General features: G+C 71.5%; 99 protein-coding genes, 2 tRNA genes and 1 pseudogene (2 of these 102 only partly in view). 41 read left to right on the forward strand and 61 right to left on the reverse strand.

The window, feature by feature from the left end:
- Both U5911_RS09375 and U5911_RS09380 read right to left on the reverse strand, forming a co-directional pair.
- A protein-coding gene (locus tag U5911_RS09375; protein ID WP_336036774.1) for a CBS domain-containing protein crosses the window boundary here: on the reverse strand, positions 1 to 51 show its start. The gene continues 489 nt to the left of window position 1, outside the view; only the first 51 of its 540 coding nucleotides appear in the window; the start codon lies at positions 49 to 51; its stop codon lies off the left edge, out of view.
- 69 nt (positions 52 to 120) lie between these two features.
- Positions 121 to 492: a DUF555 domain-containing protein gene (locus U5911_RS09380; protein WP_336036775.1), complete on the reverse strand. Its 372-nt coding sequence runs from the start codon at positions 490 to 492 to the stop codon at positions 121 to 123.
- Between the two features lie 254 nt (positions 493 to 746).
- Here U5911_RS09380 and U5911_RS09385 point away from each other — a divergent pair, with 254 nt between their 5' ends.
- Entirely contained in the window at positions 747 to 914 is a 168-nt protein-coding gene (locus U5911_RS09385) for a hypothetical protein (RefSeq protein WP_336036776.1), read from the forward strand.
- Between the two features lie 96 nt (positions 915 to 1,010).
- Positions 1,011 to 1,739, forward strand: coding sequence for an archaeal proteasome endopeptidase complex subunit beta (gene psmB / locus U5911_RS09390; protein ID WP_336036777.1), 729 nt, complete (start codon positions 1,011 to 1,013; stop codon positions 1,737 to 1,739).
- Positions 1,740 to 1,936: 197 nt separating this feature from the next.
- Here psmB and U5911_RS09395 read toward each other — a convergent pair whose 3' ends face one another.
- A complete protein-coding gene (locus U5911_RS09395) occupies positions 1,937 to 3,472 on the reverse strand; it encodes a glutamate-cysteine ligase family protein (RefSeq protein ID WP_336036778.1) in 1,536 nt (511 codons plus the stop codon).
- A gap of 133 nt (positions 3,473 to 3,605) precedes the next feature.
- Between U5911_RS09395 and ligA the strand changes: the two genes are divergently transcribed.
- From ligA to U5911_RS09415, 4 genes are all read left to right on the forward strand, one after another.
- The gene (gene ligA, locus U5911_RS09400; protein WP_336036779.1) at positions 3,606 to 5,273 is read left to right on the forward strand and encodes an ATP-dependent DNA ligase LigA; all 1,668 of its coding nucleotides are present in this window, start codon (positions 3,606 to 3,608) and stop codon (positions 5,271 to 5,273) included.
- A gap of 90 nt (positions 5,274 to 5,363) precedes the next feature.
- Positions 5,364 to 5,591, forward strand: coding sequence for a DUF1328 family protein (locus U5911_RS09405; protein WP_336036780.1), 228 nt, complete (start codon positions 5,364 to 5,366; stop codon positions 5,589 to 5,591).
- Positions 5,592 to 5,676: 85 nt separating this feature from the next.
- A complete protein-coding gene (locus U5911_RS09410) occupies positions 5,677 to 6,456 on the forward strand; it encodes an HAD-IIA family hydrolase (protein WP_336036781.1) in 780 nt (259 codons plus the stop codon).
- A gap of 40 nt (positions 6,457 to 6,496) precedes the next feature.
- A complete protein-coding gene (locus U5911_RS09415; protein ID WP_336036782.1) occupies positions 6,497 to 7,240 on the forward strand; it encodes an MBL fold metallo-hydrolase in 744 nt (247 codons plus the stop codon).
- A gap of 132 nt (positions 7,241 to 7,372) precedes the next feature.
- On the opposite strand, the gene U5911_RS09420 is transcribed toward U5911_RS09415, so the two are convergent.
- Positions 7,373 to 8,485, reverse strand: coding sequence for a DNA topoisomerase IV subunit A (locus U5911_RS09420; RefSeq protein ID WP_336036783.1), 1,113 nt, complete (start codon positions 8,483 to 8,485; stop codon positions 7,373 to 7,375).
- 3 nt (positions 8,486 to 8,488) lie between these two features.
- The gene (locus U5911_RS09425) at positions 8,489 to 10,891 is read right to left on the reverse strand and encodes a DNA topoisomerase VI subunit B (protein WP_336036784.1); all 2,403 of its coding nucleotides are present in this window, start codon (positions 10,889 to 10,891) and stop codon (positions 8,489 to 8,491) included.
- Positions 10,892 to 11,115: 224 nt separating this feature from the next.
- On the opposite strand from U5911_RS09425, the gene gyrB reads away from it, so the two are divergent.
- Positions 11,116 to 13,053: a DNA topoisomerase (ATP-hydrolyzing) subunit B gene (gene gyrB, locus U5911_RS09430; protein WP_336036785.1), complete on the forward strand. Its 1,938-nt coding sequence runs from the start codon at positions 11,116 to 11,118 to the stop codon at positions 13,051 to 13,053.
- Position 13,054: 1 nt separating this feature from the next.
- Complete coding sequence (gyrA, locus tag U5911_RS09435) at positions 13,055 to 15,541, forward strand: DNA gyrase subunit A (protein WP_336036786.1); 2,487 nt, start codon at positions 13,055 to 13,057, stop codon at positions 15,539 to 15,541.
- A gap of 246 nt (positions 15,542 to 15,787) precedes the next feature.
- Here the strand turns inward: gyrA and rocF are convergent, their stop codons facing one another.
- Positions 15,788 to 16,693, reverse strand: coding sequence for an arginase (rocF, locus tag U5911_RS09440; protein WP_336036787.1), 906 nt, complete (start codon positions 16,691 to 16,693; stop codon positions 15,788 to 15,790).
- A gap of 89 nt (positions 16,694 to 16,782) precedes the next feature.
- On the opposite strand from rocF, the gene U5911_RS09445 reads away from it, so the two are divergent.
- Positions 16,783 to 17,109: a hypothetical protein gene (locus tag U5911_RS09445; protein ID WP_336036788.1), complete on the forward strand. Its 327-nt coding sequence runs from the start codon at positions 16,783 to 16,785 to the stop codon at positions 17,107 to 17,109.
- Between the two features lie 12 nt (positions 17,110 to 17,121).
- On the opposite strand, the gene U5911_RS09450 is transcribed toward U5911_RS09445, so the two are convergent.
- Positions 17,122 to 18,042 carry an NAD-dependent epimerase/dehydratase family protein gene (locus U5911_RS09450; RefSeq protein ID WP_336036789.1) on the reverse strand — a complete coding sequence of 307 codons (921 nt, stop codon included), beginning with the start codon at positions 18,040 to 18,042 and terminating at the stop codon, positions 17,122 to 17,124.
- Positions 18,043 to 18,151: 109 nt separating this feature from the next.
- On the opposite strand from U5911_RS09450, the gene U5911_RS09455 reads away from it, so the two are divergent.
- Positions 18,152 to 18,685: an Rrf2 family transcriptional regulator gene (locus U5911_RS09455; RefSeq protein ID WP_336036790.1), complete on the forward strand. Its 534-nt coding sequence runs from the start codon at positions 18,152 to 18,154 to the stop codon at positions 18,683 to 18,685.
- 113 nt (positions 18,686 to 18,798) lie between these two features.
- Positions 18,799 to 19,968 (forward strand): NAD(P)/FAD-dependent oxidoreductase, encoded by a 1,170-nt coding sequence (locus U5911_RS09460; protein ID WP_336036791.1) that lies wholly within the window; start codon positions 18,799 to 18,801, stop codon positions 19,966 to 19,968.
- Positions 19,969 to 19,975: 7 nt separating this feature from the next.
- On the opposite strand, the gene U5911_RS09465 is transcribed toward U5911_RS09460, so the two are convergent.
- Positions 19,976 to 20,332, reverse strand: coding sequence for a hypothetical protein (locus tag U5911_RS09465; protein WP_336036792.1), 357 nt, complete (start codon positions 20,330 to 20,332; stop codon positions 19,976 to 19,978).
- Between the two features lie 159 nt (positions 20,333 to 20,491).
- Here U5911_RS09465 and U5911_RS09470 point away from each other — a divergent pair, with 159 nt between their 5' ends.
- On the forward strand, positions 20,492 to 20,914 hold the full coding sequence (locus tag U5911_RS09470) for a CBS domain-containing protein (protein WP_336036793.1): 423 nt from the start codon (positions 20,492 to 20,494) through the stop codon (positions 20,912 to 20,914).
- Positions 20,915 to 20,995: 81 nt separating this feature from the next.
- Here U5911_RS09470 and U5911_RS09475 read toward each other — a convergent pair whose 3' ends face one another.
- The 8 genes from U5911_RS09475 to U5911_RS09510 form a co-directional block, all read right to left on the reverse strand.
- Positions 20,996 to 21,817 carry a nucleoside phosphorylase gene (locus U5911_RS09475; protein ID WP_336036794.1) on the reverse strand — a complete coding sequence of 274 codons (822 nt, stop codon included), beginning with the start codon at positions 21,815 to 21,817 and terminating at the stop codon, positions 20,996 to 20,998.
- A gap of 54 nt (positions 21,818 to 21,871) precedes the next feature.
- Entirely contained in the window at positions 21,872 to 22,273 is a 402-nt protein-coding gene (gene cdd / locus U5911_RS09480) for a cytidine deaminase (protein ID WP_336036795.1), read from the reverse strand.
- A gap of 51 nt (positions 22,274 to 22,324) precedes the next feature.
- Positions 22,325 to 23,476 (reverse strand): ABC transporter permease, encoded by a 1,152-nt coding sequence (locus tag U5911_RS09485; protein ID WP_336036796.1) that lies wholly within the window; start codon positions 23,474 to 23,476, stop codon positions 22,325 to 22,327.
- The gene (locus U5911_RS09490) at positions 23,469 to 24,758 is read right to left on the reverse strand and encodes an ABC transporter permease (RefSeq protein WP_418771529.1); all 1,290 of its coding nucleotides are present in this window, start codon (positions 24,756 to 24,758) and stop codon (positions 23,469 to 23,471) included. Before U5911_RS09490 ends, U5911_RS09485 begins: the two co-directional genes overlap by 8 nt.
- Entirely contained in the window at positions 24,755 to 26,326 is a 1,572-nt protein-coding gene (locus tag U5911_RS09495) for an ABC transporter ATP-binding protein (RefSeq protein WP_336036797.1), read from the reverse strand. The genes U5911_RS09490 and U5911_RS09495 overlap by 4 nt, the downstream gene beginning before the upstream one ends.
- Before the next feature lie 38 nt (positions 26,327 to 26,364).
- Positions 26,365 to 27,537 (reverse strand): BMP family lipoprotein, encoded by a 1,173-nt coding sequence (locus U5911_RS09500; RefSeq protein ID WP_336036798.1) that lies wholly within the window; start codon positions 27,535 to 27,537, stop codon positions 26,365 to 26,367.
- Between the two features lie 211 nt (positions 27,538 to 27,748).
- Positions 27,749 to 29,110, reverse strand: coding sequence for a phosphohexomutase domain-containing protein (locus U5911_RS09505; RefSeq protein ID WP_336036799.1), 1,362 nt, complete (start codon positions 29,108 to 29,110; stop codon positions 27,749 to 27,751).
- A gap of 161 nt (positions 29,111 to 29,271) precedes the next feature.
- Positions 29,272 to 29,742 carry a DUF5793 family protein gene (locus U5911_RS09510; protein WP_336036800.1) on the reverse strand — a complete coding sequence of 157 codons (471 nt, stop codon included), beginning with the start codon at positions 29,740 to 29,742 and terminating at the stop codon, positions 29,272 to 29,274.
- Between the two features lie 226 nt (positions 29,743 to 29,968).
- Between U5911_RS09510 and U5911_RS09515 the strand changes: the two genes are divergently transcribed.
- The 3 genes from U5911_RS09515 to U5911_RS09525 are packed head-to-tail and all read left to right on the forward strand — an operon-like array spanning position 29,969 to position 32,347.
- Entirely contained in the window at positions 29,969 to 30,106 is a 138-nt protein-coding gene (locus U5911_RS09515; protein WP_336036801.1) for a hypothetical protein, read from the forward strand.
- Positions 30,099 to 31,769: a sodium/proline symporter gene (locus U5911_RS09520; RefSeq protein ID WP_336036802.1), complete on the forward strand. Its 1,671-nt coding sequence runs from the start codon at positions 30,099 to 30,101 to the stop codon at positions 31,767 to 31,769. The genes U5911_RS09515 and U5911_RS09520 overlap by 8 nt, the downstream gene beginning before the upstream one ends.
- Complete coding sequence (locus tag U5911_RS09525; protein ID WP_336036803.1) at positions 31,766 to 32,347, forward strand: hypothetical protein; 582 nt, start codon at positions 31,766 to 31,768, stop codon at positions 32,345 to 32,347. Before U5911_RS09520 ends, U5911_RS09525 begins: the two co-directional genes overlap by 4 nt.
- A gap of 10 nt (positions 32,348 to 32,357) precedes the next feature.
- Here the strand turns inward: U5911_RS09525 and U5911_RS09530 are convergent, their stop codons facing one another.
- Positions 32,358 to 34,886 (reverse strand): efflux RND transporter permease subunit, encoded by a 2,529-nt coding sequence (locus tag U5911_RS09530; RefSeq protein WP_336036804.1) that lies wholly within the window; start codon positions 34,884 to 34,886, stop codon positions 32,358 to 32,360.
- 162 nt (positions 34,887 to 35,048) lie between these two features.
- Here U5911_RS09530 and U5911_RS09535 point away from each other — a divergent pair, with 162 nt between their 5' ends.
- Complete coding sequence (locus tag U5911_RS09535; protein WP_336036805.1) at positions 35,049 to 35,807, forward strand: TrmB family transcriptional regulator; 759 nt, start codon at positions 35,049 to 35,051, stop codon at positions 35,805 to 35,807.
- Between the two features lie 140 nt (positions 35,808 to 35,947).
- On the opposite strand, the gene U5911_RS09540 is transcribed toward U5911_RS09535, so the two are convergent.
- On the reverse strand, positions 35,948 to 36,166 hold the full coding sequence (locus tag U5911_RS09540) for a DUF8007 family protein (protein ID WP_336036806.1): 219 nt from the start codon (positions 36,164 to 36,166) through the stop codon (positions 35,948 to 35,950).
- A 286-nt stretch (positions 36,167 to 36,452) separates the two neighbouring features.
- On the opposite strand from U5911_RS09540, the gene U5911_RS09545 reads away from it, so the two are divergent.
- Complete coding sequence (locus U5911_RS09545) at positions 36,453 to 37,067, forward strand: DUF8052 family protein (protein ID WP_336036807.1); 615 nt, start codon at positions 36,453 to 36,455, stop codon at positions 37,065 to 37,067.
- Positions 37,068 to 37,221: 154 nt separating this feature from the next.
- Here U5911_RS09545 and U5911_RS09550 read toward each other — a convergent pair whose 3' ends face one another.
- From U5911_RS09550 to U5911_RS09560, 3 genes are all read right to left on the reverse strand, one after another.
- The gene (locus U5911_RS09550; protein ID WP_336036808.1) at positions 37,222 to 39,096 is read right to left on the reverse strand and encodes a carbon starvation CstA family protein; all 1,875 of its coding nucleotides are present in this window, start codon (positions 39,094 to 39,096) and stop codon (positions 37,222 to 37,224) included.
- Between the two features lie 150 nt (positions 39,097 to 39,246).
- Positions 39,247 to 40,221, reverse strand: a complete 975-nt coding sequence (locus U5911_RS09555; protein WP_336036809.1) for an ArsA family ATPase — start codon at positions 40,219 to 40,221, stop codon at positions 39,247 to 39,249.
- Between the two features lie 68 nt (positions 40,222 to 40,289).
- The gene (locus U5911_RS09560) at positions 40,290 to 40,586 is read right to left on the reverse strand and encodes a DUF7990 family protein (RefSeq protein ID WP_336036810.1); all 297 of its coding nucleotides are present in this window, start codon (positions 40,584 to 40,586) and stop codon (positions 40,290 to 40,292) included.
- Positions 40,587 to 40,689: 103 nt separating this feature from the next.
- On the opposite strand from U5911_RS09560, the gene U5911_RS09565 reads away from it, so the two are divergent.
- Entirely contained in the window at positions 40,690 to 42,003 is a 1,314-nt protein-coding gene (locus U5911_RS09565; RefSeq protein WP_336036811.1) for a CobW family GTP-binding protein, read from the forward strand.
- 69 nt (positions 42,004 to 42,072) lie between these two features.
- Here U5911_RS09565 and U5911_RS09570 read toward each other — a convergent pair whose 3' ends face one another.
- Positions 42,073 to 42,309 carry a hypothetical protein gene (locus U5911_RS09570; protein ID WP_336036812.1) on the reverse strand — a complete coding sequence of 79 codons (237 nt, stop codon included), beginning with the start codon at positions 42,307 to 42,309 and terminating at the stop codon, positions 42,073 to 42,075.
- Between the two features lie 122 nt (positions 42,310 to 42,431).
- Between U5911_RS09570 and U5911_RS09575 the strand changes: the two genes are divergently transcribed.
- The 6 genes and pseudogenes from U5911_RS09575 (at position 42,432) to U5911_RS09600 (ending at position 48,272) form a co-directional block, all read left to right on the forward strand.
- Positions 42,432 to 42,647 carry a DUF8107 family protein gene (locus U5911_RS09575; RefSeq protein WP_336036813.1) on the forward strand — a complete coding sequence of 72 codons (216 nt, stop codon included), beginning with the start codon at positions 42,432 to 42,434 and terminating at the stop codon, positions 42,645 to 42,647.
- A gap of 51 nt (positions 42,648 to 42,698) precedes the next feature.
- Entirely contained in the window at positions 42,699 to 42,848 is a 150-nt protein-coding gene (locus U5911_RS09580; RefSeq protein ID WP_336036814.1) for a hypothetical protein, read from the forward strand.
- 18 nt (positions 42,849 to 42,866) lie between these two features.
- Positions 42,867 to 43,625: pseudogene (gene ddh / locus U5911_RS09585) on the forward strand (D-2-hydroxyacid dehydrogenase); the annotation flags it as partial.
- Between the two features lie 168 nt (positions 43,626 to 43,793).
- Positions 43,794 to 45,443 (forward strand): type II/IV secretion system ATPase subunit, encoded by a 1,650-nt coding sequence (locus U5911_RS09590; RefSeq protein ID WP_336036815.1) that lies wholly within the window; start codon positions 43,794 to 43,796, stop codon positions 45,441 to 45,443.
- A 1-nt stretch (position 45,444) separates the two neighbouring features.
- On the forward strand, positions 45,445 to 47,565 hold the full coding sequence (locus tag U5911_RS09595; protein WP_336036816.1) for a type II secretion system F family protein: 2,121 nt from the start codon (positions 45,445 to 45,447) through the stop codon (positions 47,563 to 47,565).
- Between the two features lie 2 nt (positions 47,566 to 47,567).
- Positions 47,568 to 48,272, forward strand: coding sequence for a class I SAM-dependent methyltransferase (locus U5911_RS09600; protein WP_336036817.1), 705 nt, complete (start codon positions 47,568 to 47,570; stop codon positions 48,270 to 48,272).
- Between the two features lie 32 nt (positions 48,273 to 48,304).
- On the opposite strand, the gene U5911_RS09605 is transcribed toward U5911_RS09600, so the two are convergent.
- The 6 genes from U5911_RS09605 to U5911_RS09630 are packed head-to-tail and all read right to left on the reverse strand — an operon-like array spanning position 48,305 to position 54,547.
- A complete protein-coding gene (locus U5911_RS09605) occupies positions 48,305 to 49,087 on the reverse strand; it encodes an AAC(3) family N-acetyltransferase (RefSeq protein ID WP_336036818.1) in 783 nt (260 codons plus the stop codon).
- Entirely contained in the window at positions 49,080 to 50,021 is a 942-nt protein-coding gene (locus U5911_RS09610) for a glycosyltransferase (protein ID WP_336036819.1), read from the reverse strand. Before U5911_RS09610 ends, U5911_RS09605 begins: the two co-directional genes overlap by 8 nt.
- Complete coding sequence (gene wecB / locus U5911_RS09615) at positions 50,018 to 51,097, reverse strand: non-hydrolyzing UDP-N-acetylglucosamine 2-epimerase (RefSeq protein WP_336036820.1); 1,080 nt, start codon at positions 51,095 to 51,097, stop codon at positions 50,018 to 50,020. Before wecB ends, U5911_RS09610 begins: the two co-directional genes overlap by 4 nt.
- Positions 51,094 to 52,131 carry a hypothetical protein gene (locus U5911_RS09620; RefSeq protein ID WP_336036821.1) on the reverse strand — a complete coding sequence of 346 codons (1,038 nt, stop codon included), beginning with the start codon at positions 52,129 to 52,131 and terminating at the stop codon, positions 51,094 to 51,096. The genes wecB and U5911_RS09620 overlap by 4 nt, the downstream gene beginning before the upstream one ends.
- Positions 52,128 to 53,111 (reverse strand): glycosyltransferase family 2 protein, encoded by a 984-nt coding sequence (locus U5911_RS09625; protein ID WP_336036822.1) that lies wholly within the window; start codon positions 53,109 to 53,111, stop codon positions 52,128 to 52,130. Before U5911_RS09625 ends, U5911_RS09620 begins: the two co-directional genes overlap by 4 nt.
- Positions 53,111 to 54,547 carry a nucleotide sugar dehydrogenase gene (locus tag U5911_RS09630; protein ID WP_336036823.1) on the reverse strand — a complete coding sequence of 479 codons (1,437 nt, stop codon included), beginning with the start codon at positions 54,545 to 54,547 and terminating at the stop codon, positions 53,111 to 53,113. The genes U5911_RS09625 and U5911_RS09630 overlap by 1 nt, the downstream gene beginning before the upstream one ends.
- A gap of 181 nt (positions 54,548 to 54,728) precedes the next feature.
- Here U5911_RS09630 and U5911_RS09635 point away from each other — a divergent pair.
- From U5911_RS09635 to U5911_RS09650, 4 genes are all read left to right on the forward strand, one after another.
- Positions 54,729 to 54,800: transfer RNA gene (locus tag U5911_RS09635), tRNA-Gly, on the forward strand.
- A 380-nt stretch (positions 54,801 to 55,180) separates the two neighbouring features.
- Positions 55,181 to 55,594: a DUF7522 family protein gene (locus U5911_RS09640; protein ID WP_336036824.1), complete on the forward strand. Its 414-nt coding sequence runs from the start codon at positions 55,181 to 55,183 to the stop codon at positions 55,592 to 55,594.
- 75 nt (positions 55,595 to 55,669) lie between these two features.
- Positions 55,670 to 58,063 carry a methyl-accepting chemotaxis protein gene (locus U5911_RS09645; RefSeq protein WP_336036825.1) on the forward strand — a complete coding sequence of 798 codons (2,394 nt, stop codon included), beginning with the start codon at positions 55,670 to 55,672 and terminating at the stop codon, positions 58,061 to 58,063.
- 51 nt (positions 58,064 to 58,114) lie between these two features.
- Complete coding sequence (locus U5911_RS09650) at positions 58,115 to 58,522, forward strand: hypothetical protein (RefSeq protein WP_336036826.1); 408 nt, start codon at positions 58,115 to 58,117, stop codon at positions 58,520 to 58,522.
- Here U5911_RS09650 and U5911_RS09655 read toward each other — a convergent pair.
- On the reverse strand, positions 58,519 to 59,334 hold the full coding sequence (locus U5911_RS09655) for an HD domain-containing protein (protein ID WP_336036827.1): 816 nt from the start codon (positions 59,332 to 59,334) through the stop codon (positions 58,519 to 58,521). The genes U5911_RS09650 and U5911_RS09655 overlap by 4 nt on opposite strands.
- Before the next feature lie 201 nt (positions 59,335 to 59,535).
- Between U5911_RS09655 and U5911_RS09660 the strand changes: the two genes are divergently transcribed.
- The 3 genes from U5911_RS09660 to U5911_RS09670 all read left to right on the forward strand — a co-directional run bounded on the left by U5911_RS09660 (position 59,536) and on the right by U5911_RS09670 (position 61,392).
- The gene (locus U5911_RS09660; RefSeq protein WP_336036828.1) at positions 59,536 to 59,820 is read left to right on the forward strand and encodes a twin-arginine translocase TatA/TatE family subunit; all 285 of its coding nucleotides are present in this window, start codon (positions 59,536 to 59,538) and stop codon (positions 59,818 to 59,820) included.
- Positions 59,821 to 59,861: 41 nt separating this feature from the next.
- Positions 59,862 to 59,934: transfer RNA gene (locus U5911_RS09665), tRNA-Arg, on the forward strand.
- A 144-nt stretch (positions 59,935 to 60,078) separates the two neighbouring features.
- On the forward strand, positions 60,079 to 61,392 hold the full coding sequence (locus tag U5911_RS09670) for a DUF7289 family protein (RefSeq protein ID WP_336036829.1): 1,314 nt from the start codon (positions 60,079 to 60,081) through the stop codon (positions 61,390 to 61,392).
- A gap of 22 nt (positions 61,393 to 61,414) precedes the next feature.
- Here U5911_RS09670 and U5911_RS09675 read toward each other — a convergent pair whose 3' ends face one another.
- From U5911_RS09675 to U5911_RS09720, 10 genes are all read right to left on the reverse strand, one after another.
- Positions 61,415 to 62,161: a DUF7289 family protein gene (locus tag U5911_RS09675; RefSeq protein ID WP_336036830.1), complete on the reverse strand. Its 747-nt coding sequence runs from the start codon at positions 62,159 to 62,161 to the stop codon at positions 61,415 to 61,417.
- The gene (locus tag U5911_RS09680) at positions 62,154 to 62,741 is read right to left on the reverse strand and encodes a DUF7266 family protein (protein WP_336036831.1); all 588 of its coding nucleotides are present in this window, start codon (positions 62,739 to 62,741) and stop codon (positions 62,154 to 62,156) included. The genes U5911_RS09675 and U5911_RS09680 overlap by 8 nt, the downstream gene beginning before the upstream one ends.
- Complete coding sequence (locus U5911_RS09685) at positions 62,729 to 63,322, reverse strand: DUF7288 family protein (protein WP_336036832.1); 594 nt, start codon at positions 63,320 to 63,322, stop codon at positions 62,729 to 62,731. Before U5911_RS09685 ends, U5911_RS09680 begins: the two co-directional genes overlap by 13 nt.
- 1 nt (position 63,323) lies before the next feature.
- Positions 63,324 to 63,821, reverse strand: coding sequence for a DUF7287 family protein (locus tag U5911_RS09690; RefSeq protein WP_418771530.1), 498 nt, complete (start codon positions 63,819 to 63,821; stop codon positions 63,324 to 63,326).
- A gap of 2 nt (positions 63,822 to 63,823) precedes the next feature.
- Complete coding sequence (locus U5911_RS09695; protein WP_336036834.1) at positions 63,824 to 65,845, reverse strand: type II secretion system F family protein; 2,022 nt, start codon at positions 65,843 to 65,845, stop codon at positions 63,824 to 63,826.
- Positions 65,842 to 69,183, reverse strand: a complete 3,342-nt coding sequence (locus U5911_RS16800; protein ID WP_418771531.1) for an ATPase, T2SS/T4P/T4SS family — start codon at positions 69,181 to 69,183, stop codon at positions 65,842 to 65,844. The genes U5911_RS09695 and U5911_RS16800 overlap by 4 nt, the downstream gene beginning before the upstream one ends.
- 154 nt (positions 69,184 to 69,337) lie before the next feature.
- Positions 69,338 to 70,555, reverse strand: a complete 1,218-nt coding sequence (locus tag U5911_RS09705) for an ABC transporter permease (RefSeq protein WP_336036835.1) — start codon at positions 70,553 to 70,555, stop codon at positions 69,338 to 69,340.
- Between the two features lie 20 nt (positions 70,556 to 70,575).
- A complete protein-coding gene (locus U5911_RS09710; protein WP_336037160.1) occupies positions 70,576 to 71,304 on the reverse strand; it encodes an ABC transporter ATP-binding protein in 729 nt (242 codons plus the stop codon).
- Between the two features lie 187 nt (positions 71,305 to 71,491).
- Complete coding sequence (locus U5911_RS09715; protein ID WP_336036836.1) at positions 71,492 to 72,547, reverse strand: DUF7350 domain-containing protein; 1,056 nt, start codon at positions 72,545 to 72,547, stop codon at positions 71,492 to 71,494.
- A complete protein-coding gene (locus tag U5911_RS09720) occupies positions 72,540 to 73,811 on the reverse strand; it encodes a twin-arginine translocation signal domain-containing protein (RefSeq protein ID WP_336036837.1) in 1,272 nt (423 codons plus the stop codon). The genes U5911_RS09715 and U5911_RS09720 overlap by 8 nt, the downstream gene beginning before the upstream one ends.
- A gap of 102 nt (positions 73,812 to 73,913) precedes the next feature.
- On the opposite strand from U5911_RS09720, the gene U5911_RS09725 reads away from it, so the two are divergent.
- A complete protein-coding gene (locus tag U5911_RS09725) occupies positions 73,914 to 75,050 on the forward strand; it encodes a hypothetical protein (RefSeq protein ID WP_336036838.1) in 1,137 nt (378 codons plus the stop codon).
- Here the strand turns inward: U5911_RS09725 and U5911_RS09730 are convergent.
- Positions 75,039 to 75,548, reverse strand: coding sequence for a winged helix-turn-helix transcriptional regulator (locus U5911_RS09730; RefSeq protein WP_336036839.1), 510 nt, complete (start codon positions 75,546 to 75,548; stop codon positions 75,039 to 75,041). The two genes, U5911_RS09725 and U5911_RS09730, sit on opposite strands and share 12 nt — an antisense overlap.
- The gene (locus tag U5911_RS09735; RefSeq protein WP_336036840.1) at positions 75,545 to 75,880 is read right to left on the reverse strand and encodes a DUF7471 family protein; all 336 of its coding nucleotides are present in this window, start codon (positions 75,878 to 75,880) and stop codon (positions 75,545 to 75,547) included. Before U5911_RS09735 ends, U5911_RS09730 begins: the two co-directional genes overlap by 4 nt.
- Before the next feature lie 190 nt (positions 75,881 to 76,070).
- Here U5911_RS09735 and U5911_RS09740 point away from each other — a divergent pair, with 190 nt between their 5' ends.
- Positions 76,071 to 76,475: a CBS domain-containing protein gene (locus U5911_RS09740; RefSeq protein WP_336036841.1), complete on the forward strand. Its 405-nt coding sequence runs from the start codon at positions 76,071 to 76,073 to the stop codon at positions 76,473 to 76,475.
- Between the two features lie 222 nt (positions 76,476 to 76,697).
- On the opposite strand, the gene U5911_RS09745 is transcribed toward U5911_RS09740, so the two are convergent.
- Together U5911_RS09745 and U5911_RS09750 are read right to left on the reverse strand one after the other, a co-directional pair.
- Positions 76,698 to 78,614 (reverse strand): DsbA family protein, encoded by a 1,917-nt coding sequence (locus U5911_RS09745; protein ID WP_336036842.1) that lies wholly within the window; start codon positions 78,612 to 78,614, stop codon positions 76,698 to 76,700.
- Positions 78,615 to 79,060: 446 nt separating this feature from the next.
- Positions 79,061 to 80,956, reverse strand: a complete 1,896-nt coding sequence (locus tag U5911_RS09750) for an ArnT family glycosyltransferase (protein ID WP_336036843.1) — start codon at positions 80,954 to 80,956, stop codon at positions 79,061 to 79,063.
- Positions 80,957 to 81,268: 312 nt separating this feature from the next.
- On the opposite strand from U5911_RS09750, the gene U5911_RS09755 reads away from it, so the two are divergent.
- A complete protein-coding gene (locus U5911_RS09755) occupies positions 81,269 to 83,203 on the forward strand; it encodes a thioredoxin domain-containing protein (RefSeq protein WP_336036844.1) in 1,935 nt (644 codons plus the stop codon).
- Positions 83,204 to 83,254: 51 nt separating this feature from the next.
- On the opposite strand, the gene U5911_RS09760 is transcribed toward U5911_RS09755, so the two are convergent.
- The 11 genes from U5911_RS09760 to U5911_RS09810 form a co-directional block, all read right to left on the reverse strand.
- A complete protein-coding gene (locus U5911_RS09760; RefSeq protein ID WP_336036845.1) occupies positions 83,255 to 84,193 on the reverse strand; it encodes a glycosyltransferase in 939 nt (312 codons plus the stop codon).
- Positions 84,180 to 85,205 (reverse strand): DUF354 domain-containing protein, encoded by a 1,026-nt coding sequence (locus tag U5911_RS09765; protein ID WP_336036846.1) that lies wholly within the window; start codon positions 85,203 to 85,205, stop codon positions 84,180 to 84,182. The genes U5911_RS09760 and U5911_RS09765 overlap by 14 nt, the downstream gene beginning before the upstream one ends.
- A 58-nt stretch (positions 85,206 to 85,263) precedes the next feature.
- A complete protein-coding gene (locus U5911_RS09770; RefSeq protein WP_336036847.1) occupies positions 85,264 to 86,568 on the reverse strand; it encodes a nucleotide sugar dehydrogenase in 1,305 nt (434 codons plus the stop codon).
- Positions 86,561 to 87,952 carry a nucleotide sugar dehydrogenase gene (locus tag U5911_RS09775; RefSeq protein ID WP_336036848.1) on the reverse strand — a complete coding sequence of 464 codons (1,392 nt, stop codon included), beginning with the start codon at positions 87,950 to 87,952 and terminating at the stop codon, positions 86,561 to 86,563. The genes U5911_RS09770 and U5911_RS09775 overlap by 8 nt, the downstream gene beginning before the upstream one ends.
- On the reverse strand, positions 87,949 to 88,530 hold the full coding sequence (locus tag U5911_RS09780; RefSeq protein WP_336036849.1) for an acyltransferase: 582 nt from the start codon (positions 88,528 to 88,530) through the stop codon (positions 87,949 to 87,951). The genes U5911_RS09775 and U5911_RS09780 overlap by 4 nt, the downstream gene beginning before the upstream one ends.
- A gap of 183 nt (positions 88,531 to 88,713) precedes the next feature.
- Complete coding sequence (locus tag U5911_RS09785) at positions 88,714 to 89,703, reverse strand: Gfo/Idh/MocA family oxidoreductase (RefSeq protein WP_336036850.1); 990 nt, start codon at positions 89,701 to 89,703, stop codon at positions 88,714 to 88,716.
- Positions 89,696 to 90,817 carry a DegT/DnrJ/EryC1/StrS family aminotransferase gene (locus U5911_RS09790; RefSeq protein ID WP_336036851.1) on the reverse strand — a complete coding sequence of 374 codons (1,122 nt, stop codon included), beginning with the start codon at positions 90,815 to 90,817 and terminating at the stop codon, positions 89,696 to 89,698. Before U5911_RS09790 ends, U5911_RS09785 begins: the two co-directional genes overlap by 8 nt.
- Positions 90,818 to 91,006: 189 nt before the next feature.
- On the reverse strand, positions 91,007 to 91,528 hold the full coding sequence (locus U5911_RS09795) for a DUF7344 domain-containing protein (RefSeq protein ID WP_418771532.1): 522 nt from the start codon (positions 91,526 to 91,528) through the stop codon (positions 91,007 to 91,009).
- Positions 91,529 to 91,577: 49 nt separating this feature from the next.
- Positions 91,578 to 92,486 carry a glycosyltransferase family 2 protein gene (locus tag U5911_RS09800; protein WP_336036853.1) on the reverse strand — a complete coding sequence of 303 codons (909 nt, stop codon included), beginning with the start codon at positions 92,484 to 92,486 and terminating at the stop codon, positions 91,578 to 91,580.
- A gap of 165 nt (positions 92,487 to 92,651) precedes the next feature.
- Positions 92,652 to 94,385: an asparagine synthase-related protein gene (locus U5911_RS09805; protein WP_336036854.1), complete on the reverse strand. Its 1,734-nt coding sequence runs from the start codon at positions 94,383 to 94,385 to the stop codon at positions 92,652 to 92,654.
- Between the two features lie 151 nt (positions 94,386 to 94,536).
- Entirely contained in the window at positions 94,537 to 94,830 is a 294-nt protein-coding gene (locus U5911_RS09810) for a PadR family transcriptional regulator (RefSeq protein WP_336036855.1), read from the reverse strand.
- Between the two features lie 540 nt (positions 94,831 to 95,370).
- On the opposite strand from U5911_RS09810, the gene glmU reads away from it, so the two are divergent.
- Positions 95,371 to 96,552, forward strand: coding sequence for a bifunctional sugar-1-phosphate nucleotidylyltransferase/acetyltransferase (glmU, locus tag U5911_RS09815; protein WP_336036856.1), 1,182 nt, complete (start codon positions 95,371 to 95,373; stop codon positions 96,550 to 96,552).
- A 66-nt stretch (positions 96,553 to 96,618) separates the two neighbouring features.
- Positions 96,619 to 98,811: a lipopolysaccharide biosynthesis protein gene (locus U5911_RS09820; protein ID WP_336036857.1), complete on the forward strand. Its 2,193-nt coding sequence runs from the start codon at positions 96,619 to 96,621 to the stop codon at positions 98,809 to 98,811.
- A gap of 144 nt (positions 98,812 to 98,955) precedes the next feature.
- Here U5911_RS09820 and U5911_RS09825 read toward each other — a convergent pair whose 3' ends face one another.
- From U5911_RS09825 to U5911_RS09840, 4 genes are all read right to left on the reverse strand, one after another.
- Complete coding sequence (locus U5911_RS09825) at positions 98,956 to 100,647, reverse strand: asparagine synthase-related protein (RefSeq protein WP_336036858.1); 1,692 nt, start codon at positions 100,645 to 100,647, stop codon at positions 98,956 to 98,958.
- Between the two features lie 16 nt (positions 100,648 to 100,663).
- Entirely contained in the window at positions 100,664 to 102,481 is a 1,818-nt protein-coding gene (gene glmS / locus U5911_RS09830) for a glutamine--fructose-6-phosphate transaminase (isomerizing) (protein ID WP_336036859.1), read from the reverse strand.
- Between the two features lie 564 nt (positions 102,482 to 103,045).
- Entirely contained in the window at positions 103,046 to 104,683 is a 1,638-nt protein-coding gene (locus tag U5911_RS09835) for a helix-turn-helix transcriptional regulator (RefSeq protein WP_336036860.1), read from the reverse strand.
- 304 nt (positions 104,684 to 104,987) lie between these two features.
- Positions 104,988 to 105,608 (reverse strand): DUF7344 domain-containing protein, encoded by a 621-nt coding sequence (locus tag U5911_RS09840; RefSeq protein ID WP_336036861.1) that lies wholly within the window; start codon positions 105,606 to 105,608, stop codon positions 104,988 to 104,990.
- A 691-nt stretch (positions 105,609 to 106,299) separates the two neighbouring features.
- On the opposite strand from U5911_RS09840, the gene U5911_RS09845 reads away from it, so the two are divergent.
- From U5911_RS09845 to U5911_RS09860, 4 genes are all read left to right on the forward strand, one after another.
- A complete protein-coding gene (locus U5911_RS09845) occupies positions 106,300 to 107,367 on the forward strand; it encodes a DUF1616 domain-containing protein (protein WP_336036862.1) in 1,068 nt (355 codons plus the stop codon).
- A 2-nt stretch (positions 107,368 to 107,369) separates the two neighbouring features.
- On the forward strand, positions 107,370 to 107,969 hold the full coding sequence (locus U5911_RS09850) for a metal-dependent hydrolase (RefSeq protein ID WP_336036863.1): 600 nt from the start codon (positions 107,370 to 107,372) through the stop codon (positions 107,967 to 107,969).
- Between the two features lie 205 nt (positions 107,970 to 108,174).
- Positions 108,175 to 109,002, forward strand: a complete 828-nt coding sequence (locus U5911_RS09855; protein WP_336036864.1) for an LpxD N-terminal domain-containing protein — start codon at positions 108,175 to 108,177, stop codon at positions 109,000 to 109,002.
- The gene (locus tag U5911_RS09860; RefSeq protein WP_336036865.1) at positions 108,999 to 109,757 is read left to right on the forward strand and encodes a polysaccharide deacetylase family protein; all 759 of its coding nucleotides are present in this window, start codon (positions 108,999 to 109,001) and stop codon (positions 109,755 to 109,757) included. Before U5911_RS09855 ends, U5911_RS09860 begins: the two co-directional genes overlap by 4 nt.
- 64 nt (positions 109,758 to 109,821) lie before the next feature.
- Here U5911_RS09860 and U5911_RS09865 read toward each other — a convergent pair whose 3' ends face one another.
- The 3 genes from U5911_RS09865 to U5911_RS09875 form a co-directional block, all read right to left on the reverse strand.
- The gene (locus U5911_RS09865; RefSeq protein WP_336036866.1) at positions 109,822 to 110,817 is read right to left on the reverse strand and encodes a glycosyltransferase family 2 protein; all 996 of its coding nucleotides are present in this window, start codon (positions 110,815 to 110,817) and stop codon (positions 109,822 to 109,824) included.
- 198 nt (positions 110,818 to 111,015) lie between these two features.
- Positions 111,016 to 111,393 carry a PadR family transcriptional regulator gene (locus U5911_RS09870; RefSeq protein WP_418771533.1) on the reverse strand — a complete coding sequence of 126 codons (378 nt, stop codon included), beginning with the start codon at positions 111,391 to 111,393 and terminating at the stop codon, positions 111,016 to 111,018.
- Positions 111,394 to 111,512: 119 nt separating this feature from the next.
- Positions 111,513 to 112,784 carry a polysaccharide deacetylase family protein gene (locus tag U5911_RS09875; RefSeq protein WP_336036867.1) on the reverse strand — a complete coding sequence of 424 codons (1,272 nt, stop codon included), beginning with the start codon at positions 112,782 to 112,784 and terminating at the stop codon, positions 111,513 to 111,515.
- 202 nt (positions 112,785 to 112,986) lie between these two features.
- On the opposite strand from U5911_RS09875, the gene U5911_RS09880 reads away from it, so the two are divergent.
- Positions 112,987 to 113,982 carry the beginning of a right-handed parallel beta-helix repeat-containing protein gene (locus U5911_RS09880; RefSeq protein ID WP_336036868.1) on the forward strand. 1,173 nt of this gene lie beyond the right edge of the window, so 996 of the gene's 2,169 nt are visible here — the first part of the coding sequence; it begins with the start codon at positions 112,987 to 112,989; the stop codon falls past the right edge of the window.

Genomic DNA, 113,982 nt, shown 5'->3' on the forward strand with positions numbered 1-113,982 from the left:
TTCGAGCGAGGTCCGGCGTTCGCGCAGGTCCTTGGGCGTCGGGAGGCTCATACGCCCCGATAACCAGGAGTTATTAATAAAGGTTCGGGAGGGCCGCGCTCGCCGCGAGCGACACCGCGTTCAGGCCGCTTCGGCGCTCTCGCCGTCGCCGTCCTCCTCGACGACCTCGATGACCTCCAGCGGGACGTCGCGGAGCGCGCCGCCGACCTCGCTCTTGGCGATGCGCTCGGCGTGCTCCTCGCTGTCCGCGTTGAACACGGTGAGCTCGAGGACGAGCCCGACCAGGGCGGTGTTCGCCGCGAGGAACGCCGCGTCGAGGGGCTCACCGCAGGCGGGACACGTGGTGACGCCCGCCTCGACCTCGACGTAGTCGAGGTCCTGGTCGTTCAGTCGCTTGCCGGCTTCGCTCACGGCGACGCCGATGGCGTCGTCGGAGTTCTCGACGTCACGGACCAGCCACGCGGCTTCCATCGCAACGACGTAGTTGCTCATACCCGCTCATCGACGCCCGGGAAGTCGTGCTTTGTGGTTTCGCCGCCTCACCGCGCACGCCACCCGGATAGTCGCCGTAACTTACGGCACAGTGCCGCGACAGCAACGGCACTCCTACCGCTGACTGCGGCCGTCCGCGCGATTCGGACGACGCCCGTCCGACAGAACGGAAACCGCAAGACGGCGCCGACGTGAGTCGGGCGACCCGCCCGGAAGGCTTTTATAATGGCGTGTACTGAGCCGGTACCACTCCGATGCTCGACCGCACCACGCGCCTCGCGCTGTTCGCGCTCTACCAGTCCAGCCTCGCACTGGGCATCATGCTGTTGCCCGTCGCCGTGCTCGTCCGGCAGGCCGGGGTCACCCTGCCAGTCCACGCGCTCGTCGAGCGCACCGAGCGCGCCTACCGCGCCGCGAACTGAGAACACCAGCCTGAGCCCTTCTGAAGCCGGATTACGCACCGCCCCGAATGCCCGGAAGAGATGGTTTTATCAGTCCCGGACTGGTAACCTCTGGTAATGTTCGACGGCAACGACGGCCCCGAATTCGCCCGGAATCAGGCCCGCTTCGGCGGCACCCAGAACCCCTACGAACCGGAGATCGGTTCGCTCCCAGACGGACCCCAGGCCGCAAGCGGCGACGAGGTCACGAAGACCGGCACCACCATCGTCGGCATCACCACCGACGACGGCGTCGTGATGGCCTCCGACATGCGAGCGAGCCTCGGCGGCCGCGTCGTCTCCAACAAGAACGTCCAGAAGGTCGAGGAGATCCAGCCGAACGCCGCCCTCTCGCTGTCTGGGACGGTCGGCGGCGCCCAGTCGTTCATCCGCTCGCTGCGCGCTGAGGCGAACCTCTACGAGGCCCGCCGCGGCGAGTACATGTCCATCAACGCCCTCGCCACGATGGGCTCGAACCTCCTGCGCGGCGGCCCGTTCTTCGCCGTCGCGCCCATCCTCGGCGGCGTCGACGAGGAGGGCGGTCACGTGTTCAGCCTCGACCCCTCCGGGAGCGCGCTCTCCGACGAGTACTCCGCGCAGGGCTCCGGGATGCCGTACGCGCTCGGCACCCTCGAGCAGGAGTACCGCGAGGACCTCACCATGGACGAGGCCGTCACGGCCGCCGCCCGCGCCATCGACTCCGCCAGCGAGCGCGACACCGCGTCCGGTAACGGCATCCACGTCACGAAGGTCACCCGCGAGAACGTCGAGATCGTCGGCCACAAGGACATCGACGAAGTCCTGTAAGCAGGCACCGACGCTGCAGACGCAGCCACGATCGGCGACGCCCGGCCGTCGCGCCGCCGCACTGATTCTCCCTCTCGGAACGCGCGACCGACCAGCGGCGGCCCCGGCGTTCGGCGATGGTCTCCTCGGTCGCCGCCCACTCCAGTGTCCGTCGACGGCCTCATCGGTCGCCGACGGCTCTGTGCCCGTCTACGGCCTCAGTCGTCGTCCAGTTCGGCGCCGCGGCCGAGCCAGTCCGCGAAGCTCCCGGACAGCAGCGTCTCGCGCTGGTTCTCGATGTACTCGCACTGCATCGCGTAGACGGCGTTCTCGAAGCCGTTGCCGTCCTCGAGGGCTTCGCGGATGCGCTCGCGCTTCCAGGACGCCGGCGTGATCTCGTGGCGGGCGCGCTGGCGGAGCGGCCAGAGGTACTTCGCGGCCTCCTCGTTCGAGAGGCCGCGGCGCCGCAGGCCGGCCTCCGCCTGCTCGAGGACGTCGGCGTAGACGCTCCGGACGTCGCCGACGCGGTCGCCGTCGGCGTCCACCCACTCGAGGTCCGCGTCGAGGCCGCGCTTCGCGGCGGCGTAGAAGTTCTCGCGGGCGGTCTCCCAGTCGAGGTCGTAGACGGGGTGTTCCGTCCGCGGCAGGTTCTCCAGGAGGCCGGCGAACGCCGCCTGCACCGCGATGGTGTCCCGGACCGTCGGCTGGCCGGCGATGGGGCGGAACTCGATGCGCGCGTTCGCGTCCTCCCGGGACGCGCCGCCGAACACCGGCCGCACCCACCGCCAGTACGTCCCGTGCTTGCGCCGCCAGTGCGCGAACTCGTCGTCGAAGCGGCCGCCGCCCTCGACGGGCATCGGGACGATGGTCTCGTCGGCGGCGACCCGGTCGACGGCGTCCTCGACGCTGTCGAGGTCCTCCGGGAAGCGGACCTTCCGCTGCTCGCCGGGGACGTTCAGGACCGTCTCGAAGACGTCGATGCGGGACTCCCGCCACGCGTCCGCGAGAATCTCCTCGGCGGTCGCGTCCTCGTCGTAGAGGTCCGGCGGGAACACCGGCGAGTTCGCGCACAGCGCGAGCAGGGGGCCGGCGAGCCGGACAGCGTACCGGAAGTACGTCGGCAGGTCGACCGCCTGGGGGACCTGGTAGTGCGGCTGGATGGACGTGATGAGCGCCTCCGGCATCACGGTGTCCGCCTGCAGGTCGACGTGCGGGGAGTCCAGGCGCATCCCCGCCGGCTGGTCGGTGTTCGCCATCGCGTGGTAGCGCGCCGACGCCGACATGTTCGTCGCGACCTGGACGCCGTCGCGGTTCACGCTGTCCGTGAGGTAGCCGCGCGCGGTCTCGCCCTCCGGGGGGATCGTCCACATCCCGTCGCTGACGAGGTGGAGGCCCTCCGCGGCCATCGGCTCCGCCGCGGCGCGGAGCTTCGCCTTCACCTCGGCCTCCTGGGCGCGCAGTCCGTCGTCGTTCAGCGGCTGGGGGCTCGTCGACATCTCGGCGTTGTGCAGGCCGAGTTCCTTCTCGAAGCCCACGAACTCGAGGACGCGACGCGGCACGCGCGCCAGCGAGCCGTCGTCGCTGACCGCGTAGAACTCGTACTCGAGGCCGACGATGGCCTGCGGGTTGTCGAACGTCCCGGCCGCGATCTCGGCCGCCACGGTCTCGGCGTCGCCCCACACCTGTTGCTGGAACGCGTCGGCGTCGACGGCCAGCACTTCCCGCACGCGATCCACGAGGTCCGACCCTGCCATGCCGGGGTAGTTCGGTCGCCGCCCGTAATAAGGCCGGTGGCGTCGGGCCGGTGGCGTCGGGCCGGTGGCGTCGGGCCGGTGGCGCGCGGACACTCCGACTGTTTTATCCCAGAGAACCGGCTACCGGCGGGTGATGGAGTTCGAGACGTTCGCGGCGCGCGCCGCCGACGTGGAGGCGACCGACGCCGACCTGGCCGTCGTGGACCGCGTCGCGGACCTCCTCGCGGCGGCCGGCGGCGACCTCGCCGTCGTGGCGCGGTTCGTGCAGGGTCGCGTGTTCCCGGCGCACTCCGAGACGAAACTCGACATCGGGCCGCGGCTCTGCTACGAGGCGCTGGCGCGCGCGGCGTCGACGAACGTCACCGCCGACGACGTGGAACGGCGGCTGGCCGAGACGGGCGACGTCGGCGAGGTGGCGGCGAGCCTCGACCTCGGCGGCCAGGCCGGACTCGGGGCGTTCGCGTCGGGCGGCGACGGGGGCGCACTGACGGTCGTGGACGTCTACGAGGACCTGGCGGCGCTGGCGGCGGCCGCGGGCGACGGCAGCCAGGACGAGAAGGTGACGCTGCTGTTCGGCCTGTTCAACAGGTGCTCGGGCGAGGAGGCGCGGTACCTCGCGCGCCTCGTGCTCGGTGAGATGCGCATCGGCGTCGGCGAGGGCACCGTCAGGGACGCCGTCGCGGCGGCCTTCGACGTCGACGTCGACGCCGTCGAGCGCGCGCTCCAGGTCTCTAACGACTACGGCCTCGTCGCGGAGACGGCGCGCGACGACGGCGAGGACGGCCTGGACGCGATGCACCTCGAGGTCGGCCGGCCGGTGCAGGCGATGCTCGCGCAGGCCGGCACCGTCACCGACGCCCTCGAGGAGTGGGAGGCGGCCGCCGTGGAGACGAAGTTCGACGGCGCGCGCGTTCAGGTGCACTGGGACGGCGAGGCGGTGTCGCTGTACTCGCGAAACATGGAGGACGTGACGGCCGCGCTCCCCGAACTCGTGGAGTTCGTCGAGGCGAACGTCGACGCGCCCGTCATCCTCGACGGCGAGGCGGTCGCCGTCGACGACGACGGCAGCCCGCTGCCGTTCCAGGAGATCCTCAAGCGCTTCCGCCGCAAGCACGACGTCGCCGCGATGCGCGACGAGGTCCGCGTGCGCCTGCACGCCTTCGACTGCCTGCACGCGGCGGGCGAGGACCTCCTCGCGGCCCCCTTTCAGGACCGCCACGAGCGCCTCGCCGCGGTCGTCGACGACGCGGACGCGGTCTCGGACCTCCTCGTCACGGCCGACCCCGACGAGATCGCCGCGTTCGAGGACCGCGCCCTCGAGGCCGGCCACGAGGGCATCATGCTGAAAGACCCCGACGCGGCGTACACGCCCGGCGACCGCGGGAAACACTGGCTGAAGCGCAAACCCGACGTGGAGACGTTGGACCTCGTCGTGACGGGCGCCGAGTGGGGCGAGGGGCGGCGGGCCTCGCTGTTCGGGACGTTCCTGCTGGCGGCCCGCGACGAGGACGCCGGCGAGTTCGAGACCATCGGGAAGGTCGCGACGGGCGTCACCGACGAACAGCTCGCGGACCTCACCGCGCTGCTGGAGCCGCACGTGCGCGGCGAGGACGGCCAGGACGTCGACGTCGAGCCGGCGGTCGTCTTCGAGGTGGGCTACGAGGAGATCCAGGCGTCGCCGACGTACTCCTCGGGGTACGCGCTGCGGTTCCCCCGGTTCGTCACCGTCCGCGAGGACAAGGCGCCGGAGGCGGCGGACACCATCGAGCGCGTCGAGCGCCTCGCCGGCGAACAGGGGTAGCCGGTCCCTGCGACACGCACCGCACGCCGCTCGTCGCGTCGACTCCGTACGGCCGAACTAACTATCCGTCAGCCGGGAGTGCGTCCAGGTATGGGTTCGTCGCTCGCAACCGTCGGCTTCGCGGCCACCGACGTACTGGCCGAACCGCTGCCGCTCGTGGGCGGCGGCGGCTTCATCGAGCTCGCGGTCCTGTTCTTCGTGCTCGCCATCGTCGCCGCGATCGTGGGCGCGCGCGGCGTCGCGGGCGTCAGCATGACCATCGCGAAGTGGATGATCATCATCTTCGTCGTGCTCGCCGTCGTCTCCCTGCTCCTGTAACCGGCGACGGCCGCCGCTCGACGGCGCGCGGCGCCGGGGCTGCCGTCGCCGGTGGGTTGAACACGAGAGCGGCCCAACGCCCGCCATGACCTACCGCGGCGTCGTCGTGGACATCGACGGCACGCTCCTGCACGACGGCGAACCGATCCCGGGCGCGCTCGACGGGCTGGCCGCGCTCCGCGAGACGGCCGAGCGCGTGCTCTTCCTCACGAACAACCCCACCGTGTCGCCCGAGCGGTACGCCGGCCACCTCGGCAGTCTGGGCGTCGACGCGGACGCCGAGGACGTGCTGACGGCGGCGGTCGCGACCGTCGACTACCTCCGCGAGCGCCACGCCGGCGAGCGCGTGTTCCCCATCGCGGAGGACTCCGTCGTCGACCAGTTCCGCGACGCCGGCGTGCCGCTGACCGACGACCCGTCCGCGGCCGAGGTCGTGGTCGCGGGCTACCACCGCGAGTTCCACTACCGGGACATGGAGGCCGCCCTCGAGGCCCTCACCGACGGCGTGGCGTTCGTCGGGACGGACCCCGACCGCACCGTGCCGACCGCCGACGGCCTGAAACCGGGGTCTGGCGCCATCATCAACGCCGTCGCCGGCGTCACCGACCGCGAACCCGACGCCGTCCTCGGGAAGCCCTCGGAGACGACCGGGCGCCTCGCCGCGGACCGCCTCGGCGTCCCCGCCGACGACTGCGTGCTCGTCGGCGACCGCCTCGACACGGACGTCGCGATGGGCGAGCGCGCCGGGATGACGACCGTGCTCGTGCGGACGGGCGTGGACGGCGACGACGCGCTCGCTACCAGCGACGTCCGGCCGGACCACGTCGTCGACTCGCTGGCCGACGTCGCCGCCCTGTTCTCGTGACGCCGAAAGCGCTATTCGGCGCGTCGCCGAAGCCCCGCTCGTGACCGTTCGACAGGCCGACCTGACGGTGGACTGGCTGGGGTACGCGACCGCGCGGATCGAGTGGCCGGACGGCACCGTCGCGTACACGGACCCGGGCCGGTACGGCGTGCTCACCGGCGAGTGGACGCCCGGCGACTTCGACACCGCCGGCGGCCACCCCGAGAGCACCGACTACCGCGCGCAGGACGCGGACCTCGTGGTCGTCACGCACGACCACCACTACGACCCGGACGGCGTCGAGCGCGTCGCCGGCGAGGACGCGACGGTGGTCGTCTACGAGGGCGTCGACGCCGACCGGATCGGTCGCGACGTCGCGCCGGTCGCCGACCTGCCGTACGACGTCGAGCGCGTCGCGTACGGCGACTCGCTGGCGGTCGGTGGCGTCGGCGTCGAGGTCGTGCAGGCGGAGACCGAGCCGGACGAGCCCGGCGGCAGGTCCTCGCACCCGCCGGGGTTCGGCTGCGGGTTCGTGCTGGACCGCGGCGACCGGAGCGTCCTCTGGACCGGCGACTCGGACGCGCTCCCCGTGCACGCCACCGTCGACCCCGACGTCCTCCTACCGCCCATCAGCGGCCAGATCACGATGGGCGAGCGGGAGGCCGCGGACCTGGCGGCGCGCCTCGGTCCCGACCTCGTCGTCCCGATTCACTACAACACCTTCGAGGGGCTGGCCGGCGACGGCCGCGCGTTCGCGGAGGCGGTCGCCAGCAGCGGGATTCCGGTCGCACTGGACGAGCGGTAGAACGGGCGTGCCGGCGTCCGCGAGCGCGGCGCGCTCGCGGTTCACCCGCCCTCGCTCCGCTCTGGCGGGGGTTTTCCCCGGGGTTTTGCCGCGAGTGGTGCGCGAAGCGAACCCGAGCGGGAAAACGTGGGTCTAGATGACGCCCATCTCGTCGAGGCGCTCGGGGAGGTAGGTGTCGGTGACGAAGTCGAGGCCGCGGGAGGCCAGCGCCTGCTGTTCGGCCTTCTTGTCGATGTCGAGCTGGAGTTCGATCTGTTCGGTCCAGAAGTCGCTCTGGAAGCGCGGGTCCTCGAGCTCGGACTCGAGGGCGTTCTGGTCGGAGTCCCCGAGCGGGTCCGTCGGGAGGTCGTAGTCGACGATGTCCTGCGGGCGGATGCCGACGTACTCGGCCTCCGGGGTGGCGAGGTACTCCGAGAGGTGCGCGGACTTGATGGAGCCGTAGGCCACGGAGCCGAAGATGCGGTACGACCAGGGGTCGCCGTCAGTGAACACCGTGACGGGGAGGCCGAGTTCGTCGTGGAGACGCTTCGTGATGCGGCGGGTGGCCCGCGCCGGCTGGCCCTTCAGGTGGACGACGAGGCAGTCGTACTCGTCGTCGAAGCCGTTCTCGATGAGGCGGTCGCGCATACCGCCGGTCTCGACGGCGAGGATGAACTCGCAGTCGTGGTCGAGGAACTCGATGGTGTCGGGGTTGTTCGGGATCTGGTAGCCGCCCTCGCCGACGTCCTCCTGGCAGTGGATGACGCGCTCGCCGCGGCGGGTCTGCTCGCGGAGCTCCAGGGGACCCATGAGCGTCGCGCCGGACTCCTCGGGGCGCATGTGGAAGTCCTCGCGCTTGACGCCGGAGACGATCTCGAGGTCCTCGACGAGCTTGTCGCTCTCGCTCTGGTCGTTGAACTTCGCCTCCTTCTCGTCCCAGGACTCCGAGAGGTAGTACAGCTCCCGGAGCGTCGACGAGCGGTCCTCCTCGAGCTGCTGGGCGAGGAAGTCGATGGTGTAGACGGACTTCAGGAGCTTGCGCGCGCCCCGAACGGAGTTCGCCGAGCGCGTGCTCGTGCGGTCGCCGTACACCCAGACGTTCGAGTCCTCGTCGTACTCGATGTTGGACTTCGACCGCGTCGGGAGGCGCATCCGCGGGACGTCGCCCTGCTGGAACTGGTCGTAGAACTGTTCGGCGAGGTCGACGAGCTGGTCGCGTGCGTCGTCGCCCTTCGGCGTGTCCGGTGTGGATTCTGCGTCGCTCATTGGTTAGTCGTTGACAGTCAGTCGCGCGTCCTCGACGCCCTGCACGGAGAGGTCGGCGTCGGCGTCCTCGGGCGCCTCGTAGGTGAGTTCGGCGGTGTCGCCGCCCGAGACGGTCGGCGACCACTTCACGAACCACTCGCCGTCCATCTCCACGACGTTCCCGTCGGAGGGGTCGGCGGGCTCCGTGGAGACGATGTCCGTGACGTCGACGTCGGCGCTGGAGCTGCCGTGGTTCTCCACGCGGAGGGTCACAGTGCCGTTCTCGCGTTCGCGCTCGACGAGGACGTTGTTCATGATGCGCGCCAGCGAGTCATCGACGTCGAGTGGCTCGTTGCCGGTCATCTCCGTGACCTTCTCCGCCATCGTCGGCAGGATGTCCATGATGACGCTCTGTTTCTGCTGGCGCTTGCGCATCGACTGGCGCTTCTTCAGGAAGGACTTCAGCTCGCGGGCGGCCTCCCGCACCGCGAGCTCGATCTCGTCCTCGATCTCCGGGACCGACGCGACGGCGTCCTTGGACTCGCTCGTGAACGGGACGTTCGTCGAGGCGACGTGCACCATGATGACGGCGGGCCCGTGGGGGAGGCCGCTGCCGCCGGGCTGGTCGAGGTTGTAGTTCCGCCAGCCGATGTCCTTCACGACGCCGGTCGTCGCGCACGCGCCGCGCTGGTAGACGAGCGGCACGCGGTTCGCGAACCGAAGCAGGTCGACGGTGCCGTCGTCCTCGAGCTCCCCGCCGTACGCGATGCCGGCCTCCACGATGAACGGGTCGCCGCCGTGGACCTCGGCGTCGCGGGTCGCCGCGGCGTAGAACTCGGCGTCGAACTCCTTGCGGAGGCCGGCCTCGACGAGGTCGGCCTCGATGGGTGACAGACAGGACGTCGGCGGCGCCATCACGTCCACCTGCTCCATCGCGGCGAGGAGGTCGCTGGCGGTGTCGCGGTCGCCCGCGACCTCGCGGACGAGCGGCGGGTCGTCCGGGACGGTCGCCATCCCGGACCAGAGCTCGTCGACGACGTTCTCGCGGGCGGTCTCGCCGACCGTCGCGTCGTCGTACTCCTCGGTCTGCTCGGCGGCCCGGTGGACGAAGTCCCCGAGCTCGGCCCGGGTGACGCGGTCCCGGGGAGTGTCCTCGCCGAACTTCGCGGCGATCCGCTCCGCGAGGCCGCGCACCGTCGCGTCGTCCTTCTGGGCCGTGGTGGCGTCGTCGACGGCGACGAAGACGTCCGCCGCGCGGTCGTCGGTGAGCTCCGCCCACACCGCCTCGACGACGTTCCCCCGGACGGTGTCGCCGAACACGGTCCCGGTCTCGGACTCCATGTCCTCGGCGGCGTCCGCGGCGATCTGCTTGACCTCCGAGTACGCGACGCGCCCGCGCTCCTCGATGGCGTCGACGACGCGTTCGGCGTACTGCTTCGTGTGCGTCGCGTCCTTGTTCGAGACGGCGCCGACCACCACGGCCGCCAGGTCGACGTCCGCCTCGACGCCCGGCGGCCGCCACCGCGCCTCCCGCCCGTAGTGGCGGTCCTTGAACTCCGCGACGACGCCGTCGGCGGTCTTCTTGCCGACGCGCGTGAACTCGCCCTGGAGGAACCCGGACAGCGAGTGGGAGTCCGTGTCGTCGAGCATCTTGATGAGCGTCCCGAGTTCGACGCCGTGGGGGTGGGGGCGGATCTCCTCGGTCTCGTCGGGGAGGCCGGCGCCCTCGGCGCGCTCGGACTTGATCTCGCCGTTCGGCTCCTGGAGTTCGATGCGCGCGTGGGGGTTGACGACCGCGGTGTGCTTGACGTAGTCGTGGAGCTGGCCGCGGGCGCGCATGTTCGCCTCCATGTCCATCTCGATGCGCGTGCCGTGGGTGCCCCGGAGGTCGCTCTCGGCGGGCGACAGCTCCTCCTCGACGCTGATCTCGGGCTCGTTGGCGTCCGTGTCGATGATGAGCTCGTAGTAGTTCGCGACCCCGCTGTCCTGGGTGCGGCTCTCGATGCGCACCGGCTTCCCCGAGGTGAGCTGCGAGTAGAGGACGGCCGCGGAGATGCCGATGCCCTGCTGGCCGCGGCTCTGTTCGCGCGCGTGGAACCGCGAGCCGTACAGGAGTTTGCCGAAGATCTTCGGGATCTGCTCTTTCGTGATGCCGGGGCCGTTGTCCTCCACGACGAGCGTGTAGTAGTCGCGGTGCTCGTCGATCTCGACGTAGATGTCCGGGAGGATGCCGGCCTCCTCCGTGGCGTCGAGGGCGTTGTCGACGGCCTCCTTGACGGCCGTCACCAGCCCCCGGGCCCCGGAGTCGAAGCCCAGCATGTGCTTGTTCTTCTCGAAGAACTCGGCGATGGAGATCTCGCGCTGGCTCGCGGCGAGCTCCTCCGCGATGCCCTCCTCCTCACCGAGCGTCTGCTGGAAGGACGTCATTCGATACGTGCCCTTTCCCGGTGCGGGGCTAAAACCCCAGCGGTGTGCGGAGTGAAAGTGAAACTAAACGCGGGACGGCCGCCGGCTGAACGCCCCATCGAGGCGTTCCCGGCTCGTCGTCGACGGCCACTGTCTGACAGTTTGTCTGACGTCCGTCGGACGCCCTCGCGCGCACGCGTGCGAGCCTTTTTTACCCCCAGGGGGACTAGGGGGAATCAACGTTCATGTCTGACCAAAGCGAGTACAGCGCCGGCCAGATCCAGGTCCTCGAGGGCCTGGAGGCCGTCCAGAAGCGGCCGGCGATGTACATCGGCTCCACTGACTCCCGTGGCCTCCACCATCTCGTCTACGAGGTCGTGGACAACTCCATCGACGAGGCACTGGCCGGGTACTGCGACCGGATCGAGGTGACGCTGCACGACGACGGGTCGGTCAGCGTCGAGGACGACGGTCGCGGCATCCCCATCGACACCCACGAGGAGTACGACCGGCCGGCGGTCGAGGTCATCCTCACCGTCCTGCACGCCGGCGGGAAGTTCGACGGGAAGTCCTACCAGGTCTCCGGCGGCCTCCACGGCGTCGGCGTCTCCGTGGTGAACGCGCTCTCCGAGCGCCTCGCCGTCGTCGTCGACCGCGACGGCGGCCGGTACCGCGAGAAGTTCGAGCGCGGCGAGCCCGTCACGGACCTCGAGCGCGTCGGCGACAGCGACGAGACGGGCACCCTCATCCGGTTCCGGCCGGACGCCGAGATCTTCGAGACGACGGACTTCGAGTACTCCACGCTCGAGTCGCGGCTCCGCGAGCTCGCGTTCCTGAACTCGGGCGTCGAGATCACGCTCACCGACGAGCGCGGCGACGAGCCGCGGTCGTCGTCGTTCCAGTACGAGGGCGGCATCCGGGAGTTCGTCGAGTACCTCAACGAGAGCCGGCAGGCCCTCCACGACGACGTCATCTACTTCGAGGACGAGGCGCCCGCCGACGAGGACGCGGACAACGGCGCCGTCCAGGTCGAGATCGCGATGCAGGCGACCGACGACCTCCAGTCCTCGACGCACGCGTTCGCGAACAACATCAACACCCGGGAGGGCGGCACCCACCTCACGGGGTTCAAGACCGCGCTGACGCGCACGGTCAACGACTACGCGAACGCCAACGACCTCCTCGGCGACCTCGACGGCGAGAACCTCAAGGGCGAGGACATCCGCGAGGGGCTGACGGCGGTCATCTCCGTGAAGCACCCCGACCCCCAGTTCGAGGGGCAGACGAAGACGAAACTCGGCAACAGCGAGGTCCGGGGCGTCGTCGAGAGCACGGTCCACGAGGGCCTCGGGACGTACTTCGAGGAGAACCCCGACACCGCGGAGGCGGTCGTCCGGAAGGCCGTCGAGGCGGCGAAGGCCCGGAAGGCCGCGAAGAAGGCCGAGGAGCTGACCCGCCGGAAGTCCGCGCTGTCCTCGACGAGCCTCCCCGGGAAGCTCGCGGACTGCCAGACGAAAGACCCCGAGGACGCCGAGCTGTTCATCGTGGAGGGCGACTCCGCGGGCGGCTCCGCCAAGCAGGGCCGGAACCCCGAGTTCCAGGCGATCCTGCCGCTCGGCGGGAAGATCCTGAACGTCGAGAAACACCGCCTCGACCGCATCCTCGAACACGACGAGATCCGGCACATCATCACGGCGCTCGGCACCGGCATCGGCGACGAGTTCGACATCGACGACCTCCGGTACGAGAAGATCATCATGATGACGGACGCGGACGTCGACGGCGCGCACATCCGCACGCTGTTGTTGACGTTCTTCTACCGGCACATGAAGCCGCTGCTGGAGGCGGGCTACGTGTACGCCGCCCAGCCGCCGCTGTACCGCGTCCGGTACCGCGGGGAGACCTACGACGCGATGACCGAGGACGAACGCGACCGGATCGTCGAAGAGCAGTGCGACGGCAACCCGACGCAGGTCCAGCGGTTCAAGGGCCTCGGGGAGATGAACCCCCAGCAGCTCTGGGACACGACGATGGACCCCGAGCACCGCATCCTCAAGCGCATCACCGTCGACGACGCGGCGGCGGCGGACAAGATGTTCTCCGTGCTGATGGGGGACGCCGTCGAACCGCGCAAGCAGTTCATCCAGGACCACGCCCAGGACGCAGAGTGGGTGGACATCTGATATGAGTTCGGAAGCACCAGACCCAGACGTACCCGACGACGTGGCGGACCGCGTGAAGAACGTCCGCGTGGACGACGAGATGGAGCAGTCGTACATCGACTACGCGATGAGCGTCATCGCGGGCCGGGCGCTCCCGCGCGTCGAGGACGGCCTCAAGCCCGTACACCGCCGCATCCTCTACGCGATGCACGAGTCCGGCGTCACGAGCGGCGCCAGCCACCGGAAGTCCTCGAACATCGTCGGCGACACGATGGGTGACTACCACCCCCACGGCGACTCGCCCATCTACGACTCGCTCGTGCGGATGGCCCAGGACTTCTCGATGCGGTACCCGCTCGTCGACGGCCAGGGGAACTTCGGCAGCGTCGACGGCGACCCGGCCGCCGCGATGCGGTACACGGAGGCCCGGATGGCGCCCATCGCGGAGGAACTGCTGACCGACATCGAGAAGGACACCGTCGACTTCCAGGCGAACTACGACGACCGCCTCGAGGAGCCGACGGTGCTGCCGGCGGCGTTCCCGAACCTCCTCGTGAACGGCTCGTCGGGCATCGCGGTCGGGATGTCCACGAACATCCCGCCGCACAACCTCGGCGAGGTCGTGGACGCGACCATCCACCTCATCGACGACCCCGACTGCACGGTCCTCGACCTGATGGACCACGTGAAGGGGCCGGACTTCCCGACGGCCGGCAACATCGTCGGCCGGTCGGACGTCAAGCAGGCCTACCAGACGGGGCGGGGCCGCATCCGGATGCGCGCGGAGTACCGCGTCGAGGAGCAGTCCGGCGGCGACCGCATCGTCATCACGGAACTGCCCTACCAGCAGAACAAGTCCAAGCTCGTCGAGCGCATCGCCGACGACGTCCGCGACGGCAAGCTGGAGGGCATCAGCGACCTCCGGGACGAGTCCGACCGGAACGGCATCCGCATCGTGATCGAGTTGAAGCGGTCGGCGAACACGGACGTCGTGGAGAACCACCTCCTGGAGTCCCACCTCGAGAAGACGTTCGGCGTCATCAACCTCGCGCTCGTCGACGGCCAGCCGAAGGTCCTGACGCTGAAGGAGCTGCTCGAGGAGTACGTCGCCCACCGGAAGGAGGTGGTGCGGCGGCGCAGCGAGCACGACCTCGCGGAGGCCGAGGACCGCGCGCACATCCTCGAGGGGCGCCTGAAGGCCCTCGAGCAGGTCGACGACGTCGTCGACACCATCCAGGACGCCGAGGACCGCGACGACGCCAAGGAGGCGCTGAAGGCCGAGTTCGGGTTCACGCAGCCCCAGGCCGACCACATCGTCCGGATGCAGCTCGGCAGCCTGACGTCGATGGAGGCCGCCGAGATCGAAGACGAGTACGAGGACGTCACGGCCCGCATCGAGCGCCTCGAGGAGATCCTCGGCAGCGAGGACGAACTCCTCTCGGTCGTCAAAGACGAGCTCCGCGAGATCAGAGACGAGTACGCCGACGACCGCCGCACCTCGTTCGTCGAGGACACCGGCACGGTCACCGACGAGGACCTCATCCCCGAGGAGGACGTCGTCGTCGTGCTCTCCGAGCAGGACTACATCAAGCGCGTGCCGGCGGCGACGTTCGACCCCCAGCACCGCGGCGGCAAGGGCATCATCGGCAGCGACCTCAAGGACGGCGACCGCGTCTCCGCGGTGTTCACCGCGAGCACGCACGACTACCTCCTGTGTTTCACGAACCAGGGCCAGGTGTACCGCCTGAAGGTCCACCAGGTCCCGGAGATGTCCCGGACAGCCAGGGGGACCTCGGCGGTGAACGTCCTCGACCTCGACGACGGCGAGGAGATCTCCGCGGTCGTCACCGCCGACGACCTCGACTTCGAGGCCGACGACGAGTACCTCACGATGGCGACCAGGGACGGCTACGTGAAGCGCACGAGCGTCGGCGAGTTCGCGAACATCCTCTCGACGGGCATCATCGCCATCGACCTCGAGGACGGCGACGAGCTCGCGGACGTCGAGGTGACGGACGGCAGCCACGACGTCGTGCTCGGCAGCGAGCACGGCATGGCGATCCGGTTCGACGAGACGGACGTCCGGCCGATGGGCCGGAACGCCCGGGGCGTCCACGGCATGGACCTCGAGGGCGACGACCGCGTGGCGGGCGTCGCCGCGGTCGAGCCCGACGACGACCGCACGCTGCTCACCGTCACCGAGTTCGGGTACGGGAAGCGCACGCCGCTCGGCGAGTACCGCAAGCAGTCCCGGAACGGCAAGGGGCTGGTGGACATCAAGACCGGCGACCGGAACGGCAGCGTCGTCTCCCTCGACACGGTCGCCGAGGGCGACAACCTCGTCGTGATGAGCGAGGGCGGCCAGATCATCCGGATGCCCGTCGACGAGATCTCGACGTACGGCCGGAACACGAAGGGCGTGAAGATCATGGACGTCGAGGCCGGCGACGAGGTCGCCGACGTCTGCGTCTACACGCCGAGCGAGTCCGGGGAGAGCGACGAGGCGTAGCGAGGCGGGGCGGCCGCCGACGCGTTCGTTTTTCGACCGGTAGCGCGCTCACGCTCGTCCAGACAGCCGCCGGTACCGCCGTCGCGTTCACGCTCCAATCGGGCGGCTGCGAGTCAGGCCGTCCCGGGGCACTCCGAACCGACGCGAGTCGCCCGTCGGAAGGGAAGTGCGAGTCGCCCGTCGGAAGGGAAGTGCGAGTCGCCCGTCGGAAGGGAAGTGCGAGTCGCCCGTCGGGAGGGGAGTCCGTCAGAGCACGCGCTTGCCGAGCGCGCTGGCGACGAGCTCTGCGGCGATCTCCGCGGTGCGGTTCGACTGGTCGAGGATCGGGTTCACTTCCACGACCTCCAGCGACCGCAGACAGCCGGTGGCGTCGTCGCGCTCCGCGACGGTCTCCAGGGCGGCGTGGGCCTCCCGGTAGGTCGCGCCGCCGCGGACCGGCGTGCCGACGCCGGGGGCCTCGTCGGGGTCGAGCCAGTCCATGTCGAGGCTGACGTGGACGCCGTCCGTCCCGGTCGTGACGACGTCCAGCGCGTCCTCGACGACGTCCGTGACGCCGCGCTCGTCGATGTCGCTCATCGTGAACGCCGTCATGGCGCTGTCGCGGATGGCCTCCCGCTCGTGGTCGTCGAGGTTCCGGAGGCCGACGAGCGCGACGTTCTCCTCGCGGAGGCCGGCCGCGTTCGCCCACGCGGTGTCCGCGAACTCGTCGCGGCCGAGCGCCGCCGCCAGCGGCATCCCGTGGACGTTCCCCGACGGCGACGTCGACGGCGTGTTGAAGTCGCCGTGGGCGTCCAGCCAGAGCACGCCGAGGTCGGCGTCGCGGGCGGCGCCCGCCATCGTCCCGATGGCGACCGCGTGGTCCCCGCCGAGCACCAGCGGGAACGCGCCGTCGTCGACGGTCGCCGCGACCTCGTCGGCGAGGCGACTGCAGACGTCCTCGATCTCGGGGAGGAACTTCGCGTGCTCGTGGCTGGGCGACCGCTCCTCCGCGCGCGGCACGAGCAGGTCGCCGGTGTCGACGACGTCGACGCCCGCCTGCGCGAGTTCGTTGGCGAGGTCGGCGTACCGGATGGCCGACGGCCCCATGTCGACGCCGCGTCGGTCCGCGCCGTAGTCCATCGGCGCGCCGATGACGTGAACTTCAGTGGACATGGCTTCGAGTACGTGGACCGGCCTTTAGTCCGTCCGGTTCCCGGCCCGCCGGCGAAGCGCTTATGTGAACGAGTCGCAGACGCTGTGGTGTGCCCTCCAAACGCCGACAGGTCTACTACCTGGGAATCCGCGTCGCCGCGTGGCTGCTGTGGCTGCCGCTCACCGGGGACCTCCGGCACGGGCGAACGTACGGCGAACTCAGGCGCCTGCGACCGAGAGAGGTCCTCGTCCTGCTCGTCCCGCTGGGGTGTTACGCGCTCGTCGGCGGCTGGCTGTACCTGGCGTTCCCGCCGGAACTGTACGCGTGGGCGGGTGCCGTTGTGGTCACCGGGCTCGTCCTCGGCGGGACGCTCGTCGCCTCGACGGTCGTGACGGCGAAGGTCGCCGACTGGGCGCTCGTGTACGCGGACCGCTGAGGCGACCGCCGGTCAGCGAAGGTACGGCTCGCAGACCCGTTCGACGCCCTCCTCGAAGCCGATCCGGGGCTCCCAGCCGGTCGCCGCCCGGATCTTCGAGACGTCCGCGCACGTGTCGTGGACGTAGTTCTCCAGCGGGATGGGTTCGTACTCGGGGTCGACGTCCGTCCCGAGGACGTCGTTGATCAGCTCGACCATCTCGTTGAACGAGTACGACTCGCCGGTCCCGAGGTTGTAGACGCCCGCGAGCTCGTGGTCGGCCGTCGCCACCAGTCCGCGGACGACGTCGTCGACGTGCGTGAAGTCGCGGGTCTGGCTGCCGTCGCCCCACAGCACGGGCGACTGGCCGTTCGCGATCTTGTCCGCGAACTGCGAGACGGTGTTGGCGTACTCGCCCTTGTGGGCCTCGTTGCCGCCGTAGCCCTGGTAGACCGAGAAGAAGCGCATGCCGGCGCACGTCAGGTCGTCGTAGAAGTTGTTGTAGTACTCGCCGTAGCGCTCGCGGCCGAGCATCGACGCGTCGTAGCCGGTCGCGGCCTCCAGGTCCATGTCCTCCGGGCTGGGCTCGGTGCGGCTGCCGTACGCGGAGGACGTGGACGCGTACACCACCGTCTCGCAGCCGTCGGCGTGGGCCTGCTCGACGACGTTCACGAACCCCTCGACGTTCACCCTGGCACCCCGCCGGGGGTTCTCCTCGAGCATCTGGCGGCTCGAGAGCGCCGCCAGGTGGAACACCACGTCGACGTCCGTCGGCAGCGACTCGTCGAGGACGTCCGCCTCGACGTACTCCACGTCGTCGTCGAGGTTCTCCGGGGTGCCGAGGTAGCCGTTGTCCAGCGCGACCACGTCGTTGCCCTCGCTGGCGAGGTGGTTCGCGAGGTTCGACCCGATGAACCCCGCGCCGCCCGTCACGAGCACTCGTTCGTCGTCCATACGCAGGGGGTCGTCGGTCGCGCCGTAAAGCCTGCCGTTTCGCCGCGGACGTGCCCAGTCTGCTGGCACCATCGGGGGATTTATGCAAAACACTGGCCAACCGTAGGGTATGTCATCGATTGAACTGACCTCCAGCCAGAAGACGATCCTGCGCGCGCTCGTCGACCTCTACACGGAGCGCGAGCGGGCCGTCAAGGGCGAGGACATCGCCGAGGAGGTCGACCGGAACCCGGGCACCATCCGAAACCAGATGCAGAGCCTGAAAGCCCTCCAGCTCGTCGAGGGCGTCCCGGGGCCGAAGGGCGGCTACAAGCCGACCGTCGACGCATACGAGGCCCTGGAGATCCAGCAGCTCGACACCACCGCGGAGATACCGGTCGTCCACGACGGCGAGGAGGTCGAGGACGCGAACGTCGAGGAGATCGGGTTGACGAGCGTCCACCACCCCGAGCTCTGCCGCGCCGAGATCCACCTCCGGGGGTCGATCCGGGAGTTCCACGAGGGGGACAGCGTCACCGTCGGGCCGACGCCGCTGTCGAAGCTCGTCATCGAGGGGACCGTCGACGGGAAAGACGACACCGCGAACATCCTCGTCCTGAAGATCGACTCGATGCGGGCGCCCGCCGAGGAGCCCGAGCACTAGGTTCAGCGACGGGCGCTTCGGCGGCGGGGAACGGGCTGGGCGCGCGGGAAACGGACTGGGGCGCCGCGACGCGATTCAAAGCCTTTGTATCACCGGGTCTCCGAGTCCTCAACATGACCACGAGAGTCGTCGTTCTCGGCGCGGGCTACGCGGGTGCAGGTGCGATACCGAAACTCGAGTCCGCGCTGGGTCCCGACGCCGAACTCGTCTGGGTGTCGGAGACGGACTACCACCTCGTGTTGCACGAGGCCCACCGCATCATCCGGGACCCGGCGGTGCGGGAGAAGATCACGATCCCCGTCGAGGACGTGAAGTCCCGGAGCACGGAGTTCGTCCACGACGCCGTCGTCGACGTCCACACCGGCGACCGGACGGTCGAACTCGCCGAGGGCGACGACCTCTCCTACGACTACCTGCTGGTCGGCATCGGCTCGGAGACCGCGACCTACGGCATCGAGGGGATGGACGAGCACCCGCTCACGCTGAAGAGCCTCGACGACGCCCTCGAGATCCACGAGGCCGTGAAGGCGGCCGCACAGGACGCCACCCGGGACGATCCAGCGCGGGTCGTCGTCGGCGGCGCCGGGCTCTCGGGCATCCAGAGCGCGGGCGAGGTCGCGGAGTTCCGCGACCGCCACAACGCGCCCGTCGACGTGACGCTCGTCGAGGCCCTCCCCGAGATCTTCCCGCCGGGCGACAGCGAGATCCAGGGGGCGCTCCGCCACCACCTCGAGCGGGCGGGCGTGGACATCCTCACGGACGACCCCATCACGGCCGCGACCGAGGACACCCTCGAGTTCGACGAGCGCGAGGACCTCGCCTACGACGTCTTCCTGTGGACCGGCGGCGTCACGGGGCCGAGCGAACTCGCGGACGTCGACGTCGAGGCCGAGCACAACCGCCTGCAGGCCGAGTCGACCCTCCAGACCGAGGACGAGCGCGTGTTCGCGGTCGGGGACTGCTCGATGGTCGACCAGGGCGACGACGAGGTCGCGCCGCCGACCGCCCAGGCCGCCTGGCAGGCCGCCGACGTCGCCGCGGGCAACATCGCGCGCGCCATCGAGGGCCGGCCGCTGGAGTCGTGGACGTACGACGACCAGGGGACGCTCGTGTCCGTCGGGGAGACCGCCATCGCGCACGACGTCCGGCTCGGCGGCGTGTCCGCGCCGGTGCGGACGTTCAACAGCGCGCCGGCGAAGGTCCTGAAGAAGGGCGCGGCGGCGCGCTGGATCGCGAAGCTGACGTCGTGGTCGCGCGCGATGAAGGCCTGGGACGCGCTGTAGGCGAGTCCTACGCGACGTCGGCGACCGGCCGCTTCTCGACGCGCCACTCGCCGGCCTGCGCGTCCAGGAGGAACGTCCGGCTGGCCTTATCCGACTGCAACAGGAGTTTGCTGTCCGTCGTCTCGTACTTCGAGAGCAGTTTCACCTCGAGTTCCTCCCGGACCGTCTCGAACCGGAGGCGGTGGCGGCCGCCCGCCTCGTAGAGGCCGACGCGCATCCGGATCTGGTCGTCGGTCGGCGGGAACTCGCAGAACAGCGTCTCCGCGGTGTGCTCCTCGACGTCGCCGCCGTTCGTCGTCGCCCACGCCTCGAACGCGTCGACGAACGACGCCGACAGCCCGTCGTCGTCCCAGATCTCCTGCATACCTCCGGGTCGCGCCGGGGCGTGTTATCGTTTCGGGAGGCGGCCGCGCGCGTCGCGAGTCGCCGGTAGGCCGAGCGTACTCGCGGACGGCGACAGTAGGAGGGACGTACTCGCGGAAGGCGACGCACAACAAAGGCCGCGTTCGCCGAACCGCCGTCCATGCCAGTCGCAGACGTCGCCCGCACGAACGTCGTCACAGCCCACCGCGACCAGTCAGCCGGCAACCTCGCGAGCGTGATGGTCGACGAGGACGTCGGCAGCGTCGTCATCGAGGACGACGACCAGCCGGTCGGCATCGTCACGGACCGCGACCTCGTCGTCGACGTCCTCGAACCGCGCCACGAACCGGCGGAGGTGTCCGCCGCGGACATCATGACCGAGACGCCGGTCACGGTGGCGACCGACGACGGCGTCTTCGACACCACGGAGACGATGGCCGAGCACGCCGTCCGACGCCTCCCGGTCGTGGACGGCGACGGGGCCCTCGAGGGCATCGTCGCGCTCGACGACCTCGTGGTGTTGCTCAGCGACGAACTGGGCCACCTCGCGGACGTCGTGGAGGCCGAGTCGCCGCCGTACTGACCCACTGCTCGCCGCCCCGGGTGCGTCGACGGTCGCAGCGACCACTCCACCGACGTCGACACTCGGCGTCGGTACCGGCCCCTAGTCGAGGCTGAGGCCGGCGTGCCACTCGTCGACGCCGGCCTCGGCCTTCTTCTCGTCCATCTTCGCGAGCAGGTCGACCGCGAGGCTCGCCGTCTCGGCGGCGGTGGTCTCGCCCTCCGTGAGGAACTCGCCGGTCTCGCGGTTCGCGAACACCGAGCAGACGGCGCCCGCGCGCAGCCCGTAGACGTTCGCGATGGTGCAGATGGCGGCGGCCTCCATCTCCACGTTCGCGACGTTCGCGTCCTTCAGCTCCTGGACGAGGTCGTCGCTGCCGGCGGCCTCGAAGCCGTCGAAGCCGGGGCGGCCCTGGCCGGCGTAGAAGCTGTCCGAGCTCATCGTGAGGCCGACGTGGTAGTCGTGGCCGAGGCGCTCGGCGGCCGCGACGAGCGCCGCGACGACCTCGTGGCTGGCGACCGCGGGGTAGTCCTCGCGGACGTACTCGTCGCTGGTGCCCTCCTGGCGGACCGCCCCGCGCGTGATGACGAGGTCGCCGGGCTCCATCTCCGCCTGGAGCGCGCCACAGGACCCCACGCGGACGAACGTGTCCGCGCCGACGCGCGCCAGCTCCTCGACGGCGATGGCCGCGGACGGCGAGCCGATGCCGGTCGACGTCACCGAGATGGGCGTGCCGTCGTAGGTGCCGGTCGCGGTGCGGTACTCGCGGTGGTAGGCGACCTCCTCGTGGTCGTCCCAGAGGGGCGTGATCTTGTCGAGGCGCTCGGGGTTGCCGGGGAGCAGGACGCTGGACGCGACGTCCCCCTCGGACAGTTCCACGTGATACTGGACCTCGTCGTTCGGGTCCTCGCTGTCACCGGGCATACCCCCAGGGTTCGCCCCCCGTGGGCAAAGTGTCTTCCCGTTCGGGAACCCGGGCTACGGCTCGACGCCGAGCATCCCGGGCGTGATGGTGTCGGGGACGAGTTCGCCGACCGTGTACCGCTCGAAGCCGCCGCCGGTGTCACAGAGCACCGGCGTGTCGTCCTCGCAGAACTCCGCGAGGGTCTGCCGGCACATCCCGCAGGGCGTGACGGCGTCCCGGGCCGCCGACGTCACGACCACCGTCGCGAGCTCGCGGTGGCCGTCGGCGGTCGCCCGGCCGACGGCGACCTCCTCGGCGTGCAGGCTGTTCGAGTAGTTCGCGTTCTCGACGTTACAGCCCGTGTAGACGCTGCCGTCCGCGGTCTCGACGGCGGCGCCGACCGGGTACTCCGAGTACGGCACGTAGGCGTTCTCCAGGGCGTCGCGGGCGGCGGCGAGCAGGTCCTCGTCGTCCATGCGCGTCCGTTCGACGACGGCGCGTAAAAAGCCGCTGCGTTCCGGCAGCCCCTACTCGTCCTCGCCGGACTCGTAGTGCTCGCCCGCCGCGGACGGGAGCCGCGTGCGGCCGAACAGCGCGAGCACCACGATGACGGTGACGTACGGGATGGTGCGCACGAGCTCGGCGGGGACGGCGACGACGTCGCGGGCCTGCAGCGTGAGCTGGGTCGCGTCCAGGCCCGCGAACAGCATCGTCGACGCGAGCGCGCCCACGGGGTTGTAGTTCCCGAAGAGGTACGCGACGATGGCGATGAACCCCTTCCCGTTGACCATCGTCGGGCCGTTCCCCGTGAACTGACCGATGGAGAGCGCGAGCGCTGCGCCGCCGACGCCGGCGAACACGCCCGACAGGAGGACGGCGACGTACCGGACGCGCGTGACGTTCACGCCCGCGGTGTCCAGCGCCTTCGGGTTCTCGCCGCTGGCCTTCACCCACCGGCCGAACGCCGTCCGGTTGAGCGTGTACCACGACAGCGCGACGGCGCCGAGCATCAGGTAGACCGGCGGGCTGGCGTCGAAGAGCGCGCCGAAGAACGGCGCGTCGACGAGTGCCGCGTCGACGACGGGCAGCGGCGCCGTGACGGCGTCGGACACGAACGGGATGCCGAGGTCGGGCAGCGTCGGGAACGTGTCGACGCTGGCGGTGTTCTTCGAGCCGTAGACGATCTGTGAGAGGAACGGCGCGAGCCCGAGCGCGATGAGCCAGACCGCGAGGCCGGCGATGATCTGGTCGGCGCGGAACTCGATGCAGACCACCGCGAACAGCAGCGCGAGCAGCGTGCTCGCGACGACGCCGCCGAGCAGGCCGTACCAGACGCTGCCGGTGAGGTCGGTCACCCAGACGCCGGCGAACGCGGCGATGATGAGCAGGCCCTCGAGCCCGATGTTGATGACGCCGGACTTCTCCGCGAAGATGCCGCCGAGCGCCGCGAACGCGATGGGGACGGACAGCCGGAGCGTCGCGGCGAGCGTCGAACTGTCGGTGAGCACGTCGAACAGCCGGCCGGGCGTCGACCCGGGCGCGACCACGCCGGCGGCGACGAGCGCGAGCACCGCGGCGAGCGCGACGCCGACGACGACCTGCTGGGGTCGGCTCCGGCCGGCGAACAGCCACTCGTGGGCGCGCTCGGGGAGCCGCCGCACCGCGTCGGCGCTACTCATCGACACCACCCCGGGTGCCGCCGTCGGCGGCGACCGGCTGGTCGCCCCGCGGCTGCACGGACCAGAACTTCCGGCCGGCGAGCCGGAAGAACTCCGGCATCGCGACGAACAGGATGATGAGGCCGCGGAGCACGCCGACGAGGGCGGGCGGGACGTCCGAGCCGGTCTGGACGACGATGCTGCCGCTCTTCAGGACGCCGAAGAGGAACGCCGCCGCCCCGACGCCGAGCGGGTTGTTCCCGGCGAGGATGGAGACGGTGATGCCGTCGAAGCCGTACGACGGCACGCCGGTCTGGAAGTTCCCGAGCACCATCATCACGTAGACAGCGCCGCCGAGGCCGGCGAGCGCGCCCGACAGCGCCATGCTCGTCACGACGGTGCGGTCGGCGTCGACGCCGCCGTACTCCGCGGCGTCCGGCTGGAGGCCGCTCGTGCGGAGGTCGTAGCCGTAGGCCGTGTGCCGGAGGAGGTACCAGACGCCGACGAGGACGGCGACGCCGAACGCGAGCGCGACCACGGAGACGTCGTCGCGCGGCCGGAAGACGACCTCCGGGAACATCGCGACGTCGGGGAGGGCGACGGTCTGGTTCGCGAAGCTCTCGGGGTCCTTGAAGTACTTGTTCCGGGACACCAGGAACAGCGCGACCGACGTCGCCACGAAGTTCAGCATGATGGTGGTGATCACCTCGTTGGCGTCGGCGTACGCCTTCAGCGCCCCCGGGAGCGCGCCGTAGAGACCGCCGCCGACGGCGCCGAACAGCAGGCCGACGGGGAGCAGGACGACCGTCGCCAGCAGGCCGAGGCCCGCGAGCGGCGGCGCGACGTAGACGAGCGCGACGGCCGTGGCGAGCGCGCCCACGACGAGCTGGCCCTGCGCGCCGATGTTGAAGATGCCGGCGCGGAACGCCACCGCGACGGCGACGCCCGTGAACAGGAGGACGGTCGTCTCGGCGACGGTGGTCGCGAACTGGCCGTTCGTCGGGTCCGCCGTGATGTCCCCGAGCGCGCCGAGGAACAGGAGGTCGTACACCGCGATGGGGTCGTAGCAGAACCCCACCGCGAACAGCGCGCTGCCGCCCGTGAACTGCGTGACGAGGCTGCCCGGGAACGCGAGCGTGTACGCGGCGGACTCGCAGGACGTCATGCGGCCGGCGCCGAGGATGATGACGGCGCCGATGAGCACGGACAGAAGCAGCGCGGACGTGCTGATGAGGAACCGCTCGACGCCGGACGCGCGGACGAGGCGCTCCATCGCGTCGCGGGCGCGGTCGCCGAGGGTCACTGCGCCACCTCCGTGCGCGCGGTCGCCTCGCGCGGCTCGTACCCCTCGGGGTACTCGCCGGCCATCAGCAGCCCGAGTTCCTCCTCGGTGACGTCGTCGGGGTCGACGACCGCCATCAGGTCGCCGTCGTGTATCACGCCCAGGCGGTCGGACAGCCCCTGGACCTCGTCGAGCTTCGAGGACACCAGGAGGACGCCGCGGCCGTCGTCCCGGAGGTCCAGCAGCCGGTCGTGGATGAACTCCTGGCTGCCGATGTCGACGCCGCGGGTCGGGTGCGTGGCGACGACGAGCCGCGGGTCGCGCTCGAACTCGCGGCCGACGACGAACTTCTGCTGGTTGCCGCCGGAGAGGGAGACGGCGTCGGCGTCCGGGTTCCCGGGGCGGACGTCGTACTCGTCGACGATGGCCTCGGCGTGGTCCCGCGAGCGGTCCCAGTCGATGGTGCCGCCGGACGCGAACTGCTCGCTGTGCTGGCTGCCGAGGATGCCGTTCTCCACGAGGTCGAACGGCATCACGAGACCGCGCTCCTGGCGGTCCTCGGGGACGTAGGCCATCCCGCGCTCTATGCGCTCCCGGCGCGAGTCGCCGGTGACGTCGCGGCCGTCGAAGGTGACGGCGCCGTCCTCGGGGTCACGGAGCCCCGTGATCGCCTCGACGAGTTCCGCCTGGCCGTTCCCGTCGACGCCCGCGACGCCGAACACCTCGCCCTCGCGCACCGCGAAGGAGACGTCCGTCACGGCGGGGACGTCGCGGTCGTCGCTCACGTACAGCGAGTCCACGTCGAGGACGACGTCGCCGACCTCGCCCGCGCGTGAGTCGACCTCCAGGACGACCTCGCGGCCGACCATCAGTTCCGCGAGCTCCTCCCGGGAGGTGTCCTCGGCGGCGACGGTCGCGACGTTTTCCCCGTCGCGGAGGACCGTGATGTCGTCGGCGGCGTGCATCGCCTCGCCGAGCTTGTGCGTGATGAAGATGACCGTCTTCCCCTGGTCGGTGAGCTCCTCGAGGACGCCGAAGAGGTCCTCGACCTCCTGGGGCGTGAGCACGGCGGTCGGTTCGTCGAGGATGAGGACGTCCGCGCCGCGGTACAGCGCTTTCAGGATCTCGACGCGCTGCTGGACGCCGACGCTGACGTCCGCGACGGTCGCGTCCGGGTCGACGTCGAACCCGTACCGCTCGCTGAGTTCGACGACCTCCCGGCGCGCGGCGTCGCGGTCGACCGCGAGCCCGCCCCACTTCCGGGGTTCGTTGCCGAGCGCGATGTTCTCGGCGACGGTCATCGTGTCCACGAGCATGAAGTGCTGGTGGATCATGCCGACGCCGGCGTCGATGGCGTCCCGCGGCGAGTCGAACTCCCGGGGCGCGCCGTCCACGACGACGCGGCCGCCGTCGGGCTGATAGAGCCCGTAGAGGACGTTCATCAGCGTCGTCTTCCCCGCGCCGTTCTCCCCGAGGAGCGCGTGGACGGACCCGCGCTCGACGGTCAGGTCCACCTCGTCGTTGGCGACGACGCCGGGGAACCGCTTCGTGATCGCTTCCAGTCTGACGGCCGTGTCCGTTCGTGTCATTGCGTGCAGAATTGGGTGTCGTGGGCGGCGCTACCGCGTCAGACGTCCGACGGGTCCTGGGGGACGGAGATGTCGCCGTCGATGATGCCCTGCCGGGCGTCGCTGACCGCACTCTCGACGTCGCCGGGGATCTCGGAGCCGAGCTGGTCGCCGTACACGCACTCGACGCCGTCGTCGTCGAGGCCGAGCGTGGTCACGGCGCCGCCCTCGAACTCCCCGTTCACGGTCGCCTCGATGGCGTTGTAGACGGCGGTGTCGACGCGCTTGACCATGCTCGCGAGGATGACGTCCGCGTAGTCCGGGCGCGTGACGGACTGGTCGCGGTCGACGCCGACGGCGAAGCGGCCCTCCTCCTGTGCGGCCTGGAAGACGCCCGTCCCGGTGTTGCCGGCGGCGTGGTAGACGACGTCGCTGCCGTCCTGGTACATCCGCAGGGCGGCCTCCTGGCCGCCGGTCGGGTCGTTGAAGTCGCCGACGTACGTCGTCTGGATGGTGGCGTCCTCCTCGACCGCCGTCACGCCCGCCTTGAAGCCGGCCTCGAACTTCTCGATGAGCGCGCTCTCGACGCCGCCGACGAACCCGACTCGCGTGTCGTCGGGCCGGGTCGACCCGGCGCCGGCGCTGAACTCCATCGTGGTGAGGTGGCCGGCGAGCACGCCGACGAGGTACGAGCCCTCGTGCTCGCGGAACACGTAGCTGCCGACGTTGTCGGACTCGACGACGCTGTCGACGATCTGGAAGTTCTGGTCGGGGTAGTTCGCGGCGGTCTCCGAGAGGGAGTCCGCCTGCAGGAATCCGATGCAGGAGACGAGGTCGTAATCGGGGTCAGTGGAGCTCGCGTACTGCTGCTGGTAGTTGCTGAACTGCGCGACCTCGTCGGGCTGGGACTCGCTGTACTCGACGTCGAACTCCTCGGCCGCCTGCTGGAGGCCGGTCTGGGCCTGGTCGTTGAACGAGCCGTCGCCGAGGCCGCCGGTCGCGTACACCATCCCGACCTGGGTGACGTCGCCCCCGCCGTCCTCGGCGGTCGTCGTCTCCTCGGTCTCGGTCTCCCCGGACGTGCCGTCGCCGCCGGCGTCGTCGGGCTGTTCGGTCGTGGTGTCCTCGCCGTCGCCGCTCGGACCACCGGTACAGCCCGCCAGCCCCGTCAGTCCGACAGTTCCCAGGACGCCAGTCGTCTTGATGAAGTCGCGCCTGTCGAAATCCCTCATAGATAGGCATAGATTTGGGTATGCGTCCATAAATGTATCGAAGACGTGAACCGCCGATTCGTGGGTCGAGACCGCCGTCTACCGGCGATTCTCGGGCCCGGAATGTAGGCGGACTGACCGCTCGGTCGCGCGTAGAATCCGGGTACTCGGAGCGGACTCGCGTCCCGTCGCCGAACCGCGCCTCCAGACAGAGAGTGTCCGGCTCGCGCCGTCAGGAGGCGTCCGCGACTGCGTCCGCGACGACGGCCGTCACGTCGTCGACGAGCGCGTCGACGCCGTCGCTCTCGGCGTACACGCGGACGTACGGTTCCGTCCCGCTCGGCCGCACGAGCGCCCAGGACGCGTCCGGGAACGTCAGTCGGACGCCGTACTCCGTGTCGACGTCGGCGTCCGGGAAGGCCTCGGGCAGCGCCGACTCGAGCGCGAGCATCGCCGGCTCCTTGGCGTCGTCCGGGCAGTCGACGCTGACCTTCCGGTACGGGCGCTCGGTCACCGGCTCCCGGAGCGCGCCGAGGCCGTCCGCGTCGGCGACGAGCCGCGAGAGCACCGCGGCGGACGCGACGCCGTCGATCCAGCCGCCGAACGCCGTGTGGACGTGCTTCCAGGGCTCCGCCGCGAACACGACGTCGCCCCCGCCCCCGCGTGCGTCCGCGATGCCCTCGTGGAGCGCGCCGAGGCGAACGCGCTCGACGCGTCCGCCAGCGGCCTCGACGCGCTCGTCGATGCGGCCCGAGGCGTTCGGCGTCGTCACCACGACCGGGTCGTCGGCGTCGCTGACGCGCGTGTAGTGTTCCGCGAGAACCGCCAGCACCGTGTCCTCGTGGACGACGTCGCCGTCGCCGTCCACGACCACGATGCGGTCGGCGTCGCCGTCGTGCGCGACGCCGAACGCCGCGTCCCCGTCGGCGACGAACGACCTGAGGTCGGTGACGGTCTCCGGCGTCGGCTTGCTCGGGCGGCCGGGGAAGTGGCCGTCGACGTTCGCGTTCAGCGTGACGACGTGCGCGCCGAGCTCGCGCAGCACCTGGGGCGTGGCGAGGCTCGCGACGCCGTTCCCGCAGTCCACCACCACGGTCAGGCCGTCCAGGGGCGCACCGTGCTCGCGGGCGTACTCGGCGACGGCCTGCCGGTACTCCGGGAGGACGCCGACGGACTCCACGTCGCCCCAGTCGGCCCACGACGCGTACTCGGCGTCCGCCGCGACGTACTCCTCGACGCGCTGCTCGCGCTCGCGGTCGTACTCCGTGCCGTCCACGAACAGCTTGATGCCGTTGTCCTCCGGGGGGTTGTGGCTCGCCGTGACCTGAACGCCGCGTCGGCCCCGCGACGCGTACGCGAGCGCCGGCGTCGGCAGCACCTCGGCGTCGAGCACGCGCATCCCGCCGGCCTGCAGGCCGGCCGCGACCGCTGACGCCAGCGCCGACCCCGTCTCGCGGCCGTCCCGCGCCACGACGAACTCCTCGTCGTCGCCGCGGGCGTCCCGGCCGGCGGCCGCGCCCACGGCGACCGCCAGTTCGGGGTTGACGTCCGCGACCGCGTTCCCGCGAATCCCTGCCGTCCCGAAGAGGTCCATGCAGGGACGAACCCGCCGCGTTCACTTAGGTTCGGGTGTTCCGCGCCGCGGGGGGACCCGGCGGCGGCAGTCGCCGTCAGTTACAGTCCGACCGCAGTCGCCGTCAGTCACAGGCCGACGGCAGTCGCCGTCAGTCACAGTTCGATGCCCCTCGGCGTGGGCTACAGTTCGATGCCGCTCGGGATGAGGCTGTGGCTGCGCAGCAGGTCGCCGTCCCGGCTGTACACGAGGAACGTGGACTTCTCGTAGACGACGAGCTGTTCGCCGTCCACGCGGATCTCCACGCGGTACTGGCCGTCGTCGCCGGTCTCCTCGCCGTACCGGCGGGCGGCCCGCACGAACCGCAGCACGTCGTCGGCGTCCTGGTTGAGCTCGAGCACGAACTCGCCAGTGATGCGGTTCGTGACGGCGACGACGCCGGCGGCGTCCGGGTCGTCGACGTCGCCCGTCAGCCGGAACGCCGCGTCCGTCTCGTCGGCGTCGAGTCGGTTGCCGTCCCGGTCCGTCAGCCGCTCGTCGAGCTCCGCGGCCGCGCCCGTGAACTCGATGGCGACGTTCGGCTTCTGCGGGTCGCCGTCCTCGTCGACCCAGTCGACGTTCGTGACGTCCAGTTCGAAGTAGTCCCGACGCATTCCCTACGGGTCGATAGGGTAGACGGGGCAATGAACGTAACGCCCCGTCCGACGGACGGCGGCCGCGTTCGACGCGGCGTCGCGACGGACCGGACTGGAACAGCCCCTCGGCCGCGAGCGCGTCGGTCCGCGAACGGCGGCGGTCAGTCCGCAGGGGCCGTCCAGTCGGGCGAATCGACGCCGTTATCCCCGAACCGGCCGGACGACCGCGTGCATGGCTAGCGGTATGGGACTGATCGACTGGGCGGGCCTGGTCGTACCGTTCGTCGTCTACCTCCTGTTGCTGGTCGTCTACTACGTCTGGGAGGGACGACGCGAGAAGCGCCTCCGCGAGCGGTACCGCGAGGAGATCGAGGATGTCTGAGGCGATCGCCGGCGGCGCGGGCGCGTGGGTGCTCGGCGCGTTCGCCGCCTACCTCGTCGTCCTCGTCGGCATCGGCGTCTGGGCGAGCCAGTTCATGGACTCCGTCGGCGACTACGTCATCGGCGGCCGCGAGGTCGGGCCCGTGGTCACGGGGTTCTCCGAGCGCGCCTCGGAGATGAGCGGCTGGCTCACGCTCGGCGTGCCCGCGGACGCGTACAGCTCCGGCATCGTCGCGTTCTACAACGGCCTCGGGATGATCCCCGCCGACCTCGGCGCGTGGGCGGGCATCGCCAAGCGCCTCCGGAAGTACAGCGAGATCGTGCGCGCGGTGACGCTGCCGACGTTCTTCGCGACGCGCCTGGACGACGACACCGGCCTCGTGAAGGCGGTCTCCTCGGTCGTGCTCATCGTCTTCGAGGGCGGCTACGTCGGCGCGCAGATCGTCGCCGCGGGCACGCTGCTGCGCGTGCTCACCGGCATCGAGATGTGGGTGGGCATCGTCGTCGGCGGCGTCATCGTCGTCGGGTACACGATGCTCGGCGGCTACTTCGCGGTGGCGTGGTCGGACTACTTCCAGGGCGCCATCATCCTCGTCGCGTTCGCCGTGCTGCCGGTGGTCGCGTACACCACGTGGGGGCTGCCGTTCGACCAGCTCGCCGCGATGGACGGCGGCTCCTCGCTGACCTCCATCACGGGCGGCGCGACCGGCTGGGCGGCGCTGTTCGGGATCATCTCGTACGCCGCCATCGGGCTCGGCGTCCCCGGGAACCCCCACATCATGGTCCGGTTCATGGGCATCGACCGCGTGAGGAACGTCCGGAAGGCCGCGCTCGTCGCGCAGCTGTTCATGTTCGTCGCGTACGTCGGCGCGGGCCTGGTCGGTCTGTACGCGCTCACGCAGTTCGGCGGCCTGGAGAACACGGACAACGCGATGCCGATGGTCACCCTGGAGCTGCTGCCGGGCGTCGTCGCCGGCGTCGTGCTCGCCGCCGCGCTCGCGGCGATGATGTCCAGCGCTGACTCCCAGCTGCTCGTCGCGACCAGCGCCGTCGTCGAGGACGTCTACCACGGCTTCCTGAACGAGCAGGCCAGCGAGGAGACGCTCGTGCGGTACTCGCGGTACGTGACCCTCGCCATCGGGTCCGCGTCCATCGGGTTCGCGTACGTCGCGCGGGAGACGCCGATCTACACGCTCGTGCTGGACTACGCGTGGGGCGGCCTCGGCGCGAGCCTCGGGCCGCTGCTCGTCGCCCTGCTGTGGTGGAAGCGCACCACCGCGGCGGGCGCCGTCGCGAGCATGGTCACCGGCGCCACCACGATGATCCTGTGGACGCAGTGGACGACGATTCTCGGCGAGGCCACGGTCGAGAGCCTCCACCCCGCGCTGTCCGGGCTGCTGACGGTGTACGGGCTCTTCCCGGCGTTCGTGCTGTCGGCGGTCGTGCTCGTCGTGGTGTCGCTGGCGACGACGCCGCCGGACCGGGAGGCCGTCGACGACGCGTTCAGCGTGATGCACAAGCCGCTGTCCGCGGTGCTCGACGAGGACGGCGACGGCGACAACGAGTACGCCGCCGACGGCGGCCGGCCGCAGCCGAAGGCGGTCACCGAGATGGACGCCGTCCGCGGCCACGTCGAGGACGCGGACTACTGGACGGACGAATGACGCCGGAGAGCGACCGGGTCGACCCCGGGGTCGACGGGTCCGCTGAGAGCGCCGACCCTGATGTCGACGGGTCCGAGGACGGCGTCGCCACCGAGGTCGACGAATCCGACGACCGCGTCCGGGAGTCGGCGACGCTGCCCGTCGTCGAACCGGCCGTCGAGCGCGCCGCCGTCGAGTCCGACGGTCGCGTCGGCGCGGTCGCGTACCCCTACCTCGTCTACCGGGCGTCGGTGACGATGCCGCGGGCGTTCCTCGGGGACCGCACCGAGGAGTACGTGGTGAGCCTGGACCGCGCTCGCCGCCTGCCGCTGCGCGCCGACGAACACCCCGAGACGGTCGAACGCACCGTCGAGGACGCGCTCGTGGTCCCCTCGGAGGTGTCCCGCGAGCGGGCGCGAGAGCTCGCGCGCGACGCCGTCTTCGAGTGGGTGCTGCGGTCGTACTCGCTGTCGACGGCGCCCGACATCGACCTCGCCGACCCGGTCGCCGCGTACAAGCTGTTCTGGCTCGCGGAGCGGCCGGACGGCGACGTCGTCGTGGACAGCGTCCGCGGCACGGAACGCCCCCTGGAGGGCTGAGCGGCGGCCGCTACCGGTCGAGGCGGGCCGGCGCGCCGGCGTACCGGTACCAAAGCGACAGCAGGCTCGGGAGCACGAGCACGCTCGCGACGAACGCGAACGCGATGGCGGCGCTGGTGACGGCGCCGAACCGCCGGAGGGACGGCACGAGCGCGAACACGAGCACGCCGAAGCCGCCGGCCGTCGAGGCGGCGCTCGCGAGCAGCGCGCCGCCGGTCCCAGAGACGGTCGCGTCGAGGGCGTCGAAGACGCCGTTCTCGGGGCCGAGCTCGTGGACGAACCGCTCGCTGACGTGGATGGCGTAGTCGACGCCGAGGCCGATGGCGATGCTGGCGATGACGGCCGTCTCCGTCGTGAACGGGATGTCGAGGAGGTACATCGCGCCGAGGATCCAGCCGAGCGCGGCGACTACCGGCACCATCGTCACCGCGCCCAGCAGCGGCGCGTCGTAGCGCCGGTAGAACAGCGCCGTGAGGAACGCGAGGATGACCCCGAGGGTCAGCAGGAACGTCTCGACGAGCGTGCGCAGCAGCGCGGACTGCACCACCTCGTCGACGACGGGCGGCCCCGTGGCGGTGACCGTGAGCGCGGAGCCGTCACGGACGGTCGCGGCGACGCCCCGCATCTCGCTGGTGATAGTCGCCGTGTCGGCGCTCGCGGACACCGTGATGCGGGCGTCGACGGCCTCGTACTCGCCGTCCTCGCGGTGGACGACGTCGTCGGCGCGGTCGGGGGCGGCCCGGTAGAGCGCGTCGTAGACCGCCGCGAGGTCGCGGTCGGGGACGCCGTCGCCGTCCGCGTCGCGCTCGGCGACGAGCGCGGCGAACGTCTCGTTCTCGGCGGCCGTCGCGCGGATGGCCGTCACCGGGCTGTCGACGTCCGCGCGGCCGTTCGCGAGGGTGACGACCGAGGACGCGTTCGCGGCCTCGGCGGTGCCAGCGTCGACCCGCTCCAGGGTGTCCGGGTCGGTCACGGGCCCCTCGACGAGGACGTGGACGGTCGTCCGGTCCCTGGACTGCGCGAAGTTGTCGTTGAGGAAGACGGCGTCCTCGCGGATTGTGTACTCGCCGGGCGCGAGCGGTTCCGGCAGCGAGTCCATCCACCCGGGTGAGTCTCTGGGGAGGAAGTCGACCTGGTCGATCGACGTGTCGACGTCCGTCGCTGCGTACCCGCCGCCGGCGCTCGCGACGAGCGCGACGACGAGCACGGCGACGGGCGCGCGGCGTGCGACCGTCGTGCCGACGCCGACGACGCGCGAGGCGGCGCCGCTCGTGCCGAACGCGCGCTGCCGGCGGTCCCGGCCGAACCGCTCGAGGAGGGCGTCGACCTCGAGTTTCGCCGCGGGGAGCATGACGGCGAACACGACGAACGCCGAGAGGATGCCGGCGGCGCTGACGAGGCCGAAGTCGCTGATGGCCTGGATGGGGCTGACGGTGTTCGAGAGGAACCCGACGGCGGTCGTGAACGTCGTCGCGGCGAGCGCCACGGTGACGCCCGCGAGGCCGACGCGCATCCCCTCGCGGGGCGGCCGGTCGCCGTCGGCCTGCCGCGCCTCGCGGTACCGCATCACGACGTGGAGCGCGTAGTCGATGGACAGCCCCACGAGCAGGAACGGCACCGCGATGAGGATCTGGGTGATTCCGACGCCCGCCCACCCCATGAAGCCGGCCATCCAGACGAGGGTGACGAGGGTCCCGAGCAGCGCCAGGGCGACGTCGACGGGGTCGCGGTACGCGACGCCCAGCACGACCAGGATCAACAGCAACGCGACCGGGGAGATGACGGCGAAGCTCTCGCCGGTCGCCTGGCCGGCCTCCTCGTCGACGACCCCCTGCCCGAAGACGAACGCGTCGCCCGCGATGCGGGACTCGGCGAGCGTCCGCGTCTCCAGCTGGGCGTCCACCACCGCGTCCGAGAGCGCGTCGCCGCCGTCGGTCTGCTGGAAGACGAACACGACGCGCGCGTCGGCCGACGTGCTGCCGGGCTCGTAGTCCGTGGACAGGAGCGTGTAGGGGTCGACGCCCGGCGTCTCGCGGTCGGGATCGAGGACGTCGGCGACGACGGCCTCGACCTCGCCGGCGGACAGCGACTCCAGTTCCGCGATCTGTTCGTCGAGCGTCGGCTGCGGCGGCGGTCCCTGGCCGTCGTGGTCGGCGTGGACGGCGGCCGTGGCGACGAGGTTGCCGACGCCGACGGCCGGCTGGCGGTCGCGGAGCGTCGGCCCGACCGTGCCGTCGTCGCGGAGCGCGCGCTGGAAGCGCAGCGTCTCGAGGAGCGACTGCTTCGAGAGGACGTCGTCGCCGCGGACGACGACCTGCATCGACGTGACGTTCCGGTCGCCGGTGTCGAAGTGCTCGCGGACGTAGTCGAGCTTCTGGGCCTCCTCGGAGTCGCTGCCGAACGAGGAGATGGTCAGCCCGCCGTCGACGCCGCCCGCGCTCGCGCCCATCAGGGCGGTCGCGACCACGAGGACGGCGAGGACGACGCGACTGTACCGCGCGAGGGCCGAGGCGTACCGGTCGGCGAGTCCGTCGGACATCTACGACGACCGAACGGTGCGAACGACATAAGCGTTTGTAGAATAGTACAATATCTATGAACGGCGCGGCGGCAGCGGACAGCGACCCGGGTCGCACCCTTCTGGTACCGTCCACGACGCGAACCGTCTTGAGGGTGGACCGTCCAGGGTGAGCCGACGAGCATGAGCGCACACGAGGCCGTCGAGGCGCTGCGGGAACTCGGGCTGTCGAACTACGAGGCGCGCGTGTTCGTCGCGCTCCAGCGCCTCGGCAGCGGCACCGCCCAGGACGTCGCGCGGACCTCGGAAGTGCCGCGCTCGCAGGTGTACGGCGCCGCAGACGACCTCGCGACACGGGGCCTGGTGGAGGTCGTGGAGTCCTCGCCGAAGGAGTACCGGCCGGTGAGCCTCGACCGGGCGCGCGAGCAGCTCCGCGAGCGCGTCGAGCGCCAGCACGAGCGCGCGTTCGAGAACCTCGAGGCGGTCCACGAGGACCGCGCCGGCCACAGCGACGAGAGCGACGTGGCGACGCTGCGCGGCCGCGACCCCATCCGGGACCGCGCCGCGGACCTCGTCGCGGCGGCCGACAGCGAGGTCCTGCTGGTCGGGCCGCGGGCCGACGACCTGCGGGAGGACGTCGCCGACGCGCTCGCGGACCGCGCCGCGGCGGGCGTCGACGCCACCGTCGTGACGGACGACCCCGACCTCGAGGACGCCTTCGACGAGGTAGCGGTCGTGTACTCGCCGGCGAGCGGCGACGGCGGCTACGCGGGCCAGACCCTGCTCGTCGACGAGGCCACGGTCCTGCTGTCCGTGCCGACCCACGACGACCACGCCGAACCGTTCGACGAGGTCGCGATGTGGACCGCGAACACCGCCATCGGGCGCATCCTCGCGCGGTTCGTGCACGCCGGCATGCAGGCCGGGACGGAGGAGACCTGAGAGGCCGCGGAAACCCGAGTGACGAACGAGACCCGGGGAGTCGACGGAGCTGGACGGGGGGACGAAAACGGACCTGGCGAGTCCAGAGACTGGCGTCTCGGTGCTGGCTGGCAGTCGGCGGAGGACGAGCGCGCTGCGGGTCAGCGACCGTACGTGAACCGCTGGACGGCGTCGTTCAGGCGGGCGGTGACGCTGCGCGTCCACGCCACCGGCGAGACGCGGCGGACCGACGACTCCTCGACCTCGATGCGTTCGTTCGCGAACGGGTCGCGGGCGCCGTCGCCGTCGGCGTTCACGGCGTCGACGACGGTGGACATCGAACACCGGCCGCAGGCCTCCACTGGTCGGTCGTCGCTCATACCTGCTACCAGTGGCCACAGCGCGATAATTCTGCCGCCGGACGGCGACGGCGTCCCGGTGGAAGCGGCGACGAACTTTTACCGCCAATCGCGTATCACTACCCATGGACCGCCGTGCCGCCGACCCGGACACGTGCAGGGACCGCCGTGCCGCCGCCCCGACCGCGTGCAGGGACCGCCGTGCCGCCGCCCCGACCGCGTGCAGGGACCGCCGGAGGGGACCGCCGCTGGGCGCCGCCAGTGAGGACCGCCGCTGTGACCACCGCCTGGAGCGCGCCGGCCGACGATGAGTGACGGCGACGTGCGCGAACCGGAGGAGCTCCCCCCGGAGATCCGCGACCGCGTCCCCGTCTGGGACGACGAGTACTTCGACCGCGTCAGCGACCGGTTGATGTACAGCTACGACCTCGAGCGCGACTACCGGGTGCGCGGCGAGCGCTTCGACCTCTACGGGGAGTTCCGGATGCGCAACCAGAAGCAGTTCCTCCACCCCGCGCTGAGCTACGCCGACCACGACACCGAGGAGCACGTGTTCGCGCGCCGCAGCGACGGCGTCGACGTGGCGGACCTGGAGGCGCTCGCGGACCTCGGCAACGACCTCGCCGACGACTGGGTGGACGCCGACGAACAGCACTACGAGACGAACTTCACGTTCGTCGTCGTCGCGCCCGACCTCCCGGAGGACGTCGCCGCGTTCGTCGAGGGGTTCCGCGACCGCACGCTGCTGAAGTTCGGCTATTACGGCCACTACGAGGTGAACCTCGTCGTCGTCGCGCCGCGCGAGGAGGCGGCCGTGGAGAGCGAGGCGGCCGACCTCGCGCAGGCGTTCGCGCTCTGGGGGGACGTCGAGACGGAGTCGGAGGGGTTCCTCTCGCGGTTCGCGAAGCGCTTCTGGACCTGAGCGGCGGTCCCAGGGGCGTCAATTGAACGGCGGTCGCAGGGGTGTCACGTGACCGGCGGCCAGAGGGCTGTCACGTGACCGGCGGCCGCGGGGCTGTCGGTCGGCGGCGGTGGAAGGGCGAGAACACAGGGGACCGCGGACGGTCAGTCGGTGGTCAGTCGTCGCCGGGTTCGGCGGCGGCGCCGCCGCGCTGGCGGACGCGGGAGATGTTCCCGTAGCCGATGCGCACCAGCGAGAGGCCCAGGTAGATGAGCACCACCGCGAGTGCGAACTGGACGACGGCGGACACCTGCGAGCCGAGGCCGGCAGCGCCGCCCATGATGAGGCTGCTGTAGAGGTTCTCGTAGAACCCGACCCAGGCGAGCCCGAGCACGGTGATGGTGACCATGATGGCCATCGGCACGCCCGTGCTGACGAGCTGCTTGGACTCCTCCCAGTTGGCGAGCCAGACCGTGCCGGTCAGCAGCGCGAGCGCGGCGAGCAGCTGGTTGGCGCCGCCGAACAGCGCCCACAGCGTCGCCCACTCGCCGGAGATGACCAGCGCGTACGCGATGACGACCTGGACGAGCGGGTTCGTGTACCGGCCGCGGGCGAACGACCCGACGCCGCCCTCGAAGCCGCTGTCGGTGCCGCTGCCCTGCATGCCCACGATCTCCTCCATCATGTACCGGCCGAGGCGCGCGGCCGTGTCAGTGGACGTCAGCAGGAAGCTCACGAGCACGAGCGCCATGAACGGCGCGCCGAACTCCGGCGAGATGCCGAAGCTCGTCAGGATCACGCCGCCGCCGCTCGCGAAGTTCGGGAGCGCGCCGCCGATGCCGCCGGCGGCGGCGTCGGACGCGAAGCCGGCGACCGCGAGCGTCGAGAGCGCCGTCGCGGCGAGCAGGCCCTCGCCGAGCATGCCGCCGTAGCCGATGAGGCGCGCGTCGCTCTCCTTGTTCAGCTGCTTGGCCGTCGTCCCCGAGGACACCAGCGAGTGGAAGCCGCTGATGGTGCCGCAGGCGATGGTGACGAACAGCAGCGGGAACAGCGGGTACGGCGACACCGCCTCGACGCCGAGGAAGCCGGTGAACGGCTGGATGCTGTCGGAGACGACCAGCGGCTCGCTGGCCGTGCCGAAGAGGGTGCCGACGATGATGGCGAGCAGCGCGCCGCCGACGCCCGCGTACAGCAGGAACGACGACAGGTAGTCCCGGGGCTGGAGCAGCACCCAGACCGGGAGCGCGCTCGCGGCCGCCGCGTAGATGAGGATGACGGGCACCCACCCGGCGACGTTCGGCGTGAGGATGGCGTCCGCGGACATCACTGCGCCGGGGAGCCACGCGCCGTCGCCGAGGAACTCCAGCAGGACGATGGTGCCGTCGGGGTACGCGCCGGCCTCGACGGCGGGGAACAGCGCGATGGGGTACTGGATGCCGACCCAGACGCCGGCGAACACCGCGGCGACGAACGCGACGGTGCCGGGGATGAACGGCGCGTCGAGCTGGTAGAGGTAGACGCCGAACCCGATGGCGAGCAGGATGTACACCAGGCTCGCGGTCGCCGCCTGCGGGAACGCGTTCAGGACGATGCCGACGACGAGCGCGAACACCGCCACCACGAGGATGATGGTGAGGAACGCGAACCACAGCAGCATGTCCTTGCCGCGTTCGCCGACGTACTCGCCGATGATGTAGCCGATGGACTTGCCCTCGTGTCGCATCGACCCGGACAGCGAGATGAAGTCGTGGACGGCCCCCATGAGGGGGTTGCCGACGGCCACCCAGACGAGTGCGGGCACCCACCCCCAGATCGCGCCGGCCGTGATGGGGCCGACGATGGGGGCGCCGCCGGCGATGCTCGAGAAGTGGTGCCCGAGCAGCACTGGTTTCTTCGCCGGTACGTACTCCTGACCGTCTTCGTACTTGTGGGCCGGGGTCTCACGCGAGTCGTCGAGGTCGACGAACTGCGAGAGGTATCTCGAATACCCGACGTATCCGAGCGTGAACGTCACCAGGACCGCGGCCACGATCCATATTACCTGTGTCATCGGTCTGCACGCTCGTGGTAAGCCATTGCATTCTGCGAGTTAAGCTTTTGCATGGTAGCGGTTTTATACTACTTGAACGACGGTGGGGGAGACTGGCCGGAACGCGGTCGCGGGCCCGCCGACGGGAGGGGGAAACGGGCCGGCCGGCAGTCAGACGAACGCGGGTTCCTCAACTGATACGTCGACGTCGAGCTCGGCCGCCACGTCCCCGATGAGGTCGCCGCGCACCTCCCGCGTCCGGGACTCGATCTCCGCGACCAGCGGCGGGTCGAAGCGCTCCCGGACCGACGCGAGGCGCTCCCGCTCGGTCTCGACGCGCTCGCGCAGGTAGCGGGCGCCGCGGCCGTCCTCCTCCGGGTCGGGCTCCGGCGTGAGCTTGTTCGCGACGAGGCCGCGCACGCCCAGCTCCTCGGCGTCCATGTCCTCGATGGCGCGACCGGTCTCGTTCACGGACAGCTGGTCCGGGTTCAACACCAGGAAGAACGCCGCGTCGTTGCGCAGCGCGCCGCCAGCGAACTCGAAGAACTCCTTGCGCTCCTGGAGGTGGGCCAGCACGGGGTCGCCGTCCATCACGCGCCGCGGCTCGCGGTTGCCGATGGCGGCCTTCTCGAAGAGGTCGATGCTCTCGCGGCGCTTGTGCATCAGGCGCTCCACCCACGACTCGAGGAACTCCGGCAGCGCGAGCAGCCGAAGCGTCGACCCCGTCGGCGCGGTGTCGAAGACCACGCGGTCGTAGTCGTCGGCGTCCCGCATCACGTCCACGAACCGGTCGAACAGCGCGGACTCGTACGCGCCGGGCGTCTGGTGGGCCATCTCGAGTTGCTTGTTGATCTCGTTGACCATCGTGGCCGACACCTGGTCGGAGAGCCGGTTCCGGATCTCGCCGAGGTGGCGGGTGACCTCCCGCTCCGGGTCAATCTCGAGGGCGTGGAGGCCGTCGACGCCGGCCACCGGCTCGGGCTCGTCGCCGAACTCCTGGTCGAAGACGTCCGAGACCGAGTGGGCTGGGTCGGTCGAGACGACGAGCGTCTCCACGCCGGCCGACGCACACTTCTGGGCGTACGCGCACGAGACGGTGGTCTTGCCGACGCCGCCCTTCCCGCCGAAGAAGACGAACGGCTCCATCTACCGGCCACCTCCCGGCGCGGCCGGCCGTCCCGTCCGGCGGCGGCCAGCGAGGGTGCTCGCGGGCATCAGAAGTGCTGGCCCTCCACCTTCCCGGACAGCGGCGTCTCGCGGTCCCAGAGGCGGCGCTCCCAGGACTCGAACTCGTCCTCGAGGAACGGCAGCAGCTCGGCCGTGTAGTACGACACCGGCGACGGGATGCCGAACGCGTCCGGGAAGCACGCCAGCATGAACGCGTCCTCGATGTCCTCGGCCTCGTCTTCGATCTTCTCGTAGGCGGGGTGGCTGATCATGCCGTGGTAGAGCCCCCGCAGCCACTCCTCGAGGACCTCGCGGTACGTACTGATTCGCGCGGCGAGCGTCATCGTCCCGCACGAACGGGCTCTGCACGTAAAAGCTGTCGCCGCCTGCGGCGCCGTCGGCCGCCGCGAACCGGACGTTGAAGTCCGTCGGCGCCGACGCGGACACATGGGCGAACGGATTCCGGTCACGGTCCTCTCGGGGAGCCTCGGCGCGGGGAAGACGACCCTGCTGAACCACCTCCTCGCGAGCGCCGGGGACCGCGACCTCGCCGTCCTCGTCAACGACATGGGGGACGTGAACGTCGACGCCGAGCTCGTCGCGGCGGGCTCGGACCTCGACGTCGACGGCGGCGTCGCCGAGCTGTCCAACGGCTGCATCTGCTGTGAGCTCCAGGACGACCTCGAGACGGCCGTGGTGGGGCTCGCGTCGGACCGCGAGTTCGACCACCTGATCGTGGAGTCGTCCGGCATCTCGGAGCCGGCGCCGGTCGCGCGCCTGTTCACGACGGACTCGCGGGCGGCCGCCCGCTACCGCGTCAACGGCCTCGTGACGGTCGTGGACGCGCGCCTGTTCGTGGACACGTTCGGCGGCGGTGGGACGCCGGAGCGCCGCGCCGCCGGGGAGGACGAGCGACCGCTGTCGGACCTGCTCGTCGAGCAGGTGGAGGTGTCGAACGTCGTCCTCCTGAACAAGGCGGACCTCTGCACGGACGAGGAGCTGGCGACCGCCGAGGACCTCGTGGGCGCGCTCCAGCCGGACGCCGAGACCGCGCGCACGGAGTTCTCCCGGGTCGACCCGGAGTGGCTGCTCGACGTCGAGCGCTTCGACCCGGGCGCGGTCGCCGACCTCCCCGGCTGGAAGCGCGCGCTCGCCGACGTACGTGGGGACGACGACCACCACGGAGCCGAAGCGGATGGCGACCACGAACACGACGGAGACGGTCACCACGAACACGACGGAGACGATCACCACGAACACGACGGAGACGATCACCACGAACACGACGGAGACGACCAACACGGCCACCGTCACCCCGACGAGGTGTACGGCGTCACGTCGTTCACGTACCGCCGCCGACGGCCGTTCCATCCCGGACGACTCGCCGCGGTCCTCCGCGACCTGCCGGCGTCGGTCGTGCGGTCGAAGGGGACGCTCTGGGTGGCCGGCACCGACCTGAAGCAGACGGTCGGGCAGGCCGGAGAGTCGGTGCGGGCCACCGCGCAGGGGCCGTGGATCGCGTCGCTGCCGTCCGTCGAGCGGGACCTCTACCGCTCGAACCGCCCGGACCTCGACTGGGACGACGAGCACGGCGACCGGCGCACGGAACTGGTCGTCATCGGCACGGGCGTCGACGAGACCGCGCTCCGGGGTCGGCTCGACGACGCACTCGTCACGGACGACGAGTGGGGAGACGACTCGCTGACCGCCGCTCCGTTCCCGGCGGACGTGGGCGAGGTCGTCGTCCTCCGCGAGCCGTAGCCGGCAGCGCGACCGCACCCCTCCCCATCCCCGTCCCCGTCTCCGTCTCCGTCCCCGTCTCCGTCCCGGTCAGCACGCGCAGCCGTCGGCGTGGTTCCGCTCGAACCGCATGGCGTCGCCGCAGTCCGGGCACAGCGGCGTCCCGTCGCCGCCGCGGTCCAGTCCCTCGTCGTCGACGGCGACGTCCCTGACGCGGACGCCGCAGTCGTCACACCAGTACGCGCCCTTCGAGTCCGAGCCCGCCGCGTCGGCCGTGCTGTCGGCGCTGGCCGAGAGCGCGGACGACACCGTGCCGAGGATGCCCATGTTAGAGTGTCGCACGCCACGCCCCTTAAAGTTCGCGTCGCACTCGGGCCACGTCCCGTCTCGTGGCGGCGGACGCGACCGTCCCGGCAAGAGATAAGTCGCGGTCCGCCAGTGTGTAGGACATGACCGACGACGACGGCGGCGGCTTCGACGCGGGCGCCAGCGGGACGCACGGCGACCCGAAGTTCCTGTTCGCGCTCAACGCCGTGCTGTCCACCCTGTTCGCGGTGGTCGTCACGTGGGGGCTGTCGTTCCTCGAGCTGGTCGAGTTCACGCTCGTGAACGTCGCGACCCTCGCCATCCTGCTGTTCGCGGCGACGTACCTCGTGACGTCCTGACGCGGTTCGAGCGACACACTGTAGACCCCTCGCTGCGAACGCCCGACCAGTATGGTCTCGCGCATCGGGATCCACGACTCCGTCGACGCGGTGTTCCCGCCGACGGCACTGCAGTCCGAACTCGCCGGCGTCGACGCCGATGTCTGCGTCGTCGACACGGACGGCGTCGGAACGGTCGACGCGCTCGTGACGTTCGCGTAAGACGAGGCGTTCCGGTCGGCCGGCCTCGAGTGGATCCACTCCGTCCAGGCTGGCGTCGACCGGTTCCCGCTGGACGCCCTCGAGGCGGAGGGCGTCGCGCTCACGAACTCGACGGGCACGCACGGGGACAGCGTCGGCGAGACGGTCGCCGGCTACATGCTGTCGTTCGCGCGCCGCCTCCACCGGTACCGCGACCAGCAGGGCGACCGCGAGTGGGCGTGGCCCGACCACGACGACCCGTTCACGCTCGACGGGGCGTCGCTGTGCGTCGTCGGCCTGGGGACGCTCGGCCGCGGCATCGCCGCGCGAGCGGACGCCCTCGGGATGGACGTCACGGGCGTCAAGCGCACGCCGACGCCGGTCGACCACGTCGACGAGGTGCACCCGGCCCGCGACCTCCGCGAGGCCGTCGCGGACGCGAAGTTCGTCGCGCTCGCCGTCCCGCTCACCGCGGAGACCGAGGGGCTCGTCGGCGAACGCGAGCTGGCGGCGATGCGCGACGACGCCTACCTCGTGAACGTCGCGCGCGGCGGCGTCGTCGACCAGGACGCGCTCGTCGACGCGCTCGAGTCCGGTGGCCTCGCTGGCGCCGCACTCGACGTCTTCGAGGCGGAGCCGCTGCCCGAGGACTCGGTGCTGTGGGGCATGGACGAAGTGATCGTGACGCCGCACGCCGCCGCGGCGAACCGCGACTACCCCCGACGGATGGCGGCGCTCGTCCGCGAGAACGCCCAGCGCCTCGACGCCGGCGACGACCTCGTGAACCGCGTCGTCTGACGCCCTGCCGCGCTCCAGCGACGTGGTCTGCGTACGAGTGTGCGCCTGCCACGGGCGGGCTACGTGCGAGCCTGCGCCTGACCGCGGGCGGTTTCTGGCCAGCCCGGCGTCCGCTGGCGGTCCGCGGCCAGTTTTAAGTTCACGCGGGAGAAGGTGGAGGTAGCATCGATGGGGAACGACTTCCTCGCGGACCTCGACCGGCGCCTCGACGACGTCCGCGAGCGGGCGCGCCGCGTCGCGGAGGTCCTCCGCGGGTCGGACGTCGACGTCCCGGAGTACCGGCCCGACGAGCACGGGCCGCTGGTCTCCTTCGACGGCCTGGACGGCTACGAGGAGGTCGACCGGTACTGGGTGAACGCGCCGTACGCGTTCGTCTACGTCGGGTTCGACGCCGAGAACGACGAACACCGCTACCACGTCGTCGAACCCGCCCTCGACGAGTTCGAACGGGAGCTGCTGGAGACGCTGTACGACGACATCCGGGACGCGCTCATCTACGACGCGGAGTACGACCCCGAGGACCCCGAACGCGTGCTCAAAGACCAGATGCGCGCGCTCCTCGAGGAGTACGGCCTCGAGGTCGACGCCAACGCGTTCTACCGGCTGTTCTACTACCTCCACCGCGCCTTCGAGGGGTTCGAGAAGCTCGACCCCCTGATGTCCGACCCCCACATCGAGGACATCTCCTGTGACGGCTACGGCGTGCCGCTGTTCGTCTACCACGACCAGTACACGGACGTCGAGACCAACCTCAGCTTCGAGCAGGAGGAACTCGACGGCTTCGTCGTGCGGCTCGCCCAGCAGTCCGGCCGCCACATCTCCATCGGGAACCCCGTCGCGGAGACGACGCTGCCGGACGGCTCCCGCGCGGAGCTCGCGCTCGGCGAGGAGGTGACGCCGAGGGGGTCGGCGTTCACCATCCGGAAGTACAGCGAGGACCCGTTCACGCCCGCGACCCTCGTGGAGTACAACACGTTCGACCTCGACCAGATGGCGTACCTCTGGCTCGCCATCGAGTCCAACAAGAGCCTGCTGTTCGCGGGCGGCACCGCCTCCGGGAAGACCACGTCGATGAACGCCATCTCCATGTTCATCCCGCCGCGGTCGAAGGTGCTGACCATCGAGGACACCCGGGAGCTCACGCTGTTCCACGACAACTGGCTGTCCTCGGTCACCAGGGAGGCCATCGGCGACGGCGAGGGCATCACGATGTACGACCTGCTGCGCTCGGCGCTCCGGCACCGCCCCGAGTACATCGTCGTCGGCGAGGTGCGCGGCGAGGAGGCGATGACCCTGTTCCAGGCGATGAACACCGGCCACACGACGTACTCGACGATGCACGCCGACAGCGTGCAGACGGTCATCAACCGCCTGGAGAACGACCCCATCAACGTGCCGCGGGCGATGATCCAGAGCCTCGACGTCCTCTGCGTGCAGACGCTCACGCACGTCGGCGACCAGCGCGTCCGCCGGAACCGCGTCATCGCCGAGATCGAGGGCGTCGACCAGCGCACCGGCGACCTCGACTACTCCACGGCGTTCGAGTGGGAGCCCGGCGACGACAGCTTCGCCCAGCGTGACTCCCTCGTGCTCGAGGAGATCCGCGAGGAGCGCGGCTGGTCGCGCAGCGAGCTCCTCCGCGAGCTCAGGAACCGCAAGCGCGTGCTCCGCTACCTCGCGGAACGGGACGTGAGCGACTACCGGCGGTTCACGGCGGTCGTCAACGAGTACTACGCGGACCCGGAGCGCGTCGTCGACCGCGTCACGGCGGCCCTCGACGAGGACGTGGTGGTGGACGCCCCGGGCGTCGGCGAGTAGGATGGCGGCCGCGCTCCTCTTGCTGCCGCTGGTCGCCGTGTTCGCGGGGCTCGTCGCGCTCGCGGCGGCGCCGCTCGTCCCGGGCCTCGACCGCGTGCTGACGCGCGCGTCGGTCGCCGCGTTCGGCGAGTTCGCACGGCGGCGCCGCGACGTCAACCCCGAGCAGGTGGCGTCGCTGCGCGGCGCGCACGTCGCACAGACCTACCGCGTGTACGCCGCCCGGACGTACCTGTTCGCGTCCGTCGCGGCGCTCGCGGGGAGCGTCCTCGGCGTCTACCTCGTCGCCGGCGTGCTCGTGTTCCTCGGGAACGCGCCGGCGGACCTCCAGTCGCAGTTCCCGGCGTTCGTCCGCGGCGCGTTCGCGAGCGGGCCGGCGGACTTCGCCGTCCTCGAGCTGTTCGCGCTGTTCCTGGCGTCCGGCGCGACCCTCGGCGTGCTCGCGTCGTTCGGCACCCACCGGCTCCGGTGGTCGCTGCCGGAGTACGCGGCGGGCGAGCGGTCCCGCCGCATCGACGCGTCGATGGAGCGGACGGTCGCGTTCCTGTACGCGCTCTCCCGGAGCGGCATGGCGCTCCCCGAGGTGCTGCGGATCCTCGCGCGAAACCGGGCGGTCTACGGGGAGAGCGCGCGCGAGATGGCCGTCGCGGTGAAGGACGTCGACCTCTACGGCGCCGACGTCCTGCGAGCGCTCCAGCGGCTCGGCCAGCGCACGCCGAGCGAGGACCTCTCGGAGTTCGCGGAGAACCTCGCGAGCGTCATGCGGAGCGGCCGCGACCTCCCGGGGTTCCTGCGGCGCGAGTACGACTACTACGCCGAGGAGGCGGAGGCGAAACAGGAGCAGTTCCTCGAGCTGCTGGCGACGCTGGCGGAGGCGTACGTGACGCTGCTGGTCGCCGGGCCGCTGTTCCTCATCACCATCCTCGTGGTCGTCGGCCTGACGCTGTCGGACACCCGGAGGTTCCTGCGGGTCACCGCGTACCTCCTGGTCCCGCTGGCGACCGCCGGGTTCGTCGTCTACCTCGACTCCATCTCGGAGTCCGCGACCGGCGGGACGGCGGTCGACGAGGGGCAGGCGGCGGCGTCGCGGACGCGGTTCCAGTCGATTCCGCGCCCCGACGGCGCGGCGCGCGCGGACGGCGGCGGGGTCGCGGGGACCGCAGCCACGCAACTGAACCGGGAGCGGTTCGCGACCTACCGGCGCCTCCGGCCGGTGCTGTACCGCCTCCGGAACCCACTGGAGGCGGTGTTGCAGACGCCGACCGTCGTCGTCTACGCGACAGGGCCGCTGGCCGCGCTCTACCTGGTGGCGCAGTGCTGGCCGCTCGCCGCGGCGGGCGTCACCGACCTCGCGGCGTACGACGGGCCGCTGGTGCACGCGGCGCTGTTCGTGCTCGGGACGTTCGCCGTCGCGTACGAGGCCCACCGCCGCCGCGTGAAGGCCGTGGAGGCGAACGTCCCGGACTTCCTCGACCGGTTCGCGTCCACGAACGAGGCGGGGATGTCGGTCGTGGAGAGCTTCGGGCGCGTCGTCGGCGGCGACCTCGGCGCGCTCGGCACGGAACTGGACCGCACGTGGACGGACGTCCGGTGGGGCGCCCGCGTCGAGCACGCGCTCGGGCGGTTCCGGGAGCGCGCCCGGACGCCCGCCATCTCCCGGGTGGTGACGCTGACGACGAACGCGATGCGGGCCAGCGGGGACCTCGGGCCCGTACTGCGGATCGCGGCGAACGAGGCGAAGGCGACGCGGCGCCTGGAGCGGGACCGCCGCAGCGAGCTCCTGACGTACCTCGTGGTCATCTACATCGCGTTCTTCGTGTTCCTCGCCATCGTCGTCGCGCTGGACGTCATCTTCGTCCCGAACATCCCGACGGTCGACGCCGGCGCCGTCGCCTCGGGGCCCGGCGCGGACCCCGTCTCGACGGGGCCGTTCGAGCGGGCGTCCCAGCTCACGCAGGCCCAGAAGGACTCGTACAGCCTCCTGTTCTTCCACACGAGCCTCGTGCAGGCGGTCTGCTCGGGGCTCGTCGCCGGCCAGATGGGCGAGGGCACGGTGAAGGCCGGCGCGAAGCACGCGACCGTGATGCTCGCGGTCGCGTACGCCACGTTCCTCCTCATCGGCTGACCATGCCGGGCGACCACCGCGACGGCGACGGCGTCCACCGCACGTACGACTACATCGCCGCGCACTTCGCCAAGACTCGCGAGTACGCGTGGCCGGAGGTCGAGGCGTTCCTCGAGGGGCGTACCGCCTCGCTCGCGGTGGACGTCGGCTGCGGGAACGGCCGCCACACGGAGCTGCTCGCGGCGCGCGCCGACCGCGCGCTCGGCGTCGACGCCAGCACGGGACTGCTCGGGGAGGCGGGCGACCGCGCCGCCGAGCGCGGGTTCGACGCCGACCTCGTCGCCGGCGACGCCGCCCGCCTGCCGCTGCGCGACGGCGTCGCCGACCTCGCGGTGTACGTCGCGACCGTCCACCACCTCGGCTCGCGCGCCGACAGGGTCGCGAGCTTCGACGAGCTCGCGAGAGTGCTCGCGCCCGGTGGCGCCGCGCTCGTGAGCGCGTGGAGCACCGAGCACGACCGGTTCGAGGACGAGGCGTCACGCGCTCCGGACGGGCGAGCGGCCGCCGACAGCGAGCCCGAACGCGAGGGCTTCGACACGGCCGTCGACTGGACGCTCCCCGGCGGGGAGACGGTGCCGCGGTTCTACCACATCTACCACCCCCCGGAGTTCCGCGCGGACCTCGAGGCGAGCGCGCTCGCCGTCGAGGACGCGTTCGTCTCGAGCGGGAACTGCTACGCAGTCGTCCGCCCGGCGTCCGGGGCGTAACCCGCAGACGAGTCCGGCGCCGGCGAGCCGCGTCAGGTGACGAGGAAGTAGGGGTCGTCGCGGAGTCGGTCGTCGAGGAGTTCGTCGACGGCGCTCGCGCGACACCCCTGGACCCGGAGGCCGCCGAGGGACCGGTCGACGAACGCGTCGCCGAGCGCCGCACAGACCTTCCGGCGGGCGAACCGGCGGTAGTGGTCGTCGGCGGGCGCACGGTGGACGACCGGCCGTTCGACGCCGTCGCGTCTGACGACGCCGACGTGCTCGGCGACGGAGACGTACGGGACGCCGTGGCGGAGTTCGGCGACGTGGAACGCCGAGCAGCGGAACCGCCCGGTGCCGACGTTGAGGTAGAGGACGTCGCGGTCGTGGAGTTCCGCCCAGTAGCCGCCGGGCGCGTAACTGCAGTCGGTGCCCTCGGTGTCGAAGGTGAACGACCCGGCGCCGAGCAGCGAGAACACGGGGTCGTCGGTCCGGAAGTCGGCGTCCGCGAGGAACCGCCGGCCGAACGCGCCGACCTCGGGCGGGGCGCGGTCGAGGTCGACGTAACCGGTGTCGCGGAACGAGAACGTGAACCCGGGCGTGAGCACGGCGTCGAACGACTCGCGGAGGGCGTCGCGGAGGCGCCCGTAGGGGTCGCCGGCGAACGCGGCCGCGACGTCCGAGAGGCCGGCGTAGACGACGGCGACGTCGGCGTCGAACCCGTCCAGGGCGTCCCGGAGCGCGCCGGACGGCAGCGAGTCGACGGGAGCGTCGCCGCCCGTCGCGTCGGCCGCGAGCGACCGGGCGGCGTGAGCGTACGCGCGGAGCCTACGCATCGGCGACGACCTCCCGGTAGACGGCTTCCAGTCGGCGCGCGGTCCGGTCGCGGTCGAGGCGCGCGACGCGCTCGCGGCCGTTCGAGCGCTCGCGCTCGGCGAGCACGTCGGCGAGCGCGTCGGCGAGCGCGGCGTCCGTCGACGCGACGGCGGACGGCCGGACGCCGTCGAGACGGTCGGGGACGTCGCCGACCGGCGTCGCCACGACCGGCAGGTTGCACGCCAGCGCCTCCTTGACGGCGTTCGGCGACCCCTCGTGCTCGGACGTGAGCACGAGCGCGTCCGCCGCGTTCAGGTACGCCGGCATCGACTCGTGGGGGACGCCCGTGACCGCGTGGAGCACGACGTCGTCGCCGAGGCGGTCCGCGGCGGCCGCGGTGACGCGGCGGGCCCGCGGGAAGTTCTTGACGGTGCGCTGGGGGTCGTAGGGGTGGACGACGTGCAGGCGGTCGTCGCGCCAGCCGACGACGTCCCGGGCCGTCGGCCTGTCGGTCGGGCGGAACAGGTCGGTGTCGACGCCGTGCGGGACCACCTCGCAGTCGACCGCGAGGTCCTCGGCCATCGGCTCGGACATCACCACGACCGCCGAGGCGGCGCGCGCACACGCCCGGCTGACGGGGCCGAGCGGCCCGTAGAGGTCGGTCCCCCACAGGGAGACGACTGTCGGGAGACCGGGCGCCGCGAGCGCCGTCGGTGCGACGACGCCCTGGTTGGCGTGCACGACGTCGAAGTCGCGGCGGGCGGCGCGGAGCGCGCGCCCGAGGTGCAGGAGGTAGTGCCGCAGCGACCGCGAGCGCTCGCCGGGGACGTGACTCCCGGGGACGGCCAGCGTCGCGCAGTCGACGCCGCGGCGGCGGAGCGCGCGCACCTGGCCCCGGTACGCGGTCGAGGTCTCGCTGGGGACGAGGTCGAGGACGCGCACCGCCGCCGTCACCCCGTCGCGGAGTCCGCGAGCCGGTCGGTCGTCGCTCGCGCCTCCAGCGCGTCGACGACCGCCGCGGCGGCGCCGACCGGCGGGTCGGCCTGCCGCGTGGGTTCCTCGACGGCGGCGTCCACGGCGGCCGCGACGGCGTCGCGGGCCGTCCCCACGAGGACGTTGTGGCCGCGGCGGACCGTCCCGGTCCACTCGGTCGTCCCGCGCAGCGTCACGCACGGCGTGCCGAGGTAGGACGCCTCCCGCTGTACGCCCCCCGAGTCGGTCGCGACCGCCGACGCGTCCGCGAGCAGGGCGAGGAACGCCGCGTAGCCGGTCGGCGCGACGAGGTCGAGCCGGTCGGCCGCCCAGTCGTAGCGGCCGTGCGTCCGCAGCCTGTCCTCCGTCCGCGGGTGGAGCGGGAGGACGACCGGGCGGCGGGCGTCGGCGAGGCCGGCCAGCACGGCCCCGAGGGTCGCCGCGTCGTCGGTGGTCTCGGCGCGGTGGACGGTCGCGAGCACGTACTCGTCGGGCGTGTCGGGGAGAGACGGCGGGTCGACCGAGCGAGCCATCCGCACGGCGTCGGCGCGGACGTCCCCGGTCAGGTGGACGCCGTCGGTCACGCCCTCGGCGGCGAGCGCGTCCACCGCGTCCGTCGTCGGCGCCAGGCGGCGGTCGGCGAGGTGGTCGACGACGACGCGAGTGCGCTCCTCGGCCATCCGCCAGTCGCCGCTCCGGAGGCCCGCCTCGACGTGGACGAGCGGCGCGTCCGCGGCGACGGCGGCGACGGCGCCGGCAAGCGTCGACGTCGTGTCGCCGTACACGAGCACGGCGTCCGGGGCGGCGGCGTCGAGAACCGGGACGAGGCGGTCGACGGCGCGCGCGACCTGCTCGCCGCGCGGGCCCGGTCCGACGCCGAGGTGGTGGGTCGGCTCGGGCAGCGACAGCTCCTCGAAGAACACCGTCGAGAGCGCGTCGTCGTAGTGCTGGCCGGTGTGGACGAGCGTCGGCTCGTGGCCGCGCGCGTCGAGCGCCCGGCAGACCGGCGTCGCCATCACGAACTCGGGGCGGACGCCGACGACCGACCAGACGTTCACGCTGCCCCCTCCACGACGTCGACGACGAACGCGGCGACGTCGACCTTGTCCGCGAGCAGGCGCTCCCGGCGGCGCGCCATCGCCTCGTGCGGCGGCGACCGCGCGTACGCGACGGCGCGGTCGACGGCCGCGTCCTCGTCGGCGAACGACGCCAGCAGCCCGTACTCGTCCTCCAGTTCGCGGAAGTTGCTCATGTCGCCGTCGCCCGCGAACGCGCTCGCGCGGACCGCTGGCGTCCCGAGGACGGCGGCCTCGGTCGCCATCGTCTGGGAGTCGCCGGCGTAGCAGTCCGCGAACGCGAGCAGGTCGTGGACGGCGTCGACCGGCACCGGGAGCGGGTCGGCGGCCAGCCCCGCGAGCGCGCCGTCGGCGTCGCGCTCGCTCGTGACGTAGACGGTCGCGACCTCGGAGAGCGCCGCGAGCAGGCGTCGCTTGCCGGCCGGCGAGAAGCCCCGCCGACCGACGTCGTGGTGGGCGTCCCAGGCGGCGAACCGGACGACAGCGTACCGCTCGTCGGGGTCGACGCCGTGCTCGCGGAGGACGCCGGGGTCCGGCGTGAACCGCTCGGGGTGGAGGTACGCGAGCTCGTGGAAGCCGTCGTAGCGGCGCTGGTTCGGCACGGCCCGACGGAAGCTCGCGGGCGTGCAGACGACGTCCGCGAACCGGTGCGTGAGCGCGGCGGCGAGGCGTTCGTGCTCGCTGTCGTCGAAGACGACCGCGCTGGCGCCGGCCAGGTTCGCCGCGTGCACCGCAGCCGGGTCCACCTGGCTGACGACGACGTCGGGGCGGAGGCGGCGGGCGAGACGGACCAGTCCGAGCCCGCGAGCGGGGAGTTCGGCGACCCGCGACAGCGGTCCACTGCCGGCGCGCGACGCCACGACGTAGGGGAGGCCGGCGGCGTCGAGGAGCGTCGTCGTCACGTCCTTCTCGCGGGCGGCGATGGCGACGTCGTGTCCGCGGTCGGCGAGCGTCTCGGCCGGGCCGGCGAACAGGTGGACGAGCGCCGGGTGCGTGACGTCGAAGAGGACGCTCACTCGCGCCACCTCCGCACCAGCGTGGGCGCCGGGGTCGGCGGGGCCCACTCGGAGAGGTGTTCCCGGCGGAGCCGACGCAGGCACGTCGCGGCGAGCAGCCACGAGACGCGGACCGCGTACTCCCCGTAGTCGATGCCGCTGTCCTCGTCGCCGTACCTGCTCCGCCTGGGAACGTCGACCGCGCGGCGACCGGCGGCGTGCAGGCGCGCCAGCACCTGGACGCCGTAGCCGTACCCCTCGTACATCGAGCGCGGCCGGACCGCTTCGAGCGCCTCGCGCGTGACGGCCGTGTAGCCGTTCACTGGGTCGGTCAGCGACCAGTACCCGGACGCGACGCGACACAGCAGCGTCAGGGCCACGTTCCCGAACAGCCGGATCGCGGGCATCCCGGCGCGGTCCTCGCGGCGCCGCAGCCGCGTGCCCGTCGCGTAGTCCGCCTCCCCGTCGACCAGCGGGTCGAGGAAGCGGTCGAGGCGCGAGGGGTCCATCTGGCCGTCCCCGTCCACGGTGGCGACGAGGTCCACGCCGTCGGCGAGTGCCGCCAGGTAGCCGGTCGTGACCGCGCCGCCGGCACCCCGGTTCTCGTCGTGCCGGAGCACGACCACGCGTCCGCTGGGCGTCGACTCGGCGACGCGGACCGCGAGCGCGCGCTCGGCGTCCACGCTCCCGGCCTCCGTGTCCACGCTCCCGGCCTCCGTGTCCACGCTCCCGGCCTCCGTGTCCACGCTCCCGGCCTCCGTGTCCACGCTCCCGGCCTCCGTGTCCACGCTTCCGGTCTCAGAATCCACGCAGTCGACCTGGCGGGCGGACGGTGACTCGTCCGCTGCGGCGAGCGCGGCGGCCGCCGTGTCGTCGCCAGACGCGTCGTCGACGACGTAGACGCGGTCCACGAACCCGGGGACCGCCTCGACCACGTCCCCGACGAACGCGGCCTCGTCGTGGGCCGGCACCACGACCGCGACAGTTCGACCGCGGTACATCACGGACACCGGTACTGGACGTCGGCGCTCGCGGCGCGCTCGCGGTCGAACAGCCTGGGGACGTCGACCACGACCGGCCGCGACGGGCAGGCGGCGGCCACGTCGTCGAGGGTCAGGTCCGCGAACGCCGCGTGGGCGACGAGCACGACGACGCCGTCCACGCCCTCGAAGGGCCGGTCCGCGCGGACGTCGAACGGAAGCGCGCTGGCTGCCCGCTCGGCGTCGACGAGCGGGTCGTGTCCGACGACGTCGACGCCGAGCGTCCCGAGGTGCGCCGCGACGTCGTCGCTCCGCGTGCCTGCGAGGTCCGCGACGTCGGGCTTGTACGCGAGGCCGAGGAGCAGTACCGTCGGGTCCCCGGGGACAGCGTCACCCTCGGCGCTCTCGTTCCGGGACGCGTCCGCTGCGTCCGCGTCAGTGTCGTCGCCGGCGCCGTCGGCGCACACGCCGGCCGCGTCCGGCTCGCGTGCCGCGGCGAGGGCGTCGGCCGTCGCCGAAGCGACGACCGCCGGGACGGCGTCGTTGACGGCTCGCGCCGTCCGCACGAGCGGCGTCGAACCGCCGGCCGCTGCCACGCGGTCGGCGAACAGCAGCGGGTCCTCGGGGAGGCACGTCCCGCCGACGAGTCCGGGTTCGAGCCGGGGGACGTTCCACTTCGTCGCCGCGGCGTCAAGGACGGCGGCTGCGTCCAGGTCGAGCGCGTCGAGTGCGCTCGCGAGCTCGTTGACGAGCGCCACGTTCACGTCCCGGTGGACGTTCTCGACGCACTTCGCCGCCGCCGCCGTCGCCGGGTCGTCCACCACGCAGACGTCGTCGTAGACGTCCTCGTACAGCGTCGCCACGTCGCGAGCGACCGAGCGACGCGGCGCCCCCACGAGCTTCGTCCGGGTCCGCCACTCGCCGCGCGGACCACCGGGGGAGAGGCGGACGGGGGAGTGCGCGACGGCGAACGCGTCGCCGGCCGCCAGGTCGGCGGTCGCTTCCAGCGTCGGCGCGAGGACGTCCGTCGTGGCGCCGGGCGGGACGGTCGACTCGAGAACGACCGTCGTCTCCGGCGAGAGCCGCTCGCCGACCGTCTCCGCGGCCGCCCGGACGACCGGCACGTCCCCGGACGCGTGCTCGTCGTGGCGCGTCGGCACGGAGACGAAGACGACGTCCGCCGCCTCGATGCAGGCGGCGTCGGTCGTGAACGAGCAGTCGCTGTCCGCGACCGCGGCGTCACCGACGGTCCCGGTCGCGTCGACGCCCCGGCGGTACGCCGCCACGACCGACTCGTCGACGTCGAAGCCGACGACGTCGACGCCCGCGGCCGCGAACGCGAGCGCGTGGTGGAGGCCGACCGTGCCGACGCCGACGACGACCGCCCGCAACGCCTCCGCTCCCGGTCGCGTGGCCGTCGTCACGGGCGCCGTCGGGTCCCAGTCGCTGCCTGTCATCACCCCGACGGTCAGCGCACGACCAGTTTGGTAGTCGGCGCGTAACCCCGGCGAGGCCGGCCGGCGTGGCGGTCGCACCGCCCGGAAGGGAAACGTCCATAAAGGACCGGACGGAAGTGGGTGTGAGCACCGATGGCGAGCGGATCCGACGGATTCGCGCGCCCCGGTGCGAGCGAAACGAGCACCGATGGTCTAGTGGCTAGGACCTGAGCCTTCCAAGCTCATGGCCCGGGTTCAAATCCCGGTCGGTGCATTTTCTGTCGCGAACGAACGTGAGCGACGAAAATCACGGGGTTCTGAACCCTGTGAGTCCCAGCCCGCGCAGCGAAGCGAGCAGGAACGTCTCACATCGGTTCAAATCCCGGTCGGTGCACTCTGCGTCGCTCACGACCGTGAGCGACAGCATCGCGCAGCCGACCGACGTCTCGCTCGCTCCGCTCGCGAGACTCCCGGTCGGTGCACTCTCGGGCGGTGCGTTCCGGTCGGGCTCTCTCGGGCGGTGCGTTCCGGTCGGGCTCTCTCGGGCGGTGTCCGGCCGAGGAGTGTCGTCGTCGAGGTGTCGCTGTTCGGCCCACTGCGTGCAACGTCTACCGAGGTACGAACAGTGATATCGCCCCAGGGGAGAGGGGACGCATGGTGACGACCGGCGCGGACGAACTGGTGGCGTTCCTGCAGGGGGAGGCGGGGGAGTACCTGCGCGGCGCGGTCTACTACTCGCCGACGGACCACGAGGTGCTGTACCTCCGCGACGACCTCGAAGACCGCTACGGCGACGCGGAACTGGCGGAGCTGTTCGCGTACTACCGCGACCAGAACCGGAAGGCGGCAGCGGTCGAGCCCTTCGACCTGGGGACCGACCACTGCACCGTCCACTTCTACGACGAGGCAATCCTCTTCCACTTCGTGCAGCCGGGGCCGTCCGGGACCGTCATCACGCTGGAACCGGAGGCCGGACGGGACGTCGTGCAGTTCATCACGCGCTGCCTGAAACAGCTACACGAGAACTCGCCGCAGTCGATCGCGGCGCCCGAGTGGCTGCGGGACTGACCGCGAACCGGGCGTTTTCACGCGTGAATCTCGGGTGCGTAGTTTTATGTAGGTGGTCGTGGCTGACAAGAGCGAATGTCGATTCGTTCGAGGGTGGAGTGGGCGGCGCGGCGACTGACGCCCGGGGTGGTGCGGCGGAGCTACCTCGCGAAGTTCGGCGCCGCGCTGCTCGTCGTCGTGCTGTGCATCGGCGCGGTCGGCGCGGCGACCTACGCGCAGACATCCGACCAACTGGAGGCGCAGTCCCGCTCGGAGTTCACGACCGCGGCCGACCTGAGCGGGGCCTCCGTGGCGGAGTGGCGCGCCGAGCGGACGAACACCGTGCGGATGCTCGCGCAGTACGACGTGCTCGTCGGCGGGAACTACACGGAGATCGGCGGGTTCCTCGACGACGAAGTCGCGGCGATGCCGGCGGACGTGAACGACCTCCACTACGTGCAGTTCCAGCGTCAGGCGGTCATCGCGAGCACGGACGACGACATGGACCGCCAGCGGTTCAGCGACGACGCGACGCCGTGGGCGAGCCAGGACGTCTCCTACGGCGACGACGGCGTGTTCGTCTCCGAGCCGTACGTGAAAGACGGGGAGACGCGGGTGGCGTTCGTCGCGCGCATCGAGAGCGACTACGGCGCCCGGTCGGCGGTCGTGCTGACGACGAACACGGGCGCGCTCACCGACGGCTTCCGGCAGCCCACGGACGGCAGCTTCACGCAGCTGGTCGACAGCTCCGGTCGCGTCGTCGCCGACGGTGACGGCGCCGCGACGATGCAGTCGTACGCCGACGACGAGAACGCGACCGTCGTCGCGGCCGCCGCCGGCGACGCGAGCGGGTTCCTGTCGGCGGGCGAGTCCGCGAAGGACCTCTCGGCGGAGCACGTCGTCGCGTACGCGCCGGTCGAGGGGACCGACTGGGCGGTCGCGCTGCACGTGCCGACCGGCGAGGCGTACGCGCTCCGGTCGACGGTGACCGAGCGCGTCCTCGTGATGGTCGGCGTCGCGCTGGCCGGCCTGGCGTTCATCGGGCTGACGCTCGGCCGCGGCACGCTCACGGCGCTGAACGTGCTCGGGCGGAAGGCCGAGGCCCTCGAGCGCGGCGAGTACGACACGAACCTGGACGTCGACCGGCGGGACGAGATCGGCGACCTCTTCGACTCGTTCGCCGCGATGCGGGACGCGCTCGTCGAACGCATCGAGGCGGCCGAGCGCGCGACCTCCGAAGCCGAGGCCGCACAGGCGGACGCCGAGGCCGCCCGCGAGCGCGCTGACGAGGCGCGCGAGGCGTCCGAGCGCCGCGCCAGGCGACTCGAGGCGACGGCGTCGTCGTTCTCCGCGTCGCTGTCGGCGTTCGCGGACGGCGACCTGACCGTTCGCCTCGACGAGGACGCGGGCCACGACGCGATGGCCGACGTCGCGGCGTCGTTCAACGAGATGGCGGACGAACTCGAGCAGACGGTCGCCGGCGTGATCGCGTTCGCGGACGAGGTCGCGGACGCCAGCGACGACGTGTCGGCGCGCGCGTCGGCCGTCGAGACGGCCGGCCGCGAGGTGTCGACGTCCGTGGACGCGATCAGCCAGCAGACCGCCGAACAGCGCGACGAGCTGGAGGTCGTCGGCGCGGAGACCGACGACATGTCAGCGACCATCGAGGAGGTCGCGGCGTCCGCCGACGACGTCGCCGAGACGTCCCGGGACGCGGCCGGGCTGGGCGCGGACGGCCGCGAGGCTGCGGCCGACGCCGTCGCGGAGCTCGAGGACATCGAGGCGGAGACGGAGGCGACGGCGGCGGCCGTCGAGGACCTGGAGGCGGAGATGGCGGCCATCGAGGACGTCGTCGACGTCATCACCGACATCGCCGAGCAGACGCACATCCTCGCGCTGAACGCGAGCATCGAGGCGGCGCGCGCCGGCGGCGACGGCGACGGGTTCGCGGTGGTCGCCGAGGAGGTGAAGGCGCTCGCCGAGGAGACGAAGGCGTCCGCTGGCGACATCGAGGCGCGCGTGGCGGACGTCCGCGAGCAGACCGACGAGAGCGTCGCGGCGATGGCGGCCATCCAGGACCGCGTCGGCGACGGCGTCGAGACGGTCGAGCGGACCCGGGAGGCGCTGGAGGCGGTCGTCGACGCCGTCGAGTCCGCGGACGCGGGCGTCCAGGAGATCAGCCACGCGATGGACGAGCAGGCGTCGTCGGTGGCGGACGTCGCGGGCGCCGTCGACGACGTGGTGGCGCTCGGCGAGGAGACCGCCGACGAGGCGGAGAACGCGGCGGCGGCCGCCGAGGAGCAGGCGGCGACGCTCTCCGAGGTGACGGAGAGCGCGCAGTCGCTGTCGGACCGCGCCGCGGCGCTCCGCGAGCGGGTGGCGGCGTTCGAGGTGGACGCCGACGCCGACGCGGCGACACTCGAGGACAGCGGTGACGGGTCGCGGACGCCGACGCGCGCGGACGGCTTCGAGTGGCCGCACGTGGACTGAAGCGGCGCGCTGTCGCGGAAGCTTTACGCGGCCGCCTGTCGACGGGCCGGTATGGCGACGGAGTCCGCCCACGAGTCCCTCCGCGACGTCGGGTACCGACGGCTCGTCTTGCTGGTCGGCGCGCTCTGGGGCGCCGCGCCCGCGCTGACCTTCGGCGTGGGCGCGTTCGCGGACGCCCCACCCGACAGCGCGCTGCTGGCGGTCGGCGCCGCGATGACGGTCACGCTCGGCGCGCTGTTCGAACTGGACAGCCGCGCGCTCGCTCGTCGCGGCACGGGCGTCGAACTGGCGTGGTCGTACGCGCTGCTCGCACCCATCTCGGTGGTCGCGTTCGCGCTCGTCGGCCCGGTGCTCCTGCAGGTGCCGGTGCTCGGCCTGCTCGGCGTGCTCGCCGGGCCACCGACGGCCGCGCTCGCGTACGTCTGGGTGCGCGGCCGCCACGCGAGCGTCGACGGCTAGAGCTCGATGCGCTCGACGAGCTGGTCGCTGTCGCCGGCGCTGTTCAGCGCGACGATGCGGACGTCGTCCTCGATGCCCGAGCGCCGGAGCTTGTCCTTCAGGAGGTTGTCAACCTGGTAGACGCCGGCGGCGTTCCGCATCTCGATCTCGACGAGCACGGGCACGTCGTCGTCGCCCTCCATGAGCGTGACTGACTCGATGGCCTGGCTCGAGATGGTGTTGATGCCGCGGCCGCCGCGCTCGTAGGGCAGCCGGGAGCGGCCGCGCTCCATGTCGAGGCCGTCGGCGACGCGGATGACGCCGGCCTCCGTCGTGAGCGGGTCCTCCTCCGTGTGGTGGCAGAGAATCGCGTGCAACACCTCCCCCTTCACGCGGACGGCCTCGGCGGTGTCGTAGAACTCGGGGAGGACGCGGTCGAGGACGTCCGCGGCGAGCGGGATCGAGTAGTACGCGTGGCTGTCCCGGTGGACGACGTGCCCGATGTCGTGCAGCGTCGCCGCGAGCGCGACGATGACGGCCTCGTCGGCCTCTTCGAGGCCCTGGTCGGCGGCGCCGTCGAACTCGACGCCGCCGCGTTTCAGGAGTTCGTACAGCGAGAGCGCGCGGTTCCGGACGATCTCGATGTGCTTGCTGCCGTGGTCGTTGTACCCCTTCCGCTTGACCGGGTTGACGTTCTGCGCGTCGAGGTACGTCGTGATCTCGGGGTCGTCGGTGACGTACTCCAGCACGCGGTTGAGTCGCTCGTCGGGGAACGAGTGGGGCTCGTCGGGGTCGTACTTGCGGCTTGAGTTCGTCTGCGTCGTGTCGCTCATGCGTTCGCGTTCGCGGTCCGACGTGAAAAGCCGTGTGTCGGGGCCGACCGGCGGGAGCCGTCGCACCGCGTCCCCGCTGCGGTACGCGGACCGAACTCGGGAATCCCCCGCGTCGACGGCTCAGGTCGGCGACGACCGATTTCTGCGGCCCTGAAAGGAGCATAAAGCCTATAATCGAGACATTGCTACGAACAGGTAGCGATGTTCACCAGTACCCCACTGTTCGTCGGCGGGCTGCCGGGCGGCATGGAGTGGGCCGTCATCCTGCTCATCGCCGTCCTCCTGTTCGGCGCGAACAAGATCCCGAAGCTCGCGCGGTCGAGCGGGCAGGCCATCGGCGAGTTCCAGAAGGGCCGCGAGGAGGTCGAGACCGAACTCGAGGAGATGCGCGAGGAAGCCGACCCGACCACCGACACCAGCGACGACGACACCCTCGAGGCCAGTTCCGACGTCGACACGGACACGGACACGAAGTCCGACAACTAACGCAACCGTTTTTTCTGCGCCGCGCCCTCACACCGAGTGGAGGGCGTGTGGCCAAGCGGACACGGCGAGAGGTTCCTAACCTCTAGACCGCGGGTTCGAACCCCGCCGCGCCCGTTCTCTCTCTGCGCTCGCTCGCGGTCGTGACGACGTCTCGCTCACTTCGCTCGCGAGACTCCCGTCACGCGCCCGCCCCGTTCGTTGTTTCTTGCCGACAGTTCTCCGCCAGATACTTGCGTGTTAGCGTCCAACCGAGGGGGCATGAACCAGCGCGCCCAGACCGAGACCATCGGGGTGGTGCTGTTGCTCGCCATCACCGTCGCCGGGGTGGGCGTCGTGGTCGCGGTCGGCGGGAGCGCGCTGGACGCCGCCCAGGACGAGTCGGCGGTCGACCGCGCGGAGCAGTCGCTGAGCCTCTTCGACGCGCGGTCGGCGCTGGTGGCGCTCGGCCGGTCGGACGGCCAGTCGGTGTCGCTGGCGCGCTCGGCGGGCGGGACCTACCGCGTGCGGCCCGACTCGGGGCGCATCGTCGTGGCGAAGACGACGAACAGCTCGTCGACGGAGTACGTCAACGAGTCCCTCGGCGCGGTGACCTACGAGCTCGGGGACTCGACGGTGGCCTACCAGGGCGGGGGCGTGTGGCGCTCGGACGGCGCCGGGTCCGCGATGGTGTCGCCCCCGGAGTTCAACTACCAGGACGCGACGCTGACGCTGCCCGTGATTCTCGTCCGCGGCGGCGAGGACGTCGCCGCCGGCGGGCCGTCCGCGCGCGTGCGGCCGGGGACGCTCGGGACGCCGGTGTTCCCGTCGGCGACCCGGACGAACCCGCTGGACGACGGCACGGTGACCGTCTCCGTGCACAGCGAGTACTACCGCGGCTGGGCGTCGTACTTCCGGGACCGCACGACCGGCAACGTCACCGTCCACCCCGACGAGCAGCGCGTCGACCTGGAACTGGTCGCGCGCGGCTCCGGCGGGGCGTTCACGCTGACGGAGACGCCCCTGGAGCTTCGCGGCCTCTCCGGCGACGACCCAATCGAAGAGCTGTCGTTCACACTGGAGCCGAACAAGAACTCGAAGTTCAGCGACCTCCACTGGTCGCTGGTGGCCGACGACGGCGGCTCCGAGCGCTTCGAGGTCGGACTCCAGGGAGCGAACGTCTGCAACGACAACCAGCCCGAGGTCACCCTGGAGTACGAGAACGACGGGACGACGCACACGTGGCGGAACGCCTCGGCGTTCTCCGAGGACGGATCCACGTTCTCGTACAGTTGCGACGGCAACACGCCGACGCTGCACTTGGACCTGACCGGGCCGACGAACCTCACGTACCAGGGCGGGAGCCCGCCCGTGGGGAACAACTCGACCGGCCACCTCGTGAACCACTTCCTCGCGGAGATGGGCCCGGACGTCGACCTCGAGGTGGAGTCGAAGGGGAAAAACGACCCGCCGGGCAACTCGGGGAGCACCGACCTCGACGCGTCGACGGGGTCCCTCGAGTACTCGTCGTCGGGGGGTCGCGTGGTGACGTTCCTGCACGTCACGGAGAACTCCGTGAACGTGTCGCTGACCTGAGTGCCGCCGAGTGCTCGGCGTGCTACCCGAGGTCGACCCTGACGACGACCGCCTGCACGTAGACCTCGTTCGGGAGCGAACACTCGACTTCGCCGACGCGGCCGTCCTCGGGGCCGTCGCAGGCGACGCCGAGGTCGTCCTCGAAGTAGCGCTCCCAGGCTGCGGCACGCGGCGACTCGACGGTGAGATTCGCCGCGCCGTCCGGGAACGTGCGGACCTCGCGGTCGGTGGCGGTGGTGCGGACGAGCAGCCGCCGCGAGTCGTCCGTCGAGACGCCGTCGCTGCCGGCGCGCGTGATCACGTAGGGGACGAGCGAGCGGTCGCCGACGGCGAACCGCGGCTCGTCGAACATGACCGCGCGGTCGCCGTACTGCCGGAAGAGCGCGCCGTTCGCGTACACGATGCGGTCGCCGTCGTCGGCGCGGTAGACGACCGGCCGCACCGTCGTCTCGTAGTCGTCGCCGCCGCCCGCGGAGACGTTGAACGTCACGGGGTCGCCGAACTCGATGGCGCCGTCCGAGAGCTGTATCTCGGTGGTGCGGCTCGGCGCGCCGCGGACGGCGAGGTCGTCGACGTTCGAGTCGAGGACGTCGAACGCGCGCTCGGTGTTCTCGAACTGCTGGGCGTCCCGGGCGCCGGTGAGCGCGTCGAAGCCGCCGGCGTAGGTGACGGCGACGGTGGAGACGACCAGGCCGAAGACGAGCACGAACCCGAGCGTCTCGCTGGCGCCGCGGCCGTCCGCGAGCCGGTCCGTGGACGCGCTACGCATCCTCGACCTCCAGGGTGTCCGTGTCGGCGTCGTAGACGACGACGAGGTCGCCGCCGGAGCGCGTGGACGCGTTCACCGGCGTCTCCGCGTGGTAGGCGACCGAGACGGCGACGTCGCTGCGGTCGGCGACGAACACGAGCTCGTCGTCGCCCGACTCGTTCACGCGCACGTCGTAGGTCGTGCCGGAGACGCTCGCCGGCGCCTCGACGGCGTACATGACCGTGCCGCCGTCGCTGGCGCGCGCGAGGCGGTCGGCGGCCGCGAGGTCCGCGGCGACCCGCTCGCTGACGACGCGGAGCTCGGTGTCCACGGCGCGGTCGCGCTGGTCCTCGACGAGCGTGCCGGCCGCGAACACGAGCGTCGTGACGAGCACGGCGGCGACCCCGAGGTTCAGGACGTACCCGAGCGTCGTCGAGACGCCGCGACGGGCGCGATCGCTCCGCCAGCGGCGCCGGTCGGCGTCGGCTCGGTCGCGTTCGCGGTGGTCGACGCCACGGCCGCAATCGCGTTCGTCGCCGTCGAAACCGCCGTTCCGGTCGTCGACGGTCGTTCCGCGACGGCCGCCGCCTACATCCGCCACACGACCACCTCCACTTCAACGACGGCGTACCCGTGGCCGGGCGCGTCCGGTGGGAAGTACGACGCGTCCTCCAGGGTCGGCTCGGACTCCGCGCGGACGAACTCGCTCCCGTCGCGGACGGTGACGTGCTGGTCGTCGTAGAGGGTGACCAGGCGCGTCGCGGACACGGCTTCCGAGCTCGGCTGGCCGTGGTAGACGACGCGGCGGAGGCGGCGGTCGCCGTCCTCGTCGACGTAGTACGCGTTGACGTTGTACGCGACCGACCGGTCGCCGAACGTCTCCTCGACGGCGCGCAGGAACGAAGCGTTCGGGGGGACGCCGACGTAGTAGCCGTCGGCCGTGGCGTTCCGGAACGACGCCGACGAGGCGTTCCAGTACCGGAGCGTCCGCGAGATGTTGCCGTTCTCGCGTTCGACGGCGAGCAGGCCGGAGGCGGCGCGCTCGTGCTGGGTCTCGATGTGCTGGCTGGCGGTGCTCGCGGTCAGCGGCGTGACGGCGGTCGCCTGCAGCGTGAACGCGACGGCGACCACCACGACGAGCGCGGCGGCGACGCCCTCCAGCGTGTGTGCTTGCGCCCGCACGCTACCACACCCGCACCACGAGGTCGGCGCGGTCGCCGTCGACGGTGACGGTCCGCCACGCGACGGTGGTGTCCGTGTCGGCCGGCACGTCGCTGCCCGCCGCCGCGGTGACCGTCGCGTTCAGCGCCACCGGGTCGCCGTCGTCACCGACGACGGTGACGTTGACGTCGCGGTGGGACTGGAGGGCGAGGCGGTCGGCGAGCGCGGTGTCGTTCGCGAAGAACGCCGCGGTCCGCTCGGCGTCGAGGGCGTACGGCTCCGCGGGGTCGCCGAGGCGGTCGGTCGCGAGGTGGTCGGCGACGCGGTTCGCGGACACGGGGTCGCCGACGTCCGTGTCGGCGAAGGGCGCGACGACGCCGGGCAGGAACGTGAACGCGAACGCCGTCGCCACCAGGAAGACGCTGACGCCGGCGGCGAAGTCCACGGTGGTCTGTGCGCGAGACGAGTCCGTGGCGGGTCGTGCGCGAGACGAATCCGTGGTTGGCTGTAGGCGGGACATGGTCACGTGAACGCGAACGCCAGCAGCGCGACGGTCGGCAGGGCGACGGCGAACTTGACGCCCGAGAGCATGCTCGCGTCCCGGATGTAGCCGGCGATGAACCCGGAGACGACCCCCTGGATGGTGACCGCGTGGAAGAACATCGCGCCGAGCAGCTGGGTGTCGATGTTCGCGCCGAAGCTCAACTGGTCGGCGGCCTGGTCGGCGCCCGCGGTCTGCGCGGCGGACGTCGACAGCCCGCCCATCGTCCCGAGGAACTTCACGTCGAGGATGACCATCACCGCCAGCAGCGTGAGGTACGTCATCACGATGATGACGACTTGCATGCGGGCTCGCGACCGGCGCTCGCGCTCGATGTCGTCCTGGTTCTCGCTGGCCTGCGCGGCGGTCGTGAGCACCGCGGTGATCTGGCTGGACGCCTCCTGTGCCTTCGAGATGAGCTTCACCGTGCGCGCGAGCCGCGGGATGTGGTACTTGTTGTTGAACTCGACGAGCGCGCGCTTCAGGCTGGTGCCGTAGTTGACCTTCGCGTGCATTACCTCGAACTCCTCGCCGAGCTTCCCGGTGGTGGTGTCCGAGACGGCCTCGATGGACTCCAGGACGGTCATGCCGGTGTCGTTCGCGGAGGAGAGCTTCCGGAGGTTGTCCGAGAGCTTGTCCGTGATGCGACGGCGCGAGCGGACGTTCCACTCCCGGAACACCGCAAGCGGCACGCCGACGAGGTACAGCGGGAGGTAGACGTAGAGGACCGTCCCCCAGATGGGGGCCTCGACCATGCCGTCGTAGGAGGTGGGCGCGATGCCCGCCACGACGGCGTTCCCGACGAGCACGAGCGTCACCGGCACCGTGAACGCGAGCGTGAACAGGGGGTTGTCGCGGAAGAACCGCGCCGGGTGCCGGACGAGCTGTTTGGTCTCGTAGGTGCCCTCGCGGCTCTTCACGCGGTCGAAGACGGAGTACCGGCCGACGAAGCGCTCGACGAGCCCGAGGTCGACCAGGCCGGGTTCGCGGCGCGCCGGCTCGTCGCCGTCGAGCTCCAGGAAGCCGTCGCCGGGCTCGTCCTGCTTGACCGTCGAGACGAGCACGAGGAACCCGAGGCCCACGACGGGCGTGAGCACGTAGACCGTCGCGTACAGCAGGAAGGTCTCGGCCTGGCCGAGCATGCTCATGATGACGAGGATGATGATGAGCAACAGGGGGAACAGCGACAGCGTCATGTACATCTCCCCGAACAGCTCGAGGGTGTCGAGGGTGAGCTCCTGTTGCTGTTTCGCGGTCCGCATGTGCTTGTCCTTCTTGTCCGAGAGGAACTCCGTCATGTCGCCGCCGGAGTTGATGATGGAGAGCATGTCCGTGAGGAACTGGCTGAGTTCGTCGCTGGGCGTCTCCATCGCGCGGTTCCGGACGGCCGTCCGGTAGTCGGTGTCGAAGTACTCGGTCTCCTGGACGATGGCGCGGAACTCCATGGCGACCTCGCCGTACGTGTCGTCGGCTTTCGCCATCGCCTCCAGGATCTCCAGCTGGTTGAGGCCGCCGATGGACAGCGCGTACATGAACGAGACGGCGTCCGGCAGCAGCATGTTGATCTCGCGCTCGCGGCTGTTCGAGCGCAGGTACGGCAGCGACAGCAGCCCGCCGAACCCGACCGTGAACCCCATGAAGCCGAAGACGAGGCCGGTGCCGACGACGAGCGCGGGGATCTTGATCGCCTCCACGACCGCGAGCAGGGTGTCGTTGGGGACGGGGAGGCCGATGAGGTTCTCCGTGGCGACGACGCCCGTGTAGAACAGCACGTACCCCATGAGGAGGCCGAGCGCCCAGAACAGGCCGCCGACGAGCACGCCGACGCCGATGGCCCTGGAGACGAACAGCTCCACGGGGTCCTCCATGCGGGCCTCCGCGAGCTTCGTCTCGACGTCCGCGACGAAGTCGCTGCCGTCGCTGAACGCCCACCGGTAGAGGGGGTAGAAGGCGTCCGCGAGCGCGTCGGCGCCCCCGCCGAACGTCCGCGACCCCGTGCTCATTCGGTCCCGCCTCCGCGCGCTTCGCCGGCGTCGCCGGAGTCGCTGCCGCCGCTCGGCGCCTGGCCGTCCTCGTCCTGCGGCTGGCTGCCCTCGTCCTGTGGCTGGTCTCCGTCGTCCGGCGTCTGGCCGTCCTCGTCCTGCGGCTGGCTGCCCTCGTCCTGTGGCTCACCGCCGTCGGCGGCGCTGTCGCTCTCCTCGGCCGCGTCCGCCTCCTCGACGGGTTTGGCCGGCTCGAAGCTCCCGAAGCCGTCGTCGTCTACGTCGTCGACGGGTTCGACGGCGGGCTCGAGGTCGTCCGGCAGCGGGTCGGCCGCGTGCAGGCCGTCGCCGCGCTCGGTGTCAGTGGACGCGCGCTCGGGCAGCGACTCGCCGGTGACGCGCTCGATGGCCGCCTCGAGGTCCATCGCGTCGAGGTCCCGGGGTTCGGCGACGACGTCCCGGTCGGCGGCGTCCGGCGCCAGCGCCAGCGCGAGCGAATCCACGGACTCGCCCTCGTACTCCGCGAGCACGCCGTCCTCGCCCCGGGCCGCCTCGAGGATGCCGTCGGCCTCCGCGAGGCCGTCCTCGGAGGGGTCCGGACGGGGCACCATCTCCTCCTTCTCGGGGTCGACGTCGATGAGGACGCTCTCCATCCCGCGGAGGTCCTCCAGGGCGGCCTCGAGGTCGTCGTTCGCGACCAGCGTCAGGATGGTCTCCGGGTCGTTGATGTACGCCTGCGCGGTCGCCGCGACCTGCGCGTACTCGTTGAGGCCCTCCCTGATGAGGTACGCCAGCAGGACGCGGCGCTCCTGGAGCTCGCGGTCGAGCTCCCGGTCGGTCCACCCGCGGTCGAACTTGATCTCCTCGAGCGTCGAGGAGTCCGCGGTCTGTCGGTACGCGTCGTCCTCGGGCTCCCACTGGAAGACGTCGTTGACGTTGATCTCGTCGTTCTCCGGGTCGTAGCGGTTGATCTCCGTGATAGAGCGGTTGCGCCGGACCTTCCGGCCGCGGACCCGGGTCTGGGACTGCACGCTCACGAGGTCCAGCGCCGTGAACAGCGTCTTCGAGACGTTGATGGGCTCGGTCGTGAACCGCTTGAGGACCTCGCCGACGTTGTCCGCGTGGAACGTCGTGTACGTGGTGTGGCCCGTGCTCATCACCTGGAAGAGGGTGCGGCCCTCCTCGCCGCGCACCTCGCCCATCACGATGTAGTCGGGCCGCTGGCGGAGCGCGGCCTCCAGCAGGTCGAACTCGTCGATGTCGCCGGTCTCGTCCTCGCCGAAGCTCGGGCGCGTGACGCTGGCGATCCAGTTGCGCTGGGGGAGCTCGACCTCCCGGGTGTCCTCGATGGAGACGATCTTCGAGTTGCTCGGGATGAAAAGCGAGACGGCGTTCAGGCTCGTCGTCTTCCCGGACGCGGTGCCGCCCGCGAAGACGATGGACTTCTCGGACTCGATGCACAGCCAGAGGAACGCCATCTCGTCGAGGCTGAACGTCTGCCAGTTCACGAGGTCGACGGGCGTGAACGGCACGTCCTTGAACTGGCGGATGGTGTAGTTGGTGCCGTGGTCGCTGACCTCCCGGCCGAGGGTGAGCTGGGCGCGCGAGCCGTCCGGCAGCGTCGCGTCGACCTGCGGCTGGCGCTTCGAGATGCCCTTCCCGGAGCGCTGGGCGAGCTTCACGACGAAGTCGTCGAGGCTCTCCCGGCCGTGCGTGACGTTCGTGATGAGGTTCTCGTAGTCCGTGTGGTAGACGAACACCGGGGAGTCGTAGCCGTCGCAGGAGATGTCCTCGACGTTGATGTCGTGTTTCACGCCGTCGATGCGCTCGTAGCCGATGAAGTTCCGCTGGAGCGTGTACAGCAGGGTCTCCACCTGGTACTGGGTGAGCGTCTCGGGGTCCTCGGCGAGGACCGCGGGCTCGGGGCGCGCCATGATGCCGTCGATGCGGTCGTCGTCCGGCTCCTCGGGGGGGTCCCGCTGGCCGAGCGCGACGAGCACGCGGTCGAGGACGGACCGGGTGTCCGCGGCCGGGCCGTCGTAGAGGTCGTAGCGGTCGAGGAGGTCTCTGGTCTCGCGTTCGATGACGCTGCGCCGCGAGGCCTCGTCGCCGGCCGCGGCGACGTCGTCGCTGGCGTACTTGATGGCGGTGCGGAGCTTCCCCGTGAGAAACTCCTGGAGGTCCCGCTCGATGGGGTTGCGGTACGGCTCCACGAGGTAGTACTTCTTCTCGTTCTCGCGGTCGGAGTGGAAGATGATGACGAAGGCGTAGGGCTTGTTCACCCAGTACCGCTCGACCTCCCGGAAGTGCAGTTTCTTCTCCATCGGCACGGCCTTCTCGAGGTCGTAGCGGTTCGCCATCGTCGTCCGGCCCTCGACCGTGGAGAAGAACGCGTCCTCGTCGACGTCCCCGCGGACGTCCACGGTGCGTTCGTCGACGAGGTCGCGGGTTCTCTCGCCGGCCGTCCCCTTCACCGAGAGCCACGTCTCGATGGCCTCGGGGTCGAAGCCGAGCGCGTCCACGGGGTCGAACCGGACGATCTCGCCGTCCTCGTCACGGGGGCGCGTCCAGTTGTTCTCGCCGACGTAGTAGTACTCGCGCTTGTAGTGCTCCCAGAGCCACTCGTCTTTCACGACGGGCGTCGTCTCGGGGTCGGTGAACTCGTCGAAGAAGTCGTGGAAGTTCGACGCGCGCCGCGCGGCGGCCCCGAGCACGGTGTCCCGGGCTTCGGGCTTGAACCCGAGGTCGTCGGTGGGGTCGGCGTCGAGGCGGTCCCAGTTCGGCCGGGGCGGGTCGGCGTCGCGTTCGTCGAAGTCGGGGTACGGCGGTTCGACGCGCTCGTCGCGGGTCGGCGGGTCCTCGTCGTCGCCGTAGTCGCCCGGGTCGAGCGGGTCGAGGTCGGCGACCGCGAGTTCGTGCCTGACGCGTTCGCGGCGCTGTTCGACGCGGTGGGCGGCCTTCGAGTGGCCGTACTCCCTGAGGTAGTCGATCCACGTGTACTCGCCGGCGGTCGCGCCGCCCTCGCCGACGACGCGTTCGACGGCCTGCGGGAAGTCGGTGTCGAGGACCGGGTTGCGGTCCGCGACCCTGACCGCGGCCGGTTCGTAGTCGGCGCCCTCGCGCAGGACGGGGTTCCGGTCGACCGCGAGCCGGACGGCCGGCCGGAGCGCGCCGAAGTCCACGCGGTCCGCGCTCTCGCTCCGGCCGGCGTCGCCTCCGTCCGCTCCGTCCGCGGCCGGAATCGTGACGTCGTCTCCCGCTGCCGTCGTCCCGCCGCCGTCGCCGCCATCGCCGTCCGTCTGTCCGTCGGCGTCGCCGCTGGCGGGCCCCTCGTCCGCCCCGGCGTCGTCCCCTGGCATTGCCTTGTACTGGCGACCCATTGCAAAAAACCCTTGCGACGAATTTCCACACTCCGCTGACAGGAACGCCGGGGAGACGCACGCGAGTTAGGTCCGGCCTACGAATAGTACGGACGGCCTACTCGGCGTCTGTACGGACGTCCTGCCGGGCGTCTCACTCGTAGCGGAGCGCGTCGATGGGGTCGGTCCGGGCCGCCGACCACGCCGGGTAGAGGCCGGCAGCGGCGCCCACCAGGAGGCCGACGGCGACTGCCACGCCCACCCACTCGAGCGGGAACGTCAGCGGCAGGCCGACGTACGCCGTCGCCGCGAACGCGCCCACGACGCCGAGGACGACGCCCGCGACGGCGCCGACGACGCCGAGGAGGACCGCCTCGAGGAGGAACAGCTGGAGGACGTCGCGGTTCTGCGCGCCGACGGCCTTCATGATGCCGATCTCGCGGGTGCGCTCGGTGACGGAGACGAGCATGATGTTCGCGATGCCGATGGAGCCGACGACCAGCGAGATGACCGCGACGCCGGTGACGAACGCCGTGAACGTGTCCAGGAGGCCGCGGATCTGCTCGACGAGGTCCTCGGCGGTTCGCGCCTGGAACTCGTAGCTCGCCGGCTTCAGGTGCCGCGCGTCGGAGTCCCCCTCGAGGTACGCCAGCACGGCGTCGCGGACGCCCTCGACCTGCGGGAAGTCGGTCGCGACCACCGTGAGCGAGGGGTAGACGCGCTGCTGGGTGCCCAGAGCGGGGCTCTCGATGCGCGTCTCGTAGAACGGGTCCGTCGGGACGAACACCTGCGGCGCCGACTGCCCGCCGAACGGCCCCTCGCGCGCCGCGAGCACGCCCGCGACCGTGGCGTTCACGCGGCTGCCGTCCTGCCGGACGACGGCGACGCGGTCGCCGACGGAGAGGTTCGCCGCGAACAGCGAGGCCGCCCGCTCGTTCACCACGAGTTCGCGCGCGCCCTGCTCGAACGGGCCGCCCGCCGCGAACGTCGCGGTCGTCGCGTACTCGAAGTACGCCGGCGTGCTCGCCGTGAGGCGGTTGTAGCCGAGCGTCTGCCCGTCCGCGGACAGCCCGGAGACCGCCACCGAGCCGGTCGGCACGACCGCCGCGACGTCGGGCAGCCCCTCGACCTCGGCGACGTCGTGCTCGGTGAACACCGCCTGCCCCTGCACCGGTGGGCCTGGCTGGGCGTCCGCCGGGACCGCGCTGACCGTCACTGACGGCGACTGGCCGGCCGCGACCTCGCCGAGCACGTCGGCCTGGAGGCTCGCCCCGAGCGCGACGAACGTGATGACGGCGGCGACGCCGATGGCGACGCCGACTGTCGTCAGCAGCGACCGGAGCCGGTGGCCGCGGATGGCGCGCACGCTCATCCTAAGGCTCTCGCGGACGTTCACTCGCGACCACCCGCCGCCGGGCGCCGTGGGTCGGCGACGCGCTCCTCGCGCTCGACCTCGCCGTCGAGCAGGTGGACGATGCGGTCGGCGTGCTCGGCGACGTGGCGCTCGTGCGTGACCACGACCACGGTGTTGCCCTCGCGGTGCAGGGCGGCGAACTGCGCCATGATGTCCCGGCCCGTCTCCGAGTCCAGGTTGCCGGTGGGTTCGTCCGCGAGCAGCAGCGTCGGGTCGTTCGCGAGCGCGCGGGCGATGGCGACGCGCTGGCGCTGGCCGCCGGAGAGCTCGTTCGGCCGGTGGTCGGTGCGCTCGCCGAGGCCGACGCGCGCCAGCAGCGCTCGCGCGCGGTCGTCGCGTTCGGCCCGCGGGACGCCCTGGAAGACCATCGGGAGCGCGACGTTCTCCGCGGCGGTGAGCCGCGGCATGAGGTTGAACGTCTGGAAGACGAACCCGATCTCGCGGCCGCGGAGCGCGGTGCGTTCGCGCTCGGAGAGCGCCGCGACGTCCGCGCCGTCGACGACGACGCGCCCGCTCGTGGGCGTGTCGAGGCAGCCGACGAGGTTCATCAGCGTGCTCTTCCCGGAGCCGCTCGGCCCCATCACGGCCGTGTACGACCCGCGCTCGAACCGCAGGGAGACGTCCCGGAGCGCGTGTACGGGCTCGCCGCCGAGTTCGTACGTCTTCCGGACCTCCTCGAGCACCACGGCGTCGCCGCGGTCGGTCATCGGCGTCCGCCGGGCCGCGTCGTGTCCGTCCACGCCATGTGTGAACTGACGGCACGCAGCGTGGTAACGGTGGGGGTCGCTCGGAACGCAGCGAGGAATCGATGGGTCGCTCGGAACGCAGCGAGGAATCGATGGGTCGCTCCGGACACAGGGAGACACCGAAGGGGCCGCCGGTGGCGCCGCCGCGCTACAGGGAGACGTCCTCGAAGTCGAAGAACGCGGTCTCGTAGCCCTCGTGGCGGGACACCTGCGGCGGCGTGTCGACGCGCACGGTGCCGCCGTCGACGCCCCCGGCGGGGACGACGGCGCCGTAGTGGTAGCCGAGGCCGGGGTCGACGGCGGGTTCGAGTTCCCCGTCGAACGCCGTCTCGCCGCCCGCGTCGACGGTCGCGGCGAGGCCGGCGGCCGGCAGCACGAACCGGTTGTGCGGCGTGCGCAGCGACGCCGCGAGGTACGTCTCGTCGTCGCCCGCCGCCAGGTCGCCGAGGCTGTCGACGGCCGCGACGACGAGCCGCGCGCCGCCCGTCTCAGCGGTCGCGTTGACGTCGACGGGGAAGTCGTCCGCGGCCGGCGCCTGCGACTGCGCGACCCCGGGCATGTCCATCGGGTCGACGGCGCCCTCGGTGCCCTCCCGGTCGCCGGGAATGTCCCTGAAAGCGAGGTCGTCCATCACGGCGTTGTCGAAGGTCAGCTCGAAGTCGAACTCCACGACGTCCTCGGCGGGGGCGTCGCCGCCGGAGCGCCGCGTGCCCGGCGGCGGCACGCGCACCGTCACGTCGTAGACGCCCTCCGGACCGAGCGTGACGTTGTCGCCGTAGTGGACGCCCATCCGCTGGGAGACCATCTGCCAGGGGCTGAACGACTCCGTCTCGCCCTCCGGACCCGTGTACTCGACCTGCGGACTGGCGGCCGCGAGCACGACGCCGGCCGCCTCGTCCCACACGGAGACCATCAGGTGGAGGTCGTCGGCGCCCTTCACGTTCACGCGGTCGGTGTCGGCGTCGCGGACGAGCCAGAACCGGTGCGGGAACGTGTACGAGACCACGCAGCTGACGCCCCGTTTCGTCTGCGCGCCCGCCATCTCCATCCCCTCGTAGTGGGAGGGGACGTAGGCGGCGTCCGGCCGGTTCTCGGGGAGCGGCGGCTCGCGGCTCGCCCGCTCCGTCTCCAGGAGGCCCAGGCAGCCGGCCAGTCCAGCCAGGCCCGTCGCGCCCGCGCCGGCGAGGAAGCCGCGTCTACGCACCGCGACCACCCGGGACGGGGAGCGCGCGGCGGCCCCGGGGCGGCAGCAGGTAGTTCCCGCGGTGGGTGACCGCGAGGTACTGCCGGATGCCGTTGTTCTGGCGGCGGCCGACCGGCGTCTGGTCGGCGACGTCGTCGCCGTTCATCGCCTCCCGGACCGCCTCGAAGTCGCCGATGCCGCGCTGGAGCGCGAGGAAGTGCAGGCTCGCGCTGCCGCCGTCCGTCGAGTCGAAGTCCCGCCGGAGCAACAGCGGTTCGTCGTCCTCGCGGGTCGCCGCGAGCTTCTGGGCGTGCCCGACGACGCCGTGCTCGTCGGCGGTCTCCACGGGGTCGCCGCAGTCGTCGACGCCGGGGTCGTCGCCGAGGTTCTCGCCGGTGCCCTCGACGGCGCCGCTGTCCGCGTGCGCCGGACAGAACATCTGCGCGACCCTGGAGTCGCGGTCGTCCTGCTCGTACCACTGCTGGAGATTCAGGTTCATGTGTGAGACGTGCTGCGTGGTGCCGTCCGCGAACGGCCCGGACCGGATGGTGACGCGGTCCTCGCTCGCCTGGCTCTTCTCGAAGCCGGACTCGAAGCCCATGTACATCGGCGCGTCGTCGGGGACCGGCTCGGAGTCCGGGACGCCGCCGACGTCCTGGTGGTCGGCCGGCAGGCCGTCGCCGACGAAGCCGGTCCGCCGGTCGGCCACCTCGAAGGCGTCCGTGAGCGCGGCCTCGACGTCGACGCCGTTGGCGGCGTCGCGGTTGCCGCGCGCCGCCTCCTCGGCCTCCAGGACGACCGACGCGCGGTCGCTCGCGAGGTGCAAGATCGCGTCCGGCGTGTCGAGGACGGGGTCCTCGAACGCCGACAGCGGCTTCGGGTCCCGGAGGTCGACCGCCTCGGGGAGGTCGGCGTCGAAGCGCTCGAAGTACGCCGGCGAGTAGCCGAGCGTGAACAGCAGGCCCTCGTTCGACCACTCGTAGGCGCGCTCGAGGGACCGCAGCGCCGCCTCGACGGCCTCCCGGTCGGCGTCCGGGTCGCCGCCCGCGTACTCGAGGTGGAGGAGCGCGTGGTGGCGCGGCGGCACGACGTTCCCGGCGTCGTCCCGCGAGAGAACGTCGTTCCAGGCGTGCTGGCGCTCGGGCAGCGTCGACGGGTCGTCGACGCCCGCCGGGACGGACGCGTCCTCGCGGTCGAGGCACGCCGAGAGCGCGCTCGCCCCGCCGATGGCGACGGCGGCCTTCAGGAACGACCGCCGGTCGACACCCCGGGTCTCTCGGTGCATACGTCCCGGTAACGGCTCGCCGCGAAAAGCGGTTCTGGTGCGGGCGTCGAATTCGACGCGCGGACCACAACCCGGAAGCCAGCCGAGTCGCTACCCCCTCGCATGCACACGCCTCGCCGGACCGCGCGCGCGGTCCGCGGCCTCGCCGCCGTCGCCGCAGCGGGCGGCGCCGTCGTCGCGCTCTCGGGGTCCGCGGCCGCGCACTCCGGGACGACGCACGCCGGCACGCCGCACTGGCTGTTGTTCGTGCTCGCCGCCGCCGGCCTCGGCGGCGCCGCCTGGACGCTCGCCGGCTACCGCCGCGGCCGCCTGACCGCCGCGAACGCCGCGCCCACCGCCCTCGTCGCCGGGCTCGTCGGCGGCTTCGGGCTCGTCGGCCTCGTCGAACTCCAGGTCGTCGCGGACACCGGCCCCCAGATCCGGGACGTCTATCCGACGCTGAGCCTCGTGGTCGGCGCCGCGATGGCGGTCGCCAGCCTCGTCGTCGTCCGCCTGCGGTGGCCCGACCGACCGCGGTACGCCGCGCTCGGCTTCCTGCTGGCGTGCTGGGTCGTCTACCCCGTCGTGATGCCGAACGGCGGCATCTACCACCCACTCGGGTACGTCCTCGTCGCGACCGTCGTGTTCGCCGTCGCGTACGTCGTCCGCCGGGACGCGTGGGGCGTCGTGAGCAGCCTCCGCCGCGACCGCCGCCCGATCGCCGCGGGCGGACTCGCTGGCGCGCTGTTCGTCGTGTTCTTCGCGTTCTCCGCCGGCACCGTCACGCTGAACCCGGACTCGGGCGTCGGCGCGCCGACGGAGTCGACGGTGCTGTTCATGCCGGTCGCCGACCCGCTCGTGGCGTGGCCGGCCGTCGAGTTCGTGTTCCCCGCCGTCCCGCTCGCCGGGTACGTCTCCGTGGGGACGGTCGTGCTGATGGCGGTGCTCGGCGGTCTCGTCGCCGCGAACGTGGGCGTGCTCGTCCAGCAGGCCCGCGCCGAGCGCGCCGACGGCGGTGCGACGTCCGCGCTCGGGATGGCCGCGACCACGGGCGCGACCGCGTGCTGTTGCTGCGCGCCGGCGTTCTACGGCGTGCTCTCCGTGCTGTTCGGCGCCGCGGCGACGCCGGCGTACTGGGCGTTCATGGACCCGACGTCGCCGGTCGGCGGCGTGTTCTTCGCGGCGAGCGTGCTGCTGTTGCTGGGCAGCGTCGTCCGGTCGACCGGCGGGTCGGCGCCGCGGGCGGCGTCAGTCCAGTAGGTCGTCGAGCAGGCGCTCGAAGCGGTCGACGAAGCGGTCCGTCGGCGACGGCCGGATGGCGTCGAGCAGGCGCGCGGTCGCCGCTTCGTCGGCGAGTTCGAGCGTCACGCGGTTGCGACTGTCCCGTCGCTTCTCGACGACGCCGCGGGCCTCGAGCGCGCCGAGGTGGTGTTCGAGCGTGGAGCGCGCGACCCCGACGGCGTCGGCGGCGTCCTGCGGGCGCGCGCTGCCCTCCTCGAGCAGGTAGTAGAGGAGGTCGCGGGCGGTCTCGCGGCGCGCGAGCGCGAGCACGCCGCGCTCGAAGTCGCCGTACTCCGGCGGGAAGTAGTGCGTGCGGCCGGACACCTCTTCGCGCGCGAGCCTGCCGGCGTCGACGAGTCGGCGGACGTGGTGCTGGACCTGGCCGGGCGCGAGGTCGGTCGCGCGGACGACGGCGTTGAAGTGGACGCCGGGGTCCTCGCGGACGCACGCGGCGACCGTCTCGCGTGCGGCCGTCACCGCTCTCCACCTCCCGCTGGCGTCTGTCGGACGTCCCGCGCGTACCAGACGGCGGCGACGACGAGGCCGGCCATCACGACGTCGAGGCCGTGCTCGAGGACGTGGTGGACGTCGGCGGCGAGCAGGCCGCCGACCGACGCGCCGGCGACGACGCTGCGAGCGAGCAGCGCCGCGAGCGCCAATCCCACGAGCAGGTACGGTCGGGTCTGGCGTCGCAGGAACGCCACGACGGCGGCGCCGGTCAGGGCGGCGGACGCGACGCCGGCGACGGCGAGCGTCGCCGTCAGCGGCAGGTCGAGTCCGGACGCCTGGGCGTGCGCGACGGTGAACACGTTCGGGGGTAACGCGCGAGCGCACCTAAGCACTCTGTCTCGGCGAGCCGTTCCCGGGGCGCTCCGTCTCGACGAGCGGCGTTCCCGGTGCGTTCGCGCGCTGAGACCGCACGCCGCGGGCGACTGGCCCCCCGAGAGCGCGGCGGCACTCCGGACAACGCTTAAGGCGTGGCGGGCGACACCTTCACGCATGGACGACATTTTCGTCGGTCAGCTGATGTCGGACGGCATCCACACGGTGACCCCGGACACGTTCGTCGAGGACGCGGCGCAGGTGATGCTGGACGAGGAGATCGGCTCCGTCATCGTGGTCGACGACGACGGCCGACTCGAGGGCATCCTGACGAACACGGACTTCGTGACCATCGTCGCGAACAGCAAGCCGAAGGCGCGGACGACCGTCGAGCGGTACATGTCCACGGACGTCGTCACGGCGAGCGCACAGGACTCCATCCGCGACGTCGCGGACGCGATGCTCGACCACGGCTTCCACCACATGCCGGTGGTGGACGACGACGGCAGCGCCATCGGCATCGTCACGACGAAGGACCTCACGTCGTACATCTCGACGGTCCAGACGCCGAGTCCGGCCTGACCGGCACGCGGTACGGGTGCTTGCGGCACGCGGTACGGGTGCTTGCGGCACGCGGTACGGGTGCTTGCGGCACGCGGTACGGGTGCTTGCGGCACGCGGTACGGGTGCTTGCGGCACGCGGTACGGGTGCTTGCGGCACTCGGCACGGGTGCTGGCGACGCTCGGGTGGGCCGTCGGTCTGGGCGGCCTACGGTCGCTCGCTGACCGGCGTTCCGAGGAGCGCTACAGGCGCTCGCGGATCCAGTCGGCGAGGTCGTCGCGCTCGTGGGGGTCGTTCCGGTCGAACCACGTCATCTCGCCGTCCAGCAGGACGCAGGGGATGTCGCCGGGGATCCCGTTCGCGCCGGCGAGGTCCGCGCTCTGCTCGCGGGTGTCGGCGTACGCGTCCTCGAGGGCGAGCACGGAGATCAGCCCGAAGTTCCGCACGCCGAACGCGGAGAGGAAGTCCGCGCTGTCCTCGTAGGTCTCGAGGTCGTAGGCGTCGTGGTGCTCGTAGGCCCACGCGAAGAACGACCAGAACTTCGGCCACTCGTGGTCCCAGACGCCCTGGAGCAGGTTCGCCAGGAACCGCCCCCGGTCGCTCTGGAGGCCGTACGGCCGGTAGCGGACGTTCAGTTCGCCGGTCGCCACGAACTCCTCGAGGACCCGGGGGAGGGCCATGAGCGCGGCCTGGTCGTCCTGCTCCATCTCGAACCCGAAGAACACGTCCGCGGTCGGCGCGTCCCCGCCGCCCATCGTCGCGTACGTGCGCCTGCTTGCGTCGTCGGGCCACGGCGCGTCGGCGAGCACGCTCGGGTCGGTCGCGTCGGACGTCGTCCGGTCCATCCCGGCGGGGAACGGGCAGGCGTCCGAGACCCTGAGGCCGTCGACCTCGACGTCCCCGTCGTCGCTGACGACCGCTTCGTCGGGGACGTTGATGTTCGTGTCCACGATGCGGTTGTTCGCGGCGTCCGCCTCGACCAGTACGCCGTTCCGGTGGTCGCCGGTCTGGTGGATGCAGACGTTCTCGAGGATGACGTCGTCGCGGCGCAGGCAGACCGCCGAGCGGTAGGCCGCTTCCCCAGTGACGGAGACGTTGCGGATGGTGGTGGAGCCGGGGTCGTCGATGCCGGTCGGTTCGTCGGCGAGCACCGCTGCGGCGCCCCGACTTCCGTCGGAGCCGACGCTCGTGTAGTCCTCGCCGACGTAGATTCGCGAGTCGACGAGTTCGAACCCGCCGCCGGAGTAGGCGCTGACGACGCCGCCGCCGCCCTGGCCGCTCTCCATCCGGATGTCGCAGTTCTCGATTCTGACCGGGCCGTGGCCGTCGGCGACGCGGATGCCCCGGGAGTTGTCGTGGTCGAGGTGGTCGTCGTCCACGACGACCGTCGCGTCGCGGACGTAGCTGCCGGGGCTGCCGAGGCGGATCTGCGTGATGTCGTTGTTCTTGTACACGCCGCCCTCGACGTGAACCGGTCCGCGCGACGCCGAGGCGTAGAGGCCGTTGTTGCCGAAGCCCTCGACGTGGCAGTCACGGAACGTGACGGTGCCCTCGGTGTCGACGTAGATGCAGACCGCGGTCTGCGGTTCGCTGCCGTCCTCGACGCGGAGGTTCTCGACGAGCACGTGGCCGTCCTCCTCCCACGCCGAGAACCCGAACGCGGTCTCCGGTCCGTCGTGGTAGCCGCGTTTCGTGACGTCCCGGACGACGATGCCGTCGTACCCGCCGAACGCGACCGAGGGGTCGGTGTCGGGCGCGCTGTGGTCGAGGGTGAACCCCTCGAAGTGGATGTCGCGGACGAACCCGCCGCCGATCCAGACGTCGCTGCCGTAGTCGGGCCCGGGGACGAGCGTGGCGTCGCCCGTCCCGACCATCGCGAAGTTCTCCCGTTCGTAGAGGCTGAGCTTGTTGATCTTGTAGCGGCCGTCCGGGAACTCGAGGCGCGTGTCGTCCTCGTTGTACTCGGCGAGCACGTCGTCGACGAGCTCCTCGCCGGTCGGGTCCGCGCCGGCTTCGACCACGTCGACGACGGTGTCGTACTGGGACGCGTCGGCCGTGGCAGCGCCGGCGAAGGCGAGTCCCGCGGCGGTGGTTCCGGCGGTTTTCAGGTAGCTTCTGCGACTGAAGACCGGGCCGCTCGTGTCGGTGTTGTCGAACACGCTCACCACCATTACAAACGTACTAATAGTTTTTTTCCTAATTTAGAAACTGTGTAAAATAGTCGGTTTTCGGAGTGGTGCCGCGGTCGAACCGCTGCCGTCGCCCGGTTGCGAATGGAAGACAGTATTTTACAAGTTTTGTAGTTACTTTCCCGACCAGTTGTTACGAAAACGACAGAATTGTGGTCGTCGCGGCGCGACCCCGGTCCGAGGCCCCCGCTGGGCCCCGTGCCGAACTGGCACGCGACCCCGACCGGCTCTCCCGAACTGCTGAGCGGCCCTGATTGACACCTCCTCCAACTGACAGTCGACTCCGACTACTCAGTCCAAACCACCACGCATCCCGGACTACCCAGTCCGAACCACCACGCATCCCGGACTACCCAGTCCGAACTACCACGCGACTGCGACCGTCCTCCTCCCGGTCGCCCGGCGGTCGCAGCCCCTCACCCGGGCTGCCTGCAGAGGGACACGTCCCCGGACGCGTACAGGCGGCTCCGCGTGGGCGAACAGACCCGGTCCCTGGACACCTGCGTGAGGCGCGTCGACCCGTTCGGTCCGGCGACCAGCGGCGCGCCGTTCGACTGGTAGCTCCGGTAGACGACGAGTTCGTTCGTCGCCCGCCCGTCGGGCGGAATCCGCATCGGCGCCGAGACGTGGCTGTCGGTCCGCCGGAAGATGGCCGTGTACGGCGCGTCCGTGTATATCGGCGGCGTCTCCTCGTTCGTGACCTCGTCGATGGTCCCCACGGCGTCGACCTCCGTCTCGGTGAACGAGTACCGCGGCTCCTTGGACTCGAAGACCGGGTTGTCCAGGGTGGCCGCCCCGGAGATGGACATGGCGGCCGGCAGCACGAGCACGAACACGAGGAGGCCGACCGCGACGGCGCGCGGGTCGACGTGGTAGACCACGTACCGGAGGCCGAGGGCGCCGACGACCGCCATCGGGACGTACATGAACGCGTACCACCGTCCGGGGAGGAAGAGGCTGACCCCGAGAATCGGGAACGCGAGGACGACGGCGGCCATCACCCCGATGGTGACGACCTGGAGGGCCCGCGAGTGCGTCCGGTTGTGGGCCTGGAGGACGTAGTACGAGCCGAGCGCGGCGAGAAACAGGAACGCCAGGAACCCGAAGACGTCGACGTACGCGATGACCTTCGTCAGCAGCGTCGCGCTGTCCGAGCCCGCCGTCGAGGCGACGTTCTTCGAGCTCGAGACGTCGAGCAGGCCGATCTGGCGGAACAGCGTGTTGCGGAGCCGCAGCAGCATCACCGTCGTGAACGACTCCCCGGAGTACGGGGTGACACTCCAGTCGAGCGTGACGAACCCGAGCCCGAACGCGAACAGGCCGGCCACGTTCGTGGGCTCGTGGTCGGGCGCCAGCAGGTCGCTGTGCAACAGCAGCTGCGTGAGCACCGCCAGCCCCAACACGACGAGCGTGACGAACGCCGACAGCTGGTGGGTGAGCGTGACGGCGACGACGGCGCCGGCCAGCAGGCCGACGTCCCGGGCGCGGTACTCCTGGAGGACGCGCGCGAGGTAGACGGCGAACACCACGAAGAACGCGAGCCCGAGACTGGTGGGGATGACGTGGAGGCCCCACCGGACGACCTGCGCGCTGACGGCGAACATGGCGGTGGCGAACAGCGCCCACCGCGGTTCGGTGAACCGGCGGGCGCCGTAGTAGACGAGGCCGGTCGACAGCGTGGTGACGACGCCGACCGAGAGGTAGAGGGCGTCCCGCTCGGGGAGCCCGGTGAGGTCCGCGGTCGCGGCCACGAGGAGGTGGTAGAACGGGGAGGCGACGTACTTCGTGTCCATCGCGCGCAGCGACCCCTGGGCGCGGATGCCCTCGACGTACGCCATGTGCGACCAGACGTCGATGCCGATGTAGCCGGCGACGGAGTAGAGGCCGACGAACCGGACCGCGAACGCGAGCGCGACGATCCCGAACAGCACCACGCCGGGCCGCAGGTCGTCGCGGTCGACGAACAGGACGCGCGCGAACAACAGCGTGCCGACGGCGCTCGCGCCGGCGTAGAAGGCGAGCGTCCGCTGGCCGACCAGGCCGCCGTAGCCGAAGAGGGCGGCGATGCCGCCGAGGGCGAGGAGTTCGAGGAGGCGGGCGCCGCCCGTGGGGAGCGTGGGCAGCGGGTAGTTCAGCGCCGGGTCGGACCGGGTCGCGAGCAGGTACAGGACCGAGGCGAACCCGAGGACGACGGGCAGCGTCGTCGCGTAGACGTGCGAGACGAGGAACTGGAGCGGGAAGATGCAGGCGGCGGCGACGAGTCCGAGCGCCGCGACGCCGCGGTCGAGTCGTCTGCGCGCGAACCAACTCATCGTCCCGGGGTTCCGCCCGCCGCGGGTTTACTATACGGTGTGTAATCCGGTCGCTTCCCGGAGGGGTCGCCAGGGGGGCGGCGTCGGCGGACTGGTGGACCGCGACCGGGGCCCGTCGCCGGGCGCCGTCGGGGAGCCACTCCGCGAGACGTATCAGAGTAATTTACTGTTCTCGGTGGGTGTCCGAGAGTGCCGCAAACCCCGGCATCAGCGACCCCTCGGCGCCGATATGTGACTCCTTCGACCTATGAAGAACGTATATCATGTCGTATTTACGCCAGTTATTTCATGAGGAACAGTGACGTACGACCCGTGTCCGACGAACCCACACTCACACGGCGCAGCGTACTGCAGACGAGCGGCGCGACCCTCGGCGCGCTCTCCCTGGTCGGCACCGGTGCCGCGAGCCTCTCCTCGAAGTACGAGACGGTCGTCGACGTCGTGGAGGCGGGCGCCGATCCGACCGGCGGCGAGCCCGTCGACGACGTCGTCGAAGAGAACCTCGACGACGACACGCTCCTCGAGTTCCCCGACGGCCGCTACGTCGTCAACAACGTCGACGTCACCGGCCTGACGAACGCCGCCATCGTCGGGACGGGCGACGCCACGCTCGTCCCCGGCGACGACTACGACGTCGACGTCTGGATCGGCGGCTCGAGCCTCCGGGACTTCCGCTTCGAGGGGTTCACCCTCGACAACACGGCCGCCGGACACCACCCGTCCGTCGGCTTCTCCGCCTACGACGACCTCGTCGTCCGGGACGTCCGGAAGGAGGGCCGACACGAGGCCGAGAACACCGCCTTCGGCGTCTCCGTCTGGGACGAGGACGGGAGCGCGCTCGTCGAGGGCCTCCGGATGCCCGACGGCAGCGAACCGCAGACGGCCGTCGGCGTCTACGTCGACAGCGAGGGGTCGGTGACGTTCCGTGACTGCCACGTCGAGGGCTTCGGCAACAACGGCCTCTACGCGTCCCACTCGAACGGCCCCGTCCACGTCGAGGGCGGCGTGTACAAGAACAACGACATCGCCCAGATCCGCCTCGGCAGCCCCGGCAGTTCCGTCCACGACGCCACCATCGCCGTCGACGAGGCCAATCCCGACCACGACAACGCCCGCGGCGTCCGCGTCGCCGACGGCCCCGGCCCCGTCGAGGTGTCCTCGTGCGAGATCGTCATGGAGGCGGGCGAGGGCGGCGGCGGCGTCGTCAACGCGTACTCCGGCGGCAGCCTCCGGCTGGAGAACTCCCGCATCTACGTCGGCGAGGACTACACCACCGTCGGCTCCGAGCGCACCGCGGCGGCCGTCCTCGTCGACGAGCCGACCGGCATCGACGACCCCGGTTCGACCACCATCCGCAACGTCGCCATCACGGGCGGCGGCACCCGCCTCGAGGCCGCGACGTTCCGGCGCGACGACGTCACCGTCGAGAGCGTCTGCGTCCACCAGACCGGGACCGACCGGAACGGCCTCGTGTTCACCGACCAGTCCCAGGGCAACGTCGTCGAGAACGTCACCGTCAACGTCCCCGGCCAGGTCATCGCCGGCGGCGGCGACGTCGAGACCAGCGGCATCGACTCGGAGGGCACGTGCGTGCTGCCGGACGCCCTCGGCGACGGCGAGGACGGCTCGGACGCCGACGACGGCGCCGACGCCGAGGACTCGCCGACCGGCCCGCCGCTCCCCCAGGGCGTCCACGACTACACGTACGCCGTGACGGGCACCGACCCCGGGAACCCCACGGCGACCGTCTACGGGAGCTTCAAGTGCCCGTACACGCAGGAGTTCGTCCGCGGCAACTACGAGACCGTCCGCGAGGAGTTCGTCGAGTCCGGCGAACTGAACCTCCAGTACCGGGACGTCGCGTACGAGCCCGAGGACCCCGGCGACCCCTACATCCTCGACGGCGGCCGGAGCGACCTCGTCTCCAGGGTGGCCCTCGGCGTCTGGGACGTCGAACCGGAGAACTACTGGACGTTCTTCGAGTACGTCTTCGAGCGCCAGTCCGGCCTCGAGTGGACCTCCCTCGAGGACCTGACAGCCGCGATGCGGGACGCGGGCGTCAGGAACTGGGGGAAAGTCCGCGTCCGCGTCGACGACGGCTGGTACGAGTCCCCGGTCGAGGAGACGACCGCGGCCGCCCGCGAGGCCGGCGTCTCGTTCGTGCCGCAGCTCGAACTCGACGGCGACGTCACCGCGCCCCACCACGAGACGGAGGCCGTCCTCGACTGGATCGAGGCGCGGCTGTAAGCGACGAGTCGCTCGCGGAGACTCAGGCGGCGCCGCGTCGGCCTCCGGGCGTCACTCGCCGAGGACGTCCCGGTAGATGGCGTGGAGGCGTTCGCCCGTCTGCTCGCGGTCCGGTAGCTCGAGCACCGACCGGCCGTCCGAGCGCTCGCCGGCCGCGAGCACGGACGCCAGCGCGTCCACCAGTCCGTCGTCGGTCTCGCGGACGTGCGAGCGACTGACGCCGTCGAGGGCGGCCGGCGCGAACCCCACGCTCGTGGAGACCACGGGCACGTTGCAGGCGGCGGCCTCCTTGACCACCATCGGCCCGCTCTCGTGGCTGGACGTCACGAGGACGGCGTCGCTGGCGTTCATGTACTGCGGCACTTCATCGTGGGGGACGCCCCAGATCCAGCGGAGTTCCACGGGCTCGTCGAGGCGGTCGTCGACGGCCGCGACGATGCGCTCCGCGCGCGGGTAGTCTTTCACGTCCCGGTCCGGGTGGTACGGGAACAGGACGACCTTCGCGTCCGTCTCCCAGTCGACGGCCGCCCGCGCCGCCGACCGCTCAATCGGCCGGAACGTCCCCGTGTCCACCGGGAACGGGACGACCTCGTGGGAGACGTCGAACGCGTCCGAGATGGGCGCCGACGGCACGACGACCCGGTCGCTGGCCCGCGCGGCCGCGCTGCTGACCGCCGACAGGCGGGCCGACTCGCCCATCACCTCCGACCCCCAGAGCGTCAACACGACGGGGCGGGTCGGCTGCGCGAGCGCGAACGGGCCGACGAGGCCGTAGTTCGCGTGCACGAGGTCGTAGTCGTCGAGGCCCGCGCGGAGCACGCGCTGGTAGAACCGCCGGTAGGCGTCGACGGTCCCCGCCGCGCCGTCGGCGTCCGGCACGGCGACGGTCGTACAGGAGACGCCGCGGTCCTCCAGGGCCCGCACCTGCTGTTCGAAGAACGGCGACGCCGTCGTGACGACCTGGAGGACGTCGAGGTCAGTTCGCGGCACAGATCTCGTTCACCGCGACGTCGAGGGGGTCCTCGACGTCCGCGAGCAGTTCGACGCGGCGGCGCTCCCAGTCGTACTCGTCGTCGCGCTCCAGCAGTTCGACCGCGGTCTCGATGCCGGTCTGCTGTCGCTGCTCGCCGTGGTGGTCGAAGACGAGGCCGTACTCCTCCGCGAGGCAGTCGGTCACCCCGGAGCTGAGCGAGCTCACGTACAGCGCGGGCGTCCCGAGCACCGCGCTCTCCGTGACCATCGTGGCGCCCTCGCCGACGAAGAGGTCGGCGTAGTACAGCAGGTCGTGCATCTGGTGGGGCTGGACGTCGATGCGGCGGTCCGCGTACCCGACGGGGACGTCGCCCTCGGCCGTGACGAGGACGCGCGCCCCGGTCTCCTCGAGGCTGTCGATGACGTCGCCGACGTCGTCGAACCCCTCCTTGTCGGTGTCGTGGAACGCGTCGGCGGCGACCGACCGCAGCACGGCGTACCGCTGGTCGGCGTCCAGGTCCACGCGGTCCAGCACCGAGGGGTCCGGCGTGAAGCGGTCCGGGTGGAGGTACGCGAGCTCGTGGCAGCCGTCGTAGCGGCGCTGCTTGTCCCCGACGTCGTTCCGGTAGCACGTCGGCGTGCAGACGGTGTCCGCCAGCGGGAACGCGAGCGCGTTCGTCAGGGTCGCGTGCTCGGTGTCCGTGAACACCACGCAGCGCGCGCCGACCAGCGTCGAGACGTGCGCGACGGAGACGCCACCGATGGCGGTCATCACGTCCGGCCCGATGCCCGCCGCGTGGCGGAACAGCCGCCACTCGTAGGAGAGCTGGCCGACGGCGCGCGGCCCCGGCGGGCTCCCCGGGCCGGGCAGCGCCTCGTGGTCGACGCCGTGGGCGTCGAGGAGCGCCCGGATGATCGGTTCGTCGCGGGCGAACACGTGGACGTCGTGGCCCCGCGACTGGAGCTCGCGCACCACGTACCGGTAGAAGTGGGCGTGTGCGGGGTGCTGGACGCTGATCAGGACGTCCACGTCTCGCTCACCCCGTCGGCGGTCTGCGTTCGGTCCGTTCGCTCTGGTCGTGTCCGTGTCATAGCCTGTCGTAGACGAAGCCGTGTGATTCCGCGGTCGCCTCGTCGACGACGCCGGGGACGTCGACGAGCACCGGGTCGTCGTCGAGCGCGTCCGCCATCGCCGCGAGGTCCGGGTCCCGGAACTCCTCGTGGGCCGTCGCCAGCACGACCCCGTCGTAGCCGCCGAACGAGAGGGTCTCGTGGACGTCGACGTCGTCGTCGACGTGCCGGCGCACCTCCTCGGCGTCCGCGTGGGGGTCGTAGCCGCCGACGGTGACGTCGTAGGACTGGAGCGCGCTGACGACGCTGCCCACGGGGGAGTTCGCCACGTCGCCGACGTCCGGCTTGTACGCGAGGCCGAGCAGGAGCAGTCGGCTCTCGCGGAGCACGCGGCCCGTGTCGTTCAGCGCGCGGAGCGCGAGCCGGGCGACGTGCCGCGGCACGTGGTCGTTGATCTCCCGGGCCTGCAGAATGAGCTTCGGCGAGAAGCCGTCGCTCTCCGAGCGATACACCAGGTAGAGCGGGTCGATGGGGATGCAGTGTCCGCCGACCAGCCCCGGCCGGTAGCTGTCGTCGAAGTTCCACTTCGTGCCGGCGGCGTCGAGCACCTCGTGGGTGTCGAGGTCCATGTGGTCGCAGGCCATCGCGAGCTCGTTGCTGAGCGCGATGTTGATGTCCCGCTGGACGTTCTCGATTGCCTTCGCCGCCTCCGCCGTCTCGATGTCGGGGACGCGGTGGACCTCGGCGTCGACGACGCGGTCGTACAGCGCCACCAGGTCCTCGCGGACCGCCTCGCGGCGCGCCCCCACGATCTTGCTGACGTCGCCGACGCCGCGGCCGTCGACACCGGGCGAGACCCGCTCGGGCGAGTACCCGACCGAGAACTCCTCGCCGACGGTGTACCCGGAGCGCTCCTCGATGGCGGGCACGAGCACCTTCTTCGTCGCGCCCGGGTACACCGTCGACTCGAGGACGACGGTCGTCCCGGGGGTGACGTGCTCGCCGATGGTGTGTCCGGACTCCTCGACGTACCCGAGGTCCGGGTTCTGCATGTCGTCGACCGGCGTCGGCACGGTGACGACGACGTAGTCCGCGCGACCGATCGCCGCGGGGTCGTCGGTGAACGTCGCGTCCGACGCCGCGAGCCGGCGGTCGCCGACCTCGTCGATGGGGTCCGTGCCGGCCGAGAGCGTGGCCGTCTTCGCCTCGTCGATGTCGTACCCGACGACCTCGAGGCCGGCCTCGTCGAACGAGAGCGCGAGCGGGAGGCCGACGTACCCGAGGCCGACGACGCAGACCACGTCCCCGGCCGGCTCAGTCATGCAGACCCACTCCCCGGTAGTCGACCTCGACGGCGTCGCGCAGGTGCGTGAACTCCTGTCTGCCGTCGACCACGAGGAGCCGCTCGCCGTGGGGGCGCAGCGACCGGACGTCCAGGCGAGCGAACGCGTCCTGCGGGGTCACGAGGACGACGGCGTCGAAGGACTGCTCCTGGAGGCGGCTCACCGATTCGGGCGTGCCGCCGACGTCCTCGAAGGCCTCGTAGTCGTCCAGCACGGGGTCGACGACGGTGACGTCCGCGCCGACGTCGCTGAGGTGTTCGACGATGGGGAGCGCGGGCGTCGACCGGATCTCCGCGACCCCCGGCCGGTACGTCAGCCCGAGCACGGCCACGTCGGCCTCGCTCGGGGGAGTGCCCGCCTCGCGGAGCCCGTTCAGCGTGAGCTCCGTCGTGTAGAGGGGCATCATCTCGTTGATCTCGCGTGCGGTCTCCATCAGCTGGCTCGAGGACTCGAAGCGCTGGATGAGGAAGTGGGGGTAGTAGGGGATGCAGTGGCCGCCGACGCCCGCGCCGGGCGTGTGGATGTCACAGAACGGCTGCGTGTTCGCGGCGTCGATGGCGTCGACGACGTCGATGCCGAGCTCGTCGGCGTGCCGGCCGAGCTCGTTCGCGAGCGCGATGTTGACGTCCCGGTAGACGCCCTCGAAGACCTTCACGGCCTCCGCGGTGGTCGCGTTCGCGACCGGGATGACGTCGTTGCTCGTGAGCTCCCCGTAGACGACCTCGGCGACGCGCGTCGACTCGTCGTCGACGCCGCCGACGACCTTCGGGTGCGCGCCCCGGACGTCCCGCAGCGCGCGACCGCTGGACGTCCGCTCCGGGCAGAACGCCAGCCCGAACTCCGAGCGGTCGAGACCGCTCTCCGACTCCAGCAGGGGGAGCAGTTCGTCCCGGCAGGACCGCGGCGGGAGCGTCGACTCGAAGACGACGGTGTCCCCGGCGTCGAGCCCCGCGGCGATGTCCCTCGCGACGTCTTTCACGACCGAGAGGTCGGGTTCGTCGTCGTCGTCGACGAGCGTCGGCACGATGACGACGTGGAGGCTCGCGTCCTCGGCGACCGCCGCGCCGTCGGTGAACGCCTCGAGGGACCCCTCCACGACCGCCTCGCGGACGAGGTCGTCGAGGCCGGGTTCCCCGTCGATCGGGCTCTCGCCGCGGTTGACCGCGCGGACGACGGACTCGTCGACGTCCACGCCGGCGACGTTCCCCGTGGTCTCGGCGTAGACGGCGGCCAGCGGCAGCCCCATCTTCCCGAGGCCGTAGACGGCCACCGGGACCTCCCCGGAGACGAACGCCGACCGCTGGCGGTCCGTCGCCAGCTCCGAGCCGTACAGCTGCACGCGCTCGTCGAGGGTGCCCGTCATCGCTGGTTCCCCCCTTCGAGGACCGGCGGCAGGGCGCGGTGCTCGGCCGGCGCGCCGACCGCGAGCGTGTCCGGCGGGACGTCGCGCGTGACCACGGCGCCCGCCGCGACGAACGCGTTCTCGCCGACGGTGACGCCCGGGAGCAGCGTCGCGTTCGCGCCGACAGACGCGCCGCGCTCGACGGTCGGCCCGGCGAGCTCGACGTCCTCGCGGAGCGGGTACGGGTCGTTCGTGAGGACGGCGTACGGACCGAGGAAGACGTCGTCGCCCACGACCGAGTGCTGGGGGACGTAGACGCCGGTCTGCATGCTGACGTTCGACCCGACGTCGGTCTCGCCGTCGATGACCGCCCGCGTCCCGACGAGCACGTCGTCGCCCATCGTCGTCCGCTCCCGGACCACGGCGTCGTGGCCGGTGGTGAACCGGTCGCCGGCGACGACGTCGCCGTAGACGACGGTCCCCGAGCGGACGCGGGCGTCCTCGCCGAGGTGAGCCGCGCCGGCGTCCTCGTCGTACTCGTAGCCGACGGTCGCGCCGGGGTCGATGGACGCGCCGCCGTCAGTCGTGTTCACTGCCATGCCACTCGCTCCGGTCGCCGCCCGGAGGCGGCCGCGTCCGTCACAACCGGGTCTGGACGCGGTTGGTGTTCGAACGTGTTCATGCCGTACCGGGAACAGGCCCCTGGGAGCCTTCACTATAAATCAGGTAAACGAGAGTTTACAGCGTCTGTAACCGCGATTCGGGAGGAGGCGGCCGGCCGGTCAGTCCTGTGCGACCTCGGAGGGCTCCGAGCGGTCGCCGCCGCGGACGCGCTCGCGCTCGAGCTCGCGGGCGAGCTCCAGGACGCGGAGGCCGTCCTCGCCGGTGACCGGCGGCGCGTCGCCGCTCCGGACCGCGTCCGTGAACGCGCCGAGTTCGCGCTCCAGGGGGTCGGCGTCGGCGACCGTGACCCGTTCGACGAGGTCCTCCCGTCGGCACTCGACGTCCCCGACCTCGCCGGCGTACTCGGCCGCGCCGTCGCGGTGGACCTCGACGGTCCCCTCGAGCAGGTCGGCCTTCACCCGGCAGGTCTCCGCCGTGACCGTGACGCGGCGGACGTCCTCCCGGGTGACGCGGCTCGCCGTCAGGTTGCACACCACGCCCGTGTCGAACTGGAGGGTGCCGACCGCGTACCGGCCCTCGGCGGTGCCGAACGCGCCGCAGGACGCGACCTCGCCGTCGACGAGCGACCGCGCGAGGTCGATGTCGTGGATCATGAGGTCCATCGTCGCGGTGTCGTCGATGTCGCGGTCCGGCGGCGGCGTCAGGCGCTCGGCGTGCGCGGCGATGACCTCGAGGTCCTCGACGACGCGCTCGAGCGCCTCCACGACCGGGTTGAACCGCTCGACGTGGCCGACCTGGAGGGTGGCGTCGTTGCGGTCGGCGCGCTGGACGAGGTCCCGGCCCTGCGCGGGCTCCTCGACGAACGGCTTCTCGACGAGCACGCCGACGCCCGCCTCCAGGGCGCGCCGCGCGAGGTCGTAGTGGTACTGGGTCGGCACGGCGACCGTGACCGCGTCCGCGCGCTCGAACAGCGCGTCCGCCGTGACGGCGGCCGCCCCGAGCGAGGACGCGACGGACTCGGCGCGGGACTCGTCGGCGTCCGCGACCCCGACGAGTTCGACGCCGGGCAGGGCGTCGTAGACGCGCGCGTGGTTCCAGCCCATGCTCCCGACGCCGACGACGCCCGCCCGGACCGGCCGCTCAGACATCGTCGGCGGCCACCTCCTCGGTGAGCACCCGGCAGACGTGGTCGAGCTGGCGCTCGGAGAGCCCGGGGTGGACGGGCAGCGAGAGGACCTCGTCGGCCAGCGCCTCCGCGACCGGCGCCTCGCAGTCGACGTCGTCGTACGTCGGCTGCTGGTGGATGGGGATCGGGTAGTAGATGCCGGTGTCGACGGAGTTGGCTTCCAGCGTCGACGCCACCTCGCTGCGGTTCCCACAGCGCACGGTGTACTGGTGGTAGACGTGGCGGCGGTCGTCGGGCTCCGTCGGCGTGACGAGGTCCGTCTCGGAGAGCCGCTCGGTGAGCACCGCGGCGTTCTCACGGCGCGCGCTGTTGAACTCGGGCAGCCGCCGGAGCTGCGCGCGGCCGATGGCAGCGGCGATGTCGGTCAGCCGGAAGTTGTGGCCGAGGTCGACGTGCTCGTAGCCCGCGCGGTCGCGGCCGTGGTTGATGAACCGCTCGGCCGCGTTCGCGACGTCGGGGTCGTCTGTCGTGATCATGCCGCCCTCCGCGGTGGTCATGTTCTTCGTCGGGTAGAACGAGAAGCACGCCACGTCGCCGTGGCTGCCCGCCGGCTCGCCGTCGTACTGCGCGCCGTGGGCCTGCGCGGCGTCGACGACGAGCGGGACGCCGTGGTCGTCGGCGACGTCAGCGAGCGCGCCGACGTCCGCGGGGAGGCCGTAGAGGTGGACCGCGAGGATGGCGTCCACGTCCCCGGACGCCGCGCGGATGCGCTCCTCGACGGCCACGGGGTCGAGCGTGAACGTCTCCGGGTCGACGTCCGCGAACGCCGGCTCGGCGCCGGCGTGGCGGACGGCGTTCGCGCTCGCGACGAACGAGAACGGCGTCGTCACGACGGTGTCGCCGTCGCCGACGCCGACGGCCTCCAGGGCCGCGTGCAGGGCCGCCGTGCCGTTCGCCGCGGCGACGGCGTGGTCGGCGCCGGCGTACTCCGCGTACTCCGACTCGAAGGCCTGGACCTCGCTGCCGGCCGCGAGCTGGCCGGACTCCAGGACGTCGACGACCCGGTCGATCTCGGCGTCGCCGATCTGGGGCGCGGCGATGGGAACCTGCTCGCGGGCGTCCGTCGACTGCGTCACGCCGACCACGCTCCGCGGCCGGCGGGGACGTCGCGGCACTCGGCGCGCCTGCGACGCGGTTCGCGGTGCGGTCTGCTCGTCTCTCGTCCGCGTGGCGGCAGTTCGGATGGCACTGTCACTGTCCGGGCGTCCGGGCCAAACCGGCTTTATTATGAGTCTGTTAGTCGCCCGGCCCGGCGAGCGCGGCGGTCACGCCGCGTCGTCGACCCGCGCCAGCCGGACGGCGACCGCGGCGGCCAGCCCGAGGACGACCAGCCCGCCGACCACGGTCGCGGCGACCGCCTCCCCGAGGACGACCGCGGTCAGGACGACGGCCGACAGCGCGACCGCCACGGCCGCCGCGAGGCGAGCGCGACCGAACGCCCGGCCAGGCGGGACGGGCGCGTCGGCGTCGGCCACGGCTTCGCGGACGGGGCCGCGGTCGAAGTCCCGACCGCCATCGCCGACGATCCCCTCGTCGGCGTTGAACGTGACGACGCCCCGGTCGTCGAGTGCCGGGAGGTCGACGTCGTGGAGTTCCTCGCGGATCCGGCGGCGGTCCGGCGGCGACTGGGTGGCCGCCCGCTGGGCCTCCCACTCGGCGACGCGGTCCGCGAGCTCGTCGATGGTCATCGGCGTGTCCGCTTCGGCGACTGTCCGGACGACGTGCTCCCGCCGGCGCCGACTCGTGCCCGGGGAGACGTCGCTCGATTCGGACCGGTCTACCGGCAAGACGTCGCAAGGAACACGATGGAGCGACTTAAACGCCGGGTTCGGGACGTCACGACCGCGACGGTTTCACGCCGTCGAGGACCGCCTGGATCAGCCCCGGGTACTGGCGCGGCCCCGGCACCGACGCGCGGCGGGCGTGCCGGAGCGCCGCCCGGAACTCGCCGTCCTGGAAGTAGAACTTCGCGAGGAACCGGTGGTGGATGCCGCGGACGTCGTAGCCCTCCCGCTCGAGGCGTTCGACGGTGTCGGCGAACTTCGCGAGGTAGCGGCGGTCGGACTGCTCGACGACCGACGCCGGCGGTCGGCCCGTGTCGTACCGGCGAACGAGGGTCTCGTCGACGTACGCGAGCTTCCCCTGCCGGAGCACGCGGATGAGGAACTCGGGGTCCTGGAACCGCTCGAAGGACTCGTCGAACCCGTCGACGGCGTCCACGACGTCCGCGGACACGAGGAGCGTCGACCCCGCGCTCGTGTGCAGGCGGTCCATGAGCACGTCCTTGACGAGTTCCACGCCGCCCTCGGCGCCCTCGGTCTGGGAGAGCCTCGTCAGGCCCGCCCAGCGCGCGAACCGCCGGAGGGGGCCGGCGTCGTCGCCGATCTCGACGCCGCAGTAGACGGCCACCCACTCCGGCGGTCGGGACTCGAGGACCGCGACCTGGCGCTCGAGCTTCCGGGGCAGCCACGCGTCGTCGGAGTCGAGGAACGCGACGTACTCCCCGGACGCGCGCTCGATGCCCGTGTTCCGCGCGGCGCTCGCGCCGCGGTTGTCCTCGTGGGCGACGTACGTGAGGCGGTCGTCGTCGTAGCTCCGCACGACCTCCTCCGTGTAGTCCGTGGACCCGTCGTCGACCACGATCAGTTCCAGGTCCTCGTGGGTCTGTGCGAGCACGCTCTCGATGCTCCGGTGAATCCGCCCGGCGCGGTTGTAGGTCGGGACGACGACGCTGACAGTCGGCATCTGATACTCGCGGCTACACGCTCCGGTTGCTTTACTATACGACGGGTAAGACCGTTTCGCGTGGCGCGTACGGCCGGGGGAGGGGCCGTCTCGCCGTCGCTTCCGGGACGCGAGACGGGGGTAGCCGGTCGCCTGCGTCCGGGAACCGCTCGCCGCCGCGACTCGTCAGGTCGGCGGCGCGGCGGGCTCGCGAGGCAGCCGCAGGTGGTAGGTCTCCGTGCCGGGCACCGGCTCGAGGTCGTCCGCGAGGAGGACGCGGTCCCGCCAGACGCTGAACGTGAGCAGCTCCCAGGTCAGCGACCCGTGGCCGGCAACGTGGCGGTCGTAGCTCGCCGGCGACAGCACCGCGGGCGGCTCGTATCGCTCGAACGCCGACGCCAGCGGACCGCCCGGCTCGACGTACCGGCCGATGGGCAGCGAGCCCGAGTGCTTCCCGCGGCGGACGTCGTACTCGGGCACGCGCCGCGACAGCAGCGCCTTCGGGACGTGCTTCGCCGCGAACGGAGTGGAGTCGCCGGGCCGCGGCACGTACCGGCGGTCGGCGGGGACGGCGAGGGCCGTCTGTGCGACCCGGCGCGCGCGGAACGGCGCGACGACGTCCTGTCCCCACACGAACCCGAGCTGTCGCCACTGGTTGACCGCGTCGTCGCCGAGGAAGTCGACGAGGTGGCCGACCTCGGCCTGGCGGGGGAACGTCGGGTCCGCGTCGAGGTTCGCGCGCTCGCCGGCGTACTCGACGCGGCGGTTCGCGCGACGCCGGACGACGTCCGCGTCGAAGACCTCCGCGACGGCGCCGGGGTCGACGTCCGCGGCGAGCGCGTGCGCGAACGACTCCGGGCTCGAGGCCGGTCGCTGGAGCTGCGCGCGGCGGGCCGCCAGCGCCTCGTAGCCGGCGGCGGCGCGACCGCCGAGGCGCTCGGCGGCCCACTCGGCGACGCCCGCGTCGACGACCGGTCCGAGCCAGTCCGCGATGCGCGCCGCCTTCACGCCGGGCAGGCCGAACAGCGCGTCCGCGCACTGGCCGTTGACGTACTGGCCGGGTTCCATCGACTGGAACCCGGCGGCCGTGAACACCGTCTGGTGGTACCGGGGCGGCAGTCCGAGCGCGTCGACGGCCGCCTCCAGGTGGTCGAGGAACGACGCCTCGGCGACGGGGACCGCCGTCCGGGAGGCGTCGATGGCGGCCGCGGCCTCGCGGGCGGCGACCACCTCGGGCCGGAACTCGGGGGCGTCGACGGTCACCTGGACCGGCGACGGCGCGTTCCGCCGGTAGGACGCCAGCAGGGTGGAGTCGACGCCGCCGGAGAACATCGTGTGGGCGCCCGGCCGGACGCCGACGCGGACGACGTGCTCGAGGGCGTCCCCGAGCGCGTCGACGGCGCGGCCCGGGCTGTACCGGTGGACGGTCTCCAGGGTGTCCGCGACGCGCCGCGTCCACTCCCGGTCGGCGCCGTCCCAGCGGATGCACTCGCCGCGGCCGAGCCGCGAGACCTCGGCGACGTACGTCGACGGCTCGACCGGCGACCGGAACAGGAGGTGGTCGGCGAGCGCGGTCCGGTCGACCGTCCGGTCGCCGACCGCCAGCTCGCGGACCGCGTTCCGGAAGTGGTCGGCGAGCACGAGCGTGCCGTCCGAGGCCTCCAGGTAGAAGACGTCCCGGCTGCTCGTCGCGCTCCGGTAGGCCTCGACGCGGCCGCCGCGGTCCGTCCCCGAGACGAACACGACGACGGCGTCCTCGGTCTGCGCGGCGAGGTCGTCGCAGACCGCATCGAGGCCGTCCGCGTTCGAGACGAGGTCCCGGACCCGGTTCGTCGCGACCGCGGACACCACCCACGTGCCGTGTTCGCCCTCGACGACCAGCGTCTCCGGGTCCGCGAACAGGACTCGGACCCCGGTCATCTCCGTGCGGGCGGCGGCCGCGTCCCACCGCGTGCGGGCGGCGGCCGCGTCTCGCCGCGTGGGGTCGGCGAGCGAATCTCGCTCCCTGCGGACTCTGCACGCGTCGCGCTGCGTCGGCCGCGAGTCCGGCCGCGGCGAGTTGCCGGGCGACTCACGGCTCGACCACCTCGTCGACGGCGACGTACGCGCGCTCCCACGCGAGGCGGTCCGCCACCCACGCCTCGCCGTCGGTGGTGAGCGCGTACTCGTTCGAGCGGCCGTCCCTGGCGCCCTTCTCGACCAGCCCGGCGTCGACGAGCGTGCCCAGGTCGATGTAGATGTGACCCGAGAGCACGTCCCGGCCCTGGGTCTCGACGAGTTCGCGGCGGACCTCCTGGCCGTTCGGCGAGTCGCGTCCGGCGACCGCGAACAGGACGTCCCGTTGGAGGGCGGTCAAGTCGGCCATCGTTCGCTCGCCCCTACTGGCCACGGCCACAAGTATGCCCAGCACTGTTCAGCGGGCTTAGCAGGGGAGTAAGGCGCTCTCGGCTCCGTCAGCGGGCGACGCGCTCGCCGCGCCGGCGGCGTTAACAACCGCATAGTAACGGTGGTAGCGCCCGTGGTCTCCCTCAGGACGGTCCGGGCGCGACGGTGCGCCTCGACGCAGACCGTCCACTGGTGGCACTCCCGACCCCTCCCCCCACCCGTCCCCCCTTCCCTCTCACCAGTCCCCCTTCCCCTTCACCAGTCCCTCCTTCCCACTCGTCCCGATCACCGCCCACGCGACCCCGTCACTCCACCCCTACCCACGCCCGCTCGGAGCCAGACTCCCGTCCGTTCACGAGCCAGACTCCGTCCCCCCAGAGCCAGACTCCGCCCCTCCGCGAGCCGAACTCCCGTTCTGCACCGCGCGAGCTGCGCGACCCCCAGCGTCGAGCGAATCCACGGCAGGCGGCCTTACATTGCCTATAATGAAACTCGTGGGGCGGGTACGTCAGGTCGAACGATGCAGGCCGTGATCCTCGCTGCCGGCCGCGGGACCCGCATGCGCCCGCTCTCCGACAGCCGACCGAAGCCGATGCTCCCTGTCGCCGACAGACCGCTGCTCGCCCACGTCGCCGACGCGGCCGTCGACGCCGGCATCGACGAGCTCGTGTTCGTCGTCGGGTACGAGGCCGCGGCGGTGCGCGAACACTTCGGCGACCGCTACCGGGACGTCCCGGTCGAGTACGTCGAACAGGACTCCGCCGACGGCACCGCCGACGCGGTCCACCGGGCGGCGCCGGCCCTCGAGGGGGACTTCGTCGTCCTCAACGGTGACAACCTCTGTACGGCGGCCGACGTCGACGCGCTCGTCGAACGGGCGCCGAGCGTCGCCGCCTACGAGGTCGACCGCCCCTCGAACTACGGCGTGCTCGCGACCGACGGCGGCAGCGTCACGAACGTCGTCGAAAAGCCCTCGGACCCCCAGACGTCGCTGGCGAACGCGGGCGCGTACGCGTTCCCCGGGCGGGCACTCGACTGGCTGGACGTCGAGGCCAGCGAGCGCGGCGAGCGCGAGCTCACCGACGTGCTCGCGTCGGTCGCGGACGCCTACGAGGTGACGCCCGTCGAGTTCGACCGCTGGCTCGACGTCGGGCGGCCGTGGGAGCTCCTCGCGGCGAACGAGCGCCGCGTCGGCCGGCTCGACCGCCGGCTCGACGGCGACGTCCACGAGGACGCGACCGTCCGCGGCGACGTCGTCGTGGAGGCCGGCGCGACCGTCGACGCCGGGTCGGTGATCGAGGGTCCGGCGCTCGTCCGCGAGGGCGCGTCCGTCGGTCCGAACGCGTACGTCCGCGGGACGACGCTGGTCGGCCCCGGCGCCGAGGTCGGACACGGCGTCGAGGTGAAGAACAGCGTGCTGATGGCCGGTGCGAGCGTCAGCCACCTCTCGTACGTGGGGGACAGCGTGCTCGGCCGGGACGTGAACTTCGGCGCGGGCACGAACGTCGCGAACCTCCGCCACGACGACCAGCCGGTCCGCGTCCGCGTGAAGGGCGAGTCGGTGTCGACGGGCCGCCGGAAGTTCGGCGTCGTCGTCGGCGACGGCGCGAAGACCGGCATCAACACGAGCCTGAACGCCGGCGTGACGCTCTCCGAGGGCGCGACGACCACGCCCGGAGAGACGGTGACGAGGGACCGATGACCGGACCACCACGCGGCCGGGTCGACGAACGGACGCCGCCGGCGCCGCCAGGGGTGGCGTAGACGTGTGTCACGGAGCGTCACCGCCGGGTTCAGCTTCGTCGTCGCCGCGAAGGTCGTGTTGCTCGTCCTCGGCATCGTCGCGTCACCGCTGCTCGTCGCACAGCTCGGCACTGACCCCTACGGGCGGTACGTGTTCCTGTTCTCCCTGTTCAGCCTCTACATGAACGCGCTCAGCCCAGGCGTCACGGACGGCGTGCGGAAGTACCTCGGCGAGAACCGCAGCAGCGAGAACTGGGAGGGGCGCATCCTCGGGTTCTACCTCCGGTACGGCCTCGTGCTCGCGGTGGCGGGCGCGGCCGGCCTCTGGCTGGCCGCCCGGACGAACCTCCTCGGGCGCTTCCTCGACGGCGAGCACCTCGGCCTCTACCTCAAGCTGCTCGCCGTGCTCGTGCTCGCGACGCAGTTCCGCGAGTACTTCCGGCACTCCCTGATGGGGTTCAAGCTCGAGCACTACGCGATGGCGCTCCGCGTGCTGTACAAGGTCGGGTTCCTCGCGCTCGCCATCGGGCTCGCCGTCCTCGGCTACAGCGTCGTCGGCGTGCTCGCGAGCCACATCGTGATGAGCGTGGTCGTCGGCGCCGTCGGCCTCGCGGTGGTCGCGCGCCGCGTGTCGCTGGCGACGGTGCTGTTCCCCTCCTCGCGTGACCTGCCGCGCCGGGAGATGCTCTCGTTCAACAGCTTCAGCATCGTCCTCATCCTCCTCATGACCTCGCTGTACAACGTCGACATCCTGTTGCTCCGCGGGTTCGCGGGCGAGACCGAGGTCTCGTACTACAAGATCGCGTTGCTGTTCGCGGAGTTCCTCTGGTTCGTGCCGATGGCCCTCCAGACGGTGTTGCTGCAGTCGACCAGCGAGCTCTTCGAGCGCGACGACCACGCGCGCATCAAGGCCATCGCCGCCCGCGTCACCAGGTACACGACGCTGCTCACGGCGCTGATGGGGCTGGGCATCGCCGCGCTCGCGTCCGCGGCCATCCCCCTGATGTACTCGCCGGAGTTCGTCGCGAGCGTCGGGCCGCTGCTGGTGTTGCTCCCGGGGGCGTTCGGGTTCGCGGTGGCGCGACCGATACTCAGCATCGGCCAGGGCAGCGGCCGGCTCCGCGAACTCGTCGTCGGGACGTCCGTCGCGGCCGCCCTGAACGTCGCGCTCAACCTCGCGCTCATCCCCCGGTACGGGACGATGGGCGCGGCCGCGGCGACGACGACGGCGTACGGCTCGATGCTCGTCTTCCACGTCTGGAGCGCGCGCCGCATCGGCTTCGACCCGCTCGCGGACATCCGCGCGGTCAGGACGGCCACTACGGTCGTGTTCACGGCGCCCGTGCTGTACGTGCTCGTCGACGCGCTGCCGGAACTGGTCTCGCTGGTCGTCGTGCCGCCCGTCGGGCTCGCCGTGTTCACGCTCGCCGCGTTCGTCACGGGCGCCCTCGACCCCGTCGAGGTGACCAGCTTCCTGAGCGCGCTCCCGGGGCCGTTCGGGCGGTTCGCGGAGGACGCGCGGAGGCTGGGCGGCGACTGGCTCTCGGACCTGACGTTCTCCCGGCGGGACGGCCAGCGGTGGCTGCTGGCGGCGGGCGCGGTCTTCTTCGCGGTTGGCCTGGTCTTCTCGGTCGCCGGCGCCGGACTGATTCCGGGGCTCGGCGGCCCGAGCGACGCCGAACCCGAGCAGACCGGGCCGCCCGCGAACGCCACCACCGTCCCGCTGGAGACGACCGAGCAGGACGCCACGACCGGCGCAGCGACGACGGACGGGACGCCGACCGGCGGGACGACGACCGACCGCCCGACGACGACGTCGGCGCCACCCGGGAGCGAGACGACGACGGACCAGCCGCCGATCGGCAACGAGACGACGACCGGCCAGCAGCCGACGACCCGGCAGACGACGGACCAGCCGACCACTCGACCGACCACCACGCGGACGACCAGCCAGCCGACCACCACGGACCGGGCCACGACACAGCAGACCACCAGCCAGCCGACGACGACACAGCAGACCACCAGCCAGCAGACCACCACGCAACAGACGACCACGACCACGAACGACACCACGACGTCCACGACGACGGAGACGACCATCCTCGAGACGACGACGAACGACACCACGACGAACGACACCACGACCACCGACGACACGACGAACGACACCACGACGCAGTCGACGCTCCTGCAGTGGCTGCTCGGCGGGTCGTCCTGAGAACCCGGCGCTTCCTTCTGTGACCGCTCGGCGGGTCGTCCCGAGGACGCGCTGGACGTCCGGTGAGCGGCAGAGAACCTGAACGCGATGGGGCGGCCCTCCGAGGTCGACCACTCCGAAGAACGGGAGCGGCGGCGCTCGCGGCTACTCCACGTTCGCGGGCGTGACGAGCGCGTCGACGGAGTCGACGCGCGGACCGTCCGCGAGGACGTCGAGCCAGCAGACCGCGTCGTTGAACCGGAGTTTGACGCGCGGCGGAAGGTCGCGCAGGCCACTGCCGGCGACGAACAGCCGCTCGTCGAGGTCGGTGCGGCGGTAGTGCTCGCGGCGGTCCGGCCACGCGCTCTCGAAGGTGTCCAGGCCCGGGAGCGTCCGCCGGAGGAACTTCTCGATCTGGTTGAGGACGTACCGGTCGTGGGGGCGGTCCGGCGGCCGCGGCGAGAGCAGCGAGGCGTCCAGGCGCTCGAGGGCCCGCCGGTAGGTCCGCTCGTTGCGGTGTTCGGGCGGCGTGCGGAGGTGCCAGTCGACGAGTTCGGCGTCGGCGGCGACGAAGGTCGCGAAGAAGTTGTCCGCGAGGTGCGCGTGGAAGGGCATCGTCGGCTGGTTCTGGATGCCGACCGCGGCGACGGCGTCGTGGGGCCGCTCGAAGCGGTCGGCGAGGCGGTCCCGCTGGGCCTCGATGGCGTCCCGGCAGAACGCGACGCTGTCCTCCGCGAGGACGTCGTCGCCGACGCCCGGGTGGTCGGAGAGCCGCCAGAAGCCGAAGTTCTCGAACAGCAGCGTCTCGGCGACGTCCGGGTCGGGCTCGAGGCCGCGCAGCGGGAGCGTGTGCCCGAACGCGCTGACGCCGCGGCGCGGGCGGAAGTGGCCGGCCAGCAGCGTGTCGAACAGCAGGCCGTGGTGCAGCGAGTCCAGGTCGATGGACGCGCCGTCGATGGCGTGGTGGACCTGCAGGGACTCCCTGACGCCCTGGCCGTACTGGACGGTCTCAGGGTCCGTGTTCAGGTAGCACTGGCCGGGAGCGAGCACGCGGTGGTCGACGTCGTACTTCTCGGCCACCGCCCGCGCGACGTCGACCTCGTCGCTCCCCGGAGTGCCGAGCGTGTAACTCGCCTCGAGCCCGTCGAGCTCGGCGAGCAGCAGCCGCGAGTCGTAGCCCGCGCTGAGGAGGACGCCGGTGCGGCCGGGCTGGCCGCTGCGCCGTTCGATGGCGCGCCGGAGGCGGCGGGCGAGCGACGTCACGTAGTCGAAGTCCTCGGCGTCGTAGACGAACCGCGCGAGCTCGCCGACCGCGTCCGGCTCCAGGTAGCCGTCGAAGGGCACCCGGGACAGCTCCTCGAACAGCGTGCGGTCCCCGAGCACGACGCCGAGGTGCACGAACTCCTGGAGGGCCCGCCGGCACGCGCTCGGGTCGTCGACGACGTCGACGACCGCGGCCGGGTCCGTGCCGAACGCGCGCGGCCCGGCCGCGTCCGTGTAGAAGCACTCCCGCGTCCGCAGCGGGTCCGTCACGACCGCGGGCCGGTAGCCGTCGTCGACGACCGCGAGGAACGACCCGCTCAGCGAGTCGAGGGCCTTCGAGCCGACGTTCGGGTACTGGTCGAGCAGCCAGTCCGCGGGGTCGTGGCCGTTCGCCGGGAGGTACGCCTCCCCCCAGACGACACAGCACGCGTCCTCGCGGACCGCGACGTGCGTCCGGTTCGGGACGCCGAGGCCGTCGTCGCGGACGCCGACCGTGAGTGAGGGGCCTTCGACGACGCGGTCGAACTCGGCGTTCGAGCGGTGCCGCTCGAACGCGGACCGGTCGCCGAACACGCCGAACAGTTCCTTGTTCACGGTCGGAGTGGGTGCGTCATTCGACGGTGACGCTCTTCGCGAGGTTCCGGGGCTTGTCGATGGACCGCCCCAGCATGTCGGCCGCGTGGTACGAGAGCAGCTGCAGCTGGACGTTCGCCAGCAGCCCCTCCAGGGCCGGGTGCGTCTCGGGGATCCGGAGGGCCTCGTCGGCGAGGTCGTCGTGCTCCTCCGGGTCGGCGGTCACGAGGACGATGGGCGCGCCCCGGCTCTTGGCCTCCTTCGCGTTCGTCAGCGTCTTCTCGTTGTGCCGGCCGGTGACGAGCGCGAACAGGGGCGTGGACGGCGTCACCATCGCCAGCGGGCCGTGCTTGAGGCGGCCGGAGGTGAACCCCTCGGCGTGCTGGTACGTGATCTCCTTGAACTTCAGCGCGCCCTCCATCGCGACCGGGAACCCGAGGTTCCGGCCGATGAAGAAGAACGCCTCGTCGTTGACGTACCGGTCCGCGAGCCGCGCCGCCTCCGAGCCGTCCAGGACGGTCTCGACGTCCTCCGGGAGCTGCCGGAGGGCGGCGGCGAGCTCGTCGAAGTCCTCGCGCGGCTCGGCGTCCGGGAAGTCCTCAGCGAGCCGGCGGGAGAGCAGCGTCAGGGAGACGACCTGCGAGGTGAACGTCTTCGTCGCGGCGACCCCGATCTCGGGGCCGGCGCGGATGAACAGCGTGTGGTCGGCGTTCCGCGCCGCGGTGGAGCCGACGACGTTCGTGACGGCGGCCGTCGTGGCGCCGGCGTCGGCCGCGTGACGCATCGCCGTCAGCGTGTCGGCGGTCTCGCCGCTCTGCGTGACCGCGACGACGAGCGAGTCCTCGGACGCCGGGCTGCTGCTCGTGTCGTACTCGTTGGCGCGGTAGGCCGTCGAGTCGATGCCGACGTCGTCGAGCAGCTTGGAGCCGTACAGTGCGGCGTGATAGGAGGTCCCGCAGGCGACGAACTGGACGTCGTCGTACCCCTCGAAGGTGCCCGGCGGGAACCCCTCGAGGTCGACCGTCTCCTCGTCGACGTCCAGGCGGCCCTCGAGGGTCTGCGTGAGCGCGGTCGGCTGGGTGTGGATCTCCTTGAGCATGAAGTGCTCGTAGGCGCCCTTCCCGGTCTCCTGGGGGTCCCAGTCGACGTGTTCGACCTCGCGGTCGATCGGCTCGCCGTTGACGGACAGCGTCGCGACGTCACCGGGCCGGACGACCGCGACGTCCTCGTCCTCGAGGAACACGACGTCCTGCGTGTACTCGAGGAACGCGGGCACGTCGCTCGCGAGGTAGTAGGAGTCGTCGTCGACACCGACGACGAGCGGGGTGCCGTTCCGTGCCGCGTACACCGCCTCCTCGCCGTCGACGACGGCGGCGATCGCGTAACTCCCGTCGAGGGCCTCGACCGTCCGCCGGAACGCCGTCTCGGCGTCCGGACAGTGCTCGAGGTGTTCGCTGAACAGGTGCGGCACGACCTCCGTGTCCGTGTCGCTCGTGAACTCGACGCCCCGGTCCTCGAGCTCGGCGCGCAGCGACTGGTAGTTGTCGATCACGCCGTTGTGGACGACGGCGACCTCGTCGTCCTCGTCGGTGTGGGGGTGGGCGTTGACGTCCGTCGGCGGACCGTGCGTGCTCCAGCGCGTGTGACCGATGCCGACGTCGCCGTCGTCCGTCATCTGGGAGAGCTCGTCCCGGACGTCGGAGACGGAGCCGGCTCGCTTGTACACGGACAGCCCGGAGCCGTTCTCGACGGCCACGCCCGCGGAGTCGTACCCGCGGTACTCGAGGTTCTGGAGGCCGTTCAGGAGCGTGGGGACCGTGCTGTCGGCGCCGACGCAGGCGATGATCCCACACATCAGCCCCACCCCACGTGCGGCGGGGTGTTCGCGGCGCTACCACTCGGATGGTCGCTCCCGGCTCTGCGGACGGGATTGGAACTCGTTGCGTCGTTCATTGTTGTGTCCTCCCGCAGCGTGGCCCTGGCCGGGCGGTCGATGCGGGTTCGATTCCGTACAACCGCCGGACACTCCATTACTATATTCAGTGTAATTCCCGGATAGAGAGGAGTTAGCGCGCGTGCCCGGAGCGCACCGCCTCGCAGCGGCCGGTTCGCGGGTTCGCCGACCCCGAGCCCTGGCTTACAGAGGGGGTAACGGACGGCTCGGCGACGAACCGGCGCGCGGAAGAACCCGTCGCCGCCCCCACTCGTGTGCTTGGCCGCCAGGGAGGCCGTCGCGCCGTTCGGGCGCCGTCGGCGGGTATCCGCGCTACGAGTCCGCCGTCGCGAGGCCGCCCGTCGCGGCGGCGAAACGGAACGCAACGGAATCGCGCTCGGGTTCGAGCACCGCTCCACGACGCGGCCGGTCCTGCTACGGCAGAGAAGGCGCCACTCGCGGCGGCGACTCGCCGGCCGCGGCCGGTCAGCCGCCCTCGTCGGTCCCCGTCCCGTCCTGGCCGTCGCCGCCCGTCGACCCAGCGTCGTTCTCGGGGGCGACCGCCCGACGGTCGCCGTGCGGCGGTCCCGCCTGCCCGTCGTCCACCGCCGAACTCGGTTCGTCGCCGTGCAGGGTGACGATGTTCTCGCGGCCGATGGTCACCCTGCTCACCAGGTCCTCCTCTTCCATGGCCGAGAGCTTCCGGCTGACCTTCGACGCCGACCAGTCGGTCGCCTCGACCACCTCGCTCTGCCGGACCCGGCCGCCGTTGTCCCGCAGGATCGACAGCACCGTCTCGTGGTCCGGGTCCATCGGCCGTTCGGGGGCCCCGTCCCAGCTGTCCGCCGGCTGGACGACCGGCTCGTGGGCCTGGTCGGGCGTCCCCTCCGGCTCCTGCTCTCGCTCCGGCGACGAGTCCGCCCCGTCGCCGGCCCCCGCGTTCGTCGTCCGGGACGGCCGCGGCACCGCGAGCGGGACGGCGTCCGTCGTCTGCCACTCGACGTCCAGGCCGTCCACGCGGCGTCCGGCGAACAGTCCGACGACGACCACCGAGACGAGGACGCCGGTCACGAGCGTGAACGGCGTCGTCCCGCTCGTCGGGTCGGTGCCGAGGAGCGCGACCTCGGTCCCGTCGCTCAGGCCGTCGCCGTCCGTGTCCGCGTCCGTCGGGTCCGTCCCCGCCTCCAGTTCGTGCGCGTCGTCGAGGCCGTCGCCGTCCGTGTCCGCGTCCAGCGGGTCCGTGCCGACCTCGAGTTCGCGGCCGTCGTCGAGACCGTCGCCGTCCGTGTCCGCGTCCGTCGGATTCGTCCCGACCTCGAGTTCACGCGCGTCGTCGAGGCCGTCGCCGTCCGTGTCCGCGTCCAGCGGGTCCGTGCCGAGCTCGCGCTCACGGCCGTCCTGGAGCCCGTCGTCGTCCGAGTCGGGGTCCATCGGGTCCGTCCCCACCTCGAGTTCCTGTTCGTCCCGGAGGCCGTCGTCGTCCGTGTCGGGGTCTGTCGGGTCGGTGCCGTACGTGCGGACTTCGACGCCGTCCTCGAGGCCGTCCTGGTCGGTGTCCGCGGACAGCACGCTCGTGTTCATGTCGAGCTCGCGGCTGTTCGAGAGCGAGTCGCCGTCGTAGCTCTCGTTGCGCTCGAGGACGACCACCTCCCGGCTGTGCGAGGCGAGCGCGTCCTCGGCGTCCTCGCTGGCCTTGACCGCCACGGTGAGGTTCTGGGGGCCCTTCGCGGAGGACGGCCAGCTCGACTGCTCGAAGGTCACGACCGTCTGGTTCTCCGGGTCGCCGAGGTGGACGTCCGTGCAGGTCTCGGTCGTCCCGTCGCCGGTCCACGCACACACCGCGTAGCTGGAGCGGTCCGGCGGCTGGTAGGTGACCGTCATCTCGAAGGACTCGCCGGTCCAGAGGACGCGCTGGCCGTCGCTCGTCCGGTCGGCCGCCTCGCCGGCGAACGACACGTTCTCGACGGTGGCGTTCGAGGACTGCCCGCTCTCCACGGTGGCGTTCGAGGACTGCCCGCTCTCCACGGTGGCGTTCGAGGACTGCCACTGGCTGCCCGAGACGCCGCGCTGCTCGGATGCGGGGCTCGCGGCGACCGGCGCGCCGGCGAGAACCGGCAGCGTCACGACTAGGACCGCGACGAGGAGGGAGTACGACCGAGCCGGACCGGGTACCGCGTGCTCCATCGGGGGTTGCGTAGTCTCTGCTCCCGATTTTCATATAGGTGTTGTGGCCAATTCGCCGAAGCCCGACCGGCCGGCTCCAGCGCCCCCGATTTCCGACAGTAGCGGAGCTACGGGCGGCACCCCGTCGCTTGCAACGGTCTGCAAACGTGTCGAACTGTCGGGTCAAACATACTGCGTGGCCGGATGAGGGACGCGCGACGCGCTACTGGCGGACGCGTCGAGCGGTCGGACCGGAGCTGACTCGCTAGAACGGGAGCGGGATCTCCGACGTGGCGCCGAAGACCGTGTGCGCGAACGTGACGGTCGCGAACGTGACCAGCATCAGCGACGCGAGCAGGATGTTCGGGAGGGCGGAGACGACCGGGACGTTGAACACCGCCGCGAGGAAGAACCCGCTCGTGACGCCGGTCGCGCCCAGGTACGCGTCGATCCAGTCGTCGCCGCCGTCGACCGCCTCGTCGGCCGTCTCGTCCGCGGCCGGCTCGCTCGGCGGCGCCGTCGCGGACTCGTCGTCCTCGAGGGTGAGGTAGCGCTCGAGCTGGTCGGCGACGGGCGTCCGCTTGACCGTCCCGCGGCTCTGGTCGTACTCGATGACGCCCTCGTCGTCGAGCTTCGGGAGGTGGTTCTGGTACAGCGGGATGTACACGCGCTGGCGCTCGTCGGAGTCGAGTGCCGCGACGGAGGTGTCGTGCTCCCACGCCGCGACCTGCTCCGCGATGTCCCGCATGCTCACGGTCTCGTCCGTCCCGCGAAGGTACCGGATAACGGCGCGCCGTCGGCGGTTCTGTAGCAGGTGGAACACCTTGTCGTCCGAGAGCCGCTGTTCGGACGCGAGGTCTACGTCGATCGAGGCTGTCGGAGCCATGGCCGTCGAATCGTTTCCGCTCATCGTACCTCCAGGCCAGGCCCGGCGAGTAGATAAAGGGGAACACCCATTGCAGATCGTTTCGCACTCTTTCGCCCCCGTACAACCGTTGTAAACCGTTAACCGGGATTAACCGGAATTGCCGAAACCGGCGTTCTCGGCGTCGAACGACGGTTTCTCCGTCTCCCAACAGTTCGACGGGAGCGTTCGGCGCGCTCTGGCCGCGGCGAGCGACGCTTACCTCGGAAGTAAAAATTTTAGCAGACCTGTTAGCGAACACGCGGACCGTTCACACACCACAGTGGAGCGGGCAGAACCGGCGCAGAAACCACCGCTGGCCCCACTCAAACCGTCGAACAGGGCGTTTCGGCGGTATCGCCGGCTGGCGGCACGGCAGCGGGTCCGCGACGAGGCGCGCAGCGCCACCACGACCGACCGCGTGTCCGGCGGCCCCTCGACGAACCCGGCCCTGAGACGCTCCGACGCGTCGAGGAGGCGGTCGCCGGGCCTGGCCAACGCGTCGACGGAGCGGTCTCGGCGCTGGCGGTCCGTTTCGGGCGCACGAGCGGCCTCCGGACCAGTTCTCGCGCGCCGGTCGGTCACGCGTCGGCCCGCCAGTCCCCGCCGACTCCACCGACGCCGGCCCGCTATGAGGTTTGTACTTTTCTGCCGGAGGGCCGAACCCCCGACGATGGCAACCCAGAACGTCCGGTGGCTGCTCGACCTCGTCCTCGGGACGGCCTACGCTGTTCTCGTCCCAGTCGCGGTGCTCGCGCTCGGCGCCGCGGGCGGGGTCCGTGCGGCGCTGGCACTCCCGTTCGTCCTGTTCGTCCCCGGGTACGCCTTCCTCGCGGCGGTCTACCCGGCGCGGTGGTCCGGGTCGACGGCCGGGGGCGTCGAGTCCGACCCGGTCGGCGGCCAGGCCGGCCACGACCTCGGCGGCAACACCGGCCTCGACGGCATCGCGCCCGGCGAGCGATTGCTCCTCTCGGTCGTCGCGAGCGCCGCGCTCGTGGCGCTGCTCGCGCTCGTCGTGAACTTCTCGCCGTTCGGCGTCCGGTCCGCGTCGGTGTACGTCGCGGTGAGCGCGTTCACCGTCGCGTGCTTCGCGGTGGCGCTCGTGCGCCGGGCCGGGAAGCCGACCGACCGGCGGAGCGGCGTCCCGGTCCGCGGCGCCCTCAACGAGGTCGCCGGGCAGTTCACGGTCCACTCCTCGGCGCTGCTCGCCGCCGAGGACGGACGGCCGACGTCGCGGCGGGAGGTCGCGCTCAACCTCCTCGTCGCCGTCGCCGTCCTCTCCGTTGTCGCCGGCGCGGCGTTCGCGTACGCGGCGCCCACCGGGGACCAGCAGTTCACCGAGTTCTACCTCGTCGGGGAGAACGAGACCGGCGAGTACACGGTGAACGCGGTGCCGTCGTCGCTGGACGCCGGCGAACAGCGCACCGTCTCCCCGACGGTGACCAACCAGGAGGACACCGCCCGCGAGTACACGGTCGTCGCGGAGCTCCAGCGGGTGTCGCGCGGCGACGGCGAGGTCTCCGTGCAGGCGACCCATCGCCTCGACACGATGACGACCGAGGCCGCACCCGGCGAGACCGCGCGGGTCGACCACCAGGTCGGGCCCCTCGACGGCGGGTCCGACTACCGCGTCGTCTACCTGTTGTACGTCGGCGACCCGCCCCAGAACCCGTCCCGCGAGAACGCCCACCGGTCCGTCAGGCTCTGGCTCGACGTCCCCGACGGCGGGGGCGGGAGCTGACGATGTGGCCGTGGGGGCACCTCGCGTTCGGCTACCTGGTGTACTCGCTGGCTTCACGGGCGACCTTCCGCGAGGCGCCGACGGGCGGGCCGACACTCCTGCTCGCGGTCGCCTCACAGCTCCCGGACCTCGTCGACAAGCCCCTGTCGTGGACGTTCGGCGTGTTCGTGACCGGGTACGGGGCGGGCCACTCGGTGTTCGTCGCGGTCCCGGTCGTCGCCGCGGCCGCGGCGCTCGCCCGCAGGACCGGCCGCGAGCGCTGGGGGCTCGCGTTCTGCGTGGGGTACGCGGCCCACCTGGCCGGTGACGTCCTCCTCGAGAGCGCCATCGAGCGGGAGGCGTCCTACGACATGGTGCTGTGGCCGGTCGCGGAGTTCTCGGGCTACGCGGTCGACAGGGGGTTCTTCGGGCGGTTCTCGGCGTACCTCGTGTCGTTCGCGGCGGACGTCCTCAGCGGGGAGGCGACGTTCTACCTCGCGCTCTACGTGGTGCTGTTCACGTCCGTGTTCGCCCTCTGGCTCTACGACGGCCTCCCCGTGGCGCGCGAGGCGGCGCGCTGGCTGGCGGACCGCCGGGCCGCGGGACGCCGCGACCGGCCCTGACCGCGCACGCGACGCCGACCGCCCTCGAGCGGGCCGCTCCCGACCGACTGCCGGCCGACGAGCCGACCGTCGACGGGAACGGAAGCGACGAATTAGGGCCGTTCAGGCGCTTACAAGACCTATAAGTAAGTCTCCGGGGCGTCGAGTGGCGACCGGAACAGATGCCCCGACACACGGAGCGGAGACGGCGAGCACCGCGGTCGCCATGACGGTCGCCGCGAGCACGGTCGCGTCCTTCCTGGACGCGGCCCACACTGGACCGGACGCGGTCGTCTCGGACGTCGACGCGCTGGACGAGGCGGACGGCGACGACATGGCGTTCTGCGTGTACGAGAATCCCGAGTACGTGCGGGCGTCGTCGGCGGGCGTGGTCGTCTGCCCGGAGTCGCTGCCCGAACTCGAGGACCGGGCGCTCGTGCGGTCGCCCGACCCGAAACTCGACTTCGCTCGCGCCGCCGAGGAGTTCTTCGACGACGGCCGGACGGAGACCGGCGTCCACCCGACCGCGAGCGTCGCCGACGGCGCGACGGTCGGCGCGGACTGTTACGTCGGCCCGAACGCCGTCGTCGGCGAGTCGGTGCGGCTCGGCGACCGCGTCCGCGTGCAGGCGGGCGCAGTCGTCGGCACGCCCGGGTTCGGGTACGTCCGCGAGGACGACGACAGCCTGCTGCGGCAGTACCACGGCGGCGAGGTCGTCCTCGAGGACGACGTGACCGTCGGCCCGAACGCGTCCATCGACCGCGCGGTCTTCGGTGAGACGCGGGTCCGGCGCGGCGCGAAACTCAGCGGAAACGTCCACCTCGCCCACCAGACCGAGATCGGCGAGGACGTCACCGTCGCCTGCGGCTGCGGGTTCGCCGGCGGCGCGACCGTCGGCGCGCGCGCGACGGTCCACCCGCAGGTCAGCGTCGCGACGGACGTCGAGGTCGGCGCCGACGCCGAACTCGGGATGCACGCGACCGTGCTCGACGACGTCCCCGAGGGCGCGCTCGTCGTCGGGTCGCCGGCGGAACCCGTCGGGGGGGAGTCATGACGGAAGCGGTCGCCGACGCCGTCGAGTTCACGTTCGACTGGTACGGGTCGTTCCTCGACGACCTCCGGGACGCCGGCTACCGGTTCCGGACGTACGACCAGCCCGTCGAGGACGGCGACGTGCTCCTCCGTCACGACGTCGACTGGTCGCCCCGGAACGCCCTCGAGATGGCGCGCATGGAGGCCGACCGCGGCGTCACCGCGACGTACTTCTTCCTCGTGACGTCGCCGCTGTACAACCCCCACCACAGGCCGGTGCGGCTGCTCGTCCGGGAGCTCGAGGAGCTCGGCCACGACGTCGGCCTGCACTTCAGCACCCACCAGCACTTCGCTGGCGAGCCGACCGACGACGAGCTCGTCGACCGCGTCCGGGACGAGCAGACCGCGCTCGCGCAGGTCTGCGAGGACCCGGCGAACGCCGTCTCCTTCCACCGGCCACCGGAGTGGGTGTTCCGGGAGAGCTACGAGGGCTTCACGAGCACCTACGAGCGGCGGTTCTTCGAGGAGATCGACTACCACGGCGACTCGAACCAGCGCTGGCGGGGCGACCACCCCCTCGCCGGCGGCCGCGCCGCGAAGATGCAGGTGCTCGTCCACCCCGGGCTCTGGGGGGACGAGGACGCCAGCTTCGTCGAGCGCCTCCGCGAGCACACGAACTCCCGGCTCGACCGGACGGCGCGGTTCCTCGACGAGCAGTTCGTCGAGAAGCAGTACAACATCGACGAGTACTGCGAGCACGTCCGGGTCGACAGCTGACTCACCACGTCCGAATTGGCGAGTGAGCCGCGGCGGCCGGCGGACGACCGTCGCACCCCGACGGTCAGCGGTCGTACTTCTGGACGGTCATCCCGCGGTTCTCCTCGCGGTCGAGCACCATGCCGGCGACTAGCCCGAACACGCCGACGGCGCCGAGCGTCAGCGACTCGACGACGCCCGGGCCGTCCTCGCCGACGGCGCGAGCCAGCAGCGACGCGGCGCCGCCGCCGGCCGCCAGCGCGCCCGCCACGTAGAACAGGGGCAGCGGGTGGAACTCCTCGCCGAGGTACTTCTCGCGCAGCCGCCACAGGAAGTTCCCGAGCAGGAGCGCGGACACCTTCGGGACGTACGTCCGGTAGTCGATGTGGCTCTCCTCGTCCTCGTAGACCGCGCGCCGCGAGACGTCCGCGACGGTCACGCCCGCCGCGTTCAGCCGCGCGAGGAGGTCGTTGCAGTAGCCGTAGTCCTCGTACATCTCCTCGATCTCGACGGCGTCCAGCGCGTCCCGAGAGATGGCCGTCGACCCGTTCTGGGGGTCCATCATCCGCCAGTAGCCACTGGAGACCTTCGTGAGGACGGTCAGCGCGAAGTTCCCGACCTGCCGGAACCGCGGCATGTCCTCGCGGTCCTCGTCGAGCAGGCGGTTGCCCTTCGCGTAGCCGGCCTCGCCGTCGACGACCGGCTGGAGGATGCGCTCGAGGATGTCCGGCTCCGTCTGGCCGTCGCCGCTGACGACCAGCGTCACGTCCACGTCGTCCTCGAGCGCCGCCAGGTAGCCGGTCTTGATGGCGCCGCCGACGCCCCGGTTCTCGTCGTGCTGTATCGGGACGACGCGGGGCTCGAGTTCGACGCCGCCGTCCGTGACGGGGACCTCCGCCCGCTCGGACTCGTTGACGCGCTCGGCGTGTCGCTTGATCTCCGCCCAGGTGCCGTCGGTGCTGGCGTCGTCGACGACGTACGCGCGGTCGACGAACTCGGGGAGAGTCTCGACGACGTCGCCGACGAACCCCTCCTCGTTGTACGCCGGTATCACGGCCGCGATGGAGTTGCCCTCGTACATGTCACTCGGTGCGCCACCCTTCGACCCGCCCGGCCGTTATTATAGGTCGAGTAAGCCAGCCGGTCGGCCAGCGGCGAAGGCACGCTCGCGAGCGTGCCTCGGTTCGGCCAGTCGGCGGGGGGCGGCGAGGTCTCGCCGTGCGCGTGCCTCAGTTCGGCCAGTCGGCGGGGGGCGGCGAGGTCTCGCCGTGCGCGTGCCTCAGTTCGGTCGGTCCGACGTCGGCCCGTCGGACGCCGGCCAGTCGGCCTCGGCGAGTGCGGGGTCGACGCGCTCGCACTGCCAGCGCACGAGCGCCGAGAGCACGCCGCGGCCCCGCTCGGTGGCCGAGTAGTCGTTCGTGCGGCCGTCCCGGACCTCCTTCCGGACGAGGCCGTTCCGCTGTAACTCGTCGAGGTTCGGGTAGAGCTGGCCGGGGAGGACCGTCTCGCCGGTCGCCTCCTCGAGTTCGGCTTTCAGCTCCTGGCCGCTCGCGGCGCCGCGGCCCGCGACGACGAACAGCAAATCGCGCTGGAAGCTCGTGAGGTCCAGCAGCAGCTGTTCGTCGACGTCGGCGGATGGAAGCCCTGCGTCTCGCATGTCGGTGGTGTCGTAGCGGCTCCGCGCTGATAATGGGGGAAGACGGTTTCGGCGTTTACAACGCTGCTAAACGGCGGTCCGTGCGGACCGACCGCGGCGGCGCGGTGGGCCGCGGTCGGTCAGGCGTCCCCGGAGACGCTCGCGCGGAGGCCGGTGTGGATCTGCTCCGGAGTGACGACGGACAGCGAGCTGTCCTCGAGGTACGCGACGAACTCCTCGAACTGGCCGGGCGTGACGGCCAGCCCCTCGCCGCTCTTGGTGATGTCGTGGAACGTGAACAGCTCCAGGTCGTTGTAGAGCTGGCCGAGGTCCACCATCCGCTTGGCGACCTCGATGTCGCTGGCGTCCCCCCGGGAGACGGTCATCTCCTGGGTGACGCGGCCGGACCCGACGCTGCGGGTGCCCATGTAGCGGAACGCGAGGTCGTGGTGGTTCTGCGCGAAGTTCGTCACGGCCTCGCTGAAGCCGCCGTAGGGGTAGACGAGCCAGCGCGACCCGCTCTCGAAGCCCTGGTCGACGAGCCACTCCTTCGCGTTCACGATCTCCTGTTCGGCGGTCAGCCGGGAGATGTCCTCGAGGTTCGTGTGCGTGCTCGTGTGCGAGCAGACCTCCCAGCCGTTCGAGGAGAGCTCGCCGAGCTGGTCGAGGGTGAGGTAGCCGTCGTCGCCGACGCTGCTCGTCACGGTCGAGACCGTCGCCGGCATGTCGCGCTCGGAGAGCGCGTCGTAGGCCTCCGTGTACGTCGACTCCAGGCTGTCGTCGAAGAACAGCACCGCGTACCCCTGGTCGGGGGACGGGACGCGCCGGAGGTCGTCGACCCAGAACTTCGTGTCGCGGCCGCCGCCGCGCACGCGCACCTCGATCTCCTGGACGTTCTCGAGCTCCGGGAGGCCGGCGACGTCGCGGGCGCCGACGTCCAGGCGGAACCAGTCGCCGCTGGACTCCTGTCTGACGCCCTCGCCGAGCGCGAGCTGGTTGTCCTCGTCCGGCGCCCGCAGCAGGGTCTGGACGACCGCGTTCCCCGAGGACTCCATGCGGAACGCCAGCGAGAGGTTCTCCGCGGAGAGGTCGAGGTCGACGCTCCGGGTCAGCCGCACCGGCCCCTCGCCGCGTTCGAGGCGCGCGGACTGCGAGCCCGCGTACTTCGTTGAATCGTCGGCGTGCACCGACCCGCCCTCGACGCTCCACTTCGAGAGGTCCTCGAAGTCGTCGAGCACCTGCGTGTCGGCGACCTGTGGCTTCTCGTTCGTGGTCGACTGGGTGGTCTCGGTCGAGTTCGCGGACGTCTGCGTCTGCGTCCGGGTCTGGTTCTGCGTGGTGGACGGGGACGAAGCGGAACTGGAGCAGCCGGCGACGCCGATCATCCCGGCGGTCGCGAGGCTCCCGAGCATCGCTCGTCGCGTTCGTTTCTCATCTCGCGTCATCGCTACCCGACTGGACGTCTCAGAACCGCTTTACTATCGTTGAGCTAAACGAGCGAGCGGGTTCGGCCCCCGGAAACGGTCGGTTTCCCCGCAGAACGCCGGCCCAGCGTGGCCGCGACGGCCGCTTAACAGATGTATAGTAAACCGCACTCCGCTGTGGGCGTCACGTATGCCGAACGACCTGTCAATGCTCCGGCGGGAGGTACTGGAACTCGGCGGTTCGATGGCCGCGTTCAGCGGGTGTCTCTCCTCGAAGAACTCGACGTCCGAGGCGACGTCGACGAGCGTCGAGGAGTCCGCGAACGTCGGCGACGTCGACGGCTTCGACGGCAGCGTGGTCAAGACGGACCACCTGGTCACCGACTCCCGGAGCGCGGACGTCGTCGTCTGGAAGGACGACGATGGGACCGTGTACGCGGACGGGGAGGACGAGGTGCTCGCGAGCGGCGACGAGTTCAGCGCCGTCGTGCAGGCCGCCGTCGACGCCGGCGCCTCGAAGATCGCCGTCAAGGACGGCCACTACGTGGCGACCGACCCCGTCGACCTCAACTCCGACACCATCGTCGCCGGCATGGGGACCGGCACGACGGTCGAGGTCGCCGGCACCGCGGCGTTCTGGCTCGAGGGCGAGAAGACGGCGTCCTCGCGGCTGACGGCCGACGCGACGACGGACGACAGCACCGTCTCGGTCGCGGACGCGTCGCCGTTCGCGGCGGACGAGCTCGTGCTCGTGACCACGGACCGCCGGACGGACTACCGCGACCAGCCGTACGGCGAGATCCGTCGCATCACGGCCGTCGACGAGTCCAACGGGGAGATCGAGCTCACGTCCGGCGGCCTCTTCGACACGTACCGGACCGACAACGACGCGGAGGCGGTCGCCATCGACCCCGTCTCGAACGTCACCGTCCGCGACATGGAACTGGTCGGCGCGGACCAGCAGGCCTACCGGTACGGCGTCCACGCCAAGTACAGCGAGCGCGTCCTGGTGGACGACGTCTACATCCACGGCGTCAGCCACTCCGGGGTCCGGTACGCGTCGACGGTGTACTCCGCCGTCGAGAACTGCCAGATCCACGACGTGGCGTACGAGGCCGGCGGCGTCGGCTACGGCGTCGCGCTCAGCGACGCGGTGCGGAACGTCCGCGTCCGGAACAACGTCCTC

This window comes from Halobacterium yunchengense, assembly GCF_037031165.1.
Classification (GTDB): Archaea; Halobacteriota; Halobacteria; order Halobacteriales; family Halobacteriaceae; genus Halobacterium; species Halobacterium yunchengense.

Coding starts and splice junctions, on each gene's coding strand:
- U5911_RS09380 (WP_336036775.1), bottom strand. CDS start 492: ATGAGCAACTACGTCGTTGCGATGGAAGCCGCGTGGCTGGTCCGTGAC.
- U5911_RS09385 (WP_336036776.1), top strand. CDS start 747: ATGCTCGACCGCACCACGCGCCTCGCGCTGTTCGCGCTCTACCAGTCC.
- psmB (WP_336036777.1), top strand. CDS start 1,011: ATGTTCGACGGCAACGACGGCCCCGAATTCGCCCGGAATCAGGCCCGC.
- U5911_RS09395 (WP_336036778.1), bottom strand. CDS start 3,472: ATGGCAGGGTCGGACCTCGTGGATCGCGTGCGGGAAGTGCTGGCCGTC.
- ligA (WP_336036779.1), top strand. CDS start 3,606: ATGGAGTTCGAGACGTTCGCGGCGCGCGCCGCCGACGTGGAGGCGACC.
- U5911_RS09405 (WP_336036780.1), top strand. CDS start 5,364: ATGGGTTCGTCGCTCGCAACCGTCGGCTTCGCGGCCACCGACGTACTG.
- U5911_RS09410 (WP_336036781.1), top strand. CDS start 5,677: ATGACCTACCGCGGCGTCGTCGTGGACATCGACGGCACGCTCCTGCAC.
- U5911_RS09420 (WP_336036783.1), bottom strand. CDS start 8,485: ATGAGCGACGCAGAATCCACACCGGACACGCCGAAGGGCGACGACGCA.
- U5911_RS09425 (WP_336036784.1), bottom strand. CDS start 10,891: ATGACGTCCTTCCAGCAGACGCTCGGTGAGGAGGAGGGCATCGCGGAG.
- gyrB (WP_336036785.1), top strand. CDS start 11,116: ATGTCTGACCAAAGCGAGTACAGCGCCGGCCAGATCCAGGTCCTCGAG.
- gyrA (WP_336036786.1), top strand. CDS start 13,055: ATGAGTTCGGAAGCACCAGACCCAGACGTACCCGACGACGTGGCGGAC.
- rocF (WP_336036787.1), bottom strand. CDS start 16,693: ATGTCCACTGAAGTTCACGTCATCGGCGCGCCGATGGACTACGGCGCG.
- U5911_RS09450 (WP_336036789.1), bottom strand. CDS start 18,042: ATGGACGACGAACGAGTGCTCGTGACGGGCGGCGCGGGGTTCATCGGG.
- U5911_RS09455 (WP_336036790.1), top strand. CDS start 18,152: ATGTCATCGATTGAACTGACCTCCAGCCAGAAGACGATCCTGCGCGCG.
- U5911_RS09460 (WP_336036791.1), top strand. CDS start 18,799: ATGACCACGAGAGTCGTCGTTCTCGGCGCGGGCTACGCGGGTGCAGGT.
- U5911_RS09465 (WP_336036792.1), bottom strand. CDS start 20,332: ATGCAGGAGATCTGGGACGACGACGGGCTGTCGGCGTCGTTCGTCGAC.
- U5911_RS09470 (WP_336036793.1), top strand. CDS start 20,492: ATGCCAGTCGCAGACGTCGCCCGCACGAACGTCGTCACAGCCCACCGC.
- U5911_RS09475 (WP_336036794.1), bottom strand. CDS start 21,817: ATGCCCGGTGACAGCGAGGACCCGAACGACGAGGTCCAGTATCACGTG.
- cdd (WP_336036795.1), bottom strand. CDS start 22,273: ATGGACGACGAGGACCTGCTCGCCGCCGCCCGCGACGCCCTGGAGAAC.
- U5911_RS09485 (WP_336036796.1), bottom strand. CDS start 23,476: ATGAGTAGCGCCGACGCGGTGCGGCGGCTCCCCGAGCGCGCCCACGAG.
- U5911_RS09495 (WP_336036797.1), bottom strand. CDS start 26,326: ATGACACGAACGGACACGGCCGTCAGACTGGAAGCGATCACGAAGCGG.
- U5911_RS09500 (WP_336036798.1), bottom strand. CDS start 27,537: ATGAGGGATTTCGACAGGCGCGACTTCATCAAGACGACTGGCGTCCTG.
- U5911_RS09505 (WP_336036799.1), bottom strand. CDS start 29,110: ATGGACCTCTTCGGGACGGCAGGGATTCGCGGGAACGCGGTCGCGGAC.
- U5911_RS09510 (WP_336036800.1), bottom strand. CDS start 29,742: ATGCGTCGGGACTACTTCGAACTGGACGTCACGAACGTCGACTGGGTC.
- U5911_RS09515 (WP_336036801.1), top strand. CDS start 29,969: ATGGGACTGATCGACTGGGCGGGCCTGGTCGTACCGTTCGTCGTCTAC.
- U5911_RS09520 (WP_336036802.1), top strand. CDS start 30,099: ATGTCTGAGGCGATCGCCGGCGGCGCGGGCGCGTGGGTGCTCGGCGCG.
- U5911_RS09525 (WP_336036803.1), top strand. CDS start 31,766: ATGACGCCGGAGAGCGACCGGGTCGACCCCGGGGTCGACGGGTCCGCT.
- U5911_RS09530 (WP_336036804.1), bottom strand. CDS start 34,886: ATGTCCGACGGACTCGCCGACCGGTACGCCTCGGCCCTCGCGCGGTAC.
- U5911_RS09535 (WP_336036805.1), top strand. CDS start 35,049: ATGAGCGCACACGAGGCCGTCGAGGCGCTGCGGGAACTCGGGCTGTCG.
- U5911_RS09540 (WP_336036806.1), bottom strand. CDS start 36,166: ATGAGCGACGACCGACCAGTGGAGGCCTGCGGCCGGTGTTCGATGTCC.
- U5911_RS09545 (WP_336036807.1), top strand. CDS start 36,453: ATGAGTGACGGCGACGTGCGCGAACCGGAGGAGCTCCCCCCGGAGATC.
- U5911_RS09550 (WP_336036808.1), bottom strand. CDS start 39,096: ATGACACAGGTAATATGGATCGTGGCCGCGGTCCTGGTGACGTTCACG.
- U5911_RS09555 (WP_336036809.1), bottom strand. CDS start 40,221: ATGGAGCCGTTCGTCTTCTTCGGCGGGAAGGGCGGCGTCGGCAAGACC.
- U5911_RS09560 (WP_336036810.1), bottom strand. CDS start 40,586: ATGACGCTCGCCGCGCGAATCAGTACGTACCGCGAGGTCCTCGAGGAG.
- U5911_RS09565 (WP_336036811.1), top strand. CDS start 40,690: ATGGGCGAACGGATTCCGGTCACGGTCCTCTCGGGGAGCCTCGGCGCG.
- U5911_RS09570 (WP_336036812.1), bottom strand. CDS start 42,309: ATGGGCATCCTCGGCACGGTGTCGTCCGCGCTCTCGGCCAGCGCCGAC.
- U5911_RS09575 (WP_336036813.1), top strand. CDS start 42,432: ATGACCGACGACGACGGCGGCGGCTTCGACGCGGGCGCCAGCGGGACG.
- U5911_RS09580 (WP_336036814.1), top strand. CDS start 42,699: ATGGTCTCGCGCATCGGGATCCACGACTCCGTCGACGCGGTGTTCCCG.
- U5911_RS09590 (WP_336036815.1), top strand. CDS start 43,794: ATGGGGAACGACTTCCTCGCGGACCTCGACCGGCGCCTCGACGACGTC.
- U5911_RS09595 (WP_336036816.1), top strand. CDS start 45,445: ATGGCGGCCGCGCTCCTCTTGCTGCCGCTGGTCGCCGTGTTCGCGGGG.
- U5911_RS09600 (WP_336036817.1), top strand. CDS start 47,568: ATGCCGGGCGACCACCGCGACGGCGACGGCGTCCACCGCACGTACGAC.
- U5911_RS09605 (WP_336036818.1), bottom strand. CDS start 49,087: ATGCGTAGGCTCCGCGCGTACGCTCACGCCGCCCGGTCGCTCGCGGCC.
- U5911_RS09625 (WP_336036822.1), bottom strand. CDS start 53,111: ATGTACCGCGGTCGAACTGTCGCGGTCGTGGTGCCGGCCCACGACGAG.
- U5911_RS09630 (WP_336036823.1), bottom strand. CDS start 54,547: ATGACAGGCAGCGACTGGGACCCGACGGCGCCCGTGACGACGGCCACG.
- U5911_RS09640 (WP_336036824.1), top strand. CDS start 55,181: ATGGTGACGACCGGCGCGGACGAACTGGTGGCGTTCCTGCAGGGGGAG.
- U5911_RS09645 (WP_336036825.1), top strand. CDS start 55,670: ATGTCGATTCGTTCGAGGGTGGAGTGGGCGGCGCGGCGACTGACGCCC.
- U5911_RS09650 (WP_336036826.1), top strand. CDS start 58,115: ATGGCGACGGAGTCCGCCCACGAGTCCCTCCGCGACGTCGGGTACCGA.
- U5911_RS09655 (WP_336036827.1), bottom strand. CDS start 59,334: ATGAGCGACACGACGCAGACGAACTCAAGCCGCAAGTACGACCCCGAC.
- U5911_RS09660 (WP_336036828.1), top strand. CDS start 59,536: ATGTTCACCAGTACCCCACTGTTCGTCGGCGGGCTGCCGGGCGGCATG.
- U5911_RS09670 (WP_336036829.1), top strand. CDS start 60,079: ATGAACCAGCGCGCCCAGACCGAGACCATCGGGGTGGTGCTGTTGCTC.
- U5911_RS09675 (WP_336036830.1), bottom strand. CDS start 62,161: ATGCGTAGCGCGTCCACGGACCGGCTCGCGGACGGCCGCGGCGCCAGC.
- U5911_RS09690 (WP_418771530.1), bottom strand. CDS start 63,821: ATGTCCCGCCTACAGCCAACCACGGATTCGTCTCGCGCACGACCCGCC.
- U5911_RS09695 (WP_336036834.1), bottom strand. CDS start 65,845: ATGAGCACGGGGTCGCGGACGTTCGGCGGGGGCGCCGACGCGCTCGCG.
- U5911_RS16800 (WP_418771531.1), bottom strand. CDS start 69,183: ATGCCAGGGGACGACGCCGGGGCGGACGAGGGGCCCGCCAGCGGCGAC.
- U5911_RS09705 (WP_336036835.1), bottom strand. CDS start 70,555: ATGAGCGTGCGCGCCATCCGCGGCCACCGGCTCCGGTCGCTGCTGACG.
- U5911_RS09710 (WP_336037160.1), bottom strand. CDS start 71,304: ATGACCGACCGCGGCGACGCCGTGGTGCTCGAGGAGGTCCGGAAGACG.
- U5911_RS09720 (WP_336036837.1), bottom strand. CDS start 73,811: ATGCACCGAGAGACCCGGGGTGTCGACCGGCGGTCGTTCCTGAAGGCC.
- U5911_RS09725 (WP_336036838.1), top strand. CDS start 73,914: ATGCACACGCCTCGCCGGACCGCGCGCGCGGTCCGCGGCCTCGCCGCC.
- U5911_RS09740 (WP_336036841.1), top strand. CDS start 76,071: ATGGACGACATTTTCGTCGGTCAGCTGATGTCGGACGGCATCCACACG.
- U5911_RS09750 (WP_336036843.1), bottom strand. CDS start 80,956: ATGAGTTGGTTCGCGCGCAGACGACTCGACCGCGGCGTCGCGGCGCTC.
- U5911_RS09770 (WP_336036847.1), bottom strand. CDS start 86,568: ATGACTGAGCCGGCCGGGGACGTGGTCTGCGTCGTCGGCCTCGGGTAC.
- U5911_RS09775 (WP_336036848.1), bottom strand. CDS start 87,952: ATGACGGGCACCCTCGACGAGCGCGTGCAGCTGTACGGCTCGGAGCTG.
- U5911_RS09780 (WP_336036849.1), bottom strand. CDS start 88,530: ATGGCAGTGAACACGACTGACGGCGGCGCGTCCATCGACCCCGGCGCG.
- U5911_RS09785 (WP_336036850.1), bottom strand. CDS start 89,703: ATGTCTGAGCGGCCGGTCCGGGCGGGCGTCGTCGGCGTCGGGAGCATG.
- U5911_RS09800 (WP_336036853.1), bottom strand. CDS start 92,486: ATGCCGACTGTCAGCGTCGTCGTCCCGACCTACAACCGCGCCGGGCGG.
- U5911_RS09805 (WP_336036854.1), bottom strand. CDS start 94,385: ATGACCGGGGTCCGAGTCCTGTTCGCGGACCCGGAGACGCTGGTCGTC.
- U5911_RS09810 (WP_336036855.1), bottom strand. CDS start 94,830: ATGGCCGACTTGACCGCCCTCCAACGGGACGTCCTGTTCGCGGTCGCC.
- glmU (WP_336036856.1), top strand. CDS start 95,371: ATGCAGGCCGTGATCCTCGCTGCCGGCCGCGGGACCCGCATGCGCCCG.
- glmS (WP_336036859.1), bottom strand. CDS start 102,481: ATGTGTGGGATCATCGCCTGCGTCGGCGCCGACAGCACGGTCCCCACG.
- U5911_RS09840 (WP_336036861.1), bottom strand. CDS start 105,608: ATGGCTCCGACAGCCTCGATCGACGTAGACCTCGCGTCCGAACAGCGG.
- U5911_RS09845 (WP_336036862.1), top strand. CDS start 106,300: ATGGCAACCCAGAACGTCCGGTGGCTGCTCGACCTCGTCCTCGGGACG.
- U5911_RS09850 (WP_336036863.1), top strand. CDS start 107,370: ATGTGGCCGTGGGGGCACCTCGCGTTCGGCTACCTGGTGTACTCGCTG.
- U5911_RS09855 (WP_336036864.1), top strand. CDS start 108,175: ATGACGGTCGCCGCGAGCACGGTCGCGTCCTTCCTGGACGCGGCCCAC.
- U5911_RS09860 (WP_336036865.1), top strand. CDS start 108,999: ATGACGGAAGCGGTCGCCGACGCCGTCGAGTTCACGTTCGACTGGTAC.
- U5911_RS09865 (WP_336036866.1), bottom strand. CDS start 110,817: ATGTACGAGGGCAACTCCATCGCGGCCGTGATACCGGCGTACAACGAG.
- U5911_RS09870 (WP_418771533.1), bottom strand. CDS start 111,393: ATGCGAGACGCAGGGCTTCCATCCGCCGACGTCGACGAACAGCTGCTG.
- U5911_RS09875 (WP_336036867.1), bottom strand. CDS start 112,784: ATGCTCGGGAGCCTCGCGACCGCCGGGATGATCGGCGTCGCCGGCTGC.